The organism is Mesorhizobium sp. M0227 (genome assembly GCF_040321855.1).
Lineage (GTDB): Bacteria > Pseudomonadota > Alphaproteobacteria > Rhizobiales > Rhizobiaceae > Mesorhizobium.
The window spans coordinates 1-111,056 of record NZ_JAMYSJ010000019.1; the positions used below are offsets into that span (position 1 = coordinate 1).

Below are 111,056 nucleotides of genomic sequence, written 5' to 3' on the forward strand. Positions count from 1 at the left end.
CGGCGCCGTGCGAGCCCGATTAATCACCCGCCAGCGCGACGCCGCGGCGTGCCGCGGCGCCCCCGCCGGCAGCCCACCGCCCTCCCTCGCCCCCCGGCCGGGCCGCGCCCCCCCCCCCCGCGTCCGTTTCAGAACCAGACGTCGCTGAGGCGATGCCCTCGTGGATAAGGGTCTGTCGGGTCGAGGCCGTACTGGCCAATGCTGGTAATCCAGGCCTGCCCGGCAATGGTGACCACGACAGCGTCGCGATCGCCGACGCGCGCATTGGCGATCACCCGGGAATCGAAATGGGTCCCGATGATCGACTTGTTGCGGAACAGCTCTCCCTTGGCGATCTGCCCCTTTGCCGACATCACCGCCAGCCGCCCGGTGGTGCCGGTGCCCGTAGGCGAGCGGTCGAGCCTGCCATGCAGACACACCGTGCCGTTGACGCTTTCCACGCGACCGTCGACGCGCTTGATCGGGCCTTCGAAAATCACGTTGGACACGTCGCGGATCTTAGCGTTCTCCGGATGCACGACAACGAGCTGTTCGTTGGCCGCCTTCTTGATACGTTGGCCCATCAGCGACATCTGGTGTGCCTCGTCGGGTGTTATGGAAAAGCCCAGTGCGCGCGCGTTCACATGGGCGAAAGTCATGCCGCCATAGGAGGTGTCGACGGTGATCGTGCCGAGCCCCTCGACTTCGACAGGTGTGTCGAGGTGGAACGCGAAAGCCGGCACATTGGTGAACTCCACCTGCTTCACCTTGCCGTTCTCGCAGAGGCAGCGCACCTCGATCATGCCGGCCGGCGCCTCCATGCGCAGCCGCGTCTCGGGTTCCTTCATCGGCACCATGCCCGTTTCCAGCGCCACGGTGGCGACGCAGATGGTGTTGGAGCCCGACATGGGCGGGTATTCGGTGCTTTCAATTATGACGTAACCGAGATCCGCCGAGGGATCGCAAGGCGGCAGGATGATGTTGCCGTTGACGTAGGGCGCACCGCGCGGCTCGAACAAGAGCAGCCCACGAATGTCGTCCATATGCGCTTCGAGATACTCCTTCTTTTCGAACATGGTCTTGCCCGGAACGTCCTTGACGCCTCCGGTGATCACATTGCCGACTTCGCCCTCGGCATGGCAGCCGACGACCGTGAATGTTTTCGTCCAGCGCATTTTTCTCCTCCAGTGATTGATCTTGGCCCTGGCGATACCGATTCAGACCGTGTCGAGCCCCCGTTCGAGAAAACGATCGAGTTGTTCCATTTCCTGGTGCGAGAGGACGATACCGTCGCGCTCCGACGTCTCGCGGGCTAGGAACCGCCTTTGCGAGGGTAGGCGCGCACCTTGGCCCAAGATCGCCTCGAACAGCGCTTCAGCACGGCCCAGCGGATTGCCGGGCCGGCCGGCGGCGAAGGCTTTCGGCGAGAAAGCGATGACCAACTCTCCGTGCGACGGATAAAGCGTCGTGGTGCCAAGCAGCTCGAGCGCCCCGGGGCTGGTCAGGTCGCCGATCATGATCCCGGCGAGCAGTTCGATCATCGTCGCGATGGCGGAGCCTTTGTGCCCGCCGAAGGGAAGCATGGCGCCCGCCAGGGCAGCTTCGGGATCGGTCGTTGGCCTGCCGTCCGAATCCATGGCCCAGCCTTCCGGCAGCTTCTTGCCTGCCCGGCGGTGGAGCTCGATCTCGCCGCGCGCGGCAACCGAGGTCGCGAAGTCGAAAACGTAGGGAGGCTGCTCTTTACGCGGCCAGCCAAAGGCAAAAGGATTGGTGCCCAGCAACGGTCCGTTGCCACCGGTCGGAGCGACGGTGGCATAGCTCGGGCACATGGCCAGGCCGGCAAGGCCTGCCTGGGTCAAGGCTTCGACTTCCACCCAAAGGGCGGAAAAATGCACGGCATCGTTGATCGCTAGCGCGGCGATGCCGCAGGAGCGTGCCCGCTCGACCAGCACCGGCAGGCCCAGTTCGAAGGCCGGGTTGGCGAAGCCGTGCTTCGCATCCACTTTCACAATGGCGGGAGCGTCTTGCGGCAACAGTTCGGGCACCGCGTCTGGGTTTACCTTCCCTGCCTTGATCGTTCGCAGCGCGCCTTCGATCCGGTAGATACCATGCGATTTGCAGGCATCGCGCTCCGCCGCGACGATGACCCGTGTGATGGCGCTGGCCTGGATGGGGTTCAGTCCGGCCTTGCGGAAAATTGCATCGACGCGCTTATGCAAGGCATCGATGGTGAGGGCGGTATTGTTCATTTCTGGCCTTCGGGTTTGGCTGCGCGCAAACGCTGCCTTTAAAAATCCAGACCGCCGGCAAAGGCTCTTATATTCTGTGCAAGCAAAGCGGGCTGCTCGAGGGCTGCGAAATGACCACCGCGCGGCATCGCTGTCCACTGGCGGATGTCCTTGAAGACGCGCTCGACCCAACTCCTGGGCGGCATCGGCAGCTCTTTGGGGAACAAAGCCACTGCAAGCGGGACGTTGATCGCTGTGCCGGACGCGAATGCAAGCGGACGGGCGCGCGTTTCCCAATAGAGTCGCATCGACGAAGCGACGGTCCGGGTGAACCAGTAAAGCGAGATGTTGGCGAGCATGTCGTCGCGCGAAAATGCGGCGTTGGCCAGATCGCCATCGCAATCGCTCCAGTCGCGGAACTTCTCGATCATCCACGCTGCCAGTCCGACCGGCGAATCCGTCAGCCCATAGGCAAGCGTTTGCGGGCGCGTCGCTTGAATATGAGCATAGGCGCCATGAATATCCGCCCATTCGGCTTTCCGTTCCAGGAAGGCGCGTTCTTCCAAGCTTAGGTCGCCATCCGGGCCTGGATCGTGAGGAGGTGAGTATGAGCCGGGGATGAAGTTCAGATGCACCCCGGCGAGACTGTCTGGATGCGCGTGCGCCAGGCAGGTCGACACGCCGGCGCCCAGATCGCCACCTTGCGCGAGATATCGTTTGTAGCCGAGACGGCTCATCAACTCGGCCCAAAGGTCGGCGACGGTGAACAGGTTGAGACCAGGCCTGGTCGGTCGGCTTGAAAAGCCATAGCCGGGAATCGAGGGGACCACGACGTTGAAGGCGTCCTCCTGTCTTCCGCCATGCGAAAGCGGGTCGGTCAGAAGCGGGATCAACTCATGAAATTCGAAGACGCTGCCTGGCCAGCCATGGGTGAGTATGACCGTTCTGCCGGTTGCGACAGCGGCGCGCGCATGGATGAAATGGAGGGTTTCGCCGCCGATATCCGTCTGGTAGTGCGGATGGATGTTCCAGGCGGCTTCCTGCTTGCGCCAATCGAAGCCAGTGCGCCAGTGTTGCATTAGTCGGCGCAGTTGCTCGTGCTCCGTTCCCTGCGTCCAGCCTATTGCCTGCAACTGGTCCGGCTCGCGCCAGATCGAGATGCGCTTCTTCAAATCGTCGATTTCAGACTGGGCAATCTCGATGGTGAAGGGGCGAATTTTCATGGAGCCCTCTGCTCGCCGGCCATAAGGTTTCGGGCGGCGATAAAGTCGTGACTTTGCTGCCGGTTCGCGCGAAGCGCTTCTGTCGACGCTTCGATCGAGACCGGCAAGAAACGTAGGCGAGCGCCGACCGGCGCTTGCGCCAGCCGCCAGAAATCGGCTTCGATCACCGTGGCGATCTTCGGATAGCCGCCGCAGGTGTTGGCATCGGCAAGTTGGATGATCGGCTGGCCGGACGGCGGCACTTGAACAGTTCCCGGCACGATGCCGTGGGACAGCAATTCCAGCGGCGAGAGGAGGGAAAGCGTCGCCCCGGCAAGGCGATATCCCATACGGTTGGCGTCGTTGGTGATGCTCCATTCGCTGCCGGTGAAAGCCGCCTGGGCCTCCGGCCTGAAGGCGTCGAACTCGGCGGCCGGCAAAACCCGCAATTCGATTGCCGAGGCCAAGCCGTCCGCCGCGCCTCGCCGCTCTTCCAGCGCTGCGCCGATGCCGCCCGCGGGAAGGCGGCATTGCGCAGGGTTGAGCGCAAGCCGGTCACCGCGGGACAGACCGCGTCCGGCGAAACCGCCGAAACCGCCTTTCACATCCGTCGCGCGCGACCCCATGACGGACGGCAGATCGAGCCCGCCGGCAAAGGCGATGTAGGAACGAGCACCGATGCGCGGGGTTTCGAGGACTAGGGTCTCGCCGGCGCGGATCGTCATGGCCCACCAGGGTGGACAGGGCCGATCGCCGACGCTGACGGCGCAATCCGCGCCGGTGATGGCGACGGCGGTGTCGATATGCACGCGCAGCCGGAACGGATGAAGCGCGACCTCGATCCCGGCAGCCGAGGGGTCATTGCCCAGCATGAGATTGGCGATCGCCAGCGCCTGCCTGTCCATGGCGCCGCCATGGCTGACCCCCAGCGCCAGATGACCGGGCCGGCCGAGATCCTGGACCGTGTTCGGCAAGCCGGTGGTGAGGATCTCGATCATGCCTCGATCTCTGCGATTGCGAATCGGATTTTGTCTCCGGGCCTGAGCAGCACGGGCAATTCCGCTTCGGCCTTGAACAGCTTCACGTCGGTATGGCCGATTATGTGCCATCCGGAAGGCGCAGTCATCGGCATGATACCCGCCTGCGCGCCACCAATGATGACGGCGCCCTCAGTGACTTTGAGGCGAGGCGTGCTGCGCCTTGCCCAGGCAAGCAGCGGGTCGAGACCGGACAGATAGGGAAAGCCCGGCATGGCGCCGATGGCGGCGACGGTGTAGGTGGCCGCCGCGTGGCGGCTGACGGTCTCGTCGACAGACATGCCGCAATGTGCGGCCCAGCCGGCGAGATCCTCGCCGCGCGCGCCGCCATAACTGACGGGAATGGTATGATGCGTGCCGGTCACCGCGTGGGCATCGGTGCAAGCCCAGAGCGACATCAGCTGACCCGTGACGCTGTGGGCGTCCGTAGCGAGTGGGTCAAACACCACCAGCAGGTTGTTCATGCCGGGAACGGCCTCGCGCACCCCCTCTAGGCGCAGCGCGGCATTCGCCACCGCCCAGACCAGTTCCTGGGTGGCATCGCTGAAAGCCCCCTGCACGCCATCGAGCAGCAGCGCGCCCGATCCCGCAAGACTGATGTGAGGCGTACCGACAACCATGGGCGGTCAGTCCTTCACCGGCACCGTATAGTTCAGGATCAGGCGACCGCCATCCGGATAGATGGTCTGGCCGACGATGTAGGAGGCATCGTCGCTGGCCAGGAAGGAAGCGACGCTGGCGATCTCCGATGGTTCGCCGCATCGGCCGCTTGGCGTGCGCGACAGGATGGTCTGGCGCTGCGCTTCGCTGGCCATGACCGAACTCTTGACCATGTCGGTCAGGATGGTGCCGGGGCCGATGGCGTTGACGCGGATGTTATGCGGGATCAATCCGACGGCCATCACCGCCGTCAATTGCTTGATGCCACCCTTGGACACGGCATAGGCAACGGAATTGGGGATGGCCAGGATGGCGTTGATCGACGACATGTTGATGATCGAGCCGCCGCGTCCCTGCGCGATCATGGCCCTTGCCGCGGCCTGCCCGAGAAGGAAGGGCGCCTTGAGATTGACGCGCTGAACCAGGTCGAAGGCTTCCTCGGGGAAGTCGACGAAATCGTCCAGATGGATGATGCCGGCATTGTTGATGAGGACGTCGACACCGCCGAATCGCTCTGTGGCCTTGGCAACAACATCGGCTGCCATTTCCTGCGTGCATTCGGAGAGATCCGCCGATAGCCAGGCGGCACGCTCACCAAGACGTTCGGCATGCTCGCGCCCGCGATCGGCCTGCACGTCGACAAGCACAACCTTGGCGCCATCGGCATGAAAGCGCTCGGCGCAGGCAAGGCCCAGGCCTTGTGCCGCCCCGGTAACGATCACGACTTTTCCTGCATGCTTCACAGCCAATTCCCTTTTTACAATCATGGCGTTTATGGATATGTTATCCAATATATCTTGAACTTTGCCGCCATTGCAAGCCCGGACGGGTGGGCCTTTGCCGTCATGTTTGCCCAAGTGGCGGCGTTTATGGGCTGCTTTGGCTTTTTTCTGCCGACCATTGCAAGCCGGTTGACTCCATTGAATTAATTGTGATTGGATACTATATTCATAAAAGTGCCGACGACGGGGAGTGCAGACGATGGCGGATGGATCACAGGAAAGCGAACTGATCGACGCGTTCCGCGCTCTGGCGACGCCGTTGATCAGCGACAATCTCGCCCGTGTCCCCGGGGCTGTCGGGTTGCGGCCATTTCACCGGGTGGGCGGCGTCATGGCGGGGAGGGCGCTGACGGTCAGGACCCGCCCCGGCGACAACCAGTTCATCCATCGTGCGCTCGATCTGTTGCAGCCCGGAGACGTCATCGTCGTCGATGGCGGCGGGTATGAAGGACGCGCGCTGGTCGGCGAGATCATGACAAGTGTCGCGGCGTCGCGCGGCGCCGCAGGCATTGTCATCGACGGCGCCATTCGCGATGCCGGTGCCATCGGCCGCAATCCGTTTCCATGCTTCGCACGGTCGGCCATCCATCTCGGACCTTACAAGGATGGTCCGGGAGCCATAAATGTTCCCGTCTGCATAGGCGGCATGGTCGTCGGTCCCGGCGACATCGTCGTCGGTGACGAGGATGGCGTCGTGGCATTTCCAATCGAAGATGCCGCGGCTTTGCTGGCCGCCGTCAGGGCGCAAGAAGCGCGTGAGGCCGAGATCATGCAGAGCATCCGGGAGAACCGCTACCAGGGAGCCTATGCCCGGGCTGCCGGCGGCAGTCACTGATCGGCGGGTCAGGTCCTGCCGGTGACCATCGCGTGGCCGGCTGGCGATCCTGCTCAACATAACCGCTCCCCAGCTAACCGAGGGGCGAAACAATGCATTTCGGGCACGCCGCCTGGATGCGCCAACAGGGGAAATGGAGAGAATTAATGGTTGTTTCCTTCAAGAGGCTTGCCAAGAGGCTTGCTTGTGCCACCGCCCTTGCCGGGCTGGCTATGACCACGATGGCCGCGGCTGCCGACATCAAGATCGGCATTGTGGCCCCCATGACTGGCCAACTGGCCAGTGAGGGGCAGGATATGGAGAACGCCGTGAAGATGGCGATCGATGCCGTCAACGCCAAAGGCGGCGTCAACGGCGACAAGATCATCACCACTACCGCCGACGACGCCTGCGATCCGCAGCAGGCGGTGACCGCAGGCAGCAAGCTTGTCTCGGAAGGCGTGACCGCCATCGTCGGCGGCTACTGCTCGGGCGCCGTCTTGCCGACATTGAAGATCTATGGTGACGCCGGCATTCCATTCGTCATCATCGGAGCGAACTCGACCAAGCTGGTCGCCGCCAATCAGGGCAATGCCTTCCTCGCCAATTCGACCGGCGACATGCAGGCGACGACAGCTGTCGAGCTCTTCAAGAAGAACGGCTACAAGAAGATCGCGGTCGTGGACGAAGGCGATGCCTATTCGTCCGACCTGGCCAAGCTGACCGCCGAAGCCTTCAAGACCGCAGGCGGCGAGATTGCCGCCAAGGAGACCACCACGGCCGGCGAGCAGGACTATTCGGCGGTCGTCACCAAGATCAAATCGAGCGGCGCGGACGCTGTCTTCTGGACCGCCTACCATGCCGGTGGCGCACTGCTCACCAAGCAGCTTCGGCAGGCCGGGTTCCAGGGTGGCGTCGTGCTTGGCGATGGCAACAATTCGCCGGAGTATCTGGAAATCGCCGGCTCGGCCGGTGAGGGCGTGTATCTGCTGTCCCCGCCCACCGTCGACCTCCTGTCTGGCGCCGCCGACTTCAAGGCCAAGTACAAGGAGGCCTATGGCCGCGACGCCGGCGCCTATGCAGCTCTCTCCCATGATGTGGGCGACCTGATCGTCGATGCCATCACGCGGGCCAAGTCGGCGGATCAAAAGGCAATCATCGAAGCGCTCAAGGCAAGCGACTTCAAGGGCCTTGCCGGTGAAATCAAGTTCACCGACAAGAACACGCTCCAGACGTCAAACTTCCGCCCGGTGATCGCCAAGGGCGGCAAGTGGGTAGCCGAATAAAGGCCAACCGGATTGACGCCGAGGCAGGCCTTGTGGCGGCCTCGGCGTCACCGCCGATTGTCTGGTGTGCCGACGCTGCGCTCAGACAAGACTTTTTCAATTCTGCCCTGGAGCATCAATGACGCTCGACCTGCTTATTCAGCAACTGGTGAACGGTCTTATCGTCGGCTCGTTCTATGCCCTGATCGCGCTTGGCTACAGCATGGTCTTCGGCGTCATCAAGCTCCTGAATTTCGCCCATGGCGACATCTACATGAACGGCGCCTTCGTCGGCCTCATCGTGTTCTCCTTCGTCGGCATATGGGTCGGCAATGGCTGGCTGGGCGTGGTCTGCGCCCTGCTTGTGTCGATGCTGGCTGTCGGCTTGCTCGGCGTCATCATCGAACGCTTCGCCTACAGGCCGATGCGCAATGCGCCGCGCCTCTCCATCCTCATCACGGCGCTCGGCGCGTCGATGGTGCTGAACGGCACGGCACTCGCCCTGACAGGCGGGCGGCATTACGCCTTCAACACGGACCTCGGTTTTGCCGGCGTGGATATTTCCACCGTTCACATCACCTACACGCAGATGGTGCTGGTGGCCGCCTCCATCGCTCTTATGGCCGGCATGCAGGCCTTTGTCTCACGCACCATGTACGGCAAGGCGATGCGCGCCGTGTCCATCGACATGGGGGCGAGCCGCCTGATGGGCATCGATGTCGACCGGGTGATCGCCTTGACCTTCTTCATGGGCTCGGCGCTCGCTGCCGGCGGCGGGGTCATGGCCGGCGCCTATTATGGCAGTGTCCATTTCTTCATGGGCTTCATCATGGGGCTCAAGGCCTTCACCGCCGCGGTCATAGGTGGGATCGGCAGCGTGCCGGGCGCCATGCTCGGCGGATTGCTGCTCGGCCTGCTCGAAGCTTTCGGTTCGTCCTTGCCCTTCGTCGGCTCGGAGTGGCGTGACGTCTTCGTGTTCGGGACCCTGATCCTGTTCCTTGTGTTCAAGCCGACCGGCCTTCTTGGACGCTCTGTCGTGGAGCGGGTGTGATGACCGACGAAGTGAGAACCATGCCGACCGCCGGGCAACCGCAATTGATGCGCTGGTCCGTCGTGCTGCCCGGCCTGGCGGCGCTCACCTGCGCGCTGGTGTTGCCGCAATTCGCCAACGCCTATGTGACGGAGGTGGCAACCACGGCGCTGCTCTATGTCGTTCTGTGCCTCGGCCTCAACGTTGTCGTCGGCTATGCAGGCCTGCTCGATCTCGGCTACGCCGCCTTCTTCGCGGTCGGCGCCTACACATCAGGCATCCTGACCGCGGAATTCGGGTTCAATTTCTGGCTTACCATCCCGGTCGCCATGGTCGCCGCCTGCGTGGCCGGCATCATCATCGGGGCTCCGACATTGAGATTGCGCAGCGACTATCTGGCGATCGTGACGCTGGGCTTCGGCGAAATCGTGCGCATCATCGCCCGCAACCTCGACATCACCGGTGGCGCGAGCGGACTCATCGGCATCGAGCGCCCGGAGATATTCGGCTTCAGGCTGATGCAGGTGCAGCACTTCTACTATGCGTTCCTGGTGCTTGCGCTTCTCACCGCCTTCGTCTGTCTGAGCGTCGAGCGATCGCGAATGGGACGAGCCTGGTTCTACGTTCGCTACGATGAGGACGCCGCCGCTGGCATCGGCATCAACCGTGTCACGGCCAAGCTGCAAGCCTATATGATGGGCGCTGTGATCGCTTCCGTGGCCGGATGCCTCTACGCAGCCAAGATGACGGCCATCTCGCCGGAGAGTTTCACCTTCAACCAATCGCTGCTCATCCTTCTCGGCGTCGTCCTGGGCGGCATGGGCCGCATTCCCGGCGTCGTCCTTGGTGCTGTTCTCGTGGCCCTGCTTCCGGAGGTGCTGCGCGGCGCGGGAACCTATCGTCCCCTGGTGACCGCGGTTGCGCTGCTGGCAATCATGCTCTTCAGGCCGAACGGGCTGTGGCCGGACAAGCGAGTTTGACCATGGCGCTGCTGGAAGTCCGCGACCTGCGTCTCAGTTTCGGAGGACTGAAAGTCCTTCACGACATTTCGTTCTCGGTTGAGAAAGGCGCCATCAACAGTCTTATCGGGCCGAACGGGGCCGGCAAGACATCACTCTTCAATTGCCTGACCGGCTTCTACAAGCCGAAGGGCGGCTCGATCAGTCTGGGCGGCCGGCCAATCACCGGCTTGCCGCCGCATCGCATCACCGCGCTCGGCCTCGCCCGCACGTTCCAGAACATCCGGCTGTTCAAGGAAATGACCGTTCTGGAAAACGCCATGTCCGGCCAGCATTGCCGCAGCCGCCACGGCATCATGTCGGCGATCCTGCACTTGCCGGCACAGCGGCGCGAGGAGGAGACGATCCGCGCGGCTGGCATGCGCTGGCTCGATTTTGTCGGCATCGAGCAGCATGCGCATCGCCGTGCCGGTGGTCTTTCCTATGGCGATCAACGGCGGCTCGAACTCGCAAGAGCCCTGGCGTCGGCGCCCGAGCTCATCCTGCTGGACGAGCCCGCCGCCGGCCTGAACGAGCGCGAGAAGCTGGACCTTGTTCACCTGATCCGCCGCATCCGTGACGAAACCGGTGTCACCGTCCTGCTGATCGAGCACGATATGGGCCTGGTCATGCAGGTGTCGGAGAAGATCGTGGTGTTCGACTATGGGCAGAAGATCGCCGACGGACCGCCGGAGGCCGTGCGAAAAGACCCCAGGGTCATCGAAGCCTATCTCGGTACGGAGGACTGATGGACGCCGAAATCGTTCTTTCCGCGGACCGCATCGTCGCACGCTATGACGGCATCGAAGCCCTTCATGGTGTCAGCCTTTCGGTCAAGCGCGGCCAGATCGTCGCCCTGCTTGGCGCGAATGGTGCGGGCAAGAGCACCACCCTGCGCACGCTGTCCGGCCTTGTTGCCGCATCCTCCGGATGTGTCCGCTTCCTGGGCGAGGACATAACCAAAGTCCCTGCCCATCGCCTGCCGCATCGCGGGCTCGTCCACGTCCCGGAGGGAAGGCGTATTTTCGGCGACATGACGATCAGGGAGAACCTCGACCTGGGCTCGTTCACGCTTGCCGACGACGTCGAGCGCCGGCGGCGGCTGGATCATGTTTTTGAGCTCTTCCCCATCCTGGCGCGCAGACAGAATGGCGATGCAAGGAACCTCTCGGGAGGCGAGCAGCAGATGCTGGCGATCGGCAGAGCCCTCATGGCCGCGCCCAAGGTGCTGTTGCTCGATGAGCCTTCCATGGGTCTGGCGCCGCAACTGATCAAGGAAGTCATGAACATCGTGCAGCGCCTCAATCGTGAAGGCGTGACCATTCTGCTTGTGGAGCAGAATAGCAAAGTCGCCTTGAAATTCGCCGACTACGGCTACGTTCTCAAGGCCGGACGCGTTGTTCTTGAGGGACCAGGCAGCGATCTCGCGAGCAATGAAGCGGTTATCAGCGCCTATTTAGGTGGCGTCGCTGCTTAGCTGGCAAAGCTGCCAACGCCCGGATTTTACAGAATGAGGCCGCCGCTCCAGTCCATGATTTGCCCGCCTTGCAGGAGTGGGATCAGCCACAACGAGTTGATTCTGTAGAAACGTTGACCTTCCGGGCCTACCATCCAGTCTGTGTTCCGACCCCGGGGACATAGCTGACAAAACCTCGAGGGACGCACGGAAACCAGCGGATTGCCGCAACCGCGACGGCGATCCCATAATGGCTCAGGAGTGATTGTTCATCCGCTCGAACAAAGCTTCGCCCATCCGGCGCGTATGGGCCAAAATACCGACAAGCACCTCGTCCTTGTCCGCTTCGAATGCGCAGCGCCTCGGTGGCGAATTCGTCCGGACTGACCATCATACGGTTGGCTGTTCCTCCGCTGCGGGTGCTGCCAACGAGACCGGTATCGACAATTGGCGGAGCCATCTCCACCACCCGAATTCCGCTCGACCTCAATTGATGACGCAGACTGAGCGTAAAGGAATGGATCGCGGCCTGTGAGAGCAAGACAAGCGCCTTGCTGTCGAGTTCCAGGAACATCCGTCGTTGATTTGCGTTTGCTCTCCGAGGTTAGACGTTTTCAAACCGAAGGAGAACGGTGTCATGGACTGGAACCGCGTGGAAGGAAACTGGAAACAGGTGAAAGGCAAGGTCAAGGAGCAGTGGGGTAAACTCACGGATGATGACCTTGACCGCATCGCCGGCAAGCGCGATCAACTCGAAGGCAAGATCCAGGAGCGTTACGGCCTCGAAAAGGACCGTGTGCGGCGCGATATCGATGACTGGTACGGTCGGCAGGGCTGGTAGGCGTGTGAGCCCCGGCTGCGGCCAACTCCAAGACGCGGCCCGGGTGCCAATTCGGCAGGTCCGGGCCATGCAGGCGCCGAGCCTTATCGTCAGTTGAATTTTGCAGCAAGGATTTCGTACTGTGTCAGAAGATATCTCTCGCAAGCAAGAGCAACGGGGGACAAGAAGGATTGTCATGTGGGCGGTCGCAGTTATCGCTGTGATTTTCCTTGTTCTGCTTGCTACATTCGTGTTCGGCCCGTTGGTGTGATTTTCGTTGCGATGATTGAGCTGTTTCCTGCACGATCCAGGGATGATCGGGCGTTTGAGGGCGCTTGCAGCGGCCACCAGTGAGCGACGATGTGTTTGGCGAGGATATGCGGCTGGCGCTGCTTCCGCGGCCGGACGGCGCAACAAGCGGCGCTTATACCGACTGCCGTCGCGCGGCTAACAGTCTGCGGTAGCCTGAAACCGTTTCACAGGAATTTCGCTGAACACGATTTCGCCGGGAACTATCAGCAAAGGATTGGTTTGGTGGCGGTACACAACCAGGAGATCCACCATGATTGTCAAACTTCTCTCCACCGCTGTGCTCGCGCTCACATTGGCCACATCGGCAATGGCGCAGTCGAACGGTTCAAGCTCCAACAGCGGTTCGGGCACGACGCCCGGAACCACGAATGATGCCAATGGTACCGCCGGTTCCGGTTCCGGTACTTCGACAACCCCCGTTGACCCGAACGCAACAAATTCGACAACCACCCCGAACGGCATGAGCGACCGCTGCAAGGACGCCGCGGGCAATGATACCGACACAAACACCGCCTCCGGCACGACAACGTCGAATGTGCAGAACTGCAACAAATAGATTGGTGCCTCGGAGCGCTGCCGGACATTGCTCCTTTCCCTGGGGCTGCGATCGGGCCGCGTTTTGCGACTGCGATGGCATGCGCGGATGAGCCGACAACCCGTCAGGCTGATGCCATCCGCGCTGCCCTGGGTGGCAGGCGTATCCGCGGCAATCGTCATTATTCCGGTAGTTTGCGCCGTCAACTTGGTCCGCGGCGACAATCTCCGGGAAACCACCATTGCACAGGCCATCGGTGGCGACCCTGACCGGGCCGTCCCGGCAATGATCCGCCACGGCTGTGGCGGATGTCACGAAATCCCGGGGGTACCCGGCGCCCATGGCACCGTCGGTCCGTCCCTGCAAGGCGTCGTCGAAAGAGGATATATCGGGGCGTCGCGAGCCACCCCGGATGCGATGATGCGCTGGATCAGCAGGGCGCGGGATGTAGACCCGAAGGCGGCCATGCCCAATACAAATCTGTCGCTTCAAGAGGCGCGCGACATTACCGCCTATCTCTATGCGCGAACATGAGGCGCGCTGAAGTCGCCCCACGGCGCAGGCGTCTTGCCAGCAAAAGCAGCAGGCCAAGCATCAACACGGCGGCGCCCGCTACAAGTGATTGAGCCGCCAGAATCATGATTGTCTGGCTGGTTGTCGTTCCTGCTCGCATCTGGCGTACATCGGCCGCGGTGACGCTGAGGTCGGGATTTCCGAACCGCGCGGTGACGTAATTTGCAAGAGCTGCCATCTGGCCATCGTCCAGCCAGCCGCCGAAGGCCGCCATCGATTGACGCCCGGCCACGTCACCAGCTTTGACGCCTTCAAGGATGGTCATGACGACATCCTCGGGCGTGGCCGCGCCGGGGGTGCTGTTGCGGGTCAAGGACGGATAGTATCCGTCGGGCGATCCGCCTCCGTTCGCCCCATGGCACGTCGAACAGAGCGATCGATAGAGATCATCGCCGGTTGCGGTCCCGCTGCCTTGCGTCATCCCCTCGGTTCCAGCATCGCCGTCGGCCGCGGCCGCGGCCGCGTTACCCCATGAGAAACGCGGCTGCTTCTCGTCTCCCGGTTGGGTGGGCACGTCCCTGAGATAGGCGACAATAGCCTGGATGTCGTCGTCGGAAAGATGCTGCAGGCTGTTCATGACCGTTTCCGCCATCGGCCCGCCCGCGTAGGCCTTCCCGGGCACGGCGCCGGTTTTGAGAAATCGAGACAGCTCTTCGTTGCTCCAGCCGCCGACGCCTGCGATCTTGTCGCTGGTGATGTTGAAGGCGTGCCAGATGCCGGCGGTGCCGCCGGCAAGCTTGTGGTCTTCATCCATGCCGAACGTCGCATTCCTTGGCGTGTGGCAGGCACCGCAGTGGCCGAGCACCTCGACAAGGTAGGCTCCCCTGTTCCATGCGGCGGTCCGGCTCCGATCAGGCGTGAAACTGCCGGTTTGGAGATTCGCGAGCTTCCACAGCGCAACCGTCCAGCGCTGGTTGAATGGAAAAGGCAGAATGTTTCGCGGCCGCGGCTGGGAAATCGGCGGCTGCGCAAGGATATAGGCCCGAATTGCAAGCACGTCCTCGCGGCTCATTGCGGCGAAGCTGTCATAGGGCATGGCGGGGTAGAGATCGGCTCCGTCGCGCCTGATACCTTTCTTGACGGCTCGCACGAACTCGTCCGCGGAATAGCGTCCGATGCCCGTTTCGAGATCTGGTGTGATGTTGGTCGAGTATACATCGCCGAACGGTGTCGGCACGCGATAGCCTCCAGCGAAGGGGCGGCTCGGATTGGACGTGTGGCAGCCGATGCAGTCGGCCGCTCGCGTGAGATATTCACCCCTCTGGATTTCGCTCGCCCGCAGCTCGGTGCAAAGCGCCAACGACGACAAGACGAGTACGACCGCCCGAGAAATGACGGGTGGGAATGGAATGCCCGTGGCAGGCCAAAGCGCGTACCGGCGGTGGATGGCCAATCTCCGCGTCTTTGGCGTCGTCACAGTTCGCACCCGCTGAAGATCAGCCCTGCCACCACTTGCGCCAGCAAGATGAGCGTGAACAGCGCCCCGACGCCCACCGAAGTCCTGGCAAGGAACGCACGCGTGCGCGCCCTCCGGGGCGGGATCGTACCATGTCCGCGGTCATGAACGGCGTGCCACGACAGCAGCGTGCCTGCCAGGGCGACAGCGGCGCCTATCAATGAGAACAAGGCAGTGGGACGAAAGCCGGCATGGCACTGCCAGGATGCAATGGAGTAATCGAGCTGCAGGGCTATTGCCCACGCAACTGGCCCGCTGACCAGGCCTGCCCAGGAAACGCCGGTACGGATCGCCTGCATCTCACATCCTCGGAGCCCAATAAATAACAAGATAGAGCACGACCCATGAGACGACGACGAAGTCCCAGTAGAACGCATTGTCCGAGACGTCGCTGAAGCGGCGGCCCGCCTTGCCTTTTTGCGTGAACATGAGAACCGCCAGGACGATCGTGTCGCCGACATCGGTAAGAAGATGCGTCGTATGCAGTCCAAGCAGGAACCACACGATCGATCCGTAAGCGTTCTGATCCCAGGAAATCCGCAGAGCCGGAAATTCCCAGATGCGAACGATCAGCGGAAGAATCCCGACGATCGACATGACGACCATGCCAAGGCGAACTTTCGCGAGGTCCTGGCGACGCGCCCAAAACTCGATCAGGTGGTTGGGCACGACGCTCGCAACCAGAATAATCAACGCTGCCGTGCCCGGCAGCAAATCTGGCGCCGGGGCTCCGATGGGCCAATGCCGGGCCAGCACAGCCAGATAGAAGTAGGTGCCTATCGCCAAGGCAAAACCTGTTGCCTCGAGAGCAATGAAGGCAAGGGTTCCCCACCACATCGGGCTCGCCGACCCGAAATCATATGTGGGCAGGTGGCTGACGTCGGCGACGGGACGGTGCCTCATTCCTCGTCCTCCGGCTCGCCTTTCGGCCAGAACCAACAGATGAAGCCGATCGAAACCGGGATCGCTCCCCAGACCACCGCCCATGGCGTGTATATCGAACCGAGAAATGCGCCGCCCACCGCAATGGCCGACAGCAGCGGCCAGATCGAGTTGTCAGCCGATGGCACCCTTAGTTGCGGCACCGCATCGGCGACCGTGCCGGCGAGCACCTCGCGTGCGTCGACACGCAGACCCTCGACCACGGGAAGCGTATCGGGCTCGGCCCAAAGCGGTTCGCGGTGAGTTACCACGGGCAGCCGCGAAAAATCGTAGGAGGGCGGCGGCGACGTCGTCGCCCATTCGAGCGTGCTCGCGCCCCAGGGATTGTCTCCGGCAATGCGGCCGTTGCGAAGGCTGAGCAGGAGGTTCAGGAAGAAAAGCGCAAAGCCGGCGAACACCACCAGTGAAGAGAGGCTGATGAGGAGGTTCATCTCGCCCCAGCCGCTCGCCGGCGGATACGTATAAACGCGGCGCGGCATGCCTTGCAGACCGAGAATATGCATGGGGAAGAAGGTGAGATTGAACCCGAGGAAGACGAGCCAGAAATTCCAGCGGCCGAGCCTCTCCGACAGCATGCGTCCGGTGATCTTGGGAAACCAGTAATAAACGGCGCCGAGCAGGGGGAAGACGGCGCCCCCGACCAGCACATAGTGGAAATGGGCAACCACGAAATAGGTGTCGTGCACCTGCAGGTCGAGCGGCACCGAGGCGACCATGACCCCGGTCAGGCCGCCGATCACAAAGGTGAAGATGAAGCCGAGCACGAAAAGCATGGGCGTGGCGAAGATCGGCCGGCCGCCCCAGATCGTCGCAATCCAGCAGAAGATCTGAATGCCGCTCGGAATGGCGATCATCATCGAGGAAGCGGTAAAGAAGCTTTCGCCGAGCTGCGGCAGGCCGGTAGCGAACATGTGGTGCACCCACAGGCCGAAGGAAAGAAAACCGATCGAGATCAACGACAGGACGATGCCGAGATAGCCGAAGATCGGGCGGCGAACGAAGGTCGGCAGGATCGCGGAGACGAAGCCGGTCGCCGGAATGAAGATTATGTAGACCTCGGGATGGCCGAAGAACCAGAACAGATGCTGCCACAGCAGTGCATCGCCGCCTGCTGCGGGATCGAAAAATTTCGTGCCGACCAGGCGGTCCAGGATCAGCATTGTACTCGAGACCATCACGGCCGGCATGGCGAACAGGATGACGAAAGCCGTAACGAGGACGGACCAGACATAGAGCGGGATGCGGTCGAGCGACATGCCGGGAGCACGTTGTTTGAACACTGTCGCGATGATCTCGACCGCTACCGCGAGCGCGGACACTTCAGTGTAGGTCACCATCTGCGCCCAAAAATCGGGGCGCTTGCCGATGCCATATTCGGGTCCGGCGAGCGGTACGTAGGAAAACCAGCCGGCATCCGCACCGGTTTCGAAGGCAAAGGCGATCCAGATCATCAGCCCGCCGGAAAGATAGACCCAGTAGCTGAATGCATTGAGCCGCGGAAAGGCGACATTGCGAGTGCCGATCATCAGCGGCACCAGGTAAATGGCGAAAGCTTCCATCACCGGCACGGCGAACAGAAACATCATCGTCGTGCCATGCATGGTGAACAGCTGGTTGTAGAGATCGGGGCCGATGTGGCCGGCCTCAGGCTGGGCAAGCTGGAAACGCATGGCGAGCGCTGATAGACCCGCAAGGATGAGAAACAGGAAAGCCGTCACGATATAGCGCCGTCCGATCAGCTTGTGATCGACCGTGACCAGCCAGCCGTAGAAGCCTTTCGGCGTTCGCCAGGCATGCGCCAGAAAAGCGCGCAGTCTCACCTCTTCGAGGCCGGTGTCACGGATGCCTTTCAAGCCCTGCTCGGTATGCTCGGCCGGCTTTCCCGCAATGCCGCTCATTCGAGGCTTCCGAGATAGGTGACGACCGCGTTGAGATCGTCGGCGCTAAGGGCAATGCGCGGCATCTTGGCGCCAGGCTTTATCGACTGTGGATCGGCAATCCAGGCGGCGAGTGCGCCAGGGGTCATGGCCAGCGTATCCGCGGCCAGTGCACGTCGGCTGGCGAGATGGGTAAGATCAGGTCCGACCGTTCCGCTGGCAGGCGTGCCTCTTATCGTATGGCAGAGCGCACAGCCGGTGGAAAGAAATGCCTGTTGGCCGTGGCGTTCTTCCTCGCCGCCAGGCGCCGATGCGACGGCGTTTTGCCTGGATTGCCATGCTTCGAACGCTTCGCGGCTTTCCGCGATGACGGTGATGGCCATATGGGCGTGCTGATAGCCGCAGAATTCGGCACACTGGCCACGATAGATGCCGGGCTTATCGGCGATGAGGGTAAGCTGGCTTAGCCGGCCCGGAATGAGATCGCGCTTACCGGCAAGGTTCGGCACCCAGAAGCTATGAATGACATCGAGCGAATCGAGTTCGACCTTGACCGGTTCGCCAACCGGGACATGGATTTCATTTGCCGTGACGATCGATTGCGAGGGATCATTACCGGCATACCGGACCTCCCACCACCATTGGTGCCCCGTGATCCGCACGGCAAGCGTTTCCGTTCCGCTCAGCGAAGCAATGGATTTGCCGGCGAAAAAACTCGCTATCGTCATCATGACGAGCACCAGAACGGTCAACGCAATGGCGCTGCCGACAGCGCGGGTAAATCGGCGCTCCTGATGTGAATCGATCTCGAGCGGCGAGCGCGTTGTCTCGGACAGGCGGCGATGCAAAAGCGCTGCCGCCAAGACCAGCATGACAAGCAGCCACGTGGCCACCGCGACTGCGCTGAAAGACCAGATCAGATCAAGGATTCTCCGGGCGTTCGCACCGTGTGCATGGAGGGCCGACTGCCGATCGCCGCATCCTGCCAATACCAACATCGGCGCTGCGCTGACCCACCTCAAACGCTGTTGCGCGGCCTTTCCCGGAACAATGTCAGTCAGGATTTGCGTTGGACATGTAAAGGCAAGCGACATTCGCGGTCGTGTCCGCCTGCGAGAGCCGGCCAACGGACTCATGCACCTCGCCATGAAGGATCCACCATCGTTGCCAAGGCCATAACGCAGCTGACTGAAAAAGGATGCTTGGCAACACCGCCCCGGCGAAAACCGACGTGAAGCGGTGCGGGTTAGACGATACGCAACTCCTGGGGAGCCTGATGCCGCCGACTGCTCGTTTGAATCCAGAAAGCGACCAAGAGCAGTGCGGCTCCGCCATAGATCAGGCCAGCGGGAATCCACATGATCAAGCCTGCAAGTTGCTGGTCCTCGAGCGGGCTGAGCCCCCACAGATCCGAGCCGACGGCGTTGGCCGGATACCACAGCTTTGGCGAGACAACGAGCAAAGCCCCGAGCAGCCCGGTGTGGAGCGAGGTGAAGAAGAGATGCATCACCGCATTGCCGCGAGCGTGCTCGCGGCCAGGGCGAGGCAGCAGCACCCACCAGAACAAAAGCCCGGTGCCGAGGAAGCTCGCGTGCTGGGCATAGTGCAGGAAACCCTGCTGGAGGGCAGCCTCGAACAGCGCCGGGAGATGCCAAATCCATATCGCGGCTCCGTGCAGGACGGTCGCGACCACAGGGCGGCTGATGAACGCCCAGATCGCCCGAAGCGTATTTGCATGTCCGGCCGCTCCGAATATCTGGCGCAGTTGTACCGGCAGTGCCCACATCATCGCCGCTGTCGGGCGGGAGGTAACCAGCAGAGGCGCTGCGACCACCATCAGCAATTCATGCTCGATCATGTGCGCCGCAAACACATGTTCGCCCAACGCATGGATCGGGCTTACAAGGGCGAACGCCAGGACGGCCCAGCCGGCAGCAAACTGGAAGGCCTGCCGTGATCGCAAGCGACGTCCGCGTCCGCTCCGTCGCCACAGTCGGTTGGCGCCGGCAACATACAGCAAAAGGATTGCCGCCAGTGGCAATGTGATGGGGAGCGCCAGAGTCCAACCGGCCTGCGGAGCGCCGTTACCGTAGCAGATGGAGGTCGAAAAAAGCGCGTCGAAGCTCATGATCCGCATCCGTCACCCGGAAGAGCACCGGTTCATCTGGAAAGATCCAGAATGAAGCCAAGGAGGCGCGCTGTTCCCACCTCCTTGCGCCGCCTCTAGGCGTCCATCATCGATTTCGCCGGCTCCCGGGCGATATTTTCTTCTATGCGTTCGTGTCCCGGTGTTCGCGGCAGGGCCTGGCGGAAGTTCTTGGCATAGTCTGCCGGCATTTTGGGCGGCATCAGCGGCTCATAGGCATCGACCAGCGCTTCGATCACGACAGGGCCTTCCGTGGCGAAAGCCTGGTCGAGAACCGTCTCGATCTGATCGGTCCGCTCGATGCGAAAACCCTTGGCGCCCATTGCTTCCGCCGCCATGGCAAAATCGATCGGCTGCAATTCGCAGCCGAATTGCGGATTCCCCAGAAACATCATCTGCTCCCAGGCGATCTGATTGAGCATGTTGTTCTTGATCACCAGAACCTTCAGCGGGATCTTGTAGCGCACCGCCGTCGAGAATTCGCCGAGCTGCATGGCAAAGCCGCCATCGCCGACGATGGCGGCAATCGGGCGACCGGGGAATGCTATGCCGGCAGCGATGGCGTAGGCGAGACCGCAAGCCATCGACGCCAGCGATCCGGACACCCCAAATGCCTGGCCGCTGCGAAGATCGACATGGCGGGCGGCCAGTTCCGTGTTCTGACCGGAATCCGTGGCCAGCACCGTGTCGTCGGCCAACCGTTGTCCGAACGCCCGGGCAATCGCCTGTGGCTTCAAGGGTCGCGCCTGCATGTCTTCCGACTGCCGCATCATCTCGCGCCATTTTCTCATGGTCTCTTGGGAACGGTGCAGGAACTCATCGGAGGGCTTCTGCGTCAGACGTTGGTTGAGCGCGCGCAATGTCTCGGCCGCGTCGCCGACAAGGCCGGCTTCGACTGGAAAGCGCAAGCCGATCCGCTGCGCATCGCAGTCGATCTGGACGCCACGGGCCTGCCCGGGCTGCGGGTAGTATTCGATATAGGGAAAGGTCGAACCGACAATCAGCACCGCGTCACAGCTCTCCATCGCCTCTTGCGAAGCCAGGGTTCCAAGAATGCCGATCCCGCCGGTGGTGTAGGGATGGTCGTCCGGCAGCACCGCCTTGCCCAGCAAGGCCTTCGCGACAGGCGCCTGCAGCAGGCGCGCCGTGTGTTCGAGTTCGGCGGCCGCGCCGATGGCGCCGCGTCCGGCCAGGATCGCAACCCGCGAAGCGTCATTGAGAATGTCGGCGGCTTTGTCGAGCTCAACGTCCAGCGGTACGCTGTGAGCGGCGAACATATCCTGCGGCGTGTGCGCCGGGCGATTGCGCTTGGAGCGCTTCGACGGATCGCGCTCCTGCTCCTGGATGTCGCTGGCAATCGAAAGATGTGCGACGCCCTTGCGCGCCAGCGCGGTTCGGCAGGCAAGGCTGGCGACGTTTTCCATATGCGCGGCATCGGCAACATGGGCGTTATAAACGGAGACATCATTGAACACGCGCGTCAGATCGACATCCTGTTGCGTGAACGTCTCGATCAGATCGTGGAACTGCATGCCCGTAATCGCCAGCACCGGAGCCTGGTCGAGCTTGGCGTCATAGAGGCCGGTCAGAAGATGTGTTCCGCCGGGACCGGACGTCGCAAGGCACACGCCCAGCTTACCTGTCCACTTGGCATACGCACATGCCATGAAGGCAGCCGATTCTTCATGCCGGACCTGAACGAAGGCAATCTTGTCGCGCCGCGTCCGCAACGCTTCCATGACGCCGTTTATGCCGTCTCCCGGCAAGCCGAACACCACCTCCACGTCCCAGGCGACGAGCGTATCGATGAGAATTTCTGCTGCATTTGGCATGTCAGGGTAGCTCCGGCGGATGGTGTCCGAACCGGTGAATCCCGAGTTGGTTCCTTCGTCACAATAAATCGTGACAGGTTTCTGGAAGCGATCTCCCCGGAGCGGTCTATTCGATCTGCTCGAACGTGCATTGCCGTGGCGCCTTGTCGGGGCGCCAGCGCAGCAGTTTGGTGCCGTGGCGAAACCGATTGCCGGTAACGTGGTCGAAGCGGACCTCCACCACCAGTTCAGGTTCCAAGGGTTCCCATTGTCCGCTGCGCTCCGTGCTCCAGCGGCTCGGGCCGCCGGGCGCCTTGCCGGTGAATCCGGGCTCTGACCGCAGCCCTTCCAGCCGGCGCGTGAGCGCTCCTCTGTCGGTCCTGGCGATGGTCGACGTGAAGCCGACGTGATCGAGCTTGCCGTCGTCATTGTAGAGGCCGAGGAGCAGCGAGCCGACCTCACGACTGTCCGCGAGATAGCGGAAACCGCCGACAACGCAATCGGCCGTGCGCCTCGGCTTTACCTTCACCATCGCACGTTCGCCGCACAGATAATGCTCATCGAGCACTTTGGCCACGATGCCGTCGGTCGATGCATGGCCGGAGCCGTTTAGCCATCGAGCCGCCGTGGCTGCATCATAAGCGCACTTCGACAGGCGAAGATCTGGACTGTTCGAGGAGGTCGCGAAGTCCTCGATCGCTCGCCGCCTTTCGACAAGTGGCTTGCCCGTGATGACCTCGCCGCCCGGCCTGGCAAGCATGTCGAAGAGGATCAGACTGGCAGGCGTCTGCGAACTCAGTTTGCGGATTCTGCTTTGTGCTGGGTGAAGGCGCATCTGCAGCGCTTCGAAGGAAAGCTCACCGTCAACCTCAATGACAATCTCGCCGTCGATGACGAAGTGCCCGCGCTTGAGGTCACGCAAAATCTCCGTGATTTCTGGAAAATAGCGGCCGAGCGGCTTGCCGGATTTGGCGCGCAGGTCAACGGCGTTGTCGCTCTTGAAAGCCAGGCAGCGAAATCCGTCCCATTTGGGCTCGTACTGCCAGCGGTTCCCGTCCCTGGGGATTTCATCGGCAAGCCTGGCCTCCATCGGAGGAGTGTCCAGCGGGAGCGGGAAGGCGTTTATCGGTTCATGCACGGGTCAGGCCTCCAAAACCGGTTCAGGAACGGCTCCGGCTTTTCAACTTCCAGGACTGGCACCGCGTTCCATCTGACGTTCTGCCTGGTTCTTCGCGATGGGACATTTTCATTTGCCGCGGAACCCGGATGACGGCTGGTCGCTTTGATGTCATCGGCAACGCGAGCGGAGATGTCCCATCGATCCCTCATTGTGGATAGCTTTTGTCGGAACCGTCATTCTGATGCAGATGCCGCCAGGCCCCGACAGCATGCTGGTGATGGCACGCGGCATCGGGCAGGGGCGCGACGTGGCGCTGTTCACGGTGCTCGGCATGACGCTGGGCGCCGGACTTGTGCAGCTTCCGCTGATTGCATTCGGCCTGTCCTCGCTTGTCCACGCCTCGCCCCTGGCGTTCAATCTGCTTCGATGGGCCGGGGCGGCCTACATCGTCTGGCTGGGTATCCGGCTGCTGCTTTCATCCTCGGCAACCATTCCCACGGGTGACCTCAAGGCCCTGCGGCCGCTCGCCGCCGCCCGGGAAGGAATGATCGCCAATCTGAGCAATCCCTGGCCTTTGATGTTCATGGTTGCGTTCCTGCCGCAATTTGTCGATCCGCATAGGGGCTCCGTCACGTTGCAGCTGGTGCTGCTTGGCGCAACACAGAAGATAACCGGTGTGCTGGTGCTGGGAGCCTACGCCTTGGCATCGGGCGCGGCCGGCGCATGGGTCATGCGGCACCCTCGCGCAAGGCTTTGGCAGCAGCGGCTCGCCGGCTGTCTCATCATCGGCCTCGGCGTGCGGATGGTGATCGGCGGCGGTACGAGCCGCTGACGAAGCGGATGAACAGCCGGGCCCCACACTCGACTTTGGCGCCGCTGGACATTCCTTCAAAGAATAATTTTGTGCCACGTCGCCTGAATGACAGGCTTCGACACAAGCATTCTCTTCTTCAGGGGAACGGAGCATTCGCTTCGATGTTCGGCTCCGCCGAAAGAACCCGCATGGGATGAATCGCCGTCGCGGACCGGGACTGTGTCCAGGAACAAAAAGCCTGACCAGAGGTTCGAACTCGATCTCAATGCAGCTTGAAACGGCTGCTTCATCGGCATCCGATTGGAATGTTCGTCATGATTTCTTGCGTGGCCCCGGTAAAGACGCGCCTTCAATGAACAAGCCACCTGAAGAGGGCCAAAGGGCAAGAGAGCCAAAAAAAGGCGGCGTCGTTCGGGCTCTCGGGCTTGGTCTGATCACCGGCGCGGCCGATGACGACTGCTCGGCTATCGGTACCTACGCGAGCGCCGGAGCGCGGTTCGGGCCCGACCTGCTGTGGACGGCACCTGTCACGCTGCCGATGATGTATCTCGTCGTCTATCTTTCATCCAAACTTGGCCAGGTTTCGGGTCGCGGGCTTTTCAAGGTCATATCGGACTTCTATCCGCGTTGGCTGCTATGGTCTGTGCTGGTGGGCGTACTGATTGGCAACACGATCGAGGCAGCCGCCGACCTTGGCGCCATGTCGGCGGCCATTGTGCTGTTTGTTCCGCTGCCTGCTCCGTTGGTCGTCATTGTCGTCGCGATCGTCATTTTTGCCCTGCAGGTGTTCGGATCGTATAAATTGATCCGAAATGTGTTCCGGTGGCTGGCTCTGGCTCTGCTTGCCTATGTGGTCTCCGCGGTGCTTGCCAAACCGGATGCCGCCTCCGTTCTGCGTGGCACGCTGTTGCCAAAAATCGAGTTCAGCCGCGAATACCTGTCCATCCTCGTCGCCATCGTCGGGACCACGCTCTCCGCATACCTTTACACGTGGCAGTCCAATCAGGAGGTGGAGGAGGAGATCGCCAAGGGTCGAACGAGCCTCGAAGAGCGCAAAGGAGCCACCGAGGGCGAGCTGCGCCGATCCCGCCGCGATATCCTGATCGGCATGACGTTTTCCAATCTGATCATGTATTTCATCATCCTTTCGACAGGGTCGACGCTCTACAAGGCCGGGCAGACGCAGATCGAGACAGCGGCACAGGCGGCCGAAGCGCTGCGGCCGCTTGCCGGCGACGCTGCCGGCATTCTCTTTGCGGCCGGTGTAATTGGCGTCGGCTTTCTGGCCGTGCCGATCATGACCGCTGGCGCTGCTTTCGATTTCGCTCAGGCGATGGGATGGAAGAATAGCTTGCATGCCAAACCCCGGCAGGCTCCCAAATTCTACATCGTGATCGGGGTCATAACGCTGGTGGCGGTGGGCCTCAATTTCTTCGGCTTCAACCCGATGAAAGCGCTGGTCTGGTCCGGCATCGTGCAAGGATTTTCAACGCCGCCGCTGCTGCTTCTCATTCTCATCATGACCAACAACCGCAAGATCATGGGTGACAAGGTCAACAGCACAAGTACGAACATCCTGGGTGGGGTGACGATCCTGGCGATTCTTGCGGCGTCGGCGGGGCTGGTAGCAAGCTGGTTCCTGTAGCTCGCCGGGCGTGAAGGATGTTCAGGCCTGGTGGAACATCGGCGGTCAAATGTCGTTGAGACGTTTGTGGGAGAAAGAAGGTTGTCCATGTCAAAGTTGCAGGCCGCCACTCCGGATCGTTTAAGGCAACTCAGGCTTGAAGCTTCAGCACATTTCGCTCCGTTGATGCTGAACGAGGCCCTGTTGCGCCTTTCCCATGCCTGCGGAGCCGACAGCCTCGACCGCTTCGAGAAAGCCATGGTTGATCAAATCGAGGCAGCAAAGGACGATCGGGCCGATTTCGAATCGATCAAGGAATTCGCGATCGAGCAGCTTTACGCCCTGGTCCGGAACGCCAACGATTCGCCAAAAAAGAAACAGGCACTTGAGAAGATAGACACGCGCAGAACGCCCGGCCGTTCCGAAGAACCACAGACGCTCGAGGACCAACTGCAGGCGGGGTTGGAGGATTCCTTTCCGGCGAGCGATCCGCCCTCGGTGGTGTCCACGACCATTTCAGGCGGAGCAAAGAAGCTGGTCGGGACCGACGAGGTCCTGGAAAAGCAGCGGCAACAAGCGTCCAGCAAGGAAGGCCGCTCGTAGATCGCGGTGGCGGCTGGTGTGGCGGCAACCAAGGCCTGCGGACACGCCAACGGAACAGCTGGCGCCATCGCATCAAAGCTTGACAGCCGCCTCCCGCGCCCAGAGCCGCAGTTTGCGGCATGACTGCACAAACGCAGTTACCGAAGCTGCCGAATCCAGCCGCGTCAACCCCTCATCGGCATCGGGAGCGACGCCTGCTTTGATCAGGAGCGGCTCGGCCCCTGTGGTGAAGCCGATGAACTTGCAGTGCGCAAACGCATCAGACACGAAATCCTTCGCAGCGGCCTCCTTGACCAGCAACTCGGCGCCCGCCTCGGAGAGGAGCAGCACCACCGCGTCGAACAATACGGATGGACCGCCGTCGATCATGTGCCTTGCCTCGATGTGAGTGCCGTCGGCGGTTTCGACGCCGCCCACCTTGGGCGCAACCACCTCCATCACCGCGCCTTCCGCTTCGATGGCGGAACGAAGTTCCTCGAACAGCGCGACATCGGCTCCATCGCTAAGCATGACACCGACTTTGCGGCCTTCAAAACTATCAGGCCCATTTTGAATGATGCTGAGCGCCGGCGACGGCGGCAAGTCATCACGCGGCGTAACGGCGGCTTCGGCAGGTTCGGGCAGGTCACGGACGCCGAGCTTGTCGGCGACCGTGGTCGCCAGCGTTTCATCGATGTTCAACAAATGCGAAACCATGCGCTCGCGGATCGCCGGTGCCTGGACCTTGCTCAGTTCAAATGTCAGCGCCATCGCGATGTGACGCTGCTCCGGTGGTGTCTGGCTGTTGAAGAATTGCCGGGCCTGGCTGTAGTGATCGGCGAAGCTCTCCGCGCGCAGACGTACTTTCTGCCCTTCTTCGGCATCGGCGAAAGAACGGAAGCCACGCTGCGGATCCTCGCGCGGTCCCAGTCCCCATGAGTTCGGCTCATAATTGGCGCGACCGGCCGGGTTGCGCATGGCCATGTGCCCGTCCTGTTGAAAATGGGCGAACGGGCACTTCGGCGCATTGATCGGCAGATGGGTAAAGTTCGGGCTGCCCAGCCGTTTCAATTGGGTATCGAGATAAGAGAAGTTGCGGCCTTGCAGAAGCGGATCGTTGGAGAAATCGATTCCGGGCGGCACATTCTGCGTCATGAACGCCACCTGCTCGGTCTCGGCGAAGAAATTATCCGGCATCCGGTCGAGCACCAGCCGACCGACCGGAATTGGTTCGAGGACCTCTTCGGGAATGATCTTCGTTGCATCCAGGATATCGAAGTCGAAACTGTCGGCAAACGCCTGATCGAACAGTTGCACCGTCAACTCCCATTCCGGGAAATTGCCGGCCTGTATGGCCTCCCACAGATCGCGGCGATGGAAGTCGGGATCGGCGCCATTGATCTTGACCGCCTCGTTCCAGACCACCGATTGCATGCCGAGCTTGGGTTTCCAGATGAACTTGACGAAGGTGGATTCGTCCTTCGCGTTGACGAGGCGGAACGTGTGCACACCAAAGCCCTGCATGAAGCGGAAGGAACGCGGGATCGCGCGATCCGACATGATCCACATCACCATGTGCATCGATTCCGGCATCAGGCTGATAAAGTCCCAGAAATTGTCGTGCGCCGTCTGTGCCTGCGGAAAGGCACGGTCGGGCTCCTGTTTGGCAGCGTGGATCAGGTCGGGAAACTTGATGGCGTCCTGGATGAAGAAGACCGGGATGTTGTTGCCGACCAGGTCCCAATTGCCTTCCTTGGTGTAGAGCTTGACCGCGAAGCCGCGCACGTCGCGGGCGAGATCGAACGAGCCCTTGTTGCCGGCAACCGTCGAGAAACGAACGAATGCCGGCGTCTTCTCACCAACTCGCTGGAAAATGTCGGCACGTGTGTATTTGGCAAGTGACTCGTAGGTCTCGAAAAAACCATGCGCACCGTAGCCGCGGGCATGAACGACCCTTTCCGGGATGCGTTCGTGGTCGAAGTGGAAAATCTTCTCGCGAAAGTGAAAGTCCTCGATCAGCGATGGTCCGCGCTCACCGATCCGCAATGTGTTTTGGTCGTCGGAGACAGGCGTTCCGAGCGCCGTCGTAAGGGCAGGCGTTTCGTCCCCCGCGATCTGGTGCAACTCGCCGCCATTTCCGCGCGCGCTATTCTGATCCAGTCCACTTGCCGATTGGCGAGCGGAGGGGCGAGCGGATTTGGCCATGACAGGTCCTCGATCGATACCGGAAGGTTGAAGTGGTCAAGCCATCAAACTGCCGGTGAGCGGCTTTGTTCCCGTAAAAAATGGACGCTGGAGACACCGCTGTCGGAGGAGCCGTGACTGCTGCGGCGATGGTGCGCGCCGATCGGATGACAGATATCTCCGCCTGCGCAGAATTTATGAAGAGTTGTCTCCAGCACGAGGAACGAACCAAACTTCCATGCATTTAGCTGGGGCTGCGTTCACACACTCTTTCTTCTGGGAGCTGGACCATTGTCATCCGGAGGCTGCCTTTTGGCCGACCAGGAAACCAGTGAAGTTTCCATCGTTGACCTGATACCTGCCCTGCGGGCATTCGCGCGCACCTTCTGCCGCGTCCCCGACGACGCCGACGATCTCGTGCAGGAGACACTGACCAAGGGTCTCGCCAACATCGACAAGTTCGAACCCGGTACGCGCATGAAGTCGTGGCTCTTCACCATCATGCGCAACACTTATTACACCCGGGTCAAGATCGCTGCCCGGGAGGCGCCCGGCCTGCTCGATTGCGCGTCTTCGAGGCCAATTTCGGAAGCTACCCAGGAATGGACGGTTCAGAGCAGGGAAGTTCACGGCGCCATTCAAAGGCTGCCTGAACACCAACGCGAGGTCCTGATGCTGATCGGCGTTTTGGGAGTGAGCTACGAGGAAACCGCCGACATATGCGGTTGCGCGGTCGGGACGGTCAAAAGCCGCCTGAACCGTGCGCGCGCCAACATCCTTGAATTCCTGGGGGAGAGTTCGCTGCAGACATTGATGGAAAGACGAAACCAGCTGTCGGATGGTCAGCTCGATGTCGAGGTCGACGGCCGCAGATAGTCAGTTCTTCACGTCGCGTCGACGTTTCTCGACGAGCGCGTTTTGCAATTCGATCGCCAGCTCGGTCAGGCGATCTGGAATTTTTTCCTGCTCTATGGCGGCCAGCAGGGAAGCAATCTCCTGATCCACAGCCATCTCGACATGCGGATCCGCGGTATCGTCGCTCGAACGAGACATCACATTCTCTTGATAGCGGTCCCTTGATCCTAGTGTGGTGGTAAGCGCCTTGCATTACAAGGCGGTGTCCACCGCCAAGAAGCTCACCAGCGGCCCCTTGCACAGGTTTATTTCCTTGCTGCTCCTTCGTCGCCGCGGGCCATGGACGCGCTGCGGTAGCGTTCAGTCCTTAGGCAATCGGTCAGCGGCGTGACCCGGATATTGATCGGACTTGATCCGATTGCCGTCCTGCCCGCGCTCCTGGCCATGCTGCTTCTTGTCGCGATTCGACAAGACCGCGTTTTCTTCGATCTCGTCCTTCTCCGGTGAGGTCACCGCGCCGGCGTCGGCACTCTTGCCTGGCTGCTGCGGCCGAAATGTTTTTTACCGCCGGATGCCATGATATCCTCCTTCGAATCGGGGACACTCGTCGGTGCCCGTTGTTCGACGTCCGAACTGGCATCGCGCTGTAATGTTCCGCTTCACCCAGCGAGCAGAAAGGCGTCGCCATCCCACGACCGAAACGGCTTCTCGCCGTCGATGAGGACCCGCAATTGATGAGCTTGCGCCAGACGGCCGATGTCATCGCGGTCTGAGAGAAGTGATCCGCGATAGGAATAGTTCAGCAAGGCGAGCCAGCCCGGCCGTTTCAGAACGCGCGCAATTTCGTCGAAATGCCGATCAGCCATGCCGGCCAGAACCAGATAGGGAAAGCTGTCCACCGCCAGCACGCAATCGAAACTGGCATCGGCGAATTCGGACAGATCGAGACCGGAGGTTTGTCGCAACTCGACATTGCCGAGTGCGGCGCATTGCTCGGAGGCGATGGAGATCATCCGCGGCGATATGTCGATGCCGACCATCCGCTTGAAGGATTTGCACAGCGCACGCTCGAAACGGCCGATGCCGCAACCGATGTCGAGGATGCTCCGTTCCCTTCCGGTGAATTCTCGCGCTTCCAGCCATGCAACGATTTCGTTGGTCGTGGCTGTGAGCCTTGCCTCATCGCCGAGGGATGCCAGTTGGACACTCGCGGCTCCCGAAATCGCTGCCGCGGCATCGAAGCTGGAGGCCAGCCGCCTGACGACAGCGACATTCGTCTCATCCTCATTGCGCTCATGCCGAACGGCGCCACCCGCTGCCTGCAACATGGCGAAGACGTCTGGCTTGCAGCGCAGCAGTCCGGCGACCTTTCGCAGCCTTGCTGCGTCGCCGGCATCCGCCGGCTGGACCTTCAGCACGACCTCCGCCAATTCCGCCGCTCCAATTGTGGGCGGCAGGTGGAGCGCCAGTCTGACGAGAACGCCTTCGGCGCAAATGCCATCGGCCACGCAGTCTTCAACCGCCAGCCTGACCGATGTCAGGCGCCGGGCGGCTTTCGGTGCGGTTACACTCATGCATCAACTCCGCGTCCAGACCCTGCGCATCGTCCACCTGTCGACGGCGCCCCAGCCATATTTATAGGCCTCCTGGCCGCGCAGGAAATCGAACTCGCGCGCATCTTCGCGGATCGCTTCCGCGATTGCGTGGCCAATCAGGATCGCGCCTGGGCTCTCCTCGGCATAAGCAGGGTCGAAGCCACCGAGGTAAGCATAGGCACGGCCGCAGTGGTGAAATCCGTAATAGGCGCCGACGGTCCCGCCATCGATCGCGAACAGCCAGCATCGCACCAGACCGTGAGCATCGAGCACGGGAAGTGAGAGCCGATGGAATTGCTCGACGGCGGCGTTGGCCAACACACCGCCTCCTTGTTCGGCCCAGCGCATATTGTGCAGGCGGATCAACTGATCGAGGAAGGTTTGCGGACTGCCGCTCGCCGACGACATCGCGATCCGGCCGCATCTTGATGCGGCTTGACGCGCCCGACGCAACTGGCGTCTGCGTCTTGCGGGGACGCAGCCTGCAAGCGTTTCGTCGCCGGCGAGGGCGAGCACGGGGCAGGCGGCATGGGCGGTCGGCCAATCCATCTCGGGATGCGTCATCGCAAGGGCGACGCTGTCCTGCGGCAAGTCCGACAAGATCCATTGCACCCACCCGATCGAGAGGATCGACTCGGCGACAATGGCGACGACCTCGGCTTCGATCCCAGGGACAGCCAGAATGTCCAGGTAGTCGCTGAGCGAAATGCCGACCGGAAGCAGCTTCGAACCGGCGGTCCCATGCTCGAGATAGAGCGGCGCCAGCCCGACCAGATCGCCGCCGCGCCATACCGCGACCGTCGCCAGTTCACCGGGTGCGAATGCGTGCCACCACGGCACCAGCCAGGCGGGAGATTGAAACGGCGTCGCCGAGGGACTCTGCTGCCACAGTTTCCACCAGTGCGGCGTCAAGGCGTCGAATTGTGCGAGGTCACCGATGATTTCGCTGCGCAGCACAGCTTTACTCACGGCACCGCGGCGAAGCGCCGGCGACCACTGCCAAGCTGTGCCAGCGCCTGATAGGCGTCCATGTAAGACGAGATCATCCGTTCCAGCGAAAACCGCCGTCGCGCTTCGGCCCTGCATGTCTCGGCATCCAAGCTGGACGCCGCAAGAATGGCTTGGGCCATCTCATCGACCGTGTCGACGAGAAAGCCCGTCCTGCCGTGCTCTATGACATCGGGAAGCGCACCATTTGGAAAGGCGACCACCGGGGTACCGCAGGCGAGGGCCTCCATGGCCACAAGCGAGCTGGTCTCGGCTGCGAGGCTCGGAATGACCAGACAGCGCGCTGCGTTGAGAATGCGTCGCTTGGCGGTGAAGCCGAGCGGGCCAAGGAAGCGGCGGCGGCCATCGAGGCGAGATTGGACCTCATCGCGAAAGTACCGCGTATGCGTTTCATAGGGATAGACCTTGCCGCCGATGACCAGCGGCACATCTGCCTGTTTGGCTGCGTCGAGCGCCAGGTGGACGCCCTTTTCCGGGCAAACCCGGCTTAGAACAAGGGCAAAGTCGCGCTTCGGCTGCAGCAGGGTCAGTGCTTCGATGTCAACGCCGTTTGGAATGGGCGCCGCCAGCCTGGCGCCTGATGGCGCGGTTTTCTGCTGGCTGGGCGAGACCGCATGGAGCCAGAGGTCACCGCGCGTCGGGCGCAATGCCGCGGCCGGATACCAATCCAATGGCAGGTGGAGGGTCACCAAGGTCGGACCATCGTCGGGCAGATAAGCGTCGAAATCAATGCCGTGCAGATGAACCACGTCGATGGGCCATCGGGCGCGGGCAGCCGCGATCGCGTCGCGATGGGCCTGTTGCGCGCGGCTCTTCGCCGCCTCGTCGAGTACGCCGTTTTCGGCCGGTATTTCCACAAGCGTGCCGCTCGTTCGGGAGCCTCCGCAGCCAATGACGATAGACCGATGACCGGCCTGAACCAGTGCCCGATCGAGCATCGACAGAACCTGTTCGGCACCGCCGACAGCGTCGGGGCCGACGGGCGCGAGAGGGTAGGCGACATTGAGGACGGTGAGCGTCGCGGCCGGTCGCTTCTCGTTGCCCTGCGCCGCATCTCCACCTGTCAACGGCGTCGCGGAGCCCGGCATCTGATGCATGGGCACCATGACATTTCACGCGGCCGAGGCCCGCTGCGTGGGGAGCGAGGCCGATGTCATGCCAGGCGCATAGCGGCGGATCATGGTTGAACAGAATTCCGCGAACTCCTCCGGCACCAGGGGGGGGCTGGTGTGGTGGGGCATCATTCCGCGGTGCTGAGGTGTGAAGCAGAAGGTGACCGTCACATCGAAATCGGCGAGTGCTTCCATCTGCCGGTCGAACCAGTCCAGCGCATTCGGCCGAAAGCTGTCCGCCCAGGAAAGCCCGGTACGCATGTTGGTGACACCCAGCCGCTTCATCCAGGCGACGGCATCGTCCAGCCGCGGGTCTTCGAAATGAAACCACTGCACCAGGCCCATTGCAGGTGCATGGCGCAGGAATTCCTCCAGCGCGGGCTTTGGCGTGCCGTCCTGGCGCAGCAGCCCCATATGGAAATGCCGGTAATAAGACGAGCCCTCGGCTTCGCGGTGCCGCGTCGTTGCTTCCCATTCACGCGGAAGATCATAGAGGCTGTACCACTGGATGCGTGGCGCATTGCCGAGCAGCAATTCAGCTGTGCGCTTGAGCCCCCAGACTTGGATTTCCTCGGCGCCGAAGGTCGATACGCCGACTTCGCTGACCCAGATGGGAAGGTCGGTGACGGTCGCGATCTCGCCGATCTTCTGCGGCCATTCCTGGATCTGCCACAGATTCCAGTCGAGGGGAAAGCCGTGCACAGCGACGGCATCTACATGATCCAGCACGCCGAATTCCTTCATGCGGGTGATGAACCCCGGATCTATCGGCGAGATGCCGCCGAGCACTTTGGTCAAAGCCGGGTTTTCAGATGCGATTGCGTCCGCCGACAGGATCGCCATCCTGGCAAAGCGGCTCCAATCAGGGTCGAGTTCCGGGTCCCAATGCGATTTGTTGTTGGGCTCGTTCCAGATCATCGCGGCTTCAATCATGGCGCTGTCCTTTCGAGGGGTAGACGGGACCGCCACTGGCCGGGTCGCCGGCGGCGCGGCAGAAATAGACCTCCTGCTCCGGATGCAGGACGATTTCAAATCCGGCGCTGCGCAGCATCGCTTCGGTGCAGGCGCGGTTGGGAATCCACCAGTTGGTCGGGTCATCGGCATAGCGGTGCTCGATGAAATGGAGCTTGGGAAATTCCGGCCGGTCGAACAGGTCATGCGTCCAGAAATGATAGTTCTCTTCCATCTCGGGCAGATCTGTGCTGCCGCGCTGCATGGACTGGAAGATCATCAGGTCACCGGCGACATGCTCACGGATAAGGTCGAGCGCGAGCAAGGGGTGGCGCAAGTGATAAAGCACCCCCATGAACAGCACGATATCGAATGTTTCGCGCAGGGCGCCGACGTCGTAGACCGAAAGTCTCTGGAATTCGATTTCGCAATTGGCGATCTCGGCGGCAAAGCGGGCCTGCGCCAGATAGGCCTCATCGAAATCGATGCCGAGGACACGGGCAGCACCTCGCCGTTTCATCTCGATGGAATAGAAACCGGCATTGCAGCCGATATCCAACACCGTCTTGCCTGTCAGATCCGCGGGAATGGCCTCGGCGAATTTGCGCCATTTGATCAGCGGATAATTGCCGAGAAAATGGTTGGGAGCGGTTTCGACACCCGCCAGTTCCATGTTGTGGAACCATGGGCCGAGAGCATCGATACGGCGGCGGATTTCGGCATGGGAATGCAGCATGATCAGGCTCCTTCGCCGGGAACGACAGGCACATGCGAACGGGCACCTGGCATAATCGTGGCCGTTTGGTGATGGACGGGTGCGGCGCCGTCCTCGAGCAGCCGCAGAGCCGTGCGATAGCCATTGAACGTGCCGACATCGACATAGGCGGACCCAGCCTTGACGCCGGAGGCTTGACCTCCGGCCGCAAGGTAGGCGTTGACCAACGTGCCGATATATTCGTCACGGCATTCCCGCTCGCGCCAGAGTGCCGCAAGCTGATGCAGGATCTGGCCCGGCATCTTGAACGCACCCCAAACCCAGTTCGTGCCGGCATCCTGTTGCTTGACCTGGATTTCGATCACGCGTTCGTGGTCATCGACAATGACGGCGTCGAAGAATTCCGGACGATCCACCGGGAAGAGCAGAAATGAAAGCTGATCGTCAGGCAAATGACAGAAGCCGTCCTCGGGAAACCAGATCGTGTCGGGAAGGCCGACCAGGACGACCTCATCGGGCGCGACGAGAGGAGCTGCCCGAAAAATCGCATCGCAAAGCCCAACCGGATTGGGCTGCACCACGAAGAGAGCCGCGGCGTCACCATAGCCGGCGGCGTAATATTCGAGAATGTCGGATTTGCCCGATCCAATGATGAAACAGATCTTGTCGACGCCGGCGCGCACCATCCGCCGCACCAGATACTCGCTCACGGCGCAGGGACGCTCGGTCTGCCCATCGATCCGACTGCCGACCGGCAGCAGCTCTTTGGAGAAGCCGAGCGGCTGAATGCGGCTGCCGCGCCCGGCAGCGGGCACAATGCCCAACATCAGACTGCTTCCATCATCGGTTCGCCGGGAGATCTTTGAAAGGCGTCGTTTAGAATGTGGTCCAGCTCCGCCGCGCGCCGAGCAGAGGTGTGTTCGTCGAGAACCCGTTCGCGCGCTCGGGTTTTGATGGCATCGAGTTCTCCTGCGGGTAAGGCGAGCGCCGCGACGACGTCATCGGTGTCGTGGGCCAGCAGGATCTCGCTGCCGGGTTCGAAGAAGCTGCTTAGGCCCGGCCAGGTGTCGGTTATGATCGGCACTCCACATGCCGCTGCTTCAAACAACCGGCCCGAAGGGCACCAGCCCTTTTGCGCCATCGCCTCGCGGGTGACATTCAGCGTCAGACGAGAGGATGAGAAAAACGCCGGGTGATCGGCCGGCGGAAGGTGCCTGACGAAGAAGATGTTGTCGCTCCACGGGAACTCCTGCGGGTATTGTGCGCCGCCGATGACGAAGCGCTGGTCCGGCAAGCGCGCAGCTGGGCGAACCAGCAGATTTTCGACCGCCGCCTGGCGATCTGGCGCATAGGTTCCGAGATAGGACAAATCGGCCCTGAAATCGGCTCGCGGCGCTGCCGGCCGGTGTTGGTCGGGATCGACATGCCCATAGAGCGGCACCACGTGGCGCGCACCCAGCACCGTCTTTAGCGCGTCGATCGCCGGGCCGCCTGTGTAACTCAGGACGAGATCGAAATCCGCAAGACCCTCGGGGCCGAAATAGGGTGGACGCTCACCTTGTTCGATGCGGGCAAGCGTGACTGGAGTGTCCAGATCGTAGAAGACCCGCACTCCGCGCCCTGCCTGCTGCGCCAGCCGCGAGGCGTCCACGGCGTCGGGACAATAAGAGGTGACGATCACGACATCCGATCGTTTGATCGTTTGCTCCGCGACCCGGCGGATGTCCTCCCAGTCCGGGTAGAGCACGACGTTGCCGCCGTCCAGATGATCGAGATCGCGCGTTCCGGCATAGTAGGGTGTGTCGCGTTCGAAGAAGGTAATGGACCAGCCGCGCCGGGCGAGGGCTCTGATCAGTCCCCTCCATAAAGTGGCATGGCCGTTACCCCATGAAGACGTGACGGTAAGACCGAAAATGACCATCTGCATCCGGCAAATCCTCGTCAGGCAACTTCGTTCAATCGGATCAGCTTCGCCCCCCAGTCCCCCGACACGATCGTCGTGATCGAGGCGGGATCGATGTCGAAGCGAAAGCAGTCACCGGCCGGCAAGCCAAGGACGGTGCAGACGGCGACCTTGATCACATCGGCATGGCTGACCAGGGCGACGCATTGGTTCTGATGCCGCTCGCGGACCGCGGCCATCAGCGACACAATGCGTTGCTGGACATCCTGCATGGTCTCGCCACTCGGTGTCCTTGCCTCCTGCCGCTGGTCATTCCACGCTCGCCAACTGGCGTCGCCATTCAGCTCATCGAAAGTCTTTCCCGACCAGTCGCCGAAGTCGATCTCGTCGAGTTCGGCGCAGATCGCGATGTCCCCGACACCGCAGGCTAGCGCGATTGGCAGCGCCGTCTCTCGCGTACGCTCACGCGGGCTGCACAGGATCGCGACGATAGGCTCCCGGGCCATGCGGCCGCCAAGCTGCGCTGCCTGTGCCTTGCCGGCATCGCCGAGGCAAACGCCGTCCATCCGGCCTGCAAGATAAGAGCCGACATTGTCGTGTGCCGCATGGCGGATCAGAAAGAAGGTCGTCGTCATTCTGCGGCATCGAGCAAAGGCTCGTCCTTGCCAGCGATGAACGCAAGCGTGCGCTGCCGCGCTTCGGCGTCGGTGAACTGTTCGGGAGGCGACTTCATGAAATAACTGCAGGGACCGGTCAGGGCACCGGCTATGCCGCGATCGAGCGCCAGCTTGGCGCAGCGTAACGCATCGATCACCACGCCGGCTGAATTTGGAGAATCCCAGACTTCCAGCTTGAGTTCGGCATTGAGCGGCACGCCGCCGAAAGTCGTGCCTTCCACCCTTATATAGGCCCATTTGCGATCGGTGAGCCAAGGCACATGGTCGCTCGGGCCGACATGGATATTGCCCGGCTCCAGGGGAACATCGAACTGGCTGGCCACGGACTGTGTCTTCGAGATTTTCTTCGATTCCAGCCGCTCGCGTTCCAGCATGTTGAGAAAATCGGTGTTGCCGCCGAAATTCAGCTGATAGGTGCGGTCGATGCGCACGCCGCGTTCGCGAAAGAGATTGGCCAGCAACCGGTGCACGATGGTCGCGCCGACCTGGCTCTTGATATCGTCGCCGACCAGCGGCAGTCCTCGCTGCTCAAAGCGCCGGCGCCATTCCGGACGTGAGGCGATGAAAACGGGTATGCAATTGACGAAGGCGCAGCCGGCCTCGAGTGCGCATTCGGCATAGAAGCAGGTCGCCTCCTCGGAACCCACCGGCAGGTAGGAAACCAGCACGTCAGCGTTGCTGTCGCGCAGGATCTCGCTGACATTGGCAACCGGCTCCGGAGCTTCTTCAATCTCGTCACGCAAATATTTGCCGATCCCGTCCAGCGTCGGTCCGCGCTCGACGCGAACGCCGGTTGTCAACGCGTCGGCAAAGCGGAACGTGTTGTTGGGGGCGGCGTAGATCGCTTCCGCGACGTCGAGGCCAACTTTGCTCCTGGCGACATCGAATGCGCAGACAATCTCGATGTCGTCGACATGGTAGCCGCCGAGGTCGGCATGCATCAGCCCAGGGATTGGTTCGTTGCTCTTCGCGTGACGGTAAAAGGAGAGGCCCTGCACGAGGGAGGATGCGCAGTTGCCGACACCAACGATACCAACACGAACCTTTTTCGATCCCACGAACCGCCACCCTATGTTGTTCAAAGGTAAGTTCCTGGCGCCGAACCATCAGCGTGCCGGAATGTTCCTCCGCCCATCGAAAAATTGCGCGAGACAGCATGGATCGAAGCTGCATTCGATGCGTTGCCGCACGGCAAGCATTGGAAAACCGACCGATGATCGTCTACGGCGACCACAAGCAGACGCAGAACGCACAACAGCTTCGCGAAGCAGCAAGTGAAATGGCCGAAAGCCTGGATCGGATGTCTCATGGCGTCCGACGCCACGCTGCATTGGTCGGACTGTTCATCAGCGTGTCGGAGCTGGTTCAGGCGCTTGCCGATGTCGACTTCGAAACCAGCGGCATCGACATCTTTTCGCCGCGACAACAGCAAGGCGCGAGGTTGCTGGTCGGACTTGCGGCAGAGGTGGCGAAGTCGTGGCGAAGCGGTTTCGACGTCGGCGGTGGCATCGACCCGGGACTTCTCAAACTGCTGGCCGGGCTCGACTGCCAGGCCGAGGTTGTGACCGGCTCTGCCGAGGGTTATGCGCATTATGCGCTTTATCCCGAAAGCTATTTGGACGCGGCGCAGAAGTCGGGTCTCGATGCGAACACATGCGTGATCGGCGTCCGCAGCATTGGCCTTGGACTGGCAGCTATGGTGGCGGCCTCGATTGGCGCGGCGGCGCCATTCAGCGTTCGTCCGATCGGTCATCCCTTCCGCCGGCATGTCAACGCCGATCCGCGGTCGATCGCCACCTGGAAGAACAATCCGTCGGCTCGCTTTGCCGTTGTCGACGAGGGTCCCGGCCTTTCCGGCAGTTCGATGCATGCCGTTGTCGTGTGGCTGCGTGAACTGGGTATCGATACGGACCGCATTCACCTGTTTCCCAGCCATTCAGGCGGCCCGGGCACCGAAGCGTCGCGGGAGTCTTGGGAGACATGGTCGCGCTGTCCGAAACATGTGGCGACGGGGTTTGAATGCACCTTCTCCGAAAACTCGAAAATTCCCACGCTGCGCGATTGGGTGGCCGAGGCGGTCGGCAGGCCGGAATTAAGCCTGACCGAACTATCTGGCGGCGAGTGGCGGGCCGCCCACTACACCGACGAAGGGCGCTGGCCGCCGAGCCCACGCGGTACCGAGCGGCGCAAATTCCTTGCGTCCGCCGGGCGTGACCGCTGGCTCGTCAAATTTGCCGGCCTCGGCGAAACCGGACTGCGCAAGAAACGAGCCGCGGCGATGTTGCATGAAGCCGGGTTCGGATCGCAAGTTGTCGCGCTTTGCCATGGCTTTCTGGTTGAACGGTGGATTGACGGCACCACGATGGATCAGGCGCCGCTGCCCAAGGAAAGGCTGATCGCGGAGTTCACAAATTACCTGGCCTGGCGTGCGCTTAATCTTCGAACTTGCGAACCGGGTGCATCATTGCTTGCACTCGCGGAGATGGCTGTTTCCAATGCGTCGGAAGCCCTGGGCGAAAAACGCGCGGCGACGTTGCGCGGTTGGCTCTCGAAAAAAACTCCCGCGCATGTGCTTCAGCGGGTTGAAATCGACGGAAAGCTACAACCGTGGGAGTTTCTCGTTCGTGCCGACGGCAGGGTGCTCAAGACAGATGCTGTCGACCATTGCCGGGCACACGATTTGATCGGCTGCCAGCCGATTGAGTGGGACATTGCCGGCGCCCGTGTCGAGTACGGGCTATCCGACAGCGATGTGAGGACCCTGGTCCAAGGAATGAAGCTTGCCATCGACAACGGCCACATCGGCTTTTTCGAACCGTGCTATTTGGCATTCCAGCTCGGGCTCTGGAGCACGGCTGCGCAATCCGAAAATGGCCGGGAAAAAGCAAGGCTGGCCGCGACGGCAGACCGATATAGGATGCGACTGAGACGGTTCCTGGACGAATGCCGGGCATGATCGTTCCGATCAGTCCAGCCTTCGCAACATGTCTGCTTCCTGCTCGAGAATAGTGGCCACTTCCTCCCGCTGGAGATGCGTCATCATCAGGCTGACGCAGCACTCGAGATAGGTGATCGAGGCGCGCCGCAGATAGGCAGCCGTCTCACGTTCGGCCATCTGGTCGATCTCTCTCGCGGGTCGCTTGGGTCGCATGAGGATGATCCTCCGTATCGGGTCCTCCCGCCAAACCACAAGCTTGGGCGGATGTTCCGCACGATCTCGGGAAAGATTCGACCGCCGGCTCGCATCATGCCGGAAGGTTCTGCAGCCCGCCGGATGCGGGTCTCGCCCTTTTGGCAAAGCCTGTCATCTGATCGCCGATGCGACTGCCTTCGAGCGCCGCGAAATAATCGATCGTCAGCTTGAGCCCTTCGTTGAGGGGCACCTTCGGTGTCCAGCCGAGCAGCGCTTTTGCACGCGAAATATCGGGCTGCCTGCGCCGAGGATCGTCTTGCGGCAGCGGCAGAAATCTCAGATCCGATTTGGTGCCGGTCATCGCCTTTACCAACGCCGCCAGTCGCACGATGCTGAATTCTCCGGGATTGCCCAGGTTGACCGGCTTGCCCGGATTGGGATCGATATCCATCAGTCGCCTCAATCCATCAATCTGATCGGAGACGTAGCAGAAGGATCGCGTCTGCAAGCCGTCGCCGAAGATCGTCAGAGGACGTTTCTCGAGCGCCTGCATGATCAGGTTCGAGACGATGCGGCCGTCCGCCGGATCCATTCTCGGACCGTAGGTGTTGAAGATGCGCGCGACGCGCACGTCGGCTTTGCCGGCTCTAAGATAGTCGAAGCAAAGCGTTTCGGCGGTGCGCTTGCCCTCGTCGTAGCAGGCGCGTGGGCCGGTGCAGTTCACATGGCCAACATAGTCCTCCTTCTGAGGATGTTGCTCCGGATCGCCATACACTTCGCTCGTCGAGGCCTGTAGCAGCCGCGCGTTATTGTGGGCAGCGAGTTCAAGCAGGTTGAGCGTGCCGATCACACAGGTTCGCGTGGTGTGGATCGGGTCGGCCTGGTAACGCGGCGGCGAGGCAGCGCATGCCAGATTGAAGATACGCTCCACGGGCTCGCCGAGATCCAATGGCCGGCAGATGTCCTGCTCGATCAATCGGAAACCCGGCTGGTCCATGATCGAGATGATGTTCTCCATGCGCCCAGTCAGGAAATTGTCGGCGCAGATCACGCGCCAGCCGTCGCGGAGCAATGCTTCGCAAAGATGCGAACCGAGGAATCCCGCACCGCCGGCAACAAGCACTGCCTTTGCCCTTTGCGCGTTTCTTTTTTGTCGCATCGTCGTTTTCTCCTGTATGCCGGTCATGCTGCGCTTCCGATGTCGAAATCGAGGGCCGCCGCCCTTGGCTGTGTCAACGCCGCCACGAATTCGCGGGCCCTGGCCGCACCGGTGTGGAATGCGAGGACGCGTTCGCGGGCCCGGCGGGCCATGGCCCGGCGTGTGCGCTCGGACTCGCCGAAGAGGATCTCGACGACAGCGTCCGTTTCTCCGGCGGTGTGGATCGCCGATGCGGGAAAGAAGCTGTCGAGCCCTGGCCAGCGATCGCTGATGATGGGCGTGCCGCAAGCAGCCGCTTCGAACAGGCGCACACTGGGCGACCATCCGGCAGCGATCATGGAACTGCGTGTGACGTTCAGCGTGTAGCGCTGACGGCTGTAGAACGCGGCATGATCGGCGGGCGGCAAATGTTCGATGCGTTCGACATTGTCCGGCCAGGTGATGTCGGATGGGTATTGCGAGCCCGCTACGACGAAACGGCGGTCCGGCATATGCCGTGCGGGTTCGAGCAGCAGCGCGTTCAGCGTTGCCTGCCGATCCGCGCTGTAGGTGCCGAGATAGCCGAGATCCCAGCGGATCGGATCGCCGGTCCGGTGATGCCGTTCCGGGTCGGCCGAGCAGTAGAGCGGTTCGGCTCGGCGCGCGCCGAACTCCTCCACCAGATGGCCAAGCATCGGCCCGCCGGTGAACGAGAAGTAGACATCGAAATACGGAATCTGCCGCCAGCTCAGATAATCGCAATCATCGGCCGAAAGCTGCGCCACGGTCACCGGTGTGTCGATGTCGTAGAAGCAGAAGCGCCCCTTGCAAAATGAAGCGACGATGTCGATGACCACGCGCCCTTCCGGCACGAAGGAGCCGATGACGACGATGTCGGCCTGCTCCAGGCACCGGGCGTAGTCGCGTTGCAACTCCGCAGTGGTTTCGTAGTAGCGCAAGGCGCAGAAATCCGGATCTCGCAGATCGCGGTGGTTGGCGTACCACGGCACGTCGCGCTCCAGAAAGGTCACGCGGTGGCCGAGTTCGTGCAGACCTTTCAGCAGGCCTCGAAACGTCGTGGCGTGGCCGTTTCCCCAGGACGAGGACAGCGACAGGCCGAGAAAGACGATGTTCAATTGCTTGGTCATTCCGCTGCCTCCACGGTCCCCTGCTCGAAATGACGTTTGAAGACGGCATCGGCCACGTCCGCCCGCAGCGCGTAGGTATGGTCGGCCAGCACGCGGCAAAGTGCGGCCTGGCCGATTGCTTTTGCACGACTGGAGGTCAGCGAGCGCATGATCTCGGCGACATCGCCGCCGTCGCGTGCCACCAGGATCTCCTCGCCTGGTTTCAGGAACAGTTCCACGCCCAGCCATGCGTCGGTGATGAGGCAGGAACCGGCGCCAGCCGCCTCGAAGACACGCGTGGCCGGTGAAAAACCGTTTACGGCCATGCTGTCGCGGCTGATGTTCAGCACTGCCTTGGGTGTGACGTTGAAGGCATTATGATCGCGGGTGCCAACGTGACCAAGCCAGCCGACGTTGGGGGGAAGCGGCTTGTCCCCCCAGCCAGATCCGCCGAGCAGAAAACGCTGTTTCGGAAGCTGGCTTGCGGGATCGAGGAAGAACGCTTCGACGCGTGCCTCACGATCCGGCAGCCGGTTGCCCAGGAACGCCAGATCGCAAGCGAAACGCGCATTGCTGGCGACCGGGTGATGCGTTTGGGGATCGAGCGCATTGTAGATCGGCACGCATTCGTTCGCGCCCATGGCATGGTAGGCCCAGACGACGGGGTCGCCGCCGCCATAGGTCAGCACAAGGTCGATTTCTTGCAGGGCGCCATGGAGCGGATGGTCCGGTTCGTCGCGCAACTGGGCAAGGGTTGCTGGAGCGTCCACGTCCCAGAATACCACCAGCGCGTCGCTGCGGGCGTGGTCGAGGACGGCGCGCAGCAGCGCCTCGTCCTCGAAACCGACGCCACTCGCCTTGACGACGATGTCGGCGCTGGCGGCGCGTGCCGCGACCTGCATCAGCGCGTGCTGGGTCGCTTCATAAACGACCACAGTGCACCAGTCAGGCGCCTCGATGTCGCGGTTCTTCTGCCGGTCGTAGACGTCGGGCTCATAGAAGGTGATTTCGTAGCCCAATTGGGAAAGCGCCTTCAGCAACCCGCGATAGTAAGTCGCGGCACCGTTCCAGTAGGACGACAAGAGGCTCGATCCGTAGAATGCCATCTTCATGCGGCGGCTTCCTTTGCGGTGGTCTTGTTGATGGTGTGTTCGGCTGTGCATTCCGTGAGCACGCCGAACAACTCGTCGACGCGGTGCGAGCAGGTGTGCCGCGAGCGGATGGTCTCGAGACCCGAAGTCACCAGGGAAGCCGCGAAATCCGCATCGGCCAATACCGCCCGCAGGTGTTGCCGCATTTGCGAGCCATTGTGGGCAAACAGAAAGTCGACGCCGGGCCTGAACAGCTGCTCGACATCGGACCATGGTGCTGAAATCAGCGGAATGCCGCAGGCGAGCGCCTCGAACATGCGGATCGTCGGAATTCCGGGCAAACCCTCACGATAGGGGCGCCGTGGGATGTGGACGGTGACACGATGCGCGGCGAACGCCTTCGGCACGTCGGCATTGGCGATCCATCCGTCATAGCGCAGTCCGGCGGCGGCTAGGTCCGTGAGCGCCGGCTTGGGATAGCGGACGCCGTGCACCGTGGCCTCGAGGCCGAGATCGCGCACCGGCTTGATCAGAAACTCCCTGAGTTCGACGGTTCGTTCATCGTCGCCCCAGTTTCCAATCCAGACCAGATCGGACGTGACGTGGATCTCCGGGTGCGGCTTGAACAGGCGATCGTCCGCGGCTTCATGCCAGGTGAAGACGCGCTTGCCCCAGCCGGCGCGCAGATAGCTCTCGCGCAAGGCTTCGCCAAAGGCGAGAACGCCGTCATAGTGCTCCAACCGCAGCGCCGAGATTGCCTCGGTCGCCGATACGGCCCGGTGGTGGGTGTCATGAAACAGAAGGATGAAGTTGCCGCCAGCGGCCCGGGCACGGCCGATGCGTGCGACAAGCTCCGGATCCGTCCACTCATGAACGATCACGACGTCGGCCTCAGCGATCCAGGCTTCGTGATCGAACCCGGCATCATAGGTCACCGGCATCAGTTCTGGGAAATCCTTGCGGAAGCGTTCGATGGCGAAGGGTCCCTTCTCGGCCAGCAGGTTCGAACGGCTCCAACCGTCCGCCGGCTCCAGCGCCACCGCCTGGTGCCGGCGCGCGATCAGTTCCCGCATGATACCGCGCAGGAAATGGGCATTGCCGTGGTTCCAGTCGGAAACGACCGAGTGGGTGTAGAACAGAAAGCGCATGGTCAGCGCCCCGCCATGGCCAGGGCCGCCTTGTCGTAGACGCCTCGCATGGCAGCCGCTTGCCTGACCAGTGTAAACCGGCGGCTCCGTCGCATGGCTGCCTGGCCGAGCTCCCGCCTGAATTCGGCGTCGCTGGAGAGACGATTGAGGCAGGCAGCGAGGTCGTGCGGATTGCGCGCATCAAAGAACATCGCGGCCCCGTCCCATAGTTCGCGATAGGTTGCGATGTCGGAAAGCACCAGTGGCGTTGCCGACATGGCAGCTTCCAGCGCGGCCAGACCGAATGGCTCATAGATCGATGGCGACACGAAAATACCGGCGCGCGCCATCAAGGAGCGCACCTCGTGAGACGGCAGTGCTCCCAGAGGAACGGCATAGCTGAAGCCGGCACGTCCGCCGTTGGGACCGTGCATCGAACCGGCGGCAAAGATGGGCCATTGCGTCAGTGACGCGGCCTGGTCGATCACCGCCGCATTTTTGCCCTCGTCCCACCAACGGGCGGCGGCGAAGACGAGCGGTTGACGTTTTTCGGCATTCGGGACGGGGCGGGCGCTATTCGCCACGACGTGCAGGCGCGCGATCGGGCCGTAGCAGGTCTCAAGCATGTCGGCGTGGCTGCGGCTCGGCGCAATGACTGCGTCGGCCCGATCCAAGCCGCGCCTGTTGCGCTCCTTCTGCCAGGCCCATGCGCCATCCACCGCCTGTTTCCTGACGGCGTGGAACCATGTCGTCACGCAGGAATGGGAGACCACCACGGCTGGGCATGGCGCATCGAATCCCGATGCCTGCGTCGGCGCGTTGAAATGGACAAGGTCGATGGCGTGGTCGCGCATGGGCGCAAGCAATTCCCGCGGCAGCGCGTCGAGGTCGCCGCCGTTGCGGGTCATCCAATCCGGCGGCGTATTCAACCAGATCAGCGTCGTGAAAGCCTCCGCCTCCTCGGCCTGCTGCCTCGACGGTTGCGGACCGAGGCCGGCAAGCACCACGCTGTCGCCGCCGTTCACAAGTTCGCGCGCCAGATCAAGGGCATAGCGCCATACGCCGCCCACGGCATCGACGGTCATCAGGATGCGCCGCGAGCGCGGCGTCAGTGTCCGCAACATGTCGCCTCCAGTTCCGCCAGCGGCCGCGGCCGCCTCTCCTGGATGTCACTGAATTTCTGGAAAGATGCGAGGTAGTGGTCATGGGCGCGTTCCCAGGCAAGGTCGTCGGGTTCGCCCCAAAGCTCGCGGTAGCTGGGCGAACTCGGATACGGGTAAAGCGGCACAGGTTCGTTGGCCCATACGCCGTGGTCGATCAGGTGGGTTCGCCAGTGCTCGACTAGGGCGGGATCATCCTCGACCACGCCGATCAGATTGGCCTGGACGAATGGAACGTGACGTCTGGCGTCGACGAGCAGCGCGGCGAGTTCCTCGGTGCCCAGCCGGCAGCGCTTGGCCAGCATTGCCCGGCCTTCGACGGTCAGGCTTTCGAGACCGGCTTCAATGGAGACGCAGCCTGCGGCGCCCAGCAATTCCAGCAGCTCGGGCTTCCACAGATCGATGCGGGTCTGTACGCCGAATTTCACGTCGCGATCGACCAAGGCTTCCAGCAACGCTTTTTGCGGCAGGAAGATTTCGTCGATGAAGTAGATGTAGCCGACACCTTGGGCAATCAGCCGATCGATCTCCGCTACCACCGCTTCGTGGTTTCGACGGCGATAGGCATCGCGGAAATCGATCTTGGCGCAGAAGCTGCAATTGTAGGGACAGCCGCGCGATGCCTCGACTTCCGCGCCGAACCCGACCTGATTGTCATCGAACCTGTGATGGTGATGCGCATGGGCTGCGATCCAGTCCGCTGGCCATTCGAGTGGCGGATGATCGATAAACGAGCTGGCGTGGACGCCGCCGTTCGAAACCACCTTGGCGTCCCGTAGATAAGCGGTTGAGGGCACCGCGCTCCAATCGTCGCGCTGGGCAAGTTGCTCGACGACTTCTTCGCATTCGCCGCGCACGACGATGTCGACACCGAGCTTGCGCAAGGTTGGCGCCGGCGTCGCCGAGCCGTGCGGCCCGACCGCGACCGTGCGTCCACCGCGCCCGGCCAGACGGTTGAGGAAATCGGCCGGCACACGCAATTCCGGCGGTGCGCAGCGCCAGAACAGATAGGTCGGGGCGGTACTGACGACGGTCATAGCCGGGGCGAAATCAGCCACCCGCTCGCAGAGACCGGAATTGTCGAGCTTCTGCAACTGGCCATCCAGCATCAGCACCTGATGTCCGGCGGCTTCGAGCAGGGCCTTCGAATAGCCGAGTTCCAGCGGCAGATGCGGTTGGCGGCAGCCGAAATAAATGCTGTCATCATACGTCCAGGACGGGTTCACCAGGGCGATTTTCATGCAACGTACCTCACGGCTTCAGGGCGAGGCTCGAGCCGATGGCGCTGCAGCCAGTCGGCGAGGTCGCGGATGCCTTCGCGCCATGAAACATGGGCCATCCAGCCAAGCGCGGTTTTGATCTTGCGGGTGTCGGCGACGAAGAAGGGCTGGTCGCCGGTGCGTTCCCCATCATGGCGGATTGAAAGATCATGGCCGGTCAGGCTACGGATTTCGCTCAACAACCTGCGCAGGCTGACCGCATTTTCCGGGCCGCCGCCAAGATTGAATGCCTGGCCTTTGGTGGTCTCGATGCGATCGAGCACGGCCCTGTAGGCGGCGACGGCATCGGAGACATGCAGGATATCGCGCACTTGCCTGCCGTCGCCGTAAATGGTGATTGGGCGTCCCGTCAGCGCGCTGAGCAGGAAGTGTGCGACCCAGCCCTGGTCCTCGGTTCCGAACTGGCGCGGTCCATAGATGCAGCTCATCCGCAGAACCGCCGTCGGCATGCCGTAAGATTTGGCATAGTCGAGCACATACTGATCCGCCGCGCCTTTGGAGCAACCGTAGGGCGTGCAGAAGTCCAGGCCCCGAGCCTCATCGATGCCGTTCCCTTGGATGACGCTGTCGCAAGGCACATAGCGATCGCCATCCTCGCGGACCGCTACGTCGGGCAGGCTGCCATAGACCTTGTTGGTGCTGGCGAAGATCACAGGGATATGCTCACCGCTCAGCCGCGCGGCCTCCAGAACGTTGAACGTCCCGCGAAGGTTGATGTCGAAATCCTCGCCCGGCTGGACCAGGCTTGTGGTGACGGCGGTTTGCGCGGCCAGATGGAAAATTGCCCTGGAAACCATCAAGACAGGCGCCAGTGCGTTGGCGTCTCGCACGTCGATCGTCTCCACCGTGAGGCGACCACCGTGTTTTTGCGCCAGCCATTCAAGGTTCTGCTGGACGCCCGGACGGCTGAGATTGTCGATCACCAGTACCGGCTCGCCATCCGACAACAGGCTGTCGGCGAGGTTCGATCCTATGAAGCCGCTGCCGCCGACGATGGCGACCGGCGCGTCGCGTCGATTGCGTGTGTTCATGAGACCAACCCACGTTCTTCTAGCTCGCGCTTCATGTCGGCGCCGCGGTCGACGGCGGACGTGTTACGCACCCAGGAAACGAACTCGCCGAGCGAATTCTCCAGTTGCCGCACCGGCTCGAAACCGAGCAGCTCACGGGCCTTGGAGATATCGGCGAAGCAGTTCCGGATATCGCCGGAGCGGGCTTTGCCGAGCAGTTCCGGCGAGCGGTTCGGTGTCCCCATGGCTTCGGCCAGCAATCGCGCGACTTCGCCGATCGCATAGGCGCGGCCGCTGCCGATGTTGATGACATGACCCCTTGCCTGGCGTTGCTGCAGAGCAAGGCGAAAGGCGCGGGCGACGTCACGCACATGGACGAAATCGCGCTTCTGTTCGCCATCCTCGAAGATCATTGGCCGTTGGCCGTTGGCGAGACGCGAAGCGAAGTTGGCCAGCACGCCGGTATAGGGATTGGATAACGCCTGGCCGGCGCCGAAGACATTGAACAGGCGCAGCGCGACCGCATCGACGCCATAGGCCTCGCCGAAGATCAGCACGGCGCGTTCCTGTGCGTATTTTGTCAGCGCATAGATGGAGGCGAGATCGACCGGCTTTTCTTCGTCCGTCGGCAGCGGCGAGAGGGCGTCTCCCTCTGGCGACAGCGGGTTCCATTGCCCGCTCCTGATGTCGCTCGCCTTGCGCCGAGCATTGTCGACACGCCGGCCGTCTGGCGTTGCATAGAGCCCTTCGCCATAGACGCTCATCGACGAGGCGACGACGATCCGTTCGACCGGGTGCTTGATCAATGCTTCAAGTAGCGTTGCGGTGCCGAGATCATTGGCGCCGACATAGCGCGCGATCTCGTACATCGATTGTCCGACGCCGACTTCCGCCGCCAGATGAATGACCGCGTCGACACCTTCCAGCGCCCTGGCGACCGCCTCCCGGTCGCGGACGTCGCCCTTGATCAGTTCGGTCCCGGCGGGAAGCGCGACGGCTTCGCCCGCATGCACCTGCTCCAGCAGCGCATCGAGGATGCGAACCGAATAATCCTGCTCGACGAGTTCCTGTGCGACATGCCGGCCGATGAAGCCGCAGCCTCCTGTAACCAATATGCGTTTCACGACGACTCCTCAGACAAGTAACCTCGGCGCCCCGAACTTTTCGGCAAAAGGTTTGTTCCCTTGCTTCAACAAAGTTCCTTTGGCCGGTCCCATTGGGAGCCGGCGCAGCGCGATCACGGCGCGGTTCTGGAACATTGACGTGCTTGTGCTGTTAGGACGCCCGACAGCCCGCGTGTCCTATGTGGCAACGCCGATGATCAAAGGAGATTTCAATGTCTCAGTCGCAAATGACCACCAACCATGACGAAATTCGCAAATGGGCCGAGGAGCGGGACGGCCGGCCGGCAGTGGTGCGCACCAAAGGCGAGGGCGGTATCCTGCGGATTGACTTCGGCGAGCCCGAGGAAGCATTCGAGCCCATCGAATGGGACGAGTTCTTCCGGATATTCGACGAGAATGATCTGGCCTTTCTGTATCAGGCCAAGACCGGTGAGGGGAAAGCCAGCCGTTTCAACAAGTTCGTCGAGCGCAATCAGAAGGGCTGATGACGCCGGTCAAGTGGCCTATCTGTACGGCCAAGTTTTCGAGATGTGGTGAACAATGACGGCCCCGCGGCTTAGCACTTCAGCCTGAGAGGCCTTGGAAGGCAAACTAATGCATCAGTTTTGCGCCGCGGGTTTTCGCCATCTCTTGCATGATGTCGTTGAGCCAGTTTTCAGTGGATTGACCAAGCTGTCTGCGGTCGACATCCCGGATCGCTTGCTCGAGCGTCCTCTCGACGAGCCGATCCGATGCCTCGACGTCTGCCAGCAAAAGGCGCGCCGCAAGTCGCAGTTTGGGCAAAAGCGCGAAGACGTCGTCGGAGGGGTCCGGCACGGAGGCCGCTCGCCCAGATGCCTGCGGGGGAAAGAGCGCGTTGAACACCGCCTGGCTGCCCGAGGATTTCCGCAAATTGCTGGCGTAGCGGAGATGATCGGGAATGGCGATGTCGTCATCGCCACTGAAGAACACGAAGGGGACACCCCGGCGCATCAACTCATCGGCGATTGGAAACACGCGTCGGCCATTGAGATTGACGTCGAGGATTGCAGCTTCAGCCGTCCCGGTGTGTTTGGATGCCTGTTCGACGGTTGCAGCGGGACCGAGGATGATGGCACCCATATTGCTGAAAAACCGCGCAAGATCTCCCGCCATCGCCCATTCGTCTTCGACTATCAGAATATGCAGCCCCCGCAGGTCGCGCACGTCGTCATCCTTTCTTGGAACGGAGGTTAGAATGCAGCGGATTTGCCTTCCGAATTCTGTCGTCCAAGGCCGCCTGCAACCGTCTCGTAAGCGCCAGCATGCGATCAGGGACGGCCCCAGCATGGGAACTTCCAAGCGATCCAGGCTCCCCTGATACCACCGGCGTCGGGAGTTTTATGTCAGCAGATCGTTTTGTCATTGAACCACCATTGATATCGGGTTCAACGTCATCCCTGACGTCTTGTTCCATCCGTCTTGCGCGCTATATGGTTGTGTCCTGTCCGCCGGCCTTGAGGGGATTTCAGGTCGGGTCGGCGAAAGGGGGACATGACGTGACAGCCCAACCGAAAAGGTTTCCCATCGTGGGCATAGGCGCGTCCGCGGGCGGCATTCCCGCGATGGAAGGTCTGTTCAAAGGCGTGGCCGGTCAGCCTGGTATGGCTTTCGTCATCATCACGCATCTCAGCCCCAAGCGCGAAAGCCTGTTGCACGAGGTCATCAGCCGCTACACCGACATGCCTGTCATTGTGATCGAGGACGGCATGGTGGTTGAACCTGACCACGTCTATGTGATGCCGCAAAACGTGACATTGGCCATTGAATCGGGGGTGCTGCACCTCCGCCGGCCCAATGGGCTTACCCAGGAGCGCAAGCCCATCGATATCTTCTTCGCCGCATTGGGTGAAGACCAGGGCGAATATGCCGTTGGCGTCATCCTGTCGGGCGGCGACTCCGATGGAACCCTGGGCGCCAAGGCCATCAAGGAGCGGGGCGGGTTTACCGTCGCGCAAGCGCCGGACGGCTACGGGCCGCGCAATCCCGACATGCCGCAGAGCGCTATTGCCAGCGGACTCGTCGATGTCGCTGTGCCCGCCGAGGAGATCGGGGCGAAGCTGGAGGCTTTCGCCCGCGGCTTCGACCCGCTGGAAGGGCTTGCGGAAGAAGATGGCGACCACACGGCCGACATCGATAAGGTGCGAGAACAGATATACGCCATTCTGCGCAGCCACTCCGGCCACGACTTCTCGGGCTACAAGACCAAGACATTCCTGCGCCGCGTGAAGCGGCGCATGCAGATCGCCCAGGTCCATTCCATCAGCGCTTATATAGACTGGCTGAAGAAGGATGCTCGCGAGGTGATGAACCTTTTTCGCGATCTGCTGATCAATGTCACCAACTTCTTTCGCGACCCCGATGCCTTCGAGTTGCTCGAGCGAAAGATCATACCTCAGCTGTTCGAAGGCAAGACCGCCAGCGACACCGTCAGGGTCTGGGTTCCCGGATGCGCCACGGGCGAGGAGGTGTTCTCCATCGGCATCCTGCTGCGCGAACACATGGAGAAGCTTACGGTCGTTCCGCGCGTCCAGATATTCGCGACCGACATCGACGAGCCGGCGCTGGCGGTGGCGCGGGCGGCACGCTATCCGGAAGCCTTGCTGCAAGGTCTTTCTCCCGAACGCAAACAGCGGTTTTTCAACGGCGATGGCGAAAGCTATGTCATCAGCAATGCGATACGCGAGCTGTGCATCTTCTCGCCGCACAGCGTCATTCGCGATCCACCCTTCTCGCGCATGGACTTGGTCTCCTGCCGCAATCTGCTGATCTATTTTGGCCCGATCATCCAAAACCGCGTCATCCCTGTCTTCCATTATGCGCTGAAGCCCGGCGGTTACCTTTTCCTTGGCACCTCCGAAAGCGTCGGGCAGCACGACGATCTGTTCGCCACCGTCGACAAGAAACATCGCATCTTCCATGCGCGGGAGCATGCCTCACCGCACATCAGACTGCCGGCCCTGATCGGGGAAAGTCATTCCAGCGTCTTCCCATCCGAAAGCGCCGGCTCGAAGAAGGGACTTGTCGGCTATCCCCTGCGGCAGGCAGTGGAGGCGCAGGTGCTGGAACGGTTCGCGCCGCCGCATGTCCTGGTCAACGCCGAGGGCGATGTCGTCTATTATTCGGCCAGGACCGGCAGATATCTCGAAGCGCCACAAGGCATTCCCAGCCGGCAGTTGCTGACGATGGCAAGGCGTGGGCTGCGGCTGGACCTCCGCGCCGCACTGCGCGAAGCGACGACCACACGCCGCACAGTGGTGCGGGAAAACCTGACCGTGGAGGAAGATGACGAACGGGTGCAGCCGATCAGGCTGACGATCGAGCCGCTCGCCGAACGCGGCAATGGCGAGCCGCTTTATCTCGTCCTGTTCGAACCGTCGGGGCCGACCCAGGCCCGCTCAGAGGAAGACGGCGGCAGCCGTGACAGTGACAGCACCGCCGATCTCGAGCGGGAACTGCGCGATACCAGAGAGCGCCTGCAATCGATGATCGAGGAATACGAGACCGCGCTGGAGGAGGTGAAATCGTCCAACGAGGAACTCGTCTCCGTCAATGAGGAGGCGCAATCCACCAACGAGGAACTCGAAGCCTCGAAGGAGGAGATGCAGTCGCTCAACGAGGAACTTAACACGATCAACGCCGAGTTGACGGCCAAGATAGAAGAGCTCAACCACGCTAACGGCGATCTGCGCAACCTGTTCGAAAGCACCGACATAGCGACCATTTTCCTCGACCGCAGCCTTGTGGTCCGCACCTTCACGCCGGCGGCGTCATCCTTCTTCAGCCTGCGCCCCTCCGATGTTGGCCGGCCGCTGACGGATTTGTCGAGCCAACTCGACTACCCAGAGTTGAAGCAGCACATCGACAAGGTGTTCGAGACAGGCGAGATCCTGAATCACCATCTGCCGCGCGATGCTAGGGGCTTGTTCCACATGGTCCGCATCAATCCCTATCGGGACAAGGGCAACAGGATCCAGGGCGTGGTGGTGACACTTGTCGATGTCACCACGCTGGCACAGGCAGAAGAGCATCAGCAGGTGCTCATCTCGGAACTTAACCACCGGGTCAAGAACATGCTTGCGGTGATCGCCAGCATTGCAAGCCGCACGCGGGAAAGTTCTGATACGAAGGAGGAGTTCGCGGATGCGCTGATCGGCCGCCTGCATGCCATGTCGCGGGCCTACGGCCTGCTGACCCGGGAGAGATGGAAGGAAGCCTCGGTCAGGGAATTGCTCCAGCAGGAGCTCGAACCATTCGGCATCGAGCGGGTTGAACTCGATGGCGCAGACGTGAAATTGGGCCCGCAACAGGGGCTTTCCCTCAGCATGGCCATTCATGAACTGGCCACCAATGCGGCCAAGTATGGCGCTTTGTCAAAAGTCGACGGCAAGGTCAGTGTGCAATGGTCGATCGAGGATGAAAGTTTCACATTTGGCTGGCGAGAGAAGGACGGTCCTCTTGTCGAGGCGCCCTTGGACAACGGCTTTGGCCTGACCTTGTTGCAAGGAGAAATCGGTTACAGGCTCGGCGGCCATGTCGAGACCGCGTTCCACAAGGACGGCCTCAGCGTCCAGATCGCGTTTCCGGCAAATCACAAGGAGGCGCCGTGAGCGACGACAGGCCGCGCGTTCTGGTGGTCGAGGACGAATGGCTGATCGCCGAAGACGTCGCGTCTCGCCTGCGTGCGGCGGGTTATCCGGTGATCGGCCCGGTCTCGTCGGTCGCCGCGGCTCGTCAGCTTATCGATGCAGGCAAAGCCGACGTGGCGCTGCTGGACATTCAATTGAACGGTGAAACAAGTCTGCCCGTGGCCGAAACATTGCTGGCTCGCGGCATCCCCTTCGCATTCATGACCGGATTTGGGCCGCGCGACGTTCCCACACCCTTCCGAAACTGCAAATTCGTGCCGAAACCGGCAGGCGACGCTGCACTTCTCAACACCCTGGCCGACCTGGCATCGCTTCGTCCCGACAAACACTCGCTGTGATTTCAAGAGGCCGGTTTCGATCAGTCCAAGGGCTTGTCGGTCGGCCTAGGCGTGGTGCTCGCCTGACGCGGCCGCCCGGCGTTTCGATTGGCAACCGGATTGTCCAGCGGCGGGGCCGATGGCCGGGATGTGCCGGCGGTTTTCGGCGTCAGCGGCTTGGCACCGGCATCTGTGTCACTGGCGTCCCGTCTCGGGTGCGGCAGAGCATCGGCGTTTGGCGACCGGACGCTGGGTTTCGATGTGGGATTCTCATTGCTCATGGCGATAACTTCCTTCGCAGCGGGCGGGCACGACAGTCTCGTCGCCCTGAGTTTATTCTGCGGGTCAACCGCCGCCACGGTCGAAAGTTCCAGGTTCCTCGGCAGCGTCGGTGCTATCCTTGGCGGGGAATCCGCGCAAGGTGGACCCCGCGCAAGATACCGACATCTCAGCCATGCGGTCGCATCACCACCTTGATGCAGCCATCCTGCTTGTCACGGAACGTCTTGTAGAGGTCCGGTCCCGCTTCGAGGTCTGCCCGGTGCGTGATCACGAAGGAGGGATCGATGTCGCCCTTCTGTACCATGGCCAGGAGCGGTTCGAGATAGCGTTGCGTGTGCGTCTGACCCATCCGGAAGGTCAGTCCCTTGTTCATGGCGGCGCCGAACGGAATATGATCGACGAGGCCGATATAGACGCCGGGCACCGAGATGGTGCCGCCTTTGCGGCAGGAGTAAATTGCTTCGCGCAATACATGCGGCCTATCGGTGCCGAGATAGACGGCAGCCTTGACCTTGTCGAGCATGGAGTCGGCACTGGCGCCGGGATCCGACTCGGTACCGACACAGTCTATGCAGCGATCCGGACCGCGGCCATCGGTCATCGCCATCAAGGCGTCGTAGATATCGGAGTTGCTGAAGTCGAGCGTCTCGGCCTTGCCGTGCTCGCGAGCCATCGCCAGCCGCTCCGGCACCTTGTCTATGGCAATGACGCGGCCGGCGCCGAGCATCCATGCGCTCTGAATGGCGAACTGACCAACCGGACCGCAACCCCAGATGGCGACGGTTTCGCCTGGCTCGATGCCGGCGTTTTCAGCCGCCATATAGCCGGTTGGAAAGATGTCGGAGAGGAACAGCACCTGTTCGTCGTCCATTCCCTCGGGCACCTTTATCGGACCGACATCAGCGAAAGGAACGCGCAGATATTCGGCTTGCCCTCCCCAATAGCCGCCGACCAGATGCGAATAGCCGAACAGGCCAGCCGGGGATTGTCCCATCACTTCGGCAGCCTGTTTGGCATTGGGATTGGACCTGTCGCAAAGCGAGAACAGCCCCTTCTGGCAAAACCAGCATTCGCCGCATGAGATGTTGAAAGGCACCACGATGCGGTCGCCCTTTCTGAATTTCGAATGGCCGCTGCCGACTTCCACGACCTCGCCCATCGTCTCGTGTCCGAGCACATCGCCCGACTCCATCGTCGGCATATATCCGTTCATCAGATGCAAGTCCGAGCCGCATATGGCGCAACAGGTGACTTTGATGATGACGTCACGATCATCCTCGATGGCGGGATCAGCCACCTGGTCGCATCGAATGTCGCCTTTGCCGTGCCACGTAAGCGCTTTCATGATGGTGCTCCTGCCTTGGAAGAAGGTCGGCAGAAGAGTCTGCCCGACATTTTGGTTTGGCGTGAAGGCCGAACGTCAGCCTTTGGAGGCAGAATCCGGCTCGGCCATCTTGCGGTGCTGTTCGGCCAGCGTGCCTGCCGGCGTCACATGCGCCGCGGCGACCTGCAGCTTGTTCTTCCAGCCGCTGATGACTTGTTCCTCACCGTCCATCATCGCCTCGTAGCCGGCCTCGGCCACATCGGCGGGATTGTCCTTCTCATCGGTGCCGACCTTGGTATCCATCATTTCGGCGCGTTCGAAGAACCGCGTCTGCGATGCCCCGGGCATCAGCACGGTGACTGTGACTCCTGTGTCCTGCAATTCATGACGCAGTGCGATCGAGAAGGAATCGATGAAAGCCTTGGTGCCGTTGTAGACCGCCTGGAAAGTGCCCGGCATGAAACCAGCGATCGATCCTGTGAAGAGGATGCGGCCTCGGCCGCGGCGTGCCATCCTGGCTCCGAGTTGATGCGCGAGATAGACGGTACCGGTGATGTTGGTGTCGATGATGCGGCGGACTTTTTTCCAATCCTGATCGACGAAACCACGGCCGAGCCCACGTCCGGCATTCAGGAACAACAGGTCGACATCGCGATCGCCGATCCCGGCGATCAAACGATCGACACCTTCCTCGGTCGCCAGATCGGCCTCGATGGCTTCGACAGTCACACCATGCGAACCGAGCGCCTCGGCGGCCTGCCGGATCGCAGGTTCGTCGGCGGCTATGATCAGATGGTAGCCGTCCTTTGCGCACAGTTTGGCAAGTTCCTTCCCAATGCCGCTCGAGGCGCCCGTCACCACGGCCAACTTTTCATTCGTCATCACGTCCTCCGAACTTCGCTTCGGCCGAACCACTGTCGGAGCTGATTGTTCCGTGCGGGTTGATGCGCGGCCGTATGCGGGCCGTGACAACGATTTGTTCTTGAGTTCAATGAACACGCGGCGTGGAGAGGTGGAACAACTCAGGTCTGGGCGAGTTCGATATCATGCAGCATCGTTGCTCCCCTTGTTTGATGCTGCACGATCGGGTCCCCTCAGCCTGATCCGCTCGCGCTTTCTATCGGAAAGCGCGAGCATCTAATCACCTCGACAATCATGTTTTGGAACAACAAACCCGTTCGGCAGTTCGGGGCGCAGGAGGAATAAAATGCAATACGCCGAAGAAATCGCGCTCAGGCGCGTGAAAATGCTGGTCGAACAATATGTTGTCGCCAGGAGCAGGAGATATGATTTCGTCTCGACGGAACTTGCCTGCAAGGCCATTCGCCAAGTCGTACGAAGTCCGATCGAAGACGCCGAACTGGACCATTTGCTGGCTAGAAGCGCGGTCAAACAGGGGCTTTCGGTGCGGTTCGACCGAATAGGTCATTGGCAGGCGGCTTCGCCCGAACTCAGCCAGGAGAAATCGGCATGAGAGCAGTGCTATTGATGTCAGCGGCATTACTCGCCTTGGCGGGGTGCAACGACAATGCCGATCCGGCCAAGTCCAAGACGGACACTACGAACAGCCAGCCGGTGGACAAGAATCCCACGACGGACACCAACCCGACGCCGCAGACCAGCACCGGCGGCGACCAGCAAGGTACGCAGCCAACGCAGCCCGCATCTCCAAAGCCAAGTGGCGACTAGGCCTATGGAGCGACGCAACGCAATAATCTCGCTGGTGATAGCGGCGGTCATCATTGTCGGTTTCATCGTCGGCTTTTTCTACGTTGACATGGGCTGGCAGACCTCCCCGCTGAAACGTGCGCCGGAGCAGAACCAGGGCGGCAATGCCCCGGCGGACACCGCCCCGGCTGCGGGCGTCCAGAAAAATCCCAGGGAAAACACGGAAATGCCGGGGCAACAGTGATCGACGGCCGGCAGCAACAGGAGAGGGCGACCTCGCGGTGACCCTGCCGAACTGAGTTCAATACAGCACCGATCTGGAGTGTGGATGATGGGCATCCTTTCCGACCTCGACAAGAAGCTGACGGACAATATGTACGAGCATGGCAGCGAATTCACCGATGCGGTTTCGGATCTGCCGGAAGCAGTCGTGGAAGCGGTCGAACGGCTGATGTTTTTCATCCAGCCCGACGCGCGCGATACAGTCAGAACTCAGGTTCTCGGCCTCATTCACGAATACAGAATCCAAGACGCGCCGAACGGGGATCGCCCCGCCTGACCTTCAGCTTACGCCGGTGCGGCAATTGAAACCGATCGGGACCTGGCTCGCCGCCTCGTGCTCCGGATCGGCGGACGCGGTCGTTGACGGACCCGACGAGTGCTCTAGATCAGATTTACGCCGGCCACGGTTTTGTTGGGTCGGGGGAGACTATTCGGTGGCGCACCAAACGCCTGATTTGATCGTTAGACGCCGCTATCTCAGGCACGACTGCTTGTGCTTGCTGTTGCTGCTGTTGTCGGCATGCTCATCTTCCGATCAGATCGAGCAGCAATCACGAACAGCGGCCTCCGCATCGCAGACCGTGTTGATGGCGCTGGACGCCTGGGCGGCAGGGGCGGCGCCGACCGCATACACGGTGGGTACGCTGCAATCGATCGGCGAGACGCTTGCCGACGCCGGGGCGCAAATCCGGTCCGCGCAAACCAGTGAACCCGCCGAGCAAGCTTCACTGACAAAGGCAGTCTACGATTTGTCGGTCGCGGTGGCGCGTGCAGAGGCCGGATTGCAGGCGGGCGACCGGCCGGAAGTCCAAGACGCGCAACAGGATCTGCGGCTGGCATCGCGTGCGCTCGCTACCGCCTACGCCAAGTATTTCGCGCCGAAGCCATGAAGAAGCTCATGGAAATATCCCTCGGCGTCGTCACCAGCGTCGGCGGCTTCCTCGAAGTTGGGTCCATGGCGACGGCGGCGCAGGCAGGCGCGATGTTTGGCTTCCAGTTGATCTGGGCGGTGGTGCTAGGCACCATCTGCATCATCTTCCTTGTCGAAATGTCCGGCCGGTTCGCGGCCGTGAGCCATCACACGATCTCCGACGGCATCCGCGAGAGATTCGGCTTCAACGTCTTTCTATGGCCGTTGCTGGCCGCCCTGCTGGTCAATTTCCTGGTGCTGTCCGCCGAGATCGGCGGCGTCGCCATTGCGCTCGAATTTGCCACCGGCATAGGCTTCCAGTGGTGGGCACTGCCGGTGGCTTTGCTGGCGTGGCTGCTGCTTTGGAAAGGCACCTTCGGCTTCATCGAGAAGGGCGTATCTATTCTCGGTCTGGTGACGCTGTGTTTCGTCGTCGGAGCGGTGATGCTGAGACCCGATTGGACGGCAGTCGCAAGGGGCGCCGTGCCTTCGCTGCCGGTCCACGATGCCGCCAATTACTGGTTCATGGCGGTGAGCATTCTCGGCGCCTCGATATCGCCCTACCTCTTCATGTTCTATTCCTCGGGGGCCATCGAGGACCGGTGGGACAAAAGCTATCTCGGAGCCAATCGGGCCATAGCGGGGTTGGGCATGACTTTCGGGGGGACCATCTCGATCGGCGTGTTGATCGTGGCCGCTCTCGTGCTCGCCACGCATGGCGTCACCCAGGTGGACGACTATCACCAATTGCCGTTGATGCTGATATCCATATTCGGCTTCTGGGGCTTCGTGCTGTTTGTTGCCTCCCTCGCCATTGCCTGCTTCGGCGCCGCACTAGAGGTCGGATTGCAACAAGCCTATCTTGTGGCCCAGGGTTTCGGCTGGAATTGGGGCGAGGATCGCAAGCCGCGCGACGATCCGGGTTTCAGCGCTACCTACACGATATCATTGCTTTTGGCGGCTATTCCCATAGCGCTTGGTCTCGATCCGCTGAGGCTCACCATCTTTTCCATGGCGCTGACGGCAGCCAGCCTGCCGCTGACGGTCGTTCCTTTCCTGTTTCTGCTGAACGACAAACGTTATGTCGGCGAGCATCGCAATGGCTTTTTGTCGAATGCCGCCGTCATCTTCATCATCGCGCTTGGCTTCGTACTGGCGGTGGTGACCATCCCGCTGCAGATATTCGGGGGCACATGATGAAGTTGCTGCGTGATCTCCTCGACAAGCAGGTGGTCGACCGCGAGCAGATCAAGATCGGCAAGGTCGACGGGCTGGTGGCGGAGTTGCGGCCTGGCAAGCCGCCTCGGATCATTGCCATCGAGCTCGGCTCCATCACCCTGGCACGTCGCCTCGGCGCAGGGCCTGGGCGCTGGATGGCGCGGCTCGCGGTCAAGCTGGGTGGCAAGCAGCATGGCGAACCCCATCGGATCGCCTGGCACAAGGTGAAAGATATCGGCATCGATGTCGAGTTCGACATCGATGTGCGAGAAACGTCGATCTTCGCCTGGCAGGACTGGTTGCGCGACCATGTCATCGGGCGCATTCCGGGAGCTTGATAATGACCACGGTCAATCTCGAGCATCTGGCAGGGCGACGAGTACTCTCGCAGCGCGGCAAGAATGTCGGTTATATCGAGGAGATCCACGCCGAACGGGACGGTGACGATTTCCTCGTCACCGAATTCCATGTCGGGGTCTACGCTGCTTTCGAGCGTCTTTCGGCCTCGGCCATAGGCGTGGCGGTGCTGGATCTTTTCCGATTGCGCCGCCGCGACGGTCTATACCGCATCCCTTGGGACAAGCTCGACATCTCCGATCCCGCGCGACCGCGGCTGCTGTGCCCAATGACCGAACTCTCAGGCATGAAGGGCGCACCAGACCTCCATGAATAGGCCGTGGGGTGCTGCATCGTCGGGATCGTTCTCAGCGCAGCATGCTTGCCGCCAGGAAAACCACGGCTGCTATCAAAACGACAGCTGCAATCACCAAAACCGGCCAGTTGGCGCCAGGCCGCAGTTCCGGCTCGCCTTCGACCGGGCGCATGGCGTTGGCAAAGCTGGCATCGTTTTCGAATTCTGGACGATTGCGCGGCGGACTTGTCCCAGCGACCGGATTTTGTGTGTCCGCGGCCTCTGCGTCTGTCTCAAGCGGGGCAATGGCGGGATCGAACCCCGGCGTCTTGTCCTGCGTCGCTCCTGCCTGAACTTCGCCTCTGGCCGCGGCAGGGGTCGGACTTGAAACCTTGGCCATGATTTCTCCCTTTCAACCACGCCCTGGCAGACTTGCACTTGTGAGCGCGGCGAGAGCAAAGCTTGCGTGCGCCGGAGCGGCCTACCACGGTCGATTTGCTCGCCATGCGGTCCCTCGTAGCGCACGCCAAACTTCTGCCGCCGCCGATTTGTTCCAAGCAGCAACACCCACGGCCTGAGTCGGTTCACACGAGGCTGTGGCGCTCAAGAATTTGGCTGTGGAGCATGGCGTCGCAAATTGGCGTTAGATCAGCCTTGGCAGATCCTATGAACAGTCACTGCTCGCTGCGGGAAAATGAACCGACCCGTCGCTGCCTCGCGATTGAGGCCATGACGGCAGGTTCGCGATCAATTTCACAGCAGATCTTTCCGAAGGAAGATGCGGGCATGTCCAGGGATCCCGAATTCGACTTTGCCAAATTCCTCGAAACCATGGCGCATGTAGAATACCGGTGCCTGGAAACTGCTCGTCTCCACGACGGCCTTCTTACAGCCACGCCGGATGGCTTCTTCCTCGACAGTCCTGAGAAGTTGTGAGCCAAAGGATTGGCCACGCAACTGCTCAGGCAGGAAGAACATGTCGAGAAACAGGAGCCCGAGCTCCGTTCTGCCCCAAAGCCCGCCCCAGACTCTTCCTGAGTGGTCGCAAAGCTCCGCTCCGATGACAGCTCGGTCGTCGATCCCGGTCTGTGCGATGTTGTATTGATAGAGCGCTGCGGCGGCCCGCGCTCTATCATCCTCGCTATACGTCAAAGCGGTTGTAAATCTCTCGGATCGGAATGACATGCATTTTCCTCCTGGGTGGGCACAGGCATGAGACCCGCCGGCAACGTCGGTCACGGCCAAGATGAACTCGTTGCCAACGCCAAGAAAATAAATCCGACAGCCATCTCAGGCGCCTTCGAACGCCGCGGGCTTTGTGGTCTTCACAAAATGTTACGTGAGGGAACGTTCGCGCCTGACTCTTCTTAGGCAATCGAGGCGGTTGTCGCCTCGTGGATTTTGAAGGAGAAGAAGAATGCCCAATCAAGGTGGTAGTCACGAACAGCATGTGAAGGCAGGCCAGCAGAGCCACAAGAACGCCGACAATAAAAACCGTCAGCAACAGCAGGCCGCTGGTGGTGGTCAACGGCAGCAGGGCGATGGATCCGGCATGCGTGGTGGAACCCACGAACAGCACGTGAAAGCTGGCGAACAAAGCCACAAGAACCGCTGATCGCGGTTGATTTCAGCAGACCCACCCCGAAGTATCGGGGTGGGTCTGATTGCATCTGAAGGGGTACCGACGAAGAGGCCGGGTCGCGAAGTCGCCCCGGCGGCTTTGGCGCCGGGCACAACCAGTCAGGCAGCTTGCTCCAGGGCGCGCTCATTGACACCGCCTTCGCCCAGCCCGGAAAGCGCTTCGTCCGTCGCGACCTCCTCTTTCAATGTCTCGTTGAGGAGCTTGACCACGTCGCTCTTGCCAAGCTGTTCAGCCCACGCGACCAACGTGCCATAGCGCGCGATTTCATAATGCTCGACGGCCTGTGCCGCGCCGACCAGCCCTGCATCCAGCGCCGGGTCACCCTTGTATTCGTCGAGAATTTCCGACCCTTCCTCAAGAATGCCGTCGATCGCCGGACAGGTCTTGCCGCGGGCCGGTTTGTCCATAAGTTCGAACACTTGCTCGAGCCGATCGACCTGGCCTTCGGTTTCCATGCGATGTTTCTCAAAGGCCGCGGCCACCTCCTCGGATTCGGCGCCCTTTGCCATCTTCGGCAAGGCTTTGAGTATCTTCTTTTCAGCGTAGTAAATGTCCTTCAGCCCATCGAGGAACAAAGCCTCCAGTCCCTTTGTCGTCGCTCTTTTTGCAGTCGCCATGATTTGTCTCCCTGGATTGTCGTGAAAGCTCACCGGCGGTGTAGCCATGGACTAACTTTCCATGGAAGCAGTTGTTCCCTGGGCGCGACTCGGAAGGGCAGCACGCCAAACACCGCTTTTGTCGAAAACCGATCGCTGTCAAAAGGCGATGGATGATGACGGTGTGAGAACCGCCGGCAGGGGACGGAGAGCACCGGGGTTCTTCGCGCGATATGGAGCAGATGGTGAAAAGAAACCCTTCCGATGGGTTCATATACGAAATCATATTTACATATAAAACAAATCATGATGATCTTGCAGTCGTGCAACGCTAAGGTGGTTGGTTCCGGCGTATATCGCTGAGCCTGAATGCCAGCAGATGATCGTGCACAAATGAAATCAACATGATGTCGCGGTCGAGCCAGCCGTGCATTGGTCGGATCCGGGGAGTACGGCATGCCGTTTGATGTCATCGTTGTCGGAGCCGGCGCAGCCGGGGCTGTTCTTGCCGCCCGGCTCACCGAAGATGCGGCCACGACCGTGCTTTTGCTGGAAGCGGGGCCGGACTACCGGAGCGGCGAGCAACCTGCCGAGATGACGAGCCCAAATCCCTTCAACCTGCTGCTTCCCGATCATTTTCAGCAGCAATACATGTATCCCGACCTGATGGCTCGCCGCACGAAGCGGCAGGAGCATCGGGTCTACTGGCGCGGCAAGGGGCTTGGCGGTTCGACGGCCGTCAATGGGCAGATTGCCATTCGCGGCGTGCTCCATGCATTCGACCGCTGGGAGGAAATCGGATGCAAGGGCTGGTCGGGAGCGGATGTGCTGCCCTTCTTCTGCCGCCTGGAGGACGACCCGATCGCGGCCAATTTTCACGGCAGCGGCGGCCCGATTCCGATCTACCGCGCGCCTGTCGAAAGCTGGGGAAGCGTCGACAAGGCCATGCGCCAAAGCGCGATGGCTCTCGGCCATCCTTGGCATGACGATCTCAATGCTCCGGATGCCGAAGGGGCTTGCACCTATCCCATCAACAGTCGAGCCGGCAAGCGCGTGTCGGTCAATGACGGCTATCTGGAAGCGGCCCGCGACCGGCCGAACCTCACCATCATCGGGCAGGCGACAGTGGACAAGGTGCTTTTCGATGGCAGGAAAGCGATCGGCGTTTTGGCCATCGTGGCCGGTCAGGTTCGCAAATTCGAGGCGCCGCTGATCGTCCTCTCGGCCGGCGCCATCCACTCTCCGGTCATCCTGCAGCGCTCGGGCATCGGTCCGGCGGCTCTCTTGAATCGAAAGGACATCGAGGTGCTTGCCGACCTGCCGGTCGGCGAAGGTTTTTTCGACCATCCTTATTGCCGCATCGAACTGAAGCTGAAGCCGGAATTCAAGGCGACCGATGTCGACGCGCGGCATACCAACTGCTGTGTGCGGATGAGTTCCGGCGTGCCGGGTGCCGAGCGCGACGACATTCTCTACGTCGGCATGAACCATGGCGGTATCGGCGTGGAGTCCGACAGCGCCCAGTTCGGCGAGGCCATGGTCAATCTGATCCTGATGGAGGCCAAGAGCCGCGGCACCGTGCAACTGCGTTCCGCCAACCCTTTCGACCAGCCGATCGTGGAAGAGAACATGCTGGACGATCCAATGGATCTCCAGCGCATGCGTATCGCCTATCGCCACCTCGGCGAGATTGCCCGGCAGGCGCCGATCCAGGCGATCGCCGAGCGCGTCCTGCTGGGGGATTCCGATCTGCCTTTGTCATGGCTCGAAACGGCAAGTGACGAGGAGGTCGACAATTTCCTGCTGGCGCAGTCTTCCGATGCGCAGCATGGGATCGGAGGCTGTTGCATGGGACGGCCCGGCGAGGCCGTGGTCGATCCGGAATGCCGGGTCTACGGTTTGGAAGGATTGCGGGTTATCGATGCGTCGATCATGCCACTCGATTGCCAGGCAAACACCAATCTCACCTCGATCATGATTGGCGAGAAAATGGCCGACAGCCTGCGCCGGTCCACCTGACAGCTCTCTGCCGAACTGCATATGGTCGCGAGGGCAGGCCCGCGCAAAAAGGCGCGGGCCTTGAATGTCAGCGAGTGACGTCCACGGTAATCGTCTTCAGGTCGCACATTTCCATCAGCGTGTGCCGACCCCCGGTGCGACCGAGGCCGCTCTGCGTCCCGGCGGCGCCGCCGGCAGGGATGTGCGGCTCCCAATAACAGCTCATCTCGTTGATGTTGACGATGCCGACCTTCAGGCTTTCAGCAAAGGCAAAGGCGTTCTTTATGGTGCTGGTGAAGACCGCGGCCGACAGGCCGTAGGGGCTGGACGCCGCAAGTTCCATCGCCTCTTCGTCGGTCTCGAAGGTCAGCACCGGTGCAATCGGCCCGAAGGATTCCTCGACATTGAGCAGGCTTTCCCGGGTCAGTCCTGTGACGATCGACGGCTCGAAATAGAGATTGGTGGCAAAGCCCGCTGCCACATTGCCGCCGGTGACGATCTCGGCGCCACGCGCGCGGGCGTCCGCGATGTGGCTGAGCACCTTGTCGACGGCCACCGCATTGTTGATCGGCCCCATCGTCGTCGCGGGATCGAAAGGGTCGCCCATTTTCACCTTCGCGGCCGCTTTCACGAGACCTTCGATGAAACGGTCATGGATGGATTTGTGCACCAGAACGCGTTCGGTGGCCGTGCAGATCTGCCCGGCATTGGCAAAGCAGCCGGCTCCCACCTGGGCGGCGGCCATGTCGATATCGGCGTCGGCCAGGACGATGGTCGGACCGTTGCCGCCCATTTCGAGCAGAAGCGGCTTGCCCGCGCCACGCCGGGCGATCGTCGCGCCGGTGGCGGAACTGCCGGTGAAGCCGATGGCATGGGTGCCCGGATGAACGACCGCCTCGTCGCCCACCTCCGCACCGTCACCCAGAACGAGATTGATGGCGCCGTCCGGCAGGCCCGCCTCGATGAAGCATTCGACAAGTGCAGTGGCAATCAGCGACGTCGTCGGCGCGGGCACCCAGACGACGGTGTTGCCCGTTGCGACGGCCGGTCCGAGATAGTAGAGGCAGGGCAGGGCAAGCGGGAAATTCCAGGGTGTGATGATGGCAAAGACGCCCTTCGGCTGCAGGAAGCTGAAGGCGCGCTTGTTGGCATCGGCAAGCGGAAACGCCGCCGTCTCCAGCCACTTCATCTGTTCTGCCGCATTGCGGAAGCCGAGAGCCGCCGCCGACGCTTCGGCCTTTGCTTCGCTGTGGAACGGCTTACCCTGTTCCAGGCAGAGCAGGCGCGCAAGCTCCTCGGCGCGCCTGTCGATCGCGTCGGCAATGCGCATGCATAGTTGAGCGCGCGCGAAGGTTCCCATCTTGCGCATGGTCTCGCGTGCGCCTTCGGCGGCTTTCACCGCGCGACCGACATCGGCGCGGGTGGAAAGGGAGAGATAGCCGAGATGCTCGCCCGTCGAAGGACTGTCGATTTTCAGGAATTTGCCCGAGCTGCCGGCAATCCACTCGCCGCCGATGCGGTTGATGCCGATGCGGGCGGCTGCTTCCGGCTCCGAGACGATCGCCATGCCGCGCAGGTTGGGGCCTTCGAGAGAAGATTTGAAATGGACTGTCATCATGCGTTCCTTTGGCCGAATTCGGATTGGATGTTCAAAATGGCGGCACGGCTGCGCTCCACGGCTGCGATGAAAAGTCTGCTGCCGGCCTCTGCGCTCGCCTCCGATGGCGTGCCGATGACGCCGTTGTCGCGGATGGCTTCGAAACGGCGCCAGACGGTGACGGCCGGCGCGGCGTAAAGGTGAGGATCCGGCCAGGATGGCGAAGTGCCGCCTGGCGGGATGAGATCGCGGCGAACGCTGTCGCCAAGCACATGCATCATCAACGAGGTTTCAAGCGCGCAAGCGTGACCGGTGCCCGTGGCGGCATCGGGCAGGGCCTCCGCCGCCACGTCGGCGATGAGATCGAAATACGAGAAACCCGCGGTGACGATGCCACGCTGGCCAAGGGTGGTGATCGCCACCTGGATCGCGGCGCGGTTTCCGCCATGGCCGTTCAGCATGACCGGCAGGAAGCCGTCTTCGGCAAGGCAGGTGCAGAGATCGACGAGCACGGCGATGAAGGTCCGCGGACTGAGGCTCATCGTGCCGGAGAAGGAGCGATGATGCTCGGACGAGCCATAGGCGAAAGGTTCGGCGACCCGCATGGAAGCCTGTCCTTCCGCCGCGGCGAGAGCGACTGCTTCCGCAAGCCAGCAATCGACGCCGAGAGGCAGATGCGGGCCATGTTGCTCGACAGCGCCGAGCGGCAGAATGACGACGGGTTTATGCACGCCGGCTGTCGCGTGTCTTTCCGTATCCGGCGAGGTCATCAGCGCAAAGCTGGACCTGGGCGGGATCGGCAAGGCCGGAACTGGCTCGCTCATCGTGCTGCCTCGACGAGCCGCGCCTTGGCGTAGGTCATGCCGGAATCGGCCAGGAGAGCGACCATGATGATTGCACCCTTGTAGAGTTCGAGGCTGGAAGGATCCGTGCCGAACACCCGAAGCGCAGTTGTCAGCAGACTGACGATCAGGGCGCCGACGACCGCCCCCCACACCGTTCCCCGTCCGCCGAAGATACTGGTGCCTCCAAGCACGGCAGCGGCGATCGCGTCCAGAAGCAGCGAGGTACCGCCGATATTGGGCGTCACGACAGGCACCCGGCTGATCATGATCACGGCCGTCAGGAAGACGAAGATGCTGGAGGCGCAATAGACGAGGATCGTGTGTTTCGTCACCGGGATGCCGGCAAGTTCCGCGGCTCCGGCATCCGACCCGAGCGCATAGGTACGCAGCCCGAAACGGCTGTGCCGCATCAGGATTGCTGCTACGGCAACGATCAGGAGCGTTGCGAAGATGACATTGGGAATGCCAAAGCTGCGCTCAATGCCGACCGCGCGAAGCGTCGGATCCTTCAGCATCAGGACGCCTTTGGAGGCAACGGCAAGCGTTGCGCCCTGCAGCGCGACCATTGTGGCCAGTGTCGTCACGAAGGGCGGTATCTTCAACAGTGCGATAACGGCGCCGTTCGCGAGGCCGATCACCACCATCACGGCAAAGCCGACGAGCAAGGCAAGCGGCAGGCCGGCGCCGCGGTCGATCAGGCTGGCGATGAAGACGGCGCAGAAGGCGACGCCGACGCCGGCGGACAGGTCGATGCCCGCCGTCAGCAGAACGATCAGAGCCCCAAGCGCCAGGATGGCGATCGGGGTCGCCTGGGCGACGATGTTGATGAGGCTGGCGGTTGAAACGATGCGGGCGTCGATGAGCGCGAAGATCGCCAGCAGGATGACCAGCAGGATCAACGGCGAGAGGTCGAGAAAGCGCCTGCACCAGATGTTCTGTTGGCGGGTCATGAGGGTTCTCTCATCGGATGTGCCAGTCTTCGACCGGTTCGCGCAGGCCTGATTTGACGCTGCGCAGGATTGCATCATTGACGGCGACGGCGCGCAGGGCGTCGCCAACCGGCATCACGAAAGGGGTATCGTCGCGAACCGCCGAAATGAAATGGTGGACCTCCTCGAAGAGATCCCCGGTGATACGGCCATTGACGGTCGGCCAGTGCAGGGCGTCGGGTTGCGACCACTGTCCATGCGACAGGATGCGTAGACCGTGGTCGCGCACGTCGAGGTCGATCATGCCTTCGGTGCCGATGATTTCCGTGCGTGCCCAGATGCCGGTCGGAACGGTCGGTGGCAGCGTCCAGCCGAAATAGAGCTGTCCGCTCATTCCGTTCGACAACTCGACGGTGGAGAAGATCGCATCTTCGGATCTAACTCCGAGCGAAGGCATGAGCTTGGCGACGGGCCGGGAGTAGACGGCGATGATGTCCGAACCCGAGATCCATTGCAGCGCATCCACGTCATGCACGCCGAGGTAGAAGCAGACGCTCGAATTTCCGTTCATGCGAAGACCGACTTCGCGACTGGTGAAACGGCCGCTGCTGCCGTGGATCGGCTCGCCGATCCGCCCGGATCTTACCGCTGCCGCGGCCTCGCAATAGCGAGGGTCGAACCGCAGGATGTGGCCGACCAACAGGCGTGCGCCGCTTCTCTCCGCTGCTTTCGCGATCGCCTTGGCAGGGGACAGATCATGAGCCATCGGCTTTTCGAGCAGCACCGGCTTGCCGGCATCGAGCAGAATGCGGCAGACGTCTTCATGCAGCGTGTCGGGTGCCGCCACGATATAGGCGTCGGCGGCATTGGCGGTCAGCGCGGTGGTGGCATCGCGGAAATACCGGGCACCGAAATCCGACGCGGCCTTGCTCCCCGTGGCAGCATTCGGATCAACGAATGCCGACAGTTCGGCGACAGGACTCGCGGCAACCACCTGCGCATGCAGGAGACCCATGTAGCCGGCACCGACGATGGCGATTTTCAGCTTGCTCAAAGGGTTTCTCCTTACAGGCATGGTGCAAGGTTGGATGCTGGCCGGGGTGCGCAAGCTTGTGGTGTGATCGTGCGATCACCGAAGGCCAGCGTCATCACGTCTTCTTCCGTCGCCCCACGAGCCAGCGTGCCGACAGAGTGGCCTTCGCGCATGACGACGATGCGGTCGGCAACGCCGAGAACCTCGGGCAACTCGCTCGACACCATGAGGATCGCCGCGCCCTCGGCCTTCAATCTTGCGATTAGGTGATGGAGTTCGGATTTTGCGCCGACGTCGACGCCGCGTGTCGGCTCGTCGAGCAGGATGATCTTCGGCTTAGTGGCAAGCCATTTGCCGATGACGACCTTCTGCTGATTGCCGCCCGAAAGCTCGATGGTCATCTTGTCGGGCTGGGCCGGCCGCACGCCGAGTGAGCCGATGAGATCGCGGGCGAGTGCCAGGATGCGGCGAGGTCTCAGCAGGCCGAAGTGACTGTTATCGCGAATCCAGGCGAGGGACAGATTGTCCCTGATCGACATCGTGCCGACGAAGCCTTCCAGATGCCGGTCTTCGGGTATGTAGACGATGCCGGCGCGATTGGCGGCCTTGGTGTCGCCGCCGGTCTGCTGCCCGCCGAAAATTCTGAGCGTGCCGCCATGCATGGTCTCGAGGCCGGCAATCAGCCTGAGCACCTCGGAGCGGCCGCTTCCCATCAGGCCGGCGAGCGCGACGATTTCGCCCCTGCACACGCTGAGCGTGGCCGACTTCAAGAGCTTGCCATCGGAGATGTTGCTGATCTCGATCGCGGTTTCGCCGACTTGCGCTTCGAGATAGGGGAAGATGTCGCCGACATCGCGCCCGACCATCATGGAGACGATCTCGGCCTCGTTGGTCTGGCGGGTCTGGCGCTCGCCGATGAACCGTCCGTCACGCAGAACGACGACGCGGTCGCACTGGCTGAAGATCTCTTCCATCTTGTGCGAGATGTAGAGGATGCCGGCGCCGCGAGCTCTCAGCCTGTCGATCAGGTCGTAGAGCTGGTCGCGCTCGCGGTTGGAGAGCGCGCTGGTCGGCTCGTCCATGATGAAGAACCAGGCATCGGACAGAACGGCACGGGCAATTTCCACCATCTGCCGGTGCCCGACGGAAAGCGTTCGCAGCTCCGCGCCAATGTCGATATCGAGCGACAGCTCGTCCATGATGGATTTCGCATCGCGCCGCATCCGGGCCCGGTCGAGAAATCCCAGGCGGGTATGCGGTTCGCGGCCGATGAAGAGATTCTCCGCCACCGTCAGGTCCGGCGAAAGGCTGAAATGCTGATGGATGACGCTGATGCCCTTGGCGTCGCTGGGGGAGTGGAACTGGACGGCGTTGCCGTCGATGACGATCTCACCCTCGTCCGGACGATGCAGACCGGAAATGCACTTCACCAGCGTCGATTTTCCGGCCCCGTTCTCGCCGGCAAGTCCTACCACCTCGCCGGCCGAGACGGCAAAGCTGACACCGTCGAGTGCCTTGACGCCCGGAAAAGACTTGCCAAGCCCGCGCAAGGCGATGCTGTGTTTGCCGACCGGTGTTGCGGCGGTGTTGCGGGGCGACGGGGTGGACTTGCGGCCACTGGTTTTGAACAGGGCGGCGACACTCTCCGGCTGGCTGGTGAGAACGGCCACCAGAATGAGGCTCGCGGTCACGAAGTAGATCAGGATCTGTGGTACCTGCAGGAAGGACAGGCCGGTGTTGATGACGCCCAGCAGCAGCGCCCCGATCGCCGTTCCCCAGATGGAGCCCTGGCCGCCGGACAGTTTCGTGCCGCCGATGATGGCGGCTGTGATGGCTGTAAATTCAAGCCCGGTGCCGGCAAGCGGCTGTGCCGAACCAAGGCGGCCGATGGTGAGGATCGCGCCGAGCCCGGCCGTTGCGCCGGCAATCAGGTAGACGGAGATGCGCACGAGGTCGACGGGAACCAGTGAGGCCCGCGCTGCTCCCGCATTGCCGCCGACCGCATAGATCCAGCGCCCGTACACCGTGCGATTGAGCACGAACCACCAGAGGCCCAGGCAGATGGCGGCGATGATGACGGAGACCGGCAGGAGGCCGATCGTCTCGCGTCCCGCGAAAAGCAGGACCGGATCGGCGACCGCGATGCTCGATGCGCCGGAGAGACTGAGCGCCAGGCCGCGCGCAAACGCCATGGTGGCGAGCGTTGCGATGAATGGGGAGATGCCGGCAAAGCCGATCAGCGCTCCATTGAGCAGACCGATTGCGGCACCGCCACCGATCGCGGCGAGAAGGCTCAAGCTCGCCGAGCCGGTTGCCGTGTAGGCAAGGCCCGCGGCGATGCCGGAACAGGCAAGATTGCTGCCGACGGAAATATCAATGCCGCGCGCTATGATCACGGCCGTCATGGCAAAAGAGATGAGGGCGATGACCGCACTCTGCTGCGCGATACTGACAAGATTGCCGGTCGACAGAAAACGCGGATCGATCCAGCCGAAGACGGCGATGGCGACCAGCAGCACCGCGATGAGAACCGGTTCGTTGCGCCGCAGTAACGGAGAGGTCCAGGACTGGAACATGGGTCGGTCCTCTTATCGAGCATCATGCGCGGTCACCACGGAAGCGGCGACGGCGATCGTCAGAAAAGGGGACGCCGGATGATATGTCATCCGGCGCTTGAGCCGCTTTAGGCTGTTACTTTGCCAGGGTCATGGCGGTCGCCGGAACCTTGGGACCGAGTTGCTCGGTATAGTTCTTGGCTTCCACCGCCTCCTTGTCGGTGTTGATGTATTCGAAGGTGAGGCCATCCGCCTTGAGCTTTGCCGCCGTCGCATCCGAGGTCACGAAATAGGTCGGCATGTAGAGATCCTGCGGCAGCTTTTCGCCGTTGGCCAGGCGAGCGGCAACGGCGATGTTCCAGTAGCCGACACGATAGGCGCCGGTCAGCACGTCCATCACCATCTTGCCGTCGTCGATCAGCGGCTTCATCTCGGCGTCGCCGTCATAGCCGCCGTAGAGCAGCTGGGTTCCCATCGAGCTGGCAACGGAATCGGCGGCCAGGCAAAGGCTGTCGGAGATGCAGCCGATGGCCTTCAGATCCGGATAGGTGGTGAGCCAGGTCTGGGCGGCATTGGTTGCCTTGGCTGCGTCCCAGCCGGTCGGCTCGATGCCGACAACCTTGATATCCGGAAACTCCTTTTTCAGGGTTTCGACAAAGCCTTTTTCGCGCGTGTCGGACACGAAGTTGCCACGCGAACCGACGAGCAGGGCGACTTCGCCCTTGCCGCCAAGCGACTTGCCGAGCGCGCGGGCAACCATCGACATGTTGTCGTAGTCCGGATAGAGCGTCGAATAGTTCGAGCCGGCCTCGACCTTGTTGCCCATGGTGATCACCGGAATGCCGGCGGCGGTGGCTTTCTGGATGACCGGAATGACCGCGTTCTTGTCGATCGGATCGATCAGGATCGCGCTGACGCCCTGATTGATGAAATTCTCGATGATGCTGACCTGTTTTTCCAGACTGCCCTCGGCGCTCTGCCAGGTGGATTTCACCCCATAGTCGGCGGCAGCCACGTCGCCCGCTTCCTTCATGCGGACAAAGAAGGAATTCTGCAGGTCGATTGCCGCAAGCCCAAGAACCTTTTCCGCGGCAAGCGAGGGCGTCGCGATGGCGAGTGCGAGCAGGGCAATGGATGCTTTCAAGGAAAGGCGCATGTTTCAGTTCTCCTCTTGTTGCGACAGGGCGATTCTTCGCCTCTTTTTCATGTCCCGCACGACGACCGTCCCAGCGACAGGCATTCCGGCGGTATTCCGCGGCACTCGTGCCATATCCATGTCAGGGCCGCGCCCTGCGTGGACCGGCCTTGCTCGACCTCAGCCATTCAGGCCCTCGACACCGGCGCCGCAGACAAGTCCGGCGATGCGGGCGCCGCGCGGTGGCTTGAAAGCTCCGCTCGTCAACGCGGCCAGCGATGCCGCGCCGCTGAGGTCGGCGGCGATGCCGAATTCGAACCAGAGCAATTCAGCGGCCTTCTGCATGTCCGCATCCTCGACAAGGACGATATCGTCGACGTGCTTGGCGACGATCGCGTAGATGCTTTCATCCGTGCGGCCGCAGGCCATGGTCGCCACCTTCGTCGTTATCTCGGGCAAGCGAACGACACGGCCGGCAGCCAGGGAGGCGTGAAGGGTCGGTGAACCGGTCGGCTCGACACCGATGATCCTGGCTTCAGGTTTGACGTGCTTCAGGACTTCGGACATGCCACTGATAAGGCCGCCACCGCCGATCGCGACGATGTAGATGTCGGCATCGGGAATCTGTTCGACCATCTCCAGCGCCACGGTTCCCTGACCGGACACGATCTGCGCATCGGCGAATGGATGCATGTAGAAGGCGCCGCGCGCCTTTGCCTCGGCCGATGCCGCCTCATGCGCTTCATCCCAGACATTGCCTTCGAAGCGAACGTCAGCGCCCCATTTGCGCAGCTTTTCCGCCTTCAGCGGGCTTGCATTGTTCGGCAGGTAAATGGTGGCGGGAACGCCGGCCCGGGCAGCCACACAGGCGGTGGCCAGGCCATGATTGCCGCCGGATGCGGCGACCAGTCCGTTTTCGATCCGGCTCGGCTCGAGCGTCTTCACCCGGTTCGTGGCGCCCCGGATCTTGAAGGAGCCGCTCACCTGGAGGCACTCGAGTTTCAGATAGACATCATTTTGAAGGTTTGCGCCCGCGGCATGGTCGAGCTTGACGACCGGGGTGCGCCGTATGAAGGGGGCAATGCGCCGGGCAGCCGCAATGATGTCCTCATGGCTCATCGGTCAGTGCCTCCGGATATTCGTTGGCAAGCACGAAGCAGCAATTCCCCGGACGCACGCGGCCGGGCTGACGCTTGGCGAAAACGATGCCGTCGATGGGGTGAAGGAGATCGATGGGCGCGCGGGACGGTGTGTGGAGGAAGTGAATGCGTCCGGCAAGGTCGCCTTTGCTGACGGCACTGCCGAGCGGGCTCAAGGGCTCGAAGACACCGTCCTCCTCGGAAAGCAGATAGCCTTCGCTTCCGGGCACCTTGAGCACGCGTGCGTTGGCGCCAGGGGCAATGTCAGGCGCACCCTTCAGGACGCCTGCATGTTTCAGCACATTGCGGATGCCCCTGCGGCAGATGGCCAGCGCATCTGGACTGACAAGGCCGCCGCCGGCCATCTCGCTGCCGATGACGATCAGCCCCTGGTGGTTGGCGGACGCGGTCGAGGTCCGGGTTTCACCGAGATTGTCGACCATGACAACGGTCGGCGCCCCGAAGGCGAGCGTCGCCCTGATGTTCTTGCGATGCCCTTGCGCGGTCGGGGATGGCTCGATGATCGCGCTCGGCAGGATCATCAGGGACGAACCGCCGGAATGGAGATCCAGGAAGTAGTCGGCCATCGGAAACAGGATGTCATGCACGTAAGCCGCGATCTGGCTTGTCAGCGTGCCGTTGAAATCGCCCGGAAAACTGCGGTTGAAATTCAACCCGTCGACCGGGGAGGTGCGGGTGCCGGCCTCGACAGCCCGAATGTTGATGGCCGGAATCGCAATGATGCGACCGGCAATATCCCGTGGATCGATCTCGCGCAGAAGCTCGCCGAGCGCGATCGGCCCTTCATATTCATCGCCGTGGTTGCCGCCCTCGATCAGGACCGTCGGACCGTCTCCGTTCTTGATGACGGCGAGCGGAACCCGGACCGTGCCCCAGGCATCGTCGTGCGGCGATTGGGGCACATGGAAGAAGCCGATCTGCTTGCCCTCGCGATCGAAATCGACCGACGTGTAAACACTGTTGTTCCGGGGAGTGATGGTCGCGCGGACAGTGTTTGCAAGTCTCGGTACGGTCATCGGGTCGGCCTCGAAATTCATTGTCCCGGCCATCATGTCAGTTTTATATATGGTGTCAAGTTTGGATATGAAACCAATGGCAATTCCGATTTCTTGTCTCTATCGTGCGCGGACCACCGGGGATTCTTCGAATGTCAGATGACGCAAAAGAGAGTGGCAAACCGACCTATTCGGCCCCGGCGCTGAGCAAGGGCCTGGATGTCCTGGAGCTGCTGGCGGAGGCGCGGGCGCCCTTGACGATGAAGGAGATCGCGGAAGGCCTCGGCCGTTCGAAGAATGAGATATTCCGGATGCTGATCGCGCTGCAGGAACGTCAATACATCGAGCGCAACGCCGAGACCGACGCCTATTCGTTGACCGACAAGCTTTTCAAGCTGGGGCTGCACACGCCGAGCGCTCAGGATCTCATGTCCGCCGCCATGCCCGAACTGACGCGGATTGCGGGGAACTCAAATCAGTCGCCGCACCTGGTCGTCTTCAATCACGGCTTGACCGTCGTAACCGCGGCCGTTCCCGGGGGCGAGGACATGGCGTTCACGCTTCGCCTTGGATACGGTCGTCTGGCCACCGACGCGACCTCCGGCCATGTGATACTTGCCTTCCAGCCGCCAAAGGTCGCGGCGCGGATGATCGATGAAAGTGAGGCGCACTCCCCGGCGCCGCTGGATCGTGACGCGCTGGAAAAGCAGCTTCGGATCATCCGCGCGGACGGCTACTGGATGCGCGAAAGCCGCGACTTCGTCGGCATCACCGATATCTGCTGTCCGGTCATCGGACCGGACGGCAGCGCCGTCGCCTCCATTATCGTCGCCTATATCAATCGCCATACGCGTGAAAGCCGCCATGCCTTTACTCTGGAGGTCCTGCGCGCGGCCTGCGATCGCATCTCCATGAAGTTGTCACCGCGGGTTCGCTGAGGGATCGTGGTGGGCCGGGGGCGCGGACGAAGCACCGTCCGCTGGCCGTTTGCACCGGATTGGTAATACCAGTATAGGTCCAGTCAGGAATGTTCCGATCCAGGGTGCTTCTCGCGCGGAGGAAAGGCAATGACAACCGTGAACCTGATCGGGCTTGTCAGTCGGGAAATGGAAGCGACAGCGTCCGATGTGCCGCTTTACAGGCGGTTGAAATCGGCGATCGAGGCAGCGATCCGCTCCAATGCATTGAAGGCCGGCGCGGTTCTGCCAGGCGAGCGGGTTCTGGCGGAAGCCCTGTCGATCTCGCGAGTCACTGTGAGAAAGGCCCTGGCGCTGCTCGAAGAGGAAGGGCAGCTCAATCGCCGGCACGGTTCCAAAACCGAGATCGGGTCGCGGGTCGAGAAATCGCTTTCGACGCTGACGAGCTTTTCGGAGGACATTCTGGCGCGCGGCCTGAAGCCTGGATGTCTATGGCTTTCCAAGCAGATAAGCCGCCCATCCCCAGCCGAAATGATGGCCTTGGGTATTGCAGGCAATACCAATGTAGTTCGCATGCGTCGTGTGAGGACGGCCGATGGCGCGCCGATTGCCGTCGAAGTCTCGGCCGTGCCGGTTCGCTTCCTTCCTTCGCCCGAGATGGTTCAGGATTCGCTTTATGAAGCGCTTGATGCACGCGGCTTCCTGCCTCAGAGGGCAATCCAGCGCATGCGCTCGCGCGGCGCATCGCTAGAGGATGCAAGACACCTTCATTGCGAGATGGGCGCACCGCTGCTGATGACCGAGCGCCGCTGCTTTCTCGCCGACGGACAAATCGTGGAATACTGCGAGACACGATACAAGGGCGACGTCTACGATTTCGTCTTCGAGCTGCAAAGGTAATACCAGTTATGAACTGGTTGTAATCTGGTATTTTCCATTTATCGTGATGGCGACAAGGGAGTGCCGACGTGCAGCGGGAAGACATCACCAACAGTCTCATCGTGTCCTGCCAGCCGGTTCCCGGCGGCCCGATGGATAGTGCGCAATTCGTGACAGGCTTTGCCAAGGCCGCTGTTGAAGCCGGAGCCAAGGCCCTGCGCATCGAATCCGTGCCCTATGTCGCGGCCGCCCGCCTGGCCGTGCGCGTGCCGATCATCGGTATCGTCAAGCGCGATCTCACCGACAGCCCCGTGCGCATCACACCCTATCTGGCCGATGTCGAGGCCCTGGCCGAGGCGGGCGCCGATATCATCGCTTTCGATGCGACGGACCGTGTCCGTCCCGTTCCTGTCGAAGCGCTTGTGAAAGCCGTCAAGGCCAGGAACAAGCTGACCATGGCCGATTGCTCTTGCCTTGACGATGCGCGCCGGGCCCTTGCCGCGGGTGTCGATTTCGTCGGCACGACGCTTTCCGGCTATGTCGGCGGGCCGGAGCCGGAGGATCCGGACATCGCCCTCGTCGCTCAAATGCGAACCCTGACCCCCTACGTCATCGCCGAAGGGCGTATCCGGTCGCCTGAGCAGGCGGCTGCCGCCGCGCGCGCCGGCGCCAGTGCCGTGGTTGTCGGCTCGGCGATCACCCGTACCGAGCACGTCACCTCGTGGTTCCACCAGGCGATTTCCGACGCCTATGCGGCGAGAGGCGCGCAACCCCCCCTAGGCACAAGTGTCCTGGGCCCAACCGTCCGGGGCTCAACCGTTCTGGGCCCATCCGTCCTGGGCATCGACATCGGGGGAACCAAGACCATGGCCGCGCTGGTCGGCGGCGGCACGGTGATCGATGACAAGATCGTGCCGACCGCGCGCGAGGCTGGACCCGACGCCTGGCTTGCATCCTTGGCGCAAAGTACGTCGGCCTGGTCCGGCCGCTTCAGTCGTATCGGCATTGCGGTGACCGGATTGGTAGAGGATGGACGCTGGTCGGCGTTGAATCCGGCGACGCTTGGCATTCCCGATGACTACCCGCTGGTCGAAAGGGCATCCGCGGTTTTCGGCAAGCCGGTCCGTGCGTTCAACGATGCCCAGGCAGCTGCCTGGGGCGAATACAAATTCGGCGCCGGGCAAGGTCGCGACATCGTCTTTCTGACCATCTCGACCGGAATTGGCGGCGGCATCGTTTGCAACGGCCGATTGCTGTCCGGTCTTGCCGGTCACTTCGGTCTGATCCGTGGTCTGTCTGAAGACCGGGCTCCGCTCGAAGACGGCACCTCCGGTCGCTGGATCGCTTCGCAAGCCCTCAAGGCCGGCTTCAAGGCCGATGCCGCCGATGTGTTCGGGCGTGCGCTGAAGGGCGAGGCCTGGGCCGGCGCCATCGTCTCGCAGAGCGCCTCGCGGGTCGCGACGCTGTGCCGGGACATTCAGATGATGTTCGATCCCAAATTGATCGTCATCGGCGGCAGCATCGGTCTTGCAGAAGGCTATCTCGACCGGGTGCGCGCACATCTGAGCGAGGTCCCGCCGCGCCTTTCCCCCGATCTCGTAGCGGCGAAGCTCGGAGGCCACGCCGGCGTCATCGGTGTTGCCGATCTTGCCGAATGGGCAAGGTAACGGCGCGCCCGATCATGTCATGCAAAAATCATCAAAAAAGAAGGGAACGATCATGAAATTGAGCAGGACGTCTTTTGCGCTTATGGCCACCCTCCTTGCGGGGACGGCTTTGCCGACCTCTGCCAACGCAACCGTGACCGTGCTCGGCTGGCCTGGCGGCTCCGAGGAAACCGCACTGCGGGCAACCGTGGAAACCTACAACAAGCAGGCCAGTGATGCCGACAAGGTGGAGTTGCTGTTCTTCAACCGCGAAGGCTTTTACGACAAGCTGCAGGCCGACATGGCGGCCGGATCCAGTGCCTTCGACGTGAACCTCGTCGCCACCTACTCGCTCGGTCGCTACGCGCCCTATATGGAGCCGATCGATCTTGGCGCGGACGCGGCCAAGGTTTTCGGCGAATCCGTTCTCAAGACGATGCAGTTCGACGGCAAGCAATACGGCGTGCCGACAGACCTTTCGTTGCACTTCATGTACTACCGCAAGGATCTCATCGACGCCTTGATCAGGGATGACGCCGCCAGGAAGACCTATGGTGAAATCGCCCAGACGTATCTCGGCAAGCCGCTGCAGCCGAAAGACCCGGACAGCTGGACCTGGGACGACTGGGGGGCCACCGCCCTCTATTTCACCAAGCGGGTGAACCCCGACAGCCCGGTGCGTTATGGCACGGTCCTGCAGATGAAGAACCTGCTGTTCAACATGATGGTCTTCCAGTCCCTGCCGCGCTCCTACGGCGGCGACTGGATGGACAAGGACGGCAATGTCACGGTGGATTCCGATGCCTACAAGGCCGGCCTTGAGCTCTACAAGAAACTCTATGATGCCGGGTCTTCGCCCAAGGATTCGCTGAGCTACGAATATGCGGAAACCAACGCCGCCTTCGCATCCGGCCAGGCCGCAACGGCGCTGCAGTGGAATGCCGCGGCGTCGGATCTGACCAGCACCGAAAAATCCCCGGCCGTCGCCGAGGTGACCGGGATCGTCGCGCCGCCGACAGGTCCCGACGGACGCGCCGATCATATTCACGGCCTTGGTTTGGGCCTCAACAAGAACGCCACGAACAAGGAAGGCGCCGTCAAGTTCCTGAAGTGGCTCGCCACCGAGGAGGCGGCCTTGCTCTATGCGCGCAGCGGCGGTTCGCCGGCATTGTCTCCCGATGTCGTCGGCAAGATTGCGAAGGAACGTCCCGACCTCGTCAAGCTCGGCGAATTCGCCAGCAAGTACGGCTATGTCATGACCGGGGCGACGTCCGCGAATGCGCTTCCGGTCTATGAGCTGCAGGCAAAGGAGTTCACTGGCTACTGGTCCGGCCAGCAGAGCCTCGAGGATGCGCTCGCCCACACCAAGGTGGGCATGCAGGACCTTCTGAAGAAATAAATTATTGGCTGGACGCCGGGCCGAGGCCCGGTATCCGGCGCGTTTGGCGGATCGACATGGCCCTTGTGACACGTGCCGAAGGCAGGAAGTATCTGACGCCGCTGGTCGGCTTCCTGCTTCTGTTTCTCGGCTTTCCGGCGATCGTCAATCTGATCTATTCCGTTTCGACCGTCACATTCGAGACGTTGCGCAGTCCGGTGTTGAGCGGTTTCGGTAACTATGTCGCGGTGTTGAACGACCGCGAATTCTGGAGCTCGGCCTGGTTCTCTCTGCGCTTCGGTATTCTTACCGCATCGGCGGAATGTCTGATCGGCCTTTTCCTTGCCATCTTCCTGGCGCCGCTTCTGAGCAAGCGTCCAGTCCTGATGGCGCCGTTGATGCTGCCGCTGATGGTCGCGCCGGCCATGGTCGGTCTCATGTACCGGCTGGTGCTGCATGAATTCGCGGGCCCCGTCCCCTACTATCTCTTCGAATGGTTCGGCGACAGCCCGGCCTTCCTCGACATCGACAATGCCTTCCGCACCCTTGTCGTCGTGGAGACGCTGCAATGGACGCCTTTCGCCTTCCTGCTCTTCTACATGGCCTATTCGGCCATACCGCTCGACGTGCGCGAAGCCTCCTCGCTCGATGGCGCATCACCGTTTGAGATCGTCCGCTGGATCGACCTGCCGTTGATGAAGCCGACGCTGGTCATCGCGTTTTTCATCCGTTTCATCGACGGTTTCAGGGTGTTCGACAATGTCTACGCACTGACCGGCAGTGGCGCTGGCGGTTCAACGACGTCCTTGTCGATCTACATCTATCAGGCTTTCTTCAAGGAAGGGGCTATCGGCAAGGCGGTCGCCGCCTCGGTTGTGCTGTTCCTGGCTTCGTTCATCGTTCTCCACGGCCTTAACCGGCTTGCCGGCCGCAGGAAGCTTTGACGATGGTCAGGGCACTGCGCTGGATCGTTTTTGCCATCGCCGTGCTGGCGATGAATTTCCCCATTATCGTGACGCTGATCACATCGCTCAAAAGCCAGCGCGAGCTTTCGACGAACCCCGGTTTGTGGATCAGCCAGCCGACGCTCGACAACTATCTGGAGGTCCTGACGCAGACCAGCCGCTTCAACATCTATGCCTATCTGCTGAACAGCACCGTGGCGGCGCTGATTGGAACCGGCCTTGCGATCGCGCTCGCGTTCCCGGCTGCCTATGCGATCGCGCGTAGCGAGGCGGGAAAGCGCTTGGTCCTGCCGATCGTCATCAACCTTCGCGCCGTGCCGCTGATCATCTTCGCGATCCCGCTTTACATGATGTACCAGTGGCTGGGCCTGCTCGATACGCGGATCGGGCTCGGGCTCATCCTGACCATCGTCAACGCGCCGCTTGCGCTCGTCATCCTGGTGAACGCGATTTCAGATGTACCGGTCGAACTCGACGAGGCGGCGAAAGTCGATGGCGCAAGTTCCTTGCAGGTGATGATGATGATCGTCCGGCCCGTCATCCGACCGGCGCTCGTCACAACCTTCATTTTCGGCTTCATCACTGCCTGGAACGAGTTCCTCTTCGGCCTCATGCTGACAACCAGCCGTGCCGTCCCGATGACGGTCGGCGCATCGTTTTTTTTCGCCGCAAGCGGCGGCGGCGTAAAATGGGGAACCGCTTCCGCGGTCATGATGCTGGGCGCCTTGCCGCCGGCCTTGCTGGGTCTTGTGATGTATCGGCAGATATCAGGATCCATGACCGCTGGAGCGGTCAAAGGCTAAGGCAAGACGAGTTCGTCGTTCTGACTAGTTGGACAACCCTATCCGACAGGGCGAGCGCACTTGTCAGGCCAGGTGACTCGATTCCGAAAAGACTGATCAGCCGTCCGGACGAATCTGCCAGAATGTCGAAATCGCCGAACTGCAACCCGTTCGTTTTAGGCCGCAGCCCGCAATAGCTCGGCTCCAGTTCCCCGTCCCTCAGCCCCGGCCAATAGCGTCGGATGGCCGCGTAAAATGGCGTGGCCCGAGTTGGGTCGACCGCGTAGCCGACCTCATCGACGGGCTCGACGTCCGGCCCGAAACGAACCGATCCGCCCATATCCAGCGTCAGGTGAACTCCGAGGCCGCCTGGTTCCGGAACCGGATAAACAAGATGGTTGAAGGACGGGCGGCGTCCAAGCGCAAAATAATTGCCTTTGACGTAGGTGACATCTGGGATTTTGCCGCCATGCCCGCCCGCGAGGCTTCGGGCAACGAGATGGGCTGACAATCCGGCCGCATTGATGACCAGATTTGCGGCGATCCTATAGCCTTCCATATCGCCTCCAAACTGGAGCTCGCAGCCCGTTTCGTCGACGCTCCCGCCGAGAACCGGCGCGCGAAACGCAAAGGTGGCACCGGCATTCTCGGCATCGCCCTGTAGCCCCAGCATCAGCGCGCGGCTGTCGACGATCCCCGTGCTTGGGGACAAAAGCGCGCCGGCAACGTCCAGTTCAGGCTCAAGGCGTTCCACATCCGAGCGGCTGAGCATCTCCAGGTCCGCAACACCATTGTCCGCAGCCTTGGTCCGGATCCCCTCCAGAATCGGCAATTCCGCGTCGCTGGCGGCGACGATCAGCTTGCCGATGCGTTTGTGCGGAATCCCGCGCGCTTCGCAATAGCGGTAAAGCGCGTTCTTTCCTTCGACGCATAGCTGCGCTTTCAGGCTGCCCTTCGGATAGTAGATGCCGGCATGGATGACCTCGCTGTTGCGGCTCGACGTGCCCAGCCCGGGGCTGTCCTCGGCCTCCACGACAAGAACTTCGCGTCCATCGAGCGCCAGCTGCCGCGCAATCGCCAGGCCGACGACGCCGGCGCCGATGACGATGCAATCGACTTTCTCGTCGGGGACCTCCATCGTCAGTCGCCAGACCCTAGGGAACAATGCAGGACGTGCAAGCAGGCCTCACCAGAATTGCGGACCCACCGAAGGCGCCGCCAGCATGAGATGTCACCACAAGCATGACATGTCACTCCACCGCCGAGCAAATAGAACGAGATGTCCAGACCGATGCCGTTCATCGGCTGCTGGGTTCAATTCAAACTTGCGTTGTGTGGCGCACGCAGCGCAATTTGTTTGCGTCCCGTTGCATTGATGCCAACCGCGATCTCGGCGGCCCTGCCAAGGTCGTGCTTCAGAACCCAGACGCGCGGCGAAAGTTCATCGTCTTTCTGCAAGGGCAACTCGGCATCTCCGCGCAGGAGGCGGATACGATGCTGGAGCACTGCGCCAACTCCTTCGTCGGCATCTTCACGACCTTCGACCGTCGGTTTCGCCAGCGGTTCGCGAAGGCCGACATCGAAAGGCTGCTGCGCGAGATCAACGGCGAGGCGGATGAGCGGGACGATCAAGCCGCTTGAATTCGATGGCGCGTGCCCGCCGCAGCCCAGCTGCAAAAGGTAGCGGTTCAATGTTTGATTCACTGAACCGCTCCAACTTATTGTTTTTGCGCGGCTACTGAAGGAAGGCCGCTGTACGCCTTTCCTGGAGTTGCGCTACAGAAATTATCCCCGGCCCAGGATCATCTCCGCTGCCCGCTGCCCGATCATCATGCTGGGGGCATTGGTGTTGCCGCCGATCAGCTTCGGCATCACGGACGCATCCGCGACCCGCAAGCCACCGATGCCGCGCACCTTGAGCGTTGCCGGGTCGACGACGGCCATCGCGTCGGTCCCCATCTTGCACGTCCCCACCGGATGATAGACGGTGAGCGCTTCGGCACGCAAATAGGCGAGGATCTCGTCATCGCTGCGAACATCCTTGCCCGGCAGCATCTCCGTCCCCCTGATTGGGTCGAACTCGGATGCGGCAAAGATTTGACGCGCGATCTTGATGCCTTCGACCAACACCCTGGCATCCTCGTCGTTCGAGAAGAAGCGATGATCGATCAGCACATCCCGCTTCGATGCCTGGCCTGACAGTTTGAGTTCGCCGACGCTTTTGGGCCTGAGCACGCAGGTGTGGATTGCGTAGCCATGGCCGTACTCCACCAGCTTGCCGCGATGGCTGCGATAGCCGGGCACGAAGTGGAACTGGATGTCGGGAATGCCGTTCGCATATTTCGTCCGGGCAAAGCCGCCGGCTTCGACATAGTTGGTGGTGAGCATGCCCTTGCGGCCGGCAAAGTACCGGAAAGGCGCAGCCAGCACGCGGGGCAAGTTGGGCAGCGACAGGCCGAGCGTCTTCGTGCTCGAGGAGCGGACCGTGATCATGCCGTCGATATGGTCCTGAAGGTTCTTGCCCACGCCCGGCAGATCGACAACCGGCTTTATGCCGATCGCCTGCAACTCGGCGGCTGCGCCGATGCCGGACGCCAGCAGGATCTTCGGTGAATTGATGGCCCCGGCCGAAAGCACGATTTCGCGGCGGGCCGACAGCGTCTTCTGCTCGCCCTTGTGCCGCACCCGTACCCCTGTCGCGCGCCCCTGGGCTATATCGAGGTCGATCACTTCGCATTCGCTGAGGATTGTGAGATTCTTGCGATCGAGCACCGGGCGCATGAAGGCGGTGAAACTGCTGAAGCGCTGGCCGCGATCCTGGGTGACATTGTAGATGCCGAGGCCGAACTGGCTTTCGGCATTGAAGTCGCTGTTGGCCGGAAGACCGGCATTGTTGCCGGCCTTGACGAACATCGACGACAGCACATTCGGATCGCGCGGCTTGTCGACCAGCAGTTCCCCGCCTGTACCGTGGTAGTGCGGGTCCTGGCCAAGCAGGTTGCGCTCGAGCTTCTTGAAGACGGGAAGCACGTCGCTGAATGCCCAGCCTGCGCAGCCGAGTCGCGACCACTCGTCATAGTCCTGCGCGGCGCCCCTGATGTAGACCATCGAGTTGATCGAACTGGAGCCGCCCAACGCCTTGCCGCGATTGACCGGAATCCTGCGGTCGTTGAGGTTGGGCTGAGGCACGCCGACATAGCAGTAGTCATAGTTCGGATTGCCGTAGAGCGAGAGGATGCCGGCAGGCACCTTGACCCGCAGGCCGCTGTCGCTGCCGCCGGCTTCGATCAGGCACACTTTGTGGGACGGGTTGGCGCTCAGGCGATTGGCAAGGACGCAACCGGCCGAGCCTGCGCCGATGACGATGTAGTCGTAGTCAAGATTTTCGGTCTGCATGGCCAGCCCCTTTGAGAATGGAGATGCCGGGGCGGCGCGCGCCCCGGCTGAGCGGCTCATTGCAGAAGCTGCGTCCAGACCTTGGTGACGAGTTCCTGCGCCGCCGGCGAGCAGGCCTGGCCCATCTTGACGGGAACGGTCGGGAACAGCTCCGGAGCGTTCTCCTTGTTGTAGAGCGCCTTGCTCTCGTCGATCTTCACCGGCGAAGAGTGGCCGTAATAATTGTACTGCGCCGTCGCGTTGTCGATCTGGGTCATGAAATCGATGAACTTCTTGGCGTTCTCGATATTGGCCGCGCCCTTCGGCACGACATAGGAATCCAGCCAGCCGACCAGACCTTCTTTCGGCATCGCGTATTCGACATTGGCCTTGTCGTTGCGGCGAAGCCTCATGGTGTTGCCGTCCCACCAGAAATGGGCGGCAACCTCGCCGCTGCCGATGCGGTTTTCGATGTTGTCGCTGGAATAGGCCGCCACGAATGGCTTCTGCGCCAGCAAGAGGTCGAGCACGCGCTTCATCTCCTGCGGGTCTTCGCTGCAATATTTGATGCCGAGATAGTTTTCCGCTGCCGGAATGGCTTCGTCGGGCTGCGCCAGGCTGGCGATCTTGCCGCGCAGCTCCGCCGGTGGCTCGAAATAGGTCTTCCAGCTGTCGACCGGGCCTTTGTAGAGGTCGCGGTTGACGGTGTAGCCGGCATTGCCGAAGGCGAGCGGGATCGAATGATTGCCTGTCGCATCCCACCACGGTTTCTGCCAGTCCGGCAGGACTTGGCTGTAGGCCGCCATCGAGCTGGCGCCGAAATCCTCGAGCAGCCCACTATCGATCATGATCTTCACGAAGTGCTGCGAAGGCGTGACGATGTCGTAGCCCGACGAGCCGGCCTGCAGCTTGGTCAGCAGGTCCTCGTTGGATGAGAAGGCGTCGACCGTGACCTTTATGCCGGTTTCCTTCTCGAATTTCGTGACCATCTCGGGCGAGATGGAATCCGCCCATGCGTAGATGGCCAGGCTGCCCTCGGCGAGAGCGGGCACGCTAAAGGCGAGGCTCATGGCACCGGCCATGGCGAGCGCTGCAATTTTAGTCGTCATGTCATTCCCCTGTTTGTTGTTCTCCCAAGGGCGACGATAACAAACCGTCGGGTTCGATAAATTCGATTTGCCCGACGCCTTGATTAGGAAAAACTACGCCGCTGCTACTGCCGTCGCTGGAGCAGGAAGGCCACGGTCGCCAGCACCACCGAAACAATCATGATCAAGGTCGAGATTGCGTTGAGCTGCGGCGACACGCCCTGCTTGATCAGCGAGAAAATGTAGACCGGCAGCGTGGTGGCGCCGCCGGAATTCAACAGGTTGCTGGTGATGAAATCATCCATCGAGATGACGAAGGCGAGCATGGCGCCGGCGAACACACCGGGCAGGATGAGCGGCAGCGTGACGCGACGAAAGGCGACCCAGCCGGTGGCATAGAGATCGCGGGCCGCTTCCTCCAGATCGAGGTCCATCCCTTGTAGGCGGGCGCGTATCGGCAGGAAGGCGAACGGGATGCAGAAAGTGGTGTGGGCGATCATCAGCTTCACCATTCCGTTGGCGAGCCCGATCTCGGAGAAGAGGATCAGGACGGCGACAGCAACGACGATTTCGGGCAGGAGCAGCGGCAGGTTCACCACCGCTTCGGAGATCCGGCGGAACCGGACATCGCGGCCGCGCACCAGTACCAATGCCGCCATCAACGCGACAAGCGTCGAGGCGACTGTAGCGACCGCGGCAACGAGCAGGGAGGTCTTCACCGCCGTCATCAGGTTCGCGTTGGACAAAGCGGTGGCGTACCAGTGCAAGGAGAAGCCGCCCCAATTGGAGACGATCCGGTTCGCATTGAAAGAGTAGAACACCACGACGGCGATGGGCAAATAGAGATAGGCGAAGAAGATCGCGCTGAAGAGACCGAAGCCCGGATAGCGCCTGACATCATCGTCCGCGTTCATGCCGCACGCTCCAGGCCTTCGGTGCGCATCGAGCGCCGACCCTGGAAAATCAGGAAGACCATGACCGCGGCCATCAGCACGATGGCGATGGCGGCGCCGAGCGGCCAGTTGCGGGCGCCACCGAACTGCAGCTGGATGAGATTGCCCATCATCATGGTCTTGCCGCCGCCGAGCAGGGTCGGCTCCAGGACCGCGCCGAGGCTTGGAACGAACACCAGGATCGCGCCGGCGATCATGCCGGGCCGGGTGAGGGGTAGGATAACGCGGCGCAATGTGGTGAGGCGGTTGCCATAGAGATCATGCGACGCCTCGATGAGCGCAGGGTCGAGCTTTTCGATCGAGGCGAAGATCGGCAGGATCATCAGCGGAATGTAGCTGTAGACGAGACCGAGCAGCATGGCGGTGTTGCCGAACAGCAGCGAGTCCATGTTGTCGACGAGGCCGAGACCGCGAAGGGTCTTTTCGACGACACCATCCTTGCCAAGGATGATGATCCAGGAATAGACGCGCACGATCATTGAAACCCAGAATGGCAGCGTGACGAGATAGATCAGCAGCACTTTGATCGCCGGCCGCTGCAGCGCGATGAAATAGGCGACCGGGAAGCTCAGAAGCAGGCAGATCGATGTTGTCACGGCCGACAGGACCAGCGTCCTGGCAACGACGATGAGATATTGCGGATTGAACTCCAGCTCGCCGGTCCAGCCTTCGTTGAACAGCAGCTGCTTGTAGGGCGCGGTGGTGAACACATATTCGAACCCGCCGTAAGGTCCGCGCGTCGAGAACGACACCACGATGATGATACCGATCGGGATGATCAGCGTCAGCAGCATGATGAGATGGGCCGGCAGCAGGCCGAGGACATTCCAGTCAGGAGTTTTTGTGGGTGCCTTCATGCGCCGAGGATCCGCACGGATTCGGCGGCAAAGCCAACTTTTACCGATTGCCCGATTTCGAACATCTGGCCGCGGCTGACGCTGTTGCGCTTGGAGATGCGCAATTTGGTGCCGCCCGCTTCAATCAGGTAGTATGTGTAGCCGCCGAGATAGTTGGTGCTCATGATCGTGCCATCGACAGCGATCGGGTTGTCCTGGGCGGGCAGGCTGATCTTCTCCGGACGTATCGACAGGAACGCCTTCTGGCCGGCGACTGCTTTCTTGTGGGAGGCCGTCAAGGTCATGCCGAGCTGCGTTTTCACGGTTGCCTGCTCGCCGTCCACGGCAATCACGTCGGCGTCGAGGAAGTTGGTCTCGCCGATGAAGTCGGCGACGAAGCGGTTCGACGGCTCCTCGTAGATCGCCGCAGGCGTGCCAAGCTGCTGGATCTCGCCGTCCCCGAGAACGCAGATGCGATCCGACATGTCGAGCGCCTCTTCCTGGTCATGGGTGACGAAGACGAAGGTAATGCCGGTCTTACGCTGCAGGATTCGTAGTTCGTCGCGCATGGCCTGGCGCAGCTTCAGGTCGAGAGCCGAGAGCGGTTCGTCGAGCAGCAGCACTTCCGGTTCTGGCGCCAGGGCGCGGGCGAGTGCGACGCGCTGGCGCTGGCCGCCCGACAATTGCTGCGGCTTGCGCCCGGCAAAGGCCTCCATATGCACGAGACGAAGCATATCGGCGACGCGCGCGTCACGGCGGTCCTTTGACCAGCCGAGGTTCTCGAGCCCGAAGCCGATGTTCTGTTCAACGCTCATATGCGGAAACAGGGCGTAGCTCTGGAAGACGGTGTTGACCCGCCGCTTGTGCGGCGGCAGTCCCTGTATGTTCGAGCCGTGCAGGAAAATCTGCCCCGTAGTCGGCTGCTCGAAGCCGGCCATCATGCGCAACAGGGTGGTCTTGCCGCAGCCGCTCGGGCCAAGCAGCGTGAAGAACTCGTTGTCGTAGATGTCGAAGGAAACAGGCTTCAGCGCCTGATAGGTGCCGAATACCTTGGAGACGCCCTTGATCTCGACAGCCTTTCGAGGTGCGCGGTGGCCATTCTCATCATTCATGGTCTGGGCGCTCCGGTCAGGACTTTGCGAGCTCGGCAATGAAGGATTTCAACGCCGCGCCACCAAATGGGGCGCGGCGTTGATCAGTTGGTTACATCTTCTCCCATTTGCCGTTGCGAACGACAAACATGTCGATCTCGATGGCCATGTTGGTCTGTCCGTTGGCATCGAAGGAGACGTCTCCCAGGATGCCGTCGTGATGGATGTCGCGAATGGCTTTGCTCAGCGTTTCCTTGTCGTCGAGGCCTTTTTCCTTGATGACCGCGAGCAGGATCTGCGTCGCCTCGTAGGCGTATTTGGCGTAGGAGCCGGCGGGATCGGGATAGGCCTTGGTTTCATAGGCCTTGTTGAATTCCTTAAGCTTCGGGTTCGACTGGACGGCCGGGGTTCCGGCAATGGTGCCCTCGGCAGCGGCGCCCGCGATCTCGATGAACTTCGGATCGTAGATGCCCGAAATCCCGTACATCGGCAGGTTGCCCATGCCGAGGTCGGCCATCTGGCTGCGCACCAGCGCCGCCTCGGTAACGACGCCACCGAAATAGACCGCGTCAGGCGCCGCTGCCTTCGCCGTGGTCAGCATGGCGCGGAAATCGGTCGTGCCGACAGCCGCGGCATCCGCAGAAACGATCTCACCGCCGGCCGCCTTGAAGAAATCGCCGAACCATTTGGTGTTGGCCGCGCCATAGTCGGTCGTGTCGGAGATGATGGCGATCTTCTTGATCTTGCCTTGCTTGGCGATGGCTTCGGCCAGCGGCTTGTTCTCGTTGACCAGCGTCGGCGTGACGCGGGTCACGTTCGGGAAGTTCTGCTCGGTGATCTTCGGGCTGACCGCGCCCCAGACGATGAACGGCATCTGCGAGCGGTTGAAGACCGGGATCGTCGCCAGTGCGACCGAGCTGTTCCAATGTCCGGTTGCCGCGATCACCGCGGGATCGTTGACCAGCTTCTGGGCCGCCGAAACGCCGACAGCCGGATCGGAGGCGTCATCGAGCACGACGCCTTCCACCTGGTGCGGGTAGCCGCTGGCATTGGCCTGCTCGATGGCGAGCAGGAAGCCGTTGCGGGCACCGAGGCCCTGCTGGGCGTTGCCGCCGGAGAGCGGTCCGATGAAGCCGAGCTTGATCTGATCGGCCTGGGCCTGGGCGGCGCCCAGTGCGATGGCCAACAGCGACCCGGCCAGAATTGACGATACGCGGATAAGCGCACTGCGCCTGTTTTGCATGGTTCCACCTCAAATAGAATTATCTGCCGCCGTCGTAGCGACCCGGCCGATCGTGATCGTCGGCTGATCATCAGTGTACGGGCGCGTATTCAGTGACGAAATTCGGAAATTGTGACTCGTGAGTTCGGAGATTCGTTCTGTCCGCCCGGCATGGCGGTTGATACCTGTCGGCTTCAATCGAGAGACGGACCGCATGGCGGAACTGCTTGTCCAGCAACTGGTGAACTGGATAACCCTTGGCTGCATCTATGCCTTGCTGGCGATCGGATTCAGCCTGATCTTCGGTGTCTTGAACGTCATCCATTTCTCGCACGGCGATGTCGCGATGACGGCGCCGTTCATCACGCTGGGGCTCGCCCAGGCGCTGGCGACGGCGCTTGGGGCGTCGAGTCCCGCCTGGCTGGCCCTCGCGGTTCCGGTCGCCGTGCTCGCCGTCGGCCTGATCGGCGTCCTGCTGGACAAGGTGGTCATCCGGCGCTTACGCGACGCGCCGGCCATGATGGCGCTAGTGGCGACCGTGGCGCTCGGCATCGTCATTCGCGAACTGATCCGCCATCTCTATCCGCAGGGATCGAACCCGCATGCTTTCCCACGTCTGGTGTCGGGCATGGTTTTCGAGATCTCCGGCGTTGCCATTAGCTGGTTCGCGCTGCTGGTGGTGGTGCTCACGGTCGCGCTGGTCGCCATGCTGTTCGTCTTCCTGCGCATGACCCCGCTCGGCCTGCGCATCCGGGCGGCCTCGGAGGACCGGGTCGTGGCGCGCATGATGGGCATCCGCGATGCGCGCGTCTTTCGCGCGACGTTCTTCATCGCCTCGGCGATAGGCGCCATCGCCGGGCTTCTGTTTGCAAGCTATGCCGGCGTCACACGGTTCGACTTCGGCGTCATGGCCGGCCTGCTCGGCTTTTCCGCTGCCGTAATCGGCGGCCTCGGCTCGATGCCGGGCGCCATTCTGGGCGGATTGATCATCGCCGGCATCGAGGTGCTGGCGCAGACATTCGTGCCTGACGGCGCTTCCTACCGGCTGGTCTTCGTCTTCCTGCTGGTCATCGCCGTGCTCATCTTCCGGCCCGCCGGCCTGCTTGGGCGCACCGTTATGGAGAAAGTCTAGCATGGAGCGTCGTGCTTCACTTGCCGCGCCGGGCATGGCGGCGGCCGCGGCCTTCGCCATCGCCTCGCAACTCATCGGGGCAGCCTTCCTGTACCTCATCCTCAGGGTCGACGGCGGCTGGCAAGTGGTCGGCCTGCTGGCCTTGCTCGGCTTGGGCTTCTATCTCTTGGAGAGGCTGCCGTGGATCGCGGACTACGCCTTGGCGAGCTTTGCCCGGGTCCCCCTCGTGGCGATGGTCACCGCGGCGGTCATCGTCCTGGCTTTTCCATTCTTCGTCGGCTCGAACACCTACATCCTGCATCTGCTGATCGTTGCCGAGCTCTATGCCGTGCTGGCGCTGGCGCTCAATTTCCAGCTTGGCAGCGCCAACATTCCGAACTTCGCCACCGGCGCTTCCTATGGCATCGGCGCCTATGTGTCGGCGCTGCTGGCGATCAATTTCGGCGTCAGCTTCTGGCTGACGCTGCCGGTCGCGGCGCTGGCGGCGACGCTGTTCGGTTTCATCATCGGCATTCCGTCGATGCGCACGCGAGACACGTATCTGGCGCTTGTCACCATCGCCTTCGGTGTCGTGGTCCAGCAATTGCTGAACAATTTCAGTTGGACCGGCGGCCCCAACGGACTGGTCGGCATTCCGGCGCCGAGCCTGTTCGGCCACTCCTTTGCCGACCCGCTGGTGGTCTTCGGCTGGAAGCTGCCGAGCCAGGCGAATTTCTATTATCTGTCGGCCGCGCTGGTCGTCGTCGCCATCGTCACGGCGCATCGGTTGCACGGCTCGCGTATCGGGCTGGCCTGGAACGCGCTGCGCGCCGACGAGATCGCCGCCAAGGCGCAAGGCATCAATGTGGCGTGGTTCAAGGTGCTGGCCTTCGCTGTCGATGCCTTCCTCGCCGCCTTCGCCGGCACGATCTACGCCTTCTACGTGTCCTACATTTCTCCCGACAATTTCACCTTCCTGGTCTCTGTCACCATCATGACCATGGTCATCGTCGGCGGCATGGACAATATTTTCGGTGTCATCGTCGGTGCGTTCCTGCTGACCATCCTGCCCGAGAAACTGCGCGCCTTCGCCGACTACCGCCTGCTGTTCTTCGGCGTCGTCATCATCGGCTTCCTGATGATCCGGCCGCAGGGTCTGTTCCCGCAACGCATGCGGCGCTACGGAGGCGAGCTGTGAGCGCGCTTCTCAAGGTCGAGAATTTGACGATGCGCTTCGGCGGCCTGGTCGCGCTCAACGATGTCAGCCTGTCGATCGACAAGGGCGCGGTGCTTGCCGTCATCGGCCCGAACGGCGCCGGCAAGTCGACGCTGTTCAATGTCGTCACCGGCGTCTACCGGCCGACTTCCGGCCGGGTGACCTTCGACGGCGCCGAGATCACTGGTCGTCCGTCCTACGAGGTCGTCGACCGCGGCATTGCCCGCACGTTCCAGTCGTCGCGGCTGTTCTCGGATCTCAGCGTCCTCGACAACGTCATCATCGGCATGCACACCCGCACCAGGACCGGCGTGCTGACCGCGCTGTTTCGACCAGGCGCGTCGCGCCGCGAGATGGCGGCCTGCGTGGAAAAGGCCGAAGCCCTGCTCAGGCTCGGCTCCGGCGACCTGTTCGAACAACGCTACCGGCCGGCGGGCACGCTGGCGCAGGCCGACAGGCGGCGGCTGGAAATCGCTCGGGCGCTCGCCTCGCAGCCCAAGCTCTTGCTGCTCGACGAGCCGTCGGTCGGCATGGACGATACGGAAACCGACGCGCTGGTGGCCGACATTGCGCGGCTGCGCGCGCAGAACCCCGCGCTGTCTGTGGTGCTGATCGAGCACGACATGCGGGTGGTCGAGGCTTTCCCGCAGCACGTCACCTGCATCGACTATGGCAGCAAGATCGCCGAGGGCGACTTCGCGGCGGTGCGCGCCGACCCGCGCGTCCAGGAGGCCTATCTCGGGAAGGCGGTCGCCCATGCTTGAACTCCGGGATGTGGATACCTCCTACGGTGCGGTGCCGATGCTGCGCGGCATGGCGATGAGCGTGCGCCCCGGCGAACTGGTCTGCCTGCTCGGGCCGAATGGCGCCGGCAAGACGACCACCTTCATGACCGTCTGCGGCGTCGTGCGAGCCCAGCGCGGCAAGGTCGAGGTGATGGGCAGGGACATGGCGACGTTAGGTACCGAAAACCTGGCGTCGCTCGGCGTCGGCCTCGTTCCGGAAGGGCGCCGGCTGTTCCCCGGCCTGACCGTGATCGAGAATTTGCGGTTGGGCTACGATGCGGTGTCCGGCCGGGGGCCCGATTTCGCGGCGCAGCTGGACAAGATGTGCAAGCTGTTTCCGCGTATCCACGAGCGCCTGCGCCAGGTCGCCGGCACGCTGTCGGGCGGCGAACAGGCGATGGTGGCGCTGGCGCGCGCGCTGATCGGCGAACCCAAACTGGTGATCATGGACGAACCCTCGCTCGGTCTCTCGCCGAAACTCATCGGCGAATATTTCGAAATCACCCGGGAGATCCACCGCCGCGGCACGACCATCCTGCTGATCGAACAGAACGCGGAAATGGGGCTGGGCATCGCCGATCGCGGCTATGTCCTGGTCAAGGGTAAGGTCGCCCAGGAGGGGCCGGCAAAGGAGTTGCTCTCGTCCAAGGCGGCCAGAAGCCTTTATCTCTGAGCCGTCCGTTTCTTCTGTCTCGACAGTGATGATCCACGCCCCGCGCTCCACATCTTCGGCCATGCTTTCCGGCATTTAGGGACAAGCTAACCACTGCCACATGAAATCATAATTTTCGCTGCCCGGTGCCTCCAGTAAACCAACGATCAGATCTCCGCCGCATCCGCAGACACTCCCGGGGAGAGCCAGAAAGGGCCGCTGAAATGCCAGTCGAAACGGTAGACACGCTTGTTGTTGGCGGCGGCCAGGCGGGGCTGGCCATGAGCGAGCATCTGAGCAAGTGCGGGGTGCCGCATCTCGTGCTCGAGCGGAGCCGCATCGCCGAACGCTGGCGTACCGAAAGATGGGACTCGCTGGTTGCCAATGGTCCCGCCTGGCATGATCGTTTTCCCGGCATGGAATTTCCGGACGCCGGTCCCGACGCCTTTGTCGGCAAGGAGAAGGTCGCCGACTATTTTGTCGCTTACGCCGGCATGATCGCTGCCCCCATCCGCTGCGGCGTGGAGGTCAGGAGCGTGGAAAGGCTTGTCGGCCGTCCCGGCTTCCGGGTCGAAACCTCGGATGGCGTGATCGAGGCCAGGAGCGTGGTTGCCGCTACCGGGGCTTTCCAGCATCCGGTCATTCCGGCGGTTGTCCCCGGGGATGCCGGAGCGATGCAGATCCATTCCAGCGCCTATCGCAATCCGGGCCAGTTGCCCGAAGGTGCGGTGCTGGTGGTCGGCTCCGGGTCCTCGGGGGTGCAGATCGCAGACGAACTCCAGCGCGCGGGACGGCGCGTCTACCTCTCGGTCGGGCCGCATGATCGGCCGCCGCGGGCCTATCGCGAGCGTGACTTCTGCTGGTGGCTGGGGGTTTTGGGCAAATGGGACGCCCAAGCGCCGGCGCCTGGCACCGAACACGTCACCATCGCGGTGAGCGGCGCGCGGGGCGGCCAGACGATCGACTTCCGGCGTCTTGCCGCGCAAGGGATGACGCTGGTTGGCCGGACGGAATCCTATAAGGAAGGGGTCATGACCTTCGCTCCGGATCTGGCTAAAAATATCGCGCGCGGCGATGCGAACTACATGTCGGTGCTGGACGAGGCCGACGCCTATGTCGCTCGCAACGGCCTCGACCTTCCCGAGGAGCCCGCGGCCCGCGAGATCGGACCGGACCCTCGATGCATGACTGATCCCATTCTCGAGCTGAACCTGGCGGAAGCCGGGATAGGTTCGATCATCTGGGCAACGGGATTCACCGTCGATTACAACTGGCTGAAAGTCGATGTGTTTGACGAAAAGGGCAAGCCGAAGCACCAGCGCGGCGTGTCGACCGAGCCGGGGATCTATTTCCTGGGCCTGCCGTGGCAATCGCGGCGGGGGTCGAGCTTCATCTGGGGCGTCTGGCACGACGCACAGCATGTGGCAGACCATATCTCCACGCAGCGCAAGTACCTGGCCTACCATGCGTCCGCAAAGCGCGAGACCAGGGTAGCATAGAAACGGACGTCCCGACCTCGAGCCTGACTGAGGGAGACCAAGATGGCGCATACAAGAATTCGCAAGTTCAACACCAAGGACACCTATCCCGAGCAGAAACTCGACAATGATCTGTGCCAGGCGGTCGTTACGCGGGGCGGCAGGACCGTCTACCTGCGCGGCCAGTGTCCGCAGGATCTCGACACGGCCAAGAATATCGACAGCCATGATCCGGTCGAGCAGACGCACAAGGTCATGCAGAACATCCGCCAGCTGATCGAGGAGTGCGGCGGCACCATGGAGCACCTGGTCAAGGTGGTGGTCTACATCACCGATGTGCGCCATCGCGAGGCCGTCTACCGCACCATGGGCGAGTACATCAAAGGCGTGCATCCCGTCTCGACCGGCCTTGTCGTGCAGGCCTTGGCGCGGCCGGACTGGCTGGTCGAGATCGACGGCACCGCAGTTATCCCGGACTGACGGCGATGACCTTTTCCATTGTCGCGCGGTGCAGCCACACCGGCATGTTCGGGGTCGCGGTGTCCTCCTCGTCGCCTGCTGTCGCGGCGCGCTGCGCCTATGCGCAGGCTGGTGCCGGCGCCATTGCCAGCCAGAACGTCACCGATCCGACGCTGGGGCTGCGAGGTCTCGAATTGTTGGCGCGCGGTGCGTCGGCCGCCGAGGCGGTTGCCATCCTGAAGCGCACCGGCGCTTATCCCGAATACCGGCAGGTGCTGGCTGTCGATGCCGCCGGAAAGACCGCGATCCATTCGGGTCCCAAGGCGCTTGGCATCTGGGCGGAGGCGCGTGCGGACAATGTCGCCTGCGGCGGCAACATGCTGGCCCATGACGGCGTGCCGCAAGCCATGGTCGACGCCTTCCTGGCGTCGGAAGGGCATCTGGGCGACCGCCTCATCGCGACCATGCGCGCCGCGCTGAAAGCGGGCGGCGAGGCTGGTCCTGTCCATTCCGCCGGCATGAAGCTGGTGCGCGAGGTTGCGTGGCCGGTCGCCGATTTGCGCTGTGACTGGACCGATGACTGCCCGATCGAGCAGCTGGCGACGCTGTGGGAACTCTACAAGCCGCAGCTCGATGCCTATGTGACCCGCGCCATAAACCCATCCGATGCGCCGAGCTACGGCGTGCCGGGAGACGAATAGTCAAGACAGGGTCACCTGCGATGAGCGAACTCAGCCACAAGGACTGGATCGGCAAGGCGTCCGCGATCCGTTTTCGCGACAAGGCGTTCATCGACGGCAAGACGGTTGCGGCGCGTTCGGGCCGGACCTTCGCCAGCGTCAATCCGGCAACTGGCGAGGTGCTGGCCGAAGTGGCGTCCTGCGGTGAGGAAGACATCGATCTGGCGGTTGCCGCAGCGCGGCGCAGCTTCAACACCGGCGTCTGGTCGCGGACCAGCTCGGCGCACCGTAAGGAGGTTCTGCTGCGGCTGGCGCAATTGCTGCGCGAAAACCTGCATGAACTGGCTCTGCTGGAATCGCTCGACATGGGCAAACTGGTCAGGGATGCGGCCGCGGTCGACGTCCCCGGCTCGGCAGCGATCTTTCAATGGTATGGCGAGGCCATCGACAAGATCTATGGCGAAGTGGCGCCGACCGGCGAAGGTGATCTGGTGCTGGTGCGGCGCGAACCGCTTGGCGTGGTGGGCGCGGTGGTGCCTTGGAATTTCCCGCTCGATATGGCGACGTGGAAATGCGCGCCGGCACTGGCGGCAGGCAATTCGGTGGTGCTCAAACCCGCCGAGCAGTCGCCTTTGTCGGCCCTGCTTCTGGCGGAACTGGCAATGGAAGCGGGCCTGCCTGCAGGCGTGCTCAATGTCGTGCCCGGCCTTGGCGAAACCGCCGGCCAGGCGCTTGGCCGCCATATGGATGTGGATTGCCTCGCCTTCACCGGTTCGACCGCCGTGGGCAAGATGTTCCTGCAGTATTCCGGCCAGTCGAACATGAAGCAGGTCTGGCTGGAGACCGGTGGCAAGAGCCCGAACCTCATCTTTGCCGATTGCGGCGATCTCGACGCGGCAGCCGACATGGCGGCCTTCGGCATCTTCTTCAACCAGGGCGAGGTCTGTTCCGCCAATTCACGCCTGCTCGTCCAGCGCGGCATCAAGGATGCTCTGGTGGAGAAACTGGTGCAACGTGCGGCGGTCACGCAGCCCGGCGATCCGCTCGATCCGGCTTCGAAAATGGGCGCGATGGTCGATAGTCGCCACGCCGCCAACGTCATGCGCTTCGTCGAGGCCGGCAAGAAAACCGCGCGCCTGGTCGCGGGCGGCGACCTGGTCACGGTCAACGGGCGCGGCAGCTTTGTCCAGCCGACCATCTTCGACGATGTCGCGCCTGCCGATCCGATTGCCCGCGACGAGATCTTCGGGCCGGTGCTTTCGGTCATCGCCTTCGACGACGAGGCCGACGCGATCCGCATCGCCAATGACAGCCCTTATGGGCTGGCCGCATCGCTGTGGACCGACAGCCTGTCGCGCGCGCATCGTATCGCGGGCCGGCTGCATGCCGGCACGGTTTCCGTCAACACGGTCGACGCGCTGAGCCCGATGACGCCGTTCGGCGGTTTCAAGCAATCCGGCTTCGGCCGCGACCTGTCGCTGCATGCGCTCGACAAATACACCGCGCTCAAAACGACATGGATCAAGTACTGAGGGGCGCCTAAAGCGCATCGCGATTGAACGGATTCACGCGATGCGCTTTAGGCCTTTGCTCTATGCATGTCGTTTGCGCAAAACCGGGGCCACTTTTGCGCGACATGCATTAGGCTTGATCGAAGCCCTCAAACCGGCAACATAGCCAGCCATGCCGCTACGCTTCACGCTCAGACAGCTGGAATATTTCGTCGCCGTGGGCGAAGCCGGCTCCATCGCCAAGGCGGCCGAACAGGTCAATGTCTCGCCGCCGTCGATTTCGGCTTCCATCGCCCAACTGGAAACCGAGTTCGGCGTCCAGCTTTTTGTCCGCAAGCATTCGCACGGTCTCTCGCTCACGGCCGGCGGCCGCGTCTTCCTCAAGGAAGCCGCCCGGCTGCTCAACGATGCCGACGCCTTGCACGACGTCGCCGGCGACTTTGCCGAAAAGGTGCGTGGTCCGCTGGCGGTAGGATGCCTGCTGACGTTTGCGCAGATCGTGCTGCCGGCGCTGCGCATGCGGTTCGAGCGCGCCTATCCCGATGTGCGCGTGCGCCAGTTCGAGCGCAATCAGGGGCAATTGCTCGAGATGCTGCAGCGCGGTGAAATCGATCTTGCACTGACCTACGATCTCGAACTGTCGCAGGACATGACCTTCGAGCCGCTGATGCTGGTGCCGGCCTATGTCATGCTGCCGGCGGGGCATCGCTTCGCGGCAAAGGCGTCGATCACGACGGAGGAATTGGCCGATGAGCCGATGGTGCTGCTCGACCTGCCGTTCAGCCGCGAATATTTCCTTTCTGCATTCCACCAGCGCGGGATCCGCCCCAACATTGCCGAGCGCACCGGCGACATCGCCGTCATGCGTTCCATGGTGGCCAACGGCTTCGGCTACGGCATCGCCAATATGCGGCCGCTCAACACGCTGGCGCCGGACGGCAAGCCGCTGGTCTTCGTGCCGTTGGACGGCGATCTGCGGCCGCTGACCATGGGCGTCGCCTTGCCCAGTTCCGAACACCGCACGCAAACCGTCCAGGCGTTCATCGACCACTGCCGGCATTTCGTCGTCGAGCAAGGCGTGTTCGGCGCCGAGCGGGCTGTCGGCCAGGCAGCACTTCCACAGAAGTAGCCCCGGTTAAGCCAACTGCTGGTCGGCAAGCCGCTGCAGCAATTTTTCCAGCATGCCGTCGCAGCGGCGCATCTGCTCGACGCTGACGAACTCATCCGGCTTGTGTCCCTGCGCCATCGATCCCGGTCCGCACACGACCGTCGGCGTGCCGAGATCGCGGCTGAACAGGCCGCCCTCCGTACCGTAGGCAACCTTGATGGTGTTGTTGGCGCCGGTCAGCGATTTGATGAAAGCGACGGCTTGCGAACTGGCCGGCGTGTCCAGGCCGGGATAGGTGTTGGTGATGTCTATGTCGATCGCCGCCTCGGGGGCGGTGGCCGAGGCTTCGGATGCAATATGAGCAGCCTCCTTGCGCAGACGGTCGAGAATCTCGTGCGGATCGTCGGCCGCGACATTGCGGATCTCGAAGTCGACCTGGCAGAGGTTCGGCACGATGTTCAGCGCCACGCCGGCGTTGATCTTGCCGACATGGACGGTCGTGTAGGCAATGTCGTAGTCGCCGTCGCGGGCGCCATCGCGCACCAGCCGATCCTGCTCGCGGCGCAAGGCGGCGACGAAGTCGCAGCCGAGATGGATGGCATTGAGCGCCAACGGGGCCAGCGCCGAATGGCCTTCGCGGCCTTTGCAGAGCGCGCGTGCGGCAAGCTTGCCCTTGTGGCCCGTCGCCACCTGCATATCGGTGGGCTCGCCGACGATGCACAGCAAGGGCCGCTGCGGGGCTGCTTGCAGCATGTCGATCAGGCTGCGCACACCAATGCAGCCGATCTCCTCGTCGTAGGAGAGTGCCAAATGCAGCGGCGTGCGCAGCGTCATTTTCGAGGCTTTAAGGCACGCCGCGAGCGCGCAGGCAACAAAACCCTTCATGTCGGCTGTGCCACGTCCGTAAAGCTTGCCGTCTCGGCTCGTCATCTCGAAGGGCGGCAGCGTCCAGGCTTGGCCGTCGACGGGGACGACGTCGGTGTGACCGGACAGCATGATGCCGGAAGCGTCGGCCGGTCCGATGGTGGCAAAGAGGTTGGCCTTGTGGCCGTCCTCGCTGTGGATGATCTGGCTGGCAATGCCATGCGCGTCCAGCAGCTCCGCCACGTAGCCGACGAGGGCGAGGTTCGAATCGCGGCTCACCGTCGGGAATGCGATGAGCTTTTCAAGGATACGGATGCTGTCCATGCGTCTTGTGTCTCATTGGGCGTGCGCGCTATCTAACATCGCGCGGCGGCGGCCTTGAAGTCGCATTTGGCTCAGCCAGGATTCAGCGGATGCTAATCCAGGCAGTGCTGATCGATTAGGCGCGTCCTAACCGGCACAGAAGAAATCTGTTGTTTCCCAGCGCTTGTCGCAATTTATGAATGGTCTCACGGCATCAACCCACTGGGCTGGCCGGCTTGCACCTTGGCTCGAAACCATGATCGGGCATGTGCAAGGCGACGCTGGCAGGAAGGCACGTTCCATGCGCGATTCGCGCTACGACATTTTGTTCGAGCCCGTGAAGATCGGTCCGGTGACCGCCAAGAACCGCTTCTACCAGGTTCCGCATTGCAATGGCGGCGGCTACCGCGACCCTTCGGCCGCAGCCGAGATGCGCCGCATCAAGTCGGAAGGCGGCTGGGGCGTCATCTTCACCGAGCAGACCGAGATGCACCATACTTCGGAGATCACGCCCTTCATCGAGCTCAGGCTGTGGGACGATGCCGATATCCCGGCACTGGCGAAGATGGCCAAGGCCATGCACCAGCATGGCGCGCTGGCCGGCATCCAGCTCGCCTATTCAGGCATCAACGGGCCGAACCTCTACACCAAGGAAGTGCCGCGCGGGCCGTCGGCCTTGCCGATCCGGACCTTCACCAACGATCCGGTTCAGGCGCGCGCCATGGACAAGCAGGATATACGCGACCTGCGCCGCTGGCACCGCAATGCATTCAAGCGTGCCAGGCTTGCGGGCTTCGACCTGGTCTGCCTCTACGGCGCGCATGGCTTCGGCATCATCCAGCACTTCCTGTCCACCGCCACCAACCAGCGCAGCGACGAATATGGCGGCTCGCTGGAAAACCGCTCGCGGTTGATGCGTGAGCTGATCGAAGAGGGCAGGGATGCCATCGGCGACACGTGCGGCCTGACGCTGCGGCTGTCGCTGGACGAGATGATCGGCGAGCTTGGCTTCGCCAACTCCGAAGTGCGCGACATGATCGAGATGCACGCCGACCTGCCAGACCTCTGGGACCTGGCGCATGGCGCGTGGGAGGATTGTTCGGGGCCGTCGCGGTTCAAGGAGGAGGGCGCGCAGGAGAGCCTGGTGTCCGGCATCAAGACGCTGACCTCCAAGCCGGTCGTCGGTGTCGGCCGCTTCACCTCGCCGGATGTGATGGTGAAGATGATCAAGTCCGGTACACTCGATTTCATCGGCTGCGCGCGCCCGTCGATCGCCGATCCCTTCCTGCCGAAGAAGGTGGAAGAGGGCAGGATCGAGGACATTCGCGAATGCATCGGCTGCAACATCTGCATCACCGGCGACATGACCATGTCGATCTCGCGCTGCACGCAGAACCCGACCTTCATGGAAGAGTGGCGCAAGGGCTGGCATCCCGAACGCATGCAGGCCAAGGGCGACAGCGACAGCGTGCTGATCGTCGGCGCCGGCCCGACCGGGCTGGAGGCGGCGCGTGCGCTCGGCCTGCGCGGCTATCAGGTGGCCATCGCCGAAGCCGGCACCGAACTCGGCGGCCGCGTGGCGCGCGAATGCCGCTTGCCCGGTCTCTCGGCATGGGGACGCGTGCGCGACTACCGCCAGTACCAGATCAGCCAGATGTCCAATGTCGACGTCTATTTCGAAAGCCGATTGTCGGCGCAGGAGATACTGGACTTCGGCTTTCAGAACATTGCGCTTGCCACCGGATCGACATGGCGCCGTGACGGCGTGGCGCGGGCGCATGTCGTGCCGATGCCGGCGGACCCGGCCATGCCGGTCTATACGCCGGACGATCTGATGTGCGGCAATGTGCCGACCGGCACTGTCGTGCTGTTCGATGACGATCACTATTACATGGGCGGCGTTCTGGCCGAGCTGATGGCGCGCCAGGGCGCGAAGGTGACGCTGGTGACACCGTCGGCCTATGTGTCCGACTGGACCCGCAACACGCTGGAGCAGGGCGCCATCCACCGCCGGCTGGCCGAACTCGGCGTCGATATCGTGCTGAATCGGACTGTGACCCGCATCGTGGCGGGTGGGGTTGCCACTGCGTGTGCCTATACGGGAGGCCAACGCGACATCGCCGCGGACGCCGTCGTGCTCGTGACGTCGCGCCAACAGGACGATGGCGTCTGGTGCGAGCTGAAGGCGCGGCGGAATGAATGGGCCGATAGCGGCATCCGTTCGATCAAAATCATCGGCGATGCCGAGGCGCCGGGTCCGATCGCCTGGGCAACCTACGCCGGCCACCGCTTCGCGCGCGAGCTGGACGAAGCCGATATCGGCGACGCACTGCCCTTCCGCCGCGAGGTCACGGCGCTGGCGGCGGATTAGGCGCCTGCGGCGCGGTTAGCGAATCTCGGGTTGTTCAACCATACCGCATTGCACAATTCCTTCGCTTGGTCACAATGCAGGCATGGTTCGAACCGCACTCGCCGTCCTGGTGATCGACGAAAACCGCATCCGCGCCGCGATCATCGAGGCGGGGTTGCGCGAGGCCGGCCATGAGCGGGTCACCGTCATCCATGATGTGACCGGCATTGCGCGGCGGATCGCCGAGATCGAGCCCGATGTCATCGTCATCGATCTCGAAAACCCGAATCGCGACATGCTGGAAAACATGTTCCAGCTTTCGCGTGCCGTAAAACGGCCGATCGCCATGTTCGTCGACCGCTCGGACCAGGCCTCGATCGAGGCGGCGGTCGATGCCGGCGTTTCGGCCTATGTCGTCGACGGTCTGCGGCAAGAGCGCGTCAAACCCATTCTCGACATGGCGGTCAGCCGCTTCAACGCTTTTTCGCGCATGGCGCGCGAACTGGAAGAGGTTCGCGGCGAGCTCGAGAGCCGTAAGGTGATCGATCGTGCCAAGGGCATATTGATGAAGTCGCGGGGCCTCTCCGAAGAGGCCGCCTACACGCTGCTGCGCAAGACGGCGATGAACCAGAACCGCAAGATCGGCGACATCGCCCAGAGCCTGGTGACTGCCGCGGGGTTGCTGGGACCGGCGGAGGACGAATGAGCATGGACGCCGCGCACCAGATCACCGCTGGCTTCATGCCGCTTTTCGACAGCGCCGTGCTGGTCGCGGCCGGTGAGCTTGGCTTTGCCGCACGAGAAGGCATCGACCTGACCCTGCACCGCGAGACGTCCTGGGCTAACATCCGCGACCGTATCGCCATCGGTCACTTCCATCTGGCGCATATGCTGGGGCCGATGCCGCTCGCCTGCAATCTCGGGCTGACGCCGCTCGCTTCGGAAACCATCGTGCCGTTCTCGCTCGGACTCGGAGGCAATTGCGTCACCGTCTCCAACACTGTGTGGGCCGGAATGGTGGCGCACAGCGCCGAAGCCGATCTCGACCCCGCGCGCGCCGGTGCGGCGCTGCGCGCGCTCATTCGCGAGCGCGCTGCGGCCGGTGGCGACCCGCTGCGCTTCGCCGTGGTGCATCCGCATTCCGGGCACAATTACGAATTGCGCTATTGGCTCGCCGCCTGCGGCATCGATCCGACGCGCGAAATCGAGATCGTCATCGTGCCGCCGCCCTTCATGGCCGATGCACTGGCCGCCGGCCGCATCGACGGCTACTGCGTAGGCGAACCCTGGAACAGTGCTGCGGTTGCCGCCGGCACCGGGCATATCGTCACCGTCAAGGCGCGGATATGGCGTAACAGCCCGGAGAAGGTGATCGGCGTGCGCAAGGCCTGGGCAGACGAAAACCCCGACGCCTTGGCGGCGCTGCTGCGCGCGCTGCATCACTCGGCACGCTGGTGCCAGGATCCGGCCAACCATGGCGAATTGGCTGCCGTCATGGCGCAGGCCGGCTTTCTCGGCCTGCCGCCGGCCGTGCAGATGCCGATCCTGACCGGCCATCTCCGACTGGGCGGCGGCGCGGAGCGGAGCATCGACGACTTCTTCCTCCCCTTCGACAAGGCGGCGAACTTTCCGTGGAAGAGCCATGCGCTGTGGTTCTACACGCAGATGGTGCGCTGGGGGCACGTGGCGCACACGCCGGAAAACCTTGCCATCGCCCGCAACTGCTACCGGCCCGACCTCTACCGCTCGGCATTGAAGCCGCTTGGCGTCGCACTTCCCGGCGCCAATTCGAAAGTCGAGGGTGCGCTCCAAGTTGCCACCGCGGTCGGCGCGACAGGCGCCGGCCTTGTGCTCGGTCCGGACGGTTTCTTCGACGGCCAGATCTTCGATCCGGACGAGGTCGACGCGTACATTGCCGGCCAGAAATCGGCTCGCGCGGAAGCCTGATCATTTCCGCGTCATTCTTGTGCATTGCACAAAAATTGTGCGCGCGATTGCCCGAATGAGCAATCTTTGACCTTCCGGCCATAGGACCCGGCGCGTCCGCGATCGGCGCGGGTTACTGATTTAATTGATCTTTTTCGCCTCTCTCGAAACTGGCACGGTTCCTGCTTTGAAATAGGCAGGCCCTTCGCGGGTCACGGAACAGGCGTCCAATGGCGGGCGCCACAGGCAAAGCTGCCGCTCAGGTTAATGCGCGCTCCCGGTCACCGGGACGCGATGACCTGGCTGGCGGCTTTTTTGTTTTGATCAACACGCAATCGACGACGCGGATCCCAAGCCGCGCCCAACCGGAGACGACGATGACGAAACGGATCAGGACTGGAACGACCCTCAAGGACATGACGCGCCGCGATTTTCTGGTCAGCAGCGCGATGACGGCGGGCCTGTTCATGGCGGCCCGCAAGCTCTTCCCTTCCGGTGCCTATGCCGCCACCGCCACTCCGGAGGTCACCGGCGCCAAGCTCGGCTTCATTGCCCTCACCGATGCGGCACCGCTGATGATCGCCAAGGAGAAGGGGCTGTTCGCCAAGTTCGGCATGCCCGATGTCGAGGTGCTCAAGCAGGCCTCCTGGGGTGCGACACGCGACAATCTGATGCTCGGCGGCGCGGCCAACGGCATCGACGGCGCCCATATTCTGACGCCGCTGCCTTACCTTATGCACACCGGCAAGGTGACGCAGAACAACCAGCCGATGCCGATGGCGATCGTGGCGCGGCTCAACTACGACTGCCAAGGCATTTCGGTCGCCCAGGAATATGCCGGCACCGGCGTCGGCCTCGATGCCTCGAAGCTGAAAGACGCCTTTGCCGCCAAGAAGGCGGCCGGCAAGGAAATCAAGGCCGCCATGACCTTCCCGGGCGGTACGCATGATTTGTGGCTGCGCTACTGGCTGGCCGCCGGTGGCATCGACCCCGACAAGGACGTTTCGACCATCGTCGTGCCGCCGCCGCAGATGGTGGCCAACATGAAGGTCGGCAACATGGACGTGTTCTGCGTCGGCGAGCCGTGGAACGAGCAGCTCGTCCATCAGGGCGTCGGCTTCACCGCCGCCACGACGGGCGAATTGTGGAAGGGCCATCCGGAAAAGGCGCTCGGCCTGCGTGCCGAATTCATCGAGAAATACCCGAACGCCACCAAGGCGATCCTGATGGCCGTCATGGAAGCCCAGCAATGGTGCGAGGCCAGCGACAACAAGGACGAGATGGCCGCCATCATCGGCAAGCGGCAATGGATGAACGTGCCTGTCGCCGACATCATCGGCCGCCTCAAGGGCGACATTAACTACGGCAATGGCCGTGTCGCCAACGGCACCGATCTCTACATGAAGTTCTGGAAAGGCGGCGTCTCCTATCCGTTCAAGAGCCACGATGCGTGGTTCCTCGCCGAGAACATCCGCTGGGGCAAGTTCGCGCCGACAACCGACATCAAGGCGCTGGTCGATCAGGTCAACCGCGAGGATCTGTGGCGCGAGGCGGCCAAGGATCTCGGCGTCGCGGCGGCCGACGTTCCGGCGTCGTCGTCGCGCGGCGTCGAGACCTTCTTCGACGGCAAGATCTTCGATCCGGCCAATCCGTCGGCCTATCTCGACAGCCTGAAGATCAAGGCATCGGCGTAGCACAACCGCAAGCGGCGCCCTGGGCCGCTTGCGATCACTACCTGCCCCCAAGGAGTTTTTCTCAGACATGTCGATCCAGACTATCGAGGACACAAAGGTGAAGGCGTTCCCCCCGAAGCCGGCGGAGGTCATCGCCTTCACCGCCAAGGCACGACGCCGCTTCGATCCGCTGGCGATTGCCGGCAAACTGGCGAGCGCGCTGGTGCCGCCCATCATCGTCATCGCGCTGATGCTGGTCGTCTGGCAGATCGCCTGTTCGTCGCCCACATCAAGCCTGCCGCCGCCGACCCAGGTGTGGAACGAGGCCTACGATTTGATCGCGCATCCGTTCTTCGACAATGGCCCGCAGGATATCGGCCTGGCATGGCGCGTGCTGATCTCGCTGCAGCGTGTCGCCATCGGTTTCGGCCTGGCGGCGGTGGTCGGCGTCGCGCTCGGCGCGCTGGTCGGCCAGTCGATCTGGGCGATGCGCGGCCTCGACCCGGTGTTCCAGATCCTGCGCACGGTGCCGCCGCTGGCCTGGCTGCCGCTGTCGCTGGCGGCGTTCCGCGATTCCAGCCCGTCGGCGATCTTCGTCATCTTCATCACGTCGATCTGGCCAATCATCATCAACACCGCCGTCGGCGTGCGCAACATCCCCGAGGATTACCGCAACGTCTCGCGCATCCTGCGGCTCAACCAGTTCGAATTCTTCGTCAAGATCATGGTACCGGCCGCCGCGCCCTACATCTTCACCGGCCTGAGGATCGGCATCGGCCTGTCCTGGCTCGCCATCGTCGCCGCCGAAATGCTGACCGGCGGCGTCGGCATCGGCTTCTTCATCTGGGACGCGTGGAACTCGTCGCGGCTGCCCGACATCATCGTGGCGCTCGCCTATATCGGCGTCACCGGCTTCTGCCTCGACCGTCTGGTCGCGGCGGTCGGCGCCTTCGTCACCCGCGGCACAACGGCAAAGTGAGGAGAGGGCGATGACGGCCTATCTGAAGCTCGACCATATCGACAAATCCTTCTCGCGTGGTGCCCAGGTCAGCGAGGTGTTGAAGGACATCAGGCTGACCATCGACAAGGGCGAATTCGTCTCCATCATCGGCCATTCCGGCTGCGGCAAGTCGACCCTGCTCAATCTGATCGCCGGGCTGACCAAGGTGTCCGCCGGCGCCGTGCTGCTCGAGGACAAGGAGGTCGACAGCCCCGGTCCCGAACGCGCCGTGGTGTTCCAGAACCACTCGCTGCTGCCGTGGCTGACCGTCTATGAAAACATCAACCTGGCGGTGTCGAAGGTTTTCGGGCGCTCGAAAAGCAAGGCCGAGCGGCATGACTGGATCATGCGCAATCTCGACCTCGTGCAGATGGCGCATGCCAAGGACAAGCGCCCGGCCGAGATATCGGGCGGCATGAAGCAGCGCGTCGGCATCGCCCGGGCGCTGGCCATGGAGCCGAAGATCCTGCTGCTCGACGAGCCGTTCGGCGCGCTCGACGCGCTGACGCGCGCGCATCTGCAGGACGCGGTGATGGACATCCATTCCAGGCTCGGCTCGACGACGATCATGATCACCCATGATGTCGACGAGGCGGTGCTGCTGTCCGACCGCATCGTCATGATGACCAATGGCCCGGCGGCAACCATCGGCGAAGTGCTTGCCGTGCCGCTGGCGCGGCCGCGCCGGCGCGTCGAACTCTCTTCCGACCGGACCTTCCTGCGCTGCCGCGAGGCGGTGCTGAAGTTCCTCTACGAACGCCACCGCTTCGTCGAAGCCGCGGAGTAGCACCATGAGCGAAAGACTTGTCATCATCGGCAATGGCATGGCCCCGGGGCGCATGCTGGAGCACCTGCTGGAACAGGCTCCGGGCCGCTACACCGTCACCATCTTCAACGCCGAGCCGCGCGTTAATTACGACCGCATCATGCTGTCGCCGGTGCTGTCGGGCGAGAAAGCCTATGAGGAGATCATCATCCACGGCGACGGCTGGTACATCGCCAACAACATCACCCTCTACAAGGGCCACAAGATCGTCGCCATCGACCGAGCGGCGAAGACCGTCACCTCCGATCATGGCGTCACCGAACCCTATGACAAGCTCGTCATCGCCACCGGCTCGGTGCCGTTCATCATTCCGGTGCCCGGCCATGACCTGCCGGGCGTGCTGACCTATCGCGATCTCGACGACGTGCAGGCGATGATGCTTGCCGCCCAGTCGCGGGCCAAGGCGGTGGTCATCGGCGGCGGCCTGCTCGGGCTGGAGGCGGCAGCAGGGCTGAACGCGCAAGGCATGGACGTCACCGTGCTGCATGTCATGCCGACGCTGATGGAGCGCCAGCTCGATCCCGCGGCCGGCTATCTCTTGCAGCGTGCGGTGGAACAGCGCGGCATCAAGGTCATCACCAAGGCCAACACACAGGCGATCACAGGCAACGGCAAGGTCGGGCAGGTGGAGCTCGCTGACGGCACCATTATCCCAGCAACGCTTGTGGTGATGGCCGTCGGCATCAGGCCGAATTCGGCGCTGGCGAAACAGGCCGGCATCGCCGTCAACAGGGGCATCGTCGTCGACGCCGGCATGCGCAGCAACGATCCCGACATCTACGCGCTCGGCGAATGTGCCGAGGTCAACGGCCAAGTCTACGGCCTCGTCGCACCGCTCTACGAGATGGCGCGCGTGACCGCCAGCCAGCTTGCCGGCGACGCGGCGGCGGCCTTCGTCCATATGGACACGCCGACCAAGCTCAAGGTCACCGGCATCGAGCTGTTCTCGCTGGGCGACTTCGCCGAGGGCGAGGATCGCCAGGAGATCGTGCTGCGCGACGCCGCCGCCGGCGTCTACAAGCGCCTGGTGCTGAAGGATGACCGCATCATCGGCACCGTGCTCTATGGCGAGACGGCTGACGGCGCCTGGTTCAACGACCTCAAGAAGAAGCAGATCGACATTTCCGAAATGCGCGACACGCTCATCTTCGGCCAGTCCTACCAGGGGGGTGCCCCGCTGGACCCTATGGCGGCCGTTGCAGCCTTGCCGGATGATGCGGAAATCTGCGGCTGCAACGGCGTTTGCAAGGGAAAGATCACCGGCGCGATCACGGCCAAGGGGCTGACCTCGCTCGACGCTGTGCGCGCGCACACCAAGGCGTCGGCCTCCTGCGGCTCCTGCACCGGGCTGGTCGAGAAGCTCATGGTGCTGACCATCGGCGACAAATACAATCCGGCGGCGGTGCAGCCGATGTGCGGCTGCACGACGCTCGGCCATGACGAGGTGCGCCGGCTGATCATCGCCAAGAGCCTGAAGACGATTCCCGCCGTCATGCAGGAACTGGAGTGGACGACCTCCTGCGGCTGCGCCAAATGCCGGCCCGCGCTGAACTACTATCTCGTCTGCGACTGGCCGGACGACTACGCCGACGACTACCAGTCGCGCTTCATCAACGAGCGCGTCCACGCCAACATCCAGAAGGACGGCACCTATTCGGTGGTGCCGCGCATGTGGGGCGGCGTCACCAATGCGGCGGAGCTGCGCGCCATCGCCGACGTCGTCGACAAGTTCGAAATCCCGATGGTCAAGGTCACCGGCGGCCAGCGCATCGACATGCTCGGCATCCGCAAGGAGGACCTGCCGGCAGTGTGGGCCGATCTCGGTCAGGCCGGCTTCGTCTCCGGCCACGCCTATGCCAAGGGGTTGCGCACGGTGAAGACCTGCGTCGGCTCAGACTGGTGCCGGTTCGGCACGCAGGATTCTACGGGCTTCGGCGTCCGCATCGAAAAATTCATGTGGGGCTCGTGGACGCCGGCCAAGGTCAAGATGGCGGTGTCGGGCTGTCCAAGGAACTGCGCCGAGGCGACCTGCAAGGATGTTGGCGTGATCTGCGTCGACTCCGGCTACGAAATCCATTTCGCCGGGGCGGCCGGCCTCGACATCAAGGGCACCGAGGTGCTGGGCCTGGTCAAGACCGAGGACGAGGCGCTGGAGCATATCGTGGCGCTGACGCAGATGTATCGCGAGCAGGGCCGCTATCTCGAGCGCATCTACAAATGGGCCAAGCGCATCGGCATCCCCGAGATCAAGCGTCAGATCATGGACGATGGCGAGAAGCGCAAGGCTTATTACGACCGCTTCGTCTTCAGCCAGAAATTCGCCCAGGTCGATCCGTGGTCGGAACGCGTTTCCGGCAAGGACAAGCATGAATTCCGGCCGATGGCCTCTGTCGGGTTTGCGCAGGCGGCGGAGTGACAATCATGAACTGGGTATCAATCGGCTCTATCTCGGACATCCCCCGCCGCGGCGCGCGCTGCGTCGCCACCCCGGAAGGCAAGATCGCCGTCTTCCGCACCGCCGACGATCAGGTCTATGCCATCGACGACCATTGCCCGCACAGAGGCGGACCGCTCAGCCAGGGCATCGTGCACGGTGCGGCGGTGACCTGTCCCTTGCACAATTGGGTGATTTCGTTGGAGACGGGCAAGGCGCTCGGCGCCGACGAGGGCGCGGTGCGCACCATTCCGGTGCGGGTCGAAGGCGAGCGTCTGTTCATTGCGCTGGAAGCGCTGGCCAGCCGCGCGGCCTGAACCCATGGAGATCGACGAAGCGCGCGAGGTGAGGACCACCTGCCCCTATTGCGGGGTGGGCTGCGGCGTGCTGGCGAAGGCCGCCGCCGGCGGGCACGTGTACGGGCCCGGCCCCCCCGCCCCCCCCGCCAAATTACGCCCGCGCAGCTCCAAGGGCTCGGCCCACGCCGCGGCCAACCACCGCGACGGCCGGC

At 62.3% G+C, this 111,056-nt stretch carries 110 protein-coding genes; 52 read left to right on the forward strand and 58 right to left on the reverse strand.

Annotation, left to right across the window (positions count from 1 at the left end; genetic code table 11):
- Window positions 1–128: 128 nt before the first annotated feature.
- From NKJ00_RS22560 to NKJ00_RS22585, 6 genes are read right to left on the reverse strand one after another with little or no spacing between them, the layout of a single operon-like run.
- Window positions 129–1,154, reverse strand: a complete 1,026-nt coding sequence (locus NKJ00_RS22560; RefSeq protein WP_023809519.1) for a proline racemase family protein — start codon at window positions 1,152–1,154, stop codon at window positions 129–131.
- A 42-nt stretch (window positions 1,155–1,196) separates the two neighbouring features.
- On the reverse strand, window positions 1,197–2,228 hold the full coding sequence (locus tag NKJ00_RS22565; RefSeq protein WP_023809518.1) for an Ldh family oxidoreductase: 1,032 nt from the start codon (window positions 2,226–2,228) through the stop codon (window positions 1,197–1,199).
- A 38-nt stretch (window positions 2,229–2,266) separates the two neighbouring features.
- The gene (locus NKJ00_RS22570) at window positions 2,267–3,430 is read right to left on the reverse strand and encodes an epoxide hydrolase family protein (protein ID WP_352610934.1); all 1,164 of its coding nucleotides are present in this window, start codon (window positions 3,428–3,430) and stop codon (window positions 2,267–2,269) included.
- Window positions 3,427–4,407 (reverse strand): 5-oxoprolinase subunit C family protein, encoded by a 981-nt coding sequence (locus NKJ00_RS22575; protein WP_023809516.1) that lies wholly within the window; start codon window positions 4,405–4,407, stop codon window positions 3,427–3,429. Before NKJ00_RS22575 ends, NKJ00_RS22570 begins: the two co-directional genes overlap by 4 nt.
- Window positions 4,404–5,066: a 5-oxoprolinase subunit PxpB gene (gene pxpB, locus NKJ00_RS22580; protein WP_352441939.1), complete on the reverse strand. Its 663-nt coding sequence runs from the start codon at window positions 5,064–5,066 to the stop codon at window positions 4,404–4,406. Before pxpB ends, NKJ00_RS22575 begins: the two co-directional genes overlap by 4 nt.
- Window positions 5,067–5,072: 6 nt before the next feature.
- Window positions 5,073–5,849: an SDR family NAD(P)-dependent oxidoreductase gene (locus NKJ00_RS22585; RefSeq protein ID WP_023809514.1), complete on the reverse strand. Its 777-nt coding sequence runs from the start codon at window positions 5,847–5,849 to the stop codon at window positions 5,073–5,075.
- Here NKJ00_RS22585 and NKJ00_RS22590 point away from each other — a divergent pair.
- The 7 genes from NKJ00_RS22590 to NKJ00_RS22620 all read left to right on the forward strand — a co-directional run bounded on the left by NKJ00_RS22590 (window position 5,841) and on the right by NKJ00_RS22620 (window position 11,472).
- Entirely contained in the window at window positions 5,841–6,035 is a 195-nt protein-coding gene (locus tag NKJ00_RS22590; RefSeq protein ID WP_352610943.1) for a hypothetical protein, read from the forward strand. The two genes, NKJ00_RS22585 and NKJ00_RS22590, sit on opposite strands and share 9 nt — an antisense overlap.
- 52 nt (window positions 6,036–6,087) lie before the next feature.
- Window positions 6,088–6,723, forward strand: coding sequence for an RraA family protein (locus tag NKJ00_RS22595; RefSeq protein WP_023809512.1), 636 nt, complete (start codon window positions 6,088–6,090; stop codon window positions 6,721–6,723).
- Window positions 6,724–6,869: 146 nt separating this feature from the next.
- A complete protein-coding gene (locus NKJ00_RS22600; protein ID WP_352610932.1) occupies window positions 6,870–7,988 on the forward strand; it encodes a branched-chain amino acid ABC transporter substrate-binding protein in 1,119 nt (372 codons plus the stop codon).
- Window positions 7,989–8,106: 118 nt separating this feature from the next.
- The gene (locus NKJ00_RS22605) at window positions 8,107–9,018 is read left to right on the forward strand and encodes a branched-chain amino acid ABC transporter permease (RefSeq protein ID WP_023809510.1); all 912 of its coding nucleotides are present in this window, start codon (window positions 8,107–8,109) and stop codon (window positions 9,016–9,018) included.
- The gene (locus NKJ00_RS22610) at window positions 9,018–9,977 is read left to right on the forward strand and encodes a branched-chain amino acid ABC transporter permease (RefSeq protein ID WP_245273097.1); all 960 of its coding nucleotides are present in this window, start codon (window positions 9,018–9,020) and stop codon (window positions 9,975–9,977) included. The genes NKJ00_RS22605 and NKJ00_RS22610 overlap by 1 nt, the downstream gene beginning before the upstream one ends.
- Window positions 9,978–9,979: 2 nt before the next feature.
- Window positions 9,980–10,744, forward strand: coding sequence for an ABC transporter ATP-binding protein (locus tag NKJ00_RS22615; protein ID WP_023809508.1), 765 nt, complete (start codon window positions 9,980–9,982; stop codon window positions 10,742–10,744).
- Window positions 10,744–11,472 (forward strand): ABC transporter ATP-binding protein, encoded by a 729-nt coding sequence (locus NKJ00_RS22620; protein ID WP_023809507.1) that lies wholly within the window; start codon window positions 10,744–10,746, stop codon window positions 11,470–11,472. The genes NKJ00_RS22615 and NKJ00_RS22620 overlap by 1 nt, the downstream gene beginning before the upstream one ends.
- Before the next feature lie 127 nt (window positions 11,473–11,599).
- On the opposite strand, the gene NKJ00_RS22625 is transcribed toward NKJ00_RS22620, so the two are convergent.
- Window positions 11,600–12,025: a Rossmann-fold NAD(P)-binding domain-containing protein gene (locus tag NKJ00_RS22625; protein WP_352610931.1), complete on the reverse strand. Its 426-nt coding sequence runs from the start codon at window positions 12,023–12,025 to the stop codon at window positions 11,600–11,602.
- A 63-nt stretch (window positions 12,026–12,088) separates the two neighbouring features.
- Between NKJ00_RS22625 and NKJ00_RS22630 the strand changes: the two genes are divergently transcribed.
- From NKJ00_RS22630 to NKJ00_RS22640, 3 genes are all read left to right on the forward strand, one after another.
- The gene (locus tag NKJ00_RS22630) at window positions 12,089–12,292 is read left to right on the forward strand and encodes a CsbD family protein (protein ID WP_023809505.1); all 204 of its coding nucleotides are present in this window, start codon (window positions 12,089–12,091) and stop codon (window positions 12,290–12,292) included.
- A 541-nt stretch (window positions 12,293–12,833) separates the two neighbouring features.
- Window positions 12,834–13,139 (forward strand): hypothetical protein, encoded by a 306-nt coding sequence (locus tag NKJ00_RS22635; RefSeq protein ID WP_128303874.1) that lies wholly within the window; start codon window positions 12,834–12,836, stop codon window positions 13,137–13,139.
- Window positions 13,140–13,250: 111 nt separating this feature from the next.
- A complete protein-coding gene (locus tag NKJ00_RS22640; RefSeq protein ID WP_352631297.1) occupies window positions 13,251–13,652 on the forward strand; it encodes a c-type cytochrome in 402 nt (133 codons plus the stop codon).
- On the opposite strand, the gene NKJ00_RS22645 is transcribed toward NKJ00_RS22640, so the two are convergent.
- From NKJ00_RS22645 to NKJ00_RS22680, 8 genes are all read right to left on the reverse strand, one after another.
- Window positions 13,624–14,868, reverse strand: coding sequence for a c-type cytochrome (locus NKJ00_RS22645; protein ID WP_352631298.1), 1,245 nt, complete (start codon window positions 14,866–14,868; stop codon window positions 13,624–13,626). The two genes, NKJ00_RS22640 and NKJ00_RS22645, sit on opposite strands and share 29 nt — an antisense overlap.
- A 236-nt stretch (window positions 14,869–15,104) precedes the next feature.
- A complete protein-coding gene (locus NKJ00_RS22650) occupies window positions 15,105–15,446 on the reverse strand; it encodes a hypothetical protein (RefSeq protein ID WP_352441943.1) in 342 nt (113 codons plus the stop codon).
- A 1-nt stretch (window position 15,447) separates the two neighbouring features.
- Window positions 15,448–16,050 carry a cytochrome c oxidase subunit 3 gene (locus tag NKJ00_RS22655; protein WP_023809500.1) on the reverse strand — a complete coding sequence of 201 codons (603 nt, stop codon included), beginning with the start codon at window positions 16,048–16,050 and terminating at the stop codon, window positions 15,448–15,450.
- The gene (gene ctaD / locus NKJ00_RS22660; protein WP_050592652.1) at window positions 16,047–17,987 is read right to left on the reverse strand and encodes a cytochrome c oxidase subunit I; all 1,941 of its coding nucleotides are present in this window, start codon (window positions 17,985–17,987) and stop codon (window positions 16,047–16,049) included. Before ctaD ends, NKJ00_RS22655 begins: the two co-directional genes overlap by 4 nt.
- Window positions 17,984–18,964 carry a cytochrome c oxidase subunit II gene (gene coxB / locus NKJ00_RS22665; RefSeq protein WP_352610940.1) on the reverse strand — a complete coding sequence of 327 codons (981 nt, stop codon included), beginning with the start codon at window positions 18,962–18,964 and terminating at the stop codon, window positions 17,984–17,986. Before coxB ends, ctaD begins: the two co-directional genes overlap by 4 nt.
- Window positions 18,965–19,212: 248 nt before the next feature.
- A complete protein-coding gene (locus NKJ00_RS22670) occupies window positions 19,213–20,094 on the reverse strand; it encodes a cytochrome c oxidase assembly protein (RefSeq protein ID WP_352441946.1) in 882 nt (293 codons plus the stop codon).
- Between the two features lie 95 nt (window positions 20,095–20,189).
- Window positions 20,190–21,944, reverse strand: coding sequence for a thiamine pyrophosphate-dependent enzyme (locus NKJ00_RS22675; RefSeq protein ID WP_352610928.1), 1,755 nt, complete (start codon window positions 21,942–21,944; stop codon window positions 20,190–20,192).
- 106 nt (window positions 21,945–22,050) lie between these two features.
- Window positions 22,051–23,061 (reverse strand): ATP-dependent DNA ligase, encoded by a 1,011-nt coding sequence (locus NKJ00_RS22680; RefSeq protein ID WP_023809496.1) that lies wholly within the window; start codon window positions 23,059–23,061, stop codon window positions 22,051–22,053.
- Between the two features lie 223 nt (window positions 23,062–23,284).
- On the opposite strand from NKJ00_RS22680, the gene NKJ00_RS22685 reads away from it, so the two are divergent.
- The 3 genes from NKJ00_RS22685 to NKJ00_RS22695 all read left to right on the forward strand — a co-directional run bounded on the left by NKJ00_RS22685 (window position 23,285) and on the right by NKJ00_RS22695 (window position 26,084).
- On the forward strand, window positions 23,285–23,875 hold the full coding sequence (locus tag NKJ00_RS22685) for a LysE family translocator (RefSeq protein ID WP_050592649.1): 591 nt from the start codon (window positions 23,285–23,287) through the stop codon (window positions 23,873–23,875).
- Between the two features lie 247 nt (window positions 23,876–24,122).
- Window positions 24,123–25,502, forward strand: a complete 1,380-nt coding sequence (locus NKJ00_RS22690; RefSeq protein WP_348625573.1) for an Nramp family divalent metal transporter — start codon at window positions 24,123–24,125, stop codon at window positions 25,500–25,502.
- A gap of 87 nt (window positions 25,503–25,589) precedes the next feature.
- Window positions 25,590–26,084 carry a hypothetical protein gene (locus NKJ00_RS22695; RefSeq protein ID WP_023809493.1) on the forward strand — a complete coding sequence of 165 codons (495 nt, stop codon included), beginning with the start codon at window positions 25,590–25,592 and terminating at the stop codon, window positions 26,082–26,084.
- Between the two features lie 72 nt (window positions 26,085–26,156).
- On the opposite strand, the gene katE is transcribed toward NKJ00_RS22695, so the two are convergent.
- A complete protein-coding gene (gene katE, locus NKJ00_RS22700; RefSeq protein ID WP_023809492.1) occupies window positions 26,157–28,268 on the reverse strand; it encodes a catalase in 2,112 nt (703 codons plus the stop codon).
- Window positions 28,269–28,559: 291 nt separating this feature from the next.
- On the opposite strand from katE, the gene NKJ00_RS22705 reads away from it, so the two are divergent.
- Window positions 28,560–29,123 carry a sigma-70 family RNA polymerase sigma factor gene (locus NKJ00_RS22705; protein ID WP_023809491.1) on the forward strand — a complete coding sequence of 188 codons (564 nt, stop codon included), beginning with the start codon at window positions 28,560–28,562 and terminating at the stop codon, window positions 29,121–29,123.
- Here NKJ00_RS22705 and NKJ00_RS22710 read toward each other — a convergent pair whose 3' ends face one another.
- The 10 genes from NKJ00_RS22710 to NKJ00_RS22755 form a co-directional block, all read right to left on the reverse strand.
- The gene (locus NKJ00_RS22710; RefSeq protein WP_023809490.1) at window positions 29,124–29,300 is read right to left on the reverse strand and encodes a hypothetical protein; all 177 of its coding nucleotides are present in this window, start codon (window positions 29,298–29,300) and stop codon (window positions 29,124–29,126) included.
- Window positions 29,301–29,761: 461 nt separating this feature from the next.
- Window positions 29,762–30,676: a class I SAM-dependent methyltransferase gene (locus NKJ00_RS22715; RefSeq protein ID WP_128303880.1), complete on the reverse strand. Its 915-nt coding sequence runs from the start codon at window positions 30,674–30,676 to the stop codon at window positions 29,762–29,764.
- Window positions 30,677–30,679: 3 nt separating this feature from the next.
- Window positions 30,680–31,666 carry a GNAT family N-acetyltransferase gene (locus NKJ00_RS22720; protein ID WP_128303881.1) on the reverse strand — a complete coding sequence of 329 codons (987 nt, stop codon included), beginning with the start codon at window positions 31,664–31,666 and terminating at the stop codon, window positions 30,680–30,682.
- Window positions 31,663–32,793: a glycosyltransferase family 4 protein gene (locus tag NKJ00_RS22725; protein WP_352631299.1), complete on the reverse strand. Its 1,131-nt coding sequence runs from the start codon at window positions 32,791–32,793 to the stop codon at window positions 31,663–31,665. Before NKJ00_RS22725 ends, NKJ00_RS22720 begins: the two co-directional genes overlap by 4 nt.
- A 24-nt stretch (window positions 32,794–32,817) precedes the next feature.
- The gene (locus NKJ00_RS22730; protein WP_023809485.1) at window positions 32,818–33,750 is read right to left on the reverse strand and encodes a glycoside hydrolase 5 family protein; all 933 of its coding nucleotides are present in this window, start codon (window positions 33,748–33,750) and stop codon (window positions 32,818–32,820) included.
- Complete coding sequence (locus tag NKJ00_RS22735; RefSeq protein ID WP_352581125.1) at window positions 33,743–34,504, reverse strand: TIGR04290 family methyltransferase; 762 nt, start codon at window positions 34,502–34,504, stop codon at window positions 33,743–33,745. Before NKJ00_RS22735 ends, NKJ00_RS22730 begins: the two co-directional genes overlap by 8 nt.
- 2 nt (window positions 34,505–34,506) lie before the next feature.
- A complete protein-coding gene (locus NKJ00_RS22740) occupies window positions 34,507–35,310 on the reverse strand; it encodes a sugar phosphate nucleotidyltransferase (protein WP_352581126.1) in 804 nt (267 codons plus the stop codon).
- Window positions 35,310–36,410 (reverse strand): CgeB family protein, encoded by a 1,101-nt coding sequence (locus tag NKJ00_RS22745; RefSeq protein ID WP_128303884.1) that lies wholly within the window; start codon window positions 36,408–36,410, stop codon window positions 35,310–35,312. The genes NKJ00_RS22740 and NKJ00_RS22745 overlap by 1 nt, the downstream gene beginning before the upstream one ends.
- A 14-nt stretch (window positions 36,411–36,424) precedes the next feature.
- On the reverse strand, window positions 36,425–37,021 hold the full coding sequence (locus tag NKJ00_RS22750; protein ID WP_023809481.1) for a histidine phosphatase family protein: 597 nt from the start codon (window positions 37,019–37,021) through the stop codon (window positions 36,425–36,427).
- Window positions 37,018–38,121 (reverse strand): inositol-3-phosphate synthase, encoded by a 1,104-nt coding sequence (locus tag NKJ00_RS22755; RefSeq protein ID WP_128303885.1) that lies wholly within the window; start codon window positions 38,119–38,121, stop codon window positions 37,018–37,020. Before NKJ00_RS22755 ends, NKJ00_RS22750 begins: the two co-directional genes overlap by 4 nt.
- Window positions 38,122–38,276: 155 nt before the next feature.
- On the opposite strand from NKJ00_RS22755, the gene NKJ00_RS22760 reads away from it, so the two are divergent.
- Entirely contained in the window at window positions 38,277–40,019 is a 1,743-nt protein-coding gene (locus NKJ00_RS22760) for a hypothetical protein (RefSeq protein ID WP_352610925.1), read from the forward strand.
- Window positions 40,020–40,028: 9 nt separating this feature from the next.
- Here NKJ00_RS22760 and NKJ00_RS22765 read toward each other — a convergent pair whose 3' ends face one another.
- The 9 genes from NKJ00_RS22765 to NKJ00_RS22805 all read right to left on the reverse strand — a co-directional run bounded on the left by NKJ00_RS22765 (window position 40,029) and on the right by NKJ00_RS22805 (window position 49,253).
- The gene (locus NKJ00_RS22765; protein WP_352631300.1) at window positions 40,029–40,214 is read right to left on the reverse strand and encodes a hypothetical protein; all 186 of its coding nucleotides are present in this window, start codon (window positions 40,212–40,214) and stop codon (window positions 40,029–40,031) included.
- 94 nt (window positions 40,215–40,308) lie between these two features.
- Window positions 40,309–41,355 (reverse strand): UDP-glucuronic acid decarboxylase family protein, encoded by a 1,047-nt coding sequence (locus tag NKJ00_RS22770; RefSeq protein WP_023809477.1) that lies wholly within the window; start codon window positions 41,353–41,355, stop codon window positions 40,309–40,311.
- A gap of 23 nt (window positions 41,356–41,378) precedes the next feature.
- Window positions 41,379–42,482: a CgeB family protein gene (locus tag NKJ00_RS22775; protein WP_352441957.1), complete on the reverse strand. Its 1,104-nt coding sequence runs from the start codon at window positions 42,480–42,482 to the stop codon at window positions 41,379–41,381.
- The gene (locus tag NKJ00_RS22780) at window positions 42,479–43,573 is read right to left on the reverse strand and encodes a CgeB family protein (protein ID WP_352551581.1); all 1,095 of its coding nucleotides are present in this window, start codon (window positions 43,571–43,573) and stop codon (window positions 42,479–42,481) included. The genes NKJ00_RS22775 and NKJ00_RS22780 overlap by 4 nt, the downstream gene beginning before the upstream one ends.
- Window positions 43,570–44,700: a CgeB family protein gene (locus NKJ00_RS22785; RefSeq protein ID WP_128303888.1), complete on the reverse strand. Its 1,131-nt coding sequence runs from the start codon at window positions 44,698–44,700 to the stop codon at window positions 43,570–43,572. Before NKJ00_RS22785 ends, NKJ00_RS22780 begins: the two co-directional genes overlap by 4 nt.
- A gap of 2 nt (window positions 44,701–44,702) precedes the next feature.
- On the reverse strand, window positions 44,703–45,803 hold the full coding sequence (locus tag NKJ00_RS22790; RefSeq protein ID WP_352631301.1) for a glycosyltransferase family 4 protein: 1,101 nt from the start codon (window positions 45,801–45,803) through the stop codon (window positions 44,703–44,705).
- A complete protein-coding gene (locus NKJ00_RS22795) occupies window positions 45,788–47,080 on the reverse strand; it encodes a TIGR04295 family B12-binding domain-containing radical SAM protein (RefSeq protein ID WP_023809473.1) in 1,293 nt (430 codons plus the stop codon). Before NKJ00_RS22795 ends, NKJ00_RS22790 begins: the two co-directional genes overlap by 16 nt.
- Window positions 47,077–48,150 carry an NAD-dependent epimerase/dehydratase family protein gene (locus NKJ00_RS22800; RefSeq protein WP_023809472.1) on the reverse strand — a complete coding sequence of 358 codons (1,074 nt, stop codon included), beginning with the start codon at window positions 48,148–48,150 and terminating at the stop codon, window positions 47,077–47,079. Before NKJ00_RS22800 ends, NKJ00_RS22795 begins: the two co-directional genes overlap by 4 nt.
- Window positions 48,147–49,253: an NAD-dependent epimerase/dehydratase family protein gene (locus tag NKJ00_RS22805; protein ID WP_023809471.1), complete on the reverse strand. Its 1,107-nt coding sequence runs from the start codon at window positions 49,251–49,253 to the stop codon at window positions 48,147–48,149. The genes NKJ00_RS22800 and NKJ00_RS22805 overlap by 4 nt, the downstream gene beginning before the upstream one ends.
- Before the next feature lie 212 nt (window positions 49,254–49,465).
- Between NKJ00_RS22805 and NKJ00_RS22810 the strand changes: the two genes are divergently transcribed.
- Window positions 49,466–49,738 carry a hypothetical protein gene (locus tag NKJ00_RS22810; protein WP_127292237.1) on the forward strand — a complete coding sequence of 91 codons (273 nt, stop codon included), beginning with the start codon at window positions 49,466–49,468 and terminating at the stop codon, window positions 49,736–49,738.
- Window positions 49,739–49,844: 106 nt separating this feature from the next.
- On the opposite strand, the gene NKJ00_RS22815 is transcribed toward NKJ00_RS22810, so the two are convergent.
- Complete coding sequence (locus NKJ00_RS22815; protein WP_352631304.1) at window positions 49,845–50,438, reverse strand: response regulator; 594 nt, start codon at window positions 50,436–50,438, stop codon at window positions 49,845–49,847.
- Window positions 50,439–50,770: 332 nt separating this feature from the next.
- On the opposite strand from NKJ00_RS22815, the gene NKJ00_RS22820 reads away from it, so the two are divergent.
- Both NKJ00_RS22820 and NKJ00_RS22825 read left to right on the forward strand, forming a co-directional pair.
- Entirely contained in the window at window positions 50,771–53,881 is a 3,111-nt protein-coding gene (locus NKJ00_RS22820; protein ID WP_352631306.1) for a CheR family methyltransferase, read from the forward strand.
- Window positions 53,878–54,258 (forward strand): response regulator, encoded by a 381-nt coding sequence (locus NKJ00_RS22825; RefSeq protein WP_023809467.1) that lies wholly within the window; start codon window positions 53,878–53,880, stop codon window positions 54,256–54,258. The genes NKJ00_RS22820 and NKJ00_RS22825 overlap by 4 nt, the downstream gene beginning before the upstream one ends.
- Window positions 54,259–54,685: 427 nt before the next feature.
- Here NKJ00_RS22825 and NKJ00_RS22830 read toward each other — a convergent pair whose 3' ends face one another.
- Both NKJ00_RS22830 and NKJ00_RS22835 read right to left on the reverse strand, forming a co-directional pair.
- A complete protein-coding gene (locus NKJ00_RS22830; protein ID WP_023809466.1) occupies window positions 54,686–55,864 on the reverse strand; it encodes a zinc-dependent alcohol dehydrogenase in 1,179 nt (392 codons plus the stop codon).
- A 75-nt stretch (window positions 55,865–55,939) separates the two neighbouring features.
- Window positions 55,940–56,725 (reverse strand): SDR family NAD(P)-dependent oxidoreductase, encoded by a 786-nt coding sequence (locus NKJ00_RS22835; protein ID WP_352610916.1) that lies wholly within the window; start codon window positions 56,723–56,725, stop codon window positions 55,940–55,942.
- Window positions 56,726–57,050: 325 nt separating this feature from the next.
- On the opposite strand from NKJ00_RS22835, the gene NKJ00_RS22840 reads away from it, so the two are divergent.
- From NKJ00_RS22840 to NKJ00_RS22875, 8 genes are all read left to right on the forward strand, one after another.
- Window positions 57,051–57,317, forward strand: coding sequence for a hypothetical protein (locus NKJ00_RS22840; protein ID WP_023809464.1), 267 nt, complete (start codon window positions 57,051–57,053; stop codon window positions 57,315–57,317).
- Window positions 57,314–57,532, forward strand: coding sequence for a hypothetical protein (locus NKJ00_RS22845; RefSeq protein ID WP_023809463.1), 219 nt, complete (start codon window positions 57,314–57,316; stop codon window positions 57,530–57,532). Before NKJ00_RS22840 ends, NKJ00_RS22845 begins: the two co-directional genes overlap by 4 nt.
- A 4-nt stretch (window positions 57,533–57,536) precedes the next feature.
- Entirely contained in the window at window positions 57,537–57,755 is a 219-nt protein-coding gene (locus NKJ00_RS22850; RefSeq protein ID WP_352441966.1) for a hypothetical protein, read from the forward strand.
- A gap of 84 nt (window positions 57,756–57,839) precedes the next feature.
- The gene (locus NKJ00_RS22855; RefSeq protein ID WP_031212583.1) at window positions 57,840–58,070 is read left to right on the forward strand and encodes a hypothetical protein; all 231 of its coding nucleotides are present in this window, start codon (window positions 57,840–57,842) and stop codon (window positions 58,068–58,070) included.
- A 157-nt stretch (window positions 58,071–58,227) separates the two neighbouring features.
- A complete protein-coding gene (locus NKJ00_RS22860; RefSeq protein WP_352610915.1) occupies window positions 58,228–58,683 on the forward strand; it encodes a hypothetical protein in 456 nt (151 codons plus the stop codon).
- Window positions 58,680–59,900: an NRAMP family divalent metal transporter gene (locus NKJ00_RS22865; RefSeq protein ID WP_023809459.1), complete on the forward strand. Its 1,221-nt coding sequence runs from the start codon at window positions 58,680–58,682 to the stop codon at window positions 59,898–59,900. The genes NKJ00_RS22860 and NKJ00_RS22865 overlap by 4 nt, the downstream gene beginning before the upstream one ends.
- On the forward strand, window positions 59,900–60,259 hold the full coding sequence (locus NKJ00_RS22870; RefSeq protein WP_352551665.1) for a hypothetical protein: 360 nt from the start codon (window positions 59,900–59,902) through the stop codon (window positions 60,257–60,259). The genes NKJ00_RS22865 and NKJ00_RS22870 overlap by 1 nt, the downstream gene beginning before the upstream one ends.
- A gap of 2 nt (window positions 60,260–60,261) precedes the next feature.
- Complete coding sequence (locus NKJ00_RS22875) at window positions 60,262–60,594, forward strand: hypothetical protein (RefSeq protein ID WP_352551568.1); 333 nt, start codon at window positions 60,262–60,264, stop codon at window positions 60,592–60,594.
- Between the two features lie 31 nt (window positions 60,595–60,625).
- Here the strand turns inward: NKJ00_RS22875 and NKJ00_RS22880 are convergent, their stop codons facing one another.
- Both NKJ00_RS22880 and NKJ00_RS22885 read right to left on the reverse strand, forming a co-directional pair.
- Window positions 60,626–60,952, reverse strand: a complete 327-nt coding sequence (locus tag NKJ00_RS22880) for a hypothetical protein (protein ID WP_023809457.1) — start codon at window positions 60,950–60,952, stop codon at window positions 60,626–60,628.
- Between the two features lie 353 nt (window positions 60,953–61,305).
- Window positions 61,306–61,737, reverse strand: a complete 432-nt coding sequence (locus NKJ00_RS22885; protein ID WP_023809456.1) for a GNAT family N-acetyltransferase — start codon at window positions 61,735–61,737, stop codon at window positions 61,306–61,308.
- A 232-nt stretch (window positions 61,738–61,969) separates the two neighbouring features.
- On the opposite strand from NKJ00_RS22885, the gene NKJ00_RS22890 reads away from it, so the two are divergent.
- On the forward strand, window positions 61,970–62,167 hold the full coding sequence (locus tag NKJ00_RS22890) for a hypothetical protein (RefSeq protein ID WP_013530427.1): 198 nt from the start codon (window positions 61,970–61,972) through the stop codon (window positions 62,165–62,167).
- Between the two features lie 125 nt (window positions 62,168–62,292).
- On the opposite strand, the gene NKJ00_RS22895 is transcribed toward NKJ00_RS22890, so the two are convergent.
- Window positions 62,293–62,811, reverse strand: a complete 519-nt coding sequence (locus NKJ00_RS22895; protein ID WP_013530428.1) for a YciE/YciF ferroxidase family protein — start codon at window positions 62,809–62,811, stop codon at window positions 62,293–62,295.
- Between the two features lie 435 nt (window positions 62,812–63,246).
- On the opposite strand from NKJ00_RS22895, the gene NKJ00_RS22900 reads away from it, so the two are divergent.
- Window positions 63,247–64,809 (forward strand): GMC family oxidoreductase, encoded by a 1,563-nt coding sequence (locus NKJ00_RS22900; RefSeq protein ID WP_128303899.1) that lies wholly within the window; start codon window positions 63,247–63,249, stop codon window positions 64,807–64,809.
- A gap of 67 nt (window positions 64,810–64,876) precedes the next feature.
- On the opposite strand, the gene NKJ00_RS22905 is transcribed toward NKJ00_RS22900, so the two are convergent.
- The 8 genes from NKJ00_RS22905 to NKJ00_RS22940 all read right to left on the reverse strand — a co-directional run bounded on the left by NKJ00_RS22905 (window position 64,877) and on the right by NKJ00_RS22940 (window position 75,094).
- Entirely contained in the window at window positions 64,877–66,403 is a 1,527-nt protein-coding gene (locus NKJ00_RS22905) for an aldehyde dehydrogenase family protein (RefSeq protein ID WP_128303900.1), read from the reverse strand.
- Window positions 66,403–67,209, reverse strand: coding sequence for a creatininase family protein (locus NKJ00_RS22910; RefSeq protein ID WP_352551562.1), 807 nt, complete (start codon window positions 67,207–67,209; stop codon window positions 66,403–66,405). Before NKJ00_RS22910 ends, NKJ00_RS22905 begins: the two co-directional genes overlap by 1 nt.
- The gene (locus NKJ00_RS22915) at window positions 67,206–68,180 is read right to left on the reverse strand and encodes an ABC transporter permease (protein WP_352551560.1); all 975 of its coding nucleotides are present in this window, start codon (window positions 68,178–68,180) and stop codon (window positions 67,206–67,208) included. Before NKJ00_RS22915 ends, NKJ00_RS22910 begins: the two co-directional genes overlap by 4 nt.
- Window positions 68,181–68,190: 10 nt before the next feature.
- Window positions 68,191–69,213: a Gfo/Idh/MocA family protein gene (locus tag NKJ00_RS22920; RefSeq protein ID WP_352551558.1), complete on the reverse strand. Its 1,023-nt coding sequence runs from the start codon at window positions 69,211–69,213 to the stop codon at window positions 68,191–68,193.
- 11 nt (window positions 69,214–69,224) lie between these two features.
- A complete protein-coding gene (locus tag NKJ00_RS22925; RefSeq protein WP_352551557.1) occupies window positions 69,225–71,768 on the reverse strand; it encodes an ATP-binding cassette domain-containing protein in 2,544 nt (847 codons plus the stop codon).
- 115 nt (window positions 71,769–71,883) lie between these two features.
- Window positions 71,884–72,903 (reverse strand): sugar ABC transporter substrate-binding protein, encoded by a 1,020-nt coding sequence (locus NKJ00_RS22930; protein ID WP_352631310.1) that lies wholly within the window; start codon window positions 72,901–72,903, stop codon window positions 71,884–71,886.
- A gap of 159 nt (window positions 72,904–73,062) precedes the next feature.
- Complete coding sequence (locus NKJ00_RS22935; RefSeq protein ID WP_352631312.1) at window positions 73,063–74,001, reverse strand: threonine ammonia-lyase; 939 nt, start codon at window positions 73,999–74,001, stop codon at window positions 73,063–73,065.
- A complete protein-coding gene (locus NKJ00_RS22940) occupies window positions 73,991–75,094 on the reverse strand; it encodes a succinylglutamate desuccinylase/aspartoacylase family protein (RefSeq protein WP_352441978.1) in 1,104 nt (367 codons plus the stop codon). The genes NKJ00_RS22935 and NKJ00_RS22940 overlap by 11 nt, the downstream gene beginning before the upstream one ends.
- Window positions 75,095–75,189: 95 nt before the next feature.
- On the opposite strand from NKJ00_RS22940, the gene NKJ00_RS22945 reads away from it, so the two are divergent.
- From NKJ00_RS22945 to NKJ00_RS22970, 6 genes are all read left to right on the forward strand, one after another.
- Window positions 75,190–75,975 carry an IclR family transcriptional regulator gene (locus NKJ00_RS22945; protein WP_352441979.1) on the forward strand — a complete coding sequence of 262 codons (786 nt, stop codon included), beginning with the start codon at window positions 75,190–75,192 and terminating at the stop codon, window positions 75,973–75,975.
- 129 nt (window positions 75,976–76,104) lie between these two features.
- Complete coding sequence (locus NKJ00_RS22950; protein WP_352610905.1) at window positions 76,105–76,854, forward strand: GntR family transcriptional regulator; 750 nt, start codon at window positions 76,105–76,107, stop codon at window positions 76,852–76,854.
- A 131-nt stretch (window positions 76,855–76,985) separates the two neighbouring features.
- The gene (locus NKJ00_RS22955; RefSeq protein WP_502895847.1) at window positions 76,986–78,500 is read left to right on the forward strand and encodes a putative N-acetylmannosamine-6-phosphate 2-epimerase; all 1,515 of its coding nucleotides are present in this window, start codon (window positions 76,986–76,988) and stop codon (window positions 78,498–78,500) included.
- Window positions 78,501–78,582: 82 nt separating this feature from the next.
- Complete coding sequence (locus tag NKJ00_RS22960) at window positions 78,583–79,878, forward strand: ABC transporter substrate-binding protein (RefSeq protein WP_352610902.1); 1,296 nt, start codon at window positions 78,583–78,585, stop codon at window positions 79,876–79,878.
- A gap of 56 nt (window positions 79,879–79,934) precedes the next feature.
- Complete coding sequence (locus NKJ00_RS22965; protein ID WP_023809441.1) at window positions 79,935–80,801, forward strand: carbohydrate ABC transporter permease; 867 nt, start codon at window positions 79,935–79,937, stop codon at window positions 80,799–80,801.
- 2 nt (window positions 80,802–80,803) lie between these two features.
- Window positions 80,804–81,625 (forward strand): carbohydrate ABC transporter permease, encoded by an 822-nt coding sequence (locus NKJ00_RS22970; protein WP_023809440.1) that lies wholly within the window; start codon window positions 80,804–80,806, stop codon window positions 81,623–81,625.
- On the opposite strand, the gene NKJ00_RS22975 is transcribed toward NKJ00_RS22970, so the two are convergent.
- The 8 genes from NKJ00_RS22975 to NKJ00_RS23010 form a co-directional block, all read right to left on the reverse strand.
- On the reverse strand, window positions 81,615–82,742 hold the full coding sequence (locus NKJ00_RS22975) for an NAD(P)/FAD-dependent oxidoreductase (RefSeq protein WP_128303908.1): 1,128 nt from the start codon (window positions 82,740–82,742) through the stop codon (window positions 81,615–81,617). The genes NKJ00_RS22970 and NKJ00_RS22975 overlap by 11 nt on opposite strands.
- 176 nt (window positions 82,743–82,918) lie before the next feature.
- Window positions 82,919–83,308: a hypothetical protein gene (locus NKJ00_RS22980; RefSeq protein ID WP_155930552.1), complete on the reverse strand. Its 390-nt coding sequence runs from the start codon at window positions 83,306–83,308 to the stop codon at window positions 82,919–82,921.
- A gap of 81 nt (window positions 83,309–83,389) precedes the next feature.
- On the reverse strand, window positions 83,390–85,000 hold the full coding sequence (locus NKJ00_RS22985; RefSeq protein ID WP_352551546.1) for a GMC family oxidoreductase: 1,611 nt from the start codon (window positions 84,998–85,000) through the stop codon (window positions 83,390–83,392).
- A gap of 56 nt (window positions 85,001–85,056) precedes the next feature.
- Window positions 85,057–86,088 carry an extracellular solute-binding protein gene (locus NKJ00_RS22990; protein WP_352631314.1) on the reverse strand — a complete coding sequence of 344 codons (1,032 nt, stop codon included), beginning with the start codon at window positions 86,086–86,088 and terminating at the stop codon, window positions 85,057–85,059.
- Window positions 86,089–86,192: 104 nt separating this feature from the next.
- Entirely contained in the window at window positions 86,193–86,981 is a 789-nt protein-coding gene (locus NKJ00_RS22995; RefSeq protein WP_128303911.1) for an ABC transporter permease, read from the reverse strand.
- A complete protein-coding gene (locus NKJ00_RS23000; protein ID WP_352631316.1) occupies window positions 86,978–87,877 on the reverse strand; it encodes an ABC transporter permease in 900 nt (299 codons plus the stop codon). Before NKJ00_RS23000 ends, NKJ00_RS22995 begins: the two co-directional genes overlap by 4 nt.
- Window positions 87,874–88,968: an ABC transporter ATP-binding protein gene (locus tag NKJ00_RS23005; RefSeq protein WP_352631318.1), complete on the reverse strand. Its 1,095-nt coding sequence runs from the start codon at window positions 88,966–88,968 to the stop codon at window positions 87,874–87,876. The genes NKJ00_RS23000 and NKJ00_RS23005 overlap by 4 nt, the downstream gene beginning before the upstream one ends.
- Before the next feature lie 91 nt (window positions 88,969–89,059).
- Window positions 89,060–90,190 (reverse strand): branched-chain amino acid ABC transporter substrate-binding protein, encoded by a 1,131-nt coding sequence (locus tag NKJ00_RS23010; protein WP_352631320.1) that lies wholly within the window; start codon window positions 90,188–90,190, stop codon window positions 89,060–89,062.
- A gap of 193 nt (window positions 90,191–90,383) precedes the next feature.
- Between NKJ00_RS23010 and NKJ00_RS23015 the strand changes: the two genes are divergently transcribed.
- The 9 genes from NKJ00_RS23015 (at window position 90,384) to NKJ00_RS23055 (ending at window position 99,190) form a co-directional block, all read left to right on the forward strand.
- Window positions 90,384–91,301, forward strand: a complete 918-nt coding sequence (locus tag NKJ00_RS23015; protein WP_352631322.1) for a branched-chain amino acid ABC transporter permease — start codon at window positions 90,384–90,386, stop codon at window positions 91,299–91,301.
- 1 nt (window position 91,302) lies between these two features.
- Entirely contained in the window at window positions 91,303–92,478 is a 1,176-nt protein-coding gene (locus NKJ00_RS23020; RefSeq protein ID WP_352631324.1) for a branched-chain amino acid ABC transporter permease, read from the forward strand.
- Window positions 92,475–93,260 carry an ABC transporter ATP-binding protein gene (locus tag NKJ00_RS23025; RefSeq protein ID WP_352631326.1) on the forward strand — a complete coding sequence of 262 codons (786 nt, stop codon included), beginning with the start codon at window positions 92,475–92,477 and terminating at the stop codon, window positions 93,258–93,260. The genes NKJ00_RS23020 and NKJ00_RS23025 overlap by 4 nt, the downstream gene beginning before the upstream one ends.
- Entirely contained in the window at window positions 93,253–93,954 is a 702-nt protein-coding gene (locus tag NKJ00_RS23030) for an ABC transporter ATP-binding protein (protein ID WP_352631328.1), read from the forward strand. The genes NKJ00_RS23025 and NKJ00_RS23030 overlap by 8 nt, the downstream gene beginning before the upstream one ends.
- A 203-nt stretch (window positions 93,955–94,157) precedes the next feature.
- Window positions 94,158–95,432, forward strand: a complete 1,275-nt coding sequence (locus NKJ00_RS23035; RefSeq protein ID WP_023809427.1) for a flavin-containing monooxygenase — start codon at window positions 94,158–94,160, stop codon at window positions 95,430–95,432.
- A gap of 42 nt (window positions 95,433–95,474) precedes the next feature.
- The gene (locus NKJ00_RS23040; RefSeq protein WP_023809426.1) at window positions 95,475–95,891 is read left to right on the forward strand and encodes a RidA family protein; all 417 of its coding nucleotides are present in this window, start codon (window positions 95,475–95,477) and stop codon (window positions 95,889–95,891) included.
- A 5-nt stretch (window positions 95,892–95,896) separates the two neighbouring features.
- Window positions 95,897–96,571: a DUF1028 domain-containing protein gene (locus NKJ00_RS23045; protein ID WP_352610885.1), complete on the forward strand. Its 675-nt coding sequence runs from the start codon at window positions 95,897–95,899 to the stop codon at window positions 96,569–96,571.
- Window positions 96,572–96,591: 20 nt separating this feature from the next.
- Window positions 96,592–98,082, forward strand: a complete 1,491-nt coding sequence (locus NKJ00_RS23050; protein ID WP_352441988.1) for an aldehyde dehydrogenase — start codon at window positions 96,592–96,594, stop codon at window positions 98,080–98,082.
- 151 nt (window positions 98,083–98,233) lie between these two features.
- On the forward strand, window positions 98,234–99,190 hold the full coding sequence (locus tag NKJ00_RS23055) for a LysR family transcriptional regulator (RefSeq protein ID WP_023809423.1): 957 nt from the start codon (window positions 98,234–98,236) through the stop codon (window positions 99,188–99,190).
- Between the two features lie 6 nt (window positions 99,191–99,196).
- Here the strand turns inward: NKJ00_RS23055 and argE are convergent, their stop codons facing one another.
- Window positions 99,197–100,357: an acetylornithine deacetylase gene (gene argE / locus NKJ00_RS23060; RefSeq protein WP_352610882.1), complete on the reverse strand. Its 1,161-nt coding sequence runs from the start codon at window positions 100,355–100,357 to the stop codon at window positions 99,197–99,199.
- Window positions 100,358–100,637: 280 nt separating this feature from the next.
- Here argE and NKJ00_RS23065 point away from each other — a divergent pair, with 280 nt between their 5' ends.
- The 9 genes from NKJ00_RS23065 to NKJ00_RS23105 all read left to right on the forward strand — a co-directional run.
- The gene (locus tag NKJ00_RS23065; RefSeq protein WP_352631331.1) at window positions 100,638–102,707 is read left to right on the forward strand and encodes an oxidoreductase; all 2,070 of its coding nucleotides are present in this window, start codon (window positions 100,638–100,640) and stop codon (window positions 102,705–102,707) included.
- Between the two features lie 82 nt (window positions 102,708–102,789).
- Window positions 102,790–103,392 carry an ANTAR domain-containing response regulator gene (locus tag NKJ00_RS23070; RefSeq protein WP_013530455.1) on the forward strand — a complete coding sequence of 201 codons (603 nt, stop codon included), beginning with the start codon at window positions 102,790–102,792 and terminating at the stop codon, window positions 103,390–103,392.
- Between the two features lie 2 nt (window positions 103,393–103,394).
- Entirely contained in the window at window positions 103,395–104,633 is a 1,239-nt protein-coding gene (locus NKJ00_RS23075; RefSeq protein WP_352631335.1) for a CmpA/NrtA family ABC transporter substrate-binding protein, read from the forward strand.
- 356 nt (window positions 104,634–104,989) lie between these two features.
- Window positions 104,990–106,306, forward strand: a complete 1,317-nt coding sequence (locus NKJ00_RS23080; protein WP_352610878.1) for a CmpA/NrtA family ABC transporter substrate-binding protein — start codon at window positions 104,990–104,992, stop codon at window positions 106,304–106,306.
- A 67-nt stretch (window positions 106,307–106,373) separates the two neighbouring features.
- Window positions 106,374–107,264 carry a nitrate ABC transporter permease gene (gene ntrB / locus NKJ00_RS23085; RefSeq protein WP_352610876.1) on the forward strand — a complete coding sequence of 297 codons (891 nt, stop codon included), beginning with the start codon at window positions 106,374–106,376 and terminating at the stop codon, window positions 107,262–107,264.
- Window positions 107,265–107,274: 10 nt separating this feature from the next.
- Window positions 107,275–108,072 (forward strand): ABC transporter ATP-binding protein, encoded by a 798-nt coding sequence (locus NKJ00_RS23090; protein WP_023809417.1) that lies wholly within the window; start codon window positions 107,275–107,277, stop codon window positions 108,070–108,072.
- 4 nt (window positions 108,073–108,076) lie between these two features.
- Window positions 108,077–110,527: a nitrite reductase large subunit NirB gene (gene nirB / locus NKJ00_RS23095; protein WP_352631332.1), complete on the forward strand. Its 2,451-nt coding sequence runs from the start codon at window positions 108,077–108,079 to the stop codon at window positions 110,525–110,527.
- Window positions 110,528–110,532: 5 nt separating this feature from the next.
- Window positions 110,533–110,862 carry a nitrite reductase small subunit NirD gene (gene nirD / locus NKJ00_RS23100; protein WP_352610872.1) on the forward strand — a complete coding sequence of 110 codons (330 nt, stop codon included), beginning with the start codon at window positions 110,533–110,535 and terminating at the stop codon, window positions 110,860–110,862.
- A gap of 4 nt (window positions 110,863–110,866) precedes the next feature.
- A partial coding sequence (locus NKJ00_RS23105; RefSeq protein WP_352631333.1) for a hypothetical protein occupies window positions 110,867–111,056 on the forward strand: 190 nt, incomplete at its 3' end.

Bases quoted from the DNA above. Each gene is read 5' to 3' on its own strand.
- NKJ00_RS22560 (WP_023809519.1), bottom strand. From the start codon at position 1,154: ATGCGCTGGACGAAAACATTCACGGTCGTCGGCTGCCATGCCGAGGGC.
- NKJ00_RS22565 (WP_023809518.1), bottom strand. From the start codon at position 2,228: ATGAACAATACCGCCCTCACCATCGATGCCTTGCATAAGCGCGTCGAT.
- NKJ00_RS22570 (WP_352610934.1), bottom strand. From the start codon at position 3,430: ATGAAAATTCGCCCCTTCACCATCGAGATTGCCCAGTCTGAAATCGAC.
- NKJ00_RS22575 (WP_023809516.1), bottom strand. From the start codon at position 4,407: ATGATCGAGATCCTCACCACCGGCTTGCCGAACACGGTCCAGGATCTC.
- pxpB (WP_352441939.1), bottom strand. From the start codon at position 5,066: ATGGTTGTCGGTACGCCTCACATCAGTCTTGCGGGATCGGGCGCGCTG.
- NKJ00_RS22590 (WP_352610943.1), top strand. From the start codon at position 5,841: ATGCTTCACAGCCAATTCCCTTTTTACAATCATGGCGTTTATGGATAT.
- NKJ00_RS22595 (WP_023809512.1), top strand. From the start codon at position 6,088: ATGGCGGATGGATCACAGGAAAGCGAACTGATCGACGCGTTCCGCGCT.
- NKJ00_RS22600 (WP_352610932.1), top strand. From the start codon at position 6,870: ATGGTTGTTTCCTTCAAGAGGCTTGCCAAGAGGCTTGCTTGTGCCACC.
- NKJ00_RS22605 (WP_023809510.1), top strand. From the start codon at position 8,107: ATGACGCTCGACCTGCTTATTCAGCAACTGGTGAACGGTCTTATCGTC.
- NKJ00_RS22610 (WP_245273097.1), top strand. From the start codon at position 9,018: ATGACCGACGAAGTGAGAACCATGCCGACCGCCGGGCAACCGCAATTG.
- NKJ00_RS22615 (WP_023809508.1), top strand. From the start codon at position 9,980: ATGGCGCTGCTGGAAGTCCGCGACCTGCGTCTCAGTTTCGGAGGACTG.
- NKJ00_RS22620 (WP_023809507.1), top strand. From the start codon at position 10,744: ATGGACGCCGAAATCGTTCTTTCCGCGGACCGCATCGTCGCACGCTAT.
- NKJ00_RS22625 (WP_352610931.1), bottom strand. From the start codon at position 12,025: ATGTTCCTGGAACTCGACAGCAAGGCGCTTGTCTTGCTCTCACAGGCC.
- NKJ00_RS22630 (WP_023809505.1), top strand. From the start codon at position 12,089: ATGGACTGGAACCGCGTGGAAGGAAACTGGAAACAGGTGAAAGGCAAG.
- NKJ00_RS22635 (WP_128303874.1), top strand. From the start codon at position 12,834: ATGATTGTCAAACTTCTCTCCACCGCTGTGCTCGCGCTCACATTGGCC.
- NKJ00_RS22640 (WP_352631297.1), top strand. From the start codon at position 13,251: ATGCCATCCGCGCTGCCCTGGGTGGCAGGCGTATCCGCGGCAATCGTC.
- NKJ00_RS22650 (WP_352441943.1), bottom strand. From the start codon at position 15,446: ATGCAGGCGATCCGTACCGGCGTTTCCTGGGCAGGCCTGGTCAGCGGG.
- NKJ00_RS22655 (WP_023809500.1), bottom strand. From the start codon at position 16,050: ATGAGGCACCGTCCCGTCGCCGACGTCAGCCACCTGCCCACATATGAT.
- ctaD (WP_050592652.1), bottom strand. From the start codon at position 17,987: ATGAGCGGCATTGCGGGAAAGCCGGCCGAGCATACCGAGCAGGGCTTG.
- coxB (WP_352610940.1), bottom strand. From the start codon at position 18,964: ATGTTGGTATTGGCAGGATGCGGCGATCGGCAGTCGGCCCTCCATGCA.
- NKJ00_RS22670 (WP_352441946.1), bottom strand. From the start codon at position 20,094: ATGAGCTTCGACGCGCTTTTTTCGACCTCCATCTGCTACGGTAACGGC.
- NKJ00_RS22675 (WP_352610928.1), bottom strand. From the start codon at position 21,944: ATGCCAAATGCAGCAGAAATTCTCATCGATACGCTCGTCGCCTGGGAC.
- NKJ00_RS22685 (WP_050592649.1), top strand. From the start codon at position 23,285: ATGCAGATGCCGCCAGGCCCCGACAGCATGCTGGTGATGGCACGCGGC.
- NKJ00_RS22690 (WP_348625573.1), top strand. From the start codon at position 24,123: ATGCAGCTTGAAACGGCTGCTTCATCGGCATCCGATTGGAATGTTCGT.
- NKJ00_RS22695 (WP_023809493.1), top strand. From the start codon at position 25,590: ATGTCAAAGTTGCAGGCCGCCACTCCGGATCGTTTAAGGCAACTCAGG.
- katE (WP_023809492.1), bottom strand. From the start codon at position 28,268: ATGGCCAAATCCGCTCGCCCCTCCGCTCGCCAATCGGCAAGTGGACTG.
- NKJ00_RS22710 (WP_023809490.1), bottom strand. From the start codon at position 29,300: ATGTCTCGTTCGAGCGACGATACCGCGGATCCGCATGTCGAGATGGCT.
- NKJ00_RS22715 (WP_128303880.1), bottom strand. From the start codon at position 30,676: ATGAGTGTAACCGCACCGAAAGCCGCCCGGCGCCTGACATCGGTCAGG.
- NKJ00_RS22725 (WP_352631299.1), bottom strand. From the start codon at position 32,793: ATGCCGGGCTCCGCGACGCCGTTGACAGGTGGAGATGCGGCGCAGGGC.
- NKJ00_RS22730 (WP_023809485.1), bottom strand. From the start codon at position 33,750: ATGATTGAAGCCGCGATGATCTGGAACGAGCCCAACAACAAATCGCAT.
- NKJ00_RS22735 (WP_352581125.1), bottom strand. From the start codon at position 34,504: ATGCTGCATTCCCATGCCGAAATCCGCCGCCGTATCGATGCTCTCGGC.
- NKJ00_RS22740 (WP_352581126.1), bottom strand. From the start codon at position 35,310: ATGTTGGGCATTGTGCCCGCTGCCGGGCGCGGCAGCCGCATTCAGCCG.
- NKJ00_RS22745 (WP_128303884.1), bottom strand. From the start codon at position 36,410: ATGCAGATGGTCATTTTCGGTCTTACCGTCACGTCTTCATGGGGTAAC.
- NKJ00_RS22750 (WP_023809481.1), bottom strand. From the start codon at position 37,021: ATGACGACGACCTTCTTTCTGATCCGCCATGCGGCACACGACAATGTC.
- NKJ00_RS22760 (WP_352610925.1), top strand. From the start codon at position 38,277: ATGATCGTCTACGGCGACCACAAGCAGACGCAGAACGCACAACAGCTT.
- NKJ00_RS22765 (WP_352631300.1), bottom strand. From the start codon at position 40,214: ATGCGACCCAAGCGACCCGCGAGAGAGATCGACCAGATGGCCGAACGT.
- NKJ00_RS22770 (WP_023809477.1), bottom strand. From the start codon at position 41,355: ATGCGACAAAAAAGAAACGCGCAAAGGGCAAAGGCAGTGCTTGTTGCC.
- NKJ00_RS22775 (WP_352441957.1), bottom strand. From the start codon at position 42,482: ATGACCAAGCAATTGAACATCGTCTTTCTCGGCCTGTCGCTGTCCTCG.
- NKJ00_RS22780 (WP_352551581.1), bottom strand. From the start codon at position 43,573: ATGAAGATGGCATTCTACGGATCGAGCCTCTTGTCGTCCTACTGGAAC.
- NKJ00_RS22785 (WP_128303888.1), bottom strand. From the start codon at position 44,700: ATGCGCTTTCTGTTCTACACCCACTCGGTCGTTTCCGACTGGAACCAC.
- NKJ00_RS22790 (WP_352631301.1), bottom strand. From the start codon at position 45,803: ATGTTGCGGACACTGACGCCGCGCTCGCGGCGCATCCTGATGACCGTC.
- NKJ00_RS22795 (WP_023809473.1), bottom strand. From the start codon at position 47,080: ATGAAAATCGCCCTGGTGAACCCGTCCTGGACGTATGATGACAGCATT.
- NKJ00_RS22800 (WP_023809472.1), bottom strand. From the start codon at position 48,150: ATGAACACACGCAATCGACGCGACGCGCCGGTCGCCATCGTCGGCGGC.
- NKJ00_RS22810 (WP_127292237.1), top strand. From the start codon at position 49,466: ATGTCTCAGTCGCAAATGACCACCAACCATGACGAAATTCGCAAATGG.
- NKJ00_RS22830 (WP_023809466.1), bottom strand. From the start codon at position 55,864: ATGAAAGCGCTTACGTGGCACGGCAAAGGCGACATTCGATGCGACCAG.
- NKJ00_RS22835 (WP_352610916.1), bottom strand. From the start codon at position 56,725: ATGACGAATGAAAAGTTGGCCGTGGTGACGGGCGCCTCGAGCGGCATT.
- NKJ00_RS22840 (WP_023809464.1), top strand. From the start codon at position 57,051: ATGCAATACGCCGAAGAAATCGCGCTCAGGCGCGTGAAAATGCTGGTC.
- NKJ00_RS22845 (WP_023809463.1), top strand. From the start codon at position 57,314: ATGAGAGCAGTGCTATTGATGTCAGCGGCATTACTCGCCTTGGCGGGG.
- NKJ00_RS22850 (WP_352441966.1), top strand. From the start codon at position 57,537: ATGGAGCGACGCAACGCAATAATCTCGCTGGTGATAGCGGCGGTCATC.
- NKJ00_RS22855 (WP_031212583.1), top strand. From the start codon at position 57,840: ATGATGGGCATCCTTTCCGACCTCGACAAGAAGCTGACGGACAATATG.
- NKJ00_RS22865 (WP_023809459.1), top strand. From the start codon at position 58,680: ATGAAGAAGCTCATGGAAATATCCCTCGGCGTCGTCACCAGCGTCGGC.
- NKJ00_RS22870 (WP_352551665.1), top strand. From the start codon at position 59,900: ATGAAGTTGCTGCGTGATCTCCTCGACAAGCAGGTGGTCGACCGCGAG.
- NKJ00_RS22875 (WP_352551568.1), top strand. From the start codon at position 60,262: ATGACCACGGTCAATCTCGAGCATCTGGCAGGGCGACGAGTACTCTCG.
- NKJ00_RS22880 (WP_023809457.1), bottom strand. From the start codon at position 60,952: ATGGCCAAGGTTTCAAGTCCGACCCCTGCCGCGGCCAGAGGCGAAGTT.
- NKJ00_RS22885 (WP_023809456.1), bottom strand. From the start codon at position 61,737: ATGTCATTCCGATCCGAGAGATTTACAACCGCTTTGACGTATAGCGAG.
- NKJ00_RS22890 (WP_013530427.1), top strand. From the start codon at position 61,970: ATGCCCAATCAAGGTGGTAGTCACGAACAGCATGTGAAGGCAGGCCAG.
- NKJ00_RS22895 (WP_013530428.1), bottom strand. From the start codon at position 62,811: ATGGCGACTGCAAAAAGAGCGACGACAAAGGGACTGGAGGCTTTGTTC.
- NKJ00_RS22900 (WP_128303899.1), top strand. From the start codon at position 63,247: ATGCCGTTTGATGTCATCGTTGTCGGAGCCGGCGCAGCCGGGGCTGTT.
- NKJ00_RS22905 (WP_128303900.1), bottom strand. From the start codon at position 66,403: ATGACAGTCCATTTCAAATCTTCTCTCGAAGGCCCCAACCTGCGCGGC.
- NKJ00_RS22910 (WP_352551562.1), bottom strand. From the start codon at position 67,209: ATGAGCGAGCCAGTTCCGGCCTTGCCGATCCCGCCCAGGTCCAGCTTT.
- NKJ00_RS22915 (WP_352551560.1), bottom strand. From the start codon at position 68,180: ATGACCCGCCAACAGAACATCTGGTGCAGGCGCTTTCTCGACCTCTCG.
- NKJ00_RS22925 (WP_352551557.1), bottom strand. From the start codon at position 71,768: ATGTTCCAGTCCTGGACCTCTCCGTTACTGCGGCGCAACGAACCGGTT.
- NKJ00_RS22930 (WP_352631310.1), bottom strand. From the start codon at position 72,903: ATGCGCCTTTCCTTGAAAGCATCCATTGCCCTGCTCGCACTCGCCATC.
- NKJ00_RS22935 (WP_352631312.1), bottom strand. From the start codon at position 74,001: ATGAGCCATGAGGACATCATTGCGGCTGCCCGGCGCATTGCCCCCTTC.
- NKJ00_RS22940 (WP_352441978.1), bottom strand. From the start codon at position 75,094: ATGATGGCCGGGACAATGAATTTCGAGGCCGACCCGATGACCGTACCG.
- NKJ00_RS22945 (WP_352441979.1), top strand. From the start codon at position 75,190: ATGTCAGATGACGCAAAAGAGAGTGGCAAACCGACCTATTCGGCCCCG.
- NKJ00_RS22950 (WP_352610905.1), top strand. From the start codon at position 76,105: ATGACAACCGTGAACCTGATCGGGCTTGTCAGTCGGGAAATGGAAGCG.
- NKJ00_RS22955 (WP_502895847.1), top strand. From the start codon at position 76,986: ATGGATAGTGCGCAATTCGTGACAGGCTTTGCCAAGGCCGCTGTTGAA.
- NKJ00_RS22960 (WP_352610902.1), top strand. From the start codon at position 78,583: ATGGCCACCCTCCTTGCGGGGACGGCTTTGCCGACCTCTGCCAACGCA.
- NKJ00_RS22965 (WP_023809441.1), top strand. From the start codon at position 79,935: ATGGCCCTTGTGACACGTGCCGAAGGCAGGAAGTATCTGACGCCGCTG.
- NKJ00_RS22970 (WP_023809440.1), top strand. From the start codon at position 80,804: ATGGTCAGGGCACTGCGCTGGATCGTTTTTGCCATCGCCGTGCTGGCG.
- NKJ00_RS22975 (WP_128303908.1), bottom strand. From the start codon at position 82,742: ATGGAGGTCCCCGACGAGAAAGTCGATTGCATCGTCATCGGCGCCGGC.
- NKJ00_RS22985 (WP_352551546.1), bottom strand. From the start codon at position 85,000: ATGCAGACCGAAAATCTTGACTACGACTACATCGTCATCGGCGCAGGC.
- NKJ00_RS22990 (WP_352631314.1), bottom strand. From the start codon at position 86,088: ATGACGACTAAAATTGCAGCGCTCGCCATGGCCGGTGCCATGAGCCTC.
- NKJ00_RS22995 (WP_128303911.1), bottom strand. From the start codon at position 86,981: ATGAACGCGGACGATGATGTCAGGCGCTATCCGGGCTTCGGTCTCTTC.
- NKJ00_RS23000 (WP_352631316.1), bottom strand. From the start codon at position 87,877: ATGAAGGCACCCACAAAAACTCCTGACTGGAATGTCCTCGGCCTGCTG.
- NKJ00_RS23005 (WP_352631318.1), bottom strand. From the start codon at position 88,968: ATGAATGATGAGAATGGCCACCGCGCACCTCGAAAGGCTGTCGAGATC.
- NKJ00_RS23010 (WP_352631320.1), bottom strand. From the start codon at position 90,190: ATGCAAAACAGGCGCAGTGCGCTTATCCGCGTATCGTCAATTCTGGCC.
- NKJ00_RS23015 (WP_352631322.1), top strand. From the start codon at position 90,384: ATGGCGGAACTGCTTGTCCAGCAACTGGTGAACTGGATAACCCTTGGC.
- NKJ00_RS23020 (WP_352631324.1), top strand. From the start codon at position 91,303: ATGGAGCGTCGTGCTTCACTTGCCGCGCCGGGCATGGCGGCGGCCGCG.
- NKJ00_RS23030 (WP_352631328.1), top strand. From the start codon at position 93,253: ATGCTTGAACTCCGGGATGTGGATACCTCCTACGGTGCGGTGCCGATG.
- NKJ00_RS23035 (WP_023809427.1), top strand. From the start codon at position 94,158: ATGCCAGTCGAAACGGTAGACACGCTTGTTGTTGGCGGCGGCCAGGCG.
- NKJ00_RS23040 (WP_023809426.1), top strand. From the start codon at position 95,475: ATGGCGCATACAAGAATTCGCAAGTTCAACACCAAGGACACCTATCCC.
- NKJ00_RS23045 (WP_352610885.1), top strand. From the start codon at position 95,897: ATGACCTTTTCCATTGTCGCGCGGTGCAGCCACACCGGCATGTTCGGG.
- NKJ00_RS23050 (WP_352441988.1), top strand. From the start codon at position 96,592: ATGAGCGAACTCAGCCACAAGGACTGGATCGGCAAGGCGTCCGCGATC.
- NKJ00_RS23055 (WP_023809423.1), top strand. From the start codon at position 98,234: ATGCCGCTACGCTTCACGCTCAGACAGCTGGAATATTTCGTCGCCGTG.
- argE (WP_352610882.1), bottom strand. From the start codon at position 100,357: ATGGACAGCATCCGTATCCTTGAAAAGCTCATCGCATTCCCGACGGTG.
- NKJ00_RS23065 (WP_352631331.1), top strand. From the start codon at position 100,638: ATGCGCGATTCGCGCTACGACATTTTGTTCGAGCCCGTGAAGATCGGT.
- NKJ00_RS23070 (WP_013530455.1), top strand. From the start codon at position 102,790: ATGGTTCGAACCGCACTCGCCGTCCTGGTGATCGACGAAAACCGCATC.
- NKJ00_RS23075 (WP_352631335.1), top strand. From the start codon at position 103,395: ATGGACGCCGCGCACCAGATCACCGCTGGCTTCATGCCGCTTTTCGAC.
- NKJ00_RS23080 (WP_352610878.1), top strand. From the start codon at position 104,990: ATGACGAAACGGATCAGGACTGGAACGACCCTCAAGGACATGACGCGC.
- ntrB (WP_352610876.1), top strand. From the start codon at position 106,374: ATGTCGATCCAGACTATCGAGGACACAAAGGTGAAGGCGTTCCCCCCG.
- NKJ00_RS23090 (WP_023809417.1), top strand. From the start codon at position 107,275: ATGACGGCCTATCTGAAGCTCGACCATATCGACAAATCCTTCTCGCGT.
- nirB (WP_352631332.1), top strand. From the start codon at position 108,077: ATGAGCGAAAGACTTGTCATCATCGGCAATGGCATGGCCCCGGGGCGC.
- nirD (WP_352610872.1), top strand. From the start codon at position 110,533: ATGAACTGGGTATCAATCGGCTCTATCTCGGACATCCCCCGCCGCGGC.